This window comes from Mesorhizobium monacense, from assembly GCF_056781675.1.
In genome coordinates, this window is sequence record NZ_CM165567.1 from 4,558,002 (window position 1) to 4,671,974 (window position 113,973).

98 protein-coding genes and 3 pseudogenes (2 of these 101 running past the window's edge) are annotated in these 113,973 nt (G+C 62.9%); 45 read left to right on the plus strand and 56 right to left on the minus strand.

Features of this window, described 5'->3' with window-relative positions; translation table 11 throughout:
• The 9 genes from tdh to AC1RUK_RS22085 form a co-directional block, all read right to left on the minus strand.
• Nucleotides 1-1,029: the 5' portion of an L-threonine 3-dehydrogenase gene (gene tdh / locus AC1RUK_RS22045; protein ID WP_481838963.1), read on the minus strand. Its footprint begins 6 nt before the window's first position; the window shows 1,029 of its 1,035 coding nt (coding positions 1-1,029); its start codon is at nt 1,027-1,029; its stop codon lies beyond the left edge, outside the window.
• Nucleotides 1,029-2,216, minus strand: coding sequence for a glycine C-acetyltransferase (locus tag AC1RUK_RS22050; protein ID WP_481839430.1), 1,188 nt, complete (start codon nt 2,214-2,216; stop codon nt 1,029-1,031). The genes tdh and AC1RUK_RS22050 overlap by 1 nt, the downstream gene beginning before the upstream one ends.
• A 38-nt stretch (nt 2,217-2,254) precedes the next feature.
• The gene (locus tag AC1RUK_RS22055) at nt 2,255-3,199 is read right to left on the minus strand and encodes a homoserine kinase (protein WP_481838962.1); all 945 of its coding nucleotides are present in this window, start codon (nt 3,197-3,199) and stop codon (nt 2,255-2,257) included.
• A gap of 35 nt (nt 3,200-3,234) precedes the next feature.
• Nucleotides 3,235-4,662 carry a threonine synthase gene (gene thrC, locus AC1RUK_RS22060; RefSeq protein WP_481838961.1) on the minus strand — a complete coding sequence of 476 codons (1,428 nt, stop codon included), beginning with the start codon at nt 4,660-4,662 and terminating at the stop codon, nt 3,235-3,237.
• Nucleotides 4,663-4,740: 78 nt separating this feature from the next.
• Complete coding sequence (locus tag AC1RUK_RS22065; protein WP_481838960.1) at nt 4,741-6,051, minus strand: NAD(P)/FAD-dependent oxidoreductase; 1,311 nt, start codon at nt 6,049-6,051, stop codon at nt 4,741-4,743.
• A gap of 58 nt (nt 6,052-6,109) precedes the next feature.
• Nucleotides 6,110-6,988 (minus strand): ABC transporter permease, encoded by an 879-nt coding sequence (locus AC1RUK_RS22070; protein ID WP_481838959.1) that lies wholly within the window; start codon nt 6,986-6,988, stop codon nt 6,110-6,112.
• A gap of 35 nt (nt 6,989-7,023) precedes the next feature.
• Nucleotides 7,024-7,974 carry an ABC transporter permease gene (locus tag AC1RUK_RS22075; RefSeq protein WP_481838958.1) on the minus strand — a complete coding sequence of 317 codons (951 nt, stop codon included), beginning with the start codon at nt 7,972-7,974 and terminating at the stop codon, nt 7,024-7,026.
• Between the two features lie 69 nt (nt 7,975-8,043).
• Nucleotides 8,044-9,714: a peptide ABC transporter substrate-binding protein gene (locus AC1RUK_RS22080; RefSeq protein ID WP_481838957.1), complete on the minus strand. Its 1,671-nt coding sequence runs from the start codon at nt 9,712-9,714 to the stop codon at nt 8,044-8,046.
• A gap of 23 nt (nt 9,715-9,737) precedes the next feature.
• A complete protein-coding gene (locus tag AC1RUK_RS22085) occupies nt 9,738-11,402 on the minus strand; it encodes an ABC transporter ATP-binding protein (protein WP_481838956.1) in 1,665 nt (554 codons plus the stop codon).
• A gap of 826 nt (nt 11,403-12,228) precedes the next feature.
• Between AC1RUK_RS22085 and AC1RUK_RS22090 the strand changes: the two genes are divergently transcribed.
• Nucleotides 12,229-13,302, plus strand: a complete 1,074-nt coding sequence (locus AC1RUK_RS22090; RefSeq protein ID WP_481839429.1) for a tartrate dehydrogenase — start codon at nt 12,229-12,231, stop codon at nt 13,300-13,302.
• A gap of 10 nt (nt 13,303-13,312) precedes the next feature.
• Entirely contained in the window at nt 13,313-13,792 is a 480-nt protein-coding gene (locus AC1RUK_RS22095; RefSeq protein ID WP_481838955.1) for an Lrp/AsnC family transcriptional regulator, read from the plus strand.
• A gap of 179 nt (nt 13,793-13,971) precedes the next feature.
• Here the strand turns inward: AC1RUK_RS22095 and AC1RUK_RS22100 are convergent, their stop codons facing one another.
• Both AC1RUK_RS22100 and AC1RUK_RS22105 read right to left on the minus strand, forming a co-directional pair.
• Nucleotides 13,972-15,348: an aspartate aminotransferase family protein gene (locus AC1RUK_RS22100; RefSeq protein ID WP_481838954.1), complete on the minus strand. Its 1,377-nt coding sequence runs from the start codon at nt 15,346-15,348 to the stop codon at nt 13,972-13,974.
• A gap of 13 nt (nt 15,349-15,361) precedes the next feature.
• Nucleotides 15,362-16,207, minus strand: a complete 846-nt coding sequence (locus AC1RUK_RS22105) for a GNAT family N-acetyltransferase (RefSeq protein WP_481838953.1) — start codon at nt 16,205-16,207, stop codon at nt 15,362-15,364.
• Between the two features lie 319 nt (nt 16,208-16,526).
• Here AC1RUK_RS22105 and AC1RUK_RS22110 point away from each other — a divergent pair, with 319 nt between their 5' ends.
• Nucleotides 16,527-17,216, plus strand: a complete 690-nt coding sequence (locus AC1RUK_RS22110; protein WP_481838952.1) for a haloacid dehalogenase type II — start codon at nt 16,527-16,529, stop codon at nt 17,214-17,216.
• 160 nt (nt 17,217-17,376) lie between these two features.
• Here the strand turns inward: AC1RUK_RS22110 and AC1RUK_RS22115 are convergent, their stop codons facing one another.
• The 5 genes from AC1RUK_RS22115 to argE form a co-directional block, all read right to left on the minus strand.
• On the minus strand, nt 17,377-18,852 hold the full coding sequence (locus AC1RUK_RS22115; RefSeq protein WP_481838951.1) for an NAD-dependent succinate-semialdehyde dehydrogenase: 1,476 nt from the start codon (nt 18,850-18,852) through the stop codon (nt 17,377-17,379).
• Nucleotides 18,853-18,871: 19 nt separating this feature from the next.
• Entirely contained in the window at nt 18,872-19,915 is a 1,044-nt protein-coding gene (locus tag AC1RUK_RS22120; protein ID WP_481838950.1) for a tartrate dehydrogenase, read from the minus strand.
• A 174-nt stretch (nt 19,916-20,089) separates the two neighbouring features.
• Nucleotides 20,090-20,446, minus strand: coding sequence for a cupin domain-containing protein (locus AC1RUK_RS22125; RefSeq protein ID WP_481838949.1), 357 nt, complete (start codon nt 20,444-20,446; stop codon nt 20,090-20,092).
• Between the two features lie 14 nt (nt 20,447-20,460).
• Nucleotides 20,461-21,384: a 2-hydroxyacid dehydrogenase gene (locus AC1RUK_RS22130; RefSeq protein WP_481838948.1), complete on the minus strand. Its 924-nt coding sequence runs from the start codon at nt 21,382-21,384 to the stop codon at nt 20,461-20,463.
• A 17-nt stretch (nt 21,385-21,401) separates the two neighbouring features.
• Nucleotides 21,402-22,526: an acetylornithine deacetylase gene (gene argE, locus AC1RUK_RS22135; protein WP_481838947.1), complete on the minus strand. Its 1,125-nt coding sequence runs from the start codon at nt 22,524-22,526 to the stop codon at nt 21,402-21,404.
• Between the two features lie 243 nt (nt 22,527-22,769).
• Between argE and AC1RUK_RS22140 the strand changes: the two genes are divergently transcribed.
• Entirely contained in the window at nt 22,770-23,648 is an 879-nt protein-coding gene (locus AC1RUK_RS22140) for a GNAT family N-acetyltransferase (RefSeq protein WP_481838946.1), read from the plus strand.
• A gap of 572 nt (nt 23,649-24,220) precedes the next feature.
• Here the strand turns inward: AC1RUK_RS22140 and AC1RUK_RS22145 are convergent.
• A complete protein-coding gene (locus AC1RUK_RS22145; RefSeq protein WP_481839428.1) occupies nt 24,221-25,153 on the minus strand; it encodes a LysR family transcriptional regulator in 933 nt (310 codons plus the stop codon).
• 109 nt (nt 25,154-25,262) lie between these two features.
• Here AC1RUK_RS22145 and AC1RUK_RS22150 point away from each other — a divergent pair.
• The 4 genes and pseudogenes from AC1RUK_RS22150 to AC1RUK_RS22165 all read left to right on the plus strand — a co-directional run bounded on the left by AC1RUK_RS22150 (nt 25,263) and on the right by AC1RUK_RS22165 (nt 27,727).
• Nucleotides 25,263-25,921: pseudogene (locus AC1RUK_RS22150) on the plus strand (DsbA family protein).
• A 45-nt stretch (nt 25,922-25,966) separates the two neighbouring features.
• Nucleotides 25,967-26,863 carry an MBL fold metallo-hydrolase gene (locus AC1RUK_RS22155; protein WP_481838945.1) on the plus strand — a complete coding sequence of 299 codons (897 nt, stop codon included), beginning with the start codon at nt 25,967-25,969 and terminating at the stop codon, nt 26,861-26,863.
• A 1-nt stretch (nt 26,864) separates the two neighbouring features.
• Entirely contained in the window at nt 26,865-27,263 is a 399-nt protein-coding gene (locus AC1RUK_RS22160; RefSeq protein WP_481838944.1) for a nuclear transport factor 2 family protein, read from the plus strand.
• A gap of 92 nt (nt 27,264-27,355) precedes the next feature.
• Nucleotides 27,356-27,727 (plus strand): helix-turn-helix transcriptional regulator, encoded by a 372-nt coding sequence (locus tag AC1RUK_RS22165; protein ID WP_481838943.1) that lies wholly within the window; start codon nt 27,356-27,358, stop codon nt 27,725-27,727.
• 426 nt (nt 27,728-28,153) lie between these two features.
• Here the strand turns inward: AC1RUK_RS22165 and AC1RUK_RS22170 are convergent, their stop codons facing one another.
• The 5 genes from AC1RUK_RS22170 to AC1RUK_RS22190 all read right to left on the minus strand — a co-directional run bounded on the left by AC1RUK_RS22170 (nt 28,154) and on the right by AC1RUK_RS22190 (nt 32,866).
• On the minus strand, nt 28,154-29,074 hold the full coding sequence (locus tag AC1RUK_RS22170) for a phosphorylase family protein (protein ID WP_481838942.1): 921 nt from the start codon (nt 29,072-29,074) through the stop codon (nt 28,154-28,156).
• A gap of 14 nt (nt 29,075-29,088) precedes the next feature.
• A complete protein-coding gene (locus tag AC1RUK_RS22175; protein ID WP_481840106.1) occupies nt 29,089-29,787 on the minus strand; it encodes an ABC transporter permease in 699 nt (232 codons plus the stop codon).
• An 85-nt stretch (nt 29,788-29,872) separates the two neighbouring features.
• Complete coding sequence (locus AC1RUK_RS22180; RefSeq protein ID WP_481838940.1) at nt 29,873-30,760, minus strand: ABC transporter permease; 888 nt, start codon at nt 30,758-30,760, stop codon at nt 29,873-29,875.
• Complete coding sequence (locus AC1RUK_RS22185) at nt 30,757-31,794, minus strand: ABC transporter ATP-binding protein (RefSeq protein WP_481839427.1); 1,038 nt, start codon at nt 31,792-31,794, stop codon at nt 30,757-30,759. The genes AC1RUK_RS22180 and AC1RUK_RS22185 overlap by 4 nt, the downstream gene beginning before the upstream one ends.
• 28 nt (nt 31,795-31,822) lie before the next feature.
• Entirely contained in the window at nt 31,823-32,866 is a 1,044-nt protein-coding gene (locus AC1RUK_RS22190) for an ABC transporter substrate-binding protein (protein ID WP_481838939.1), read from the minus strand.
• Between the two features lie 202 nt (nt 32,867-33,068).
• On the opposite strand from AC1RUK_RS22190, the gene AC1RUK_RS22195 reads away from it, so the two are divergent.
• Complete coding sequence (locus AC1RUK_RS22195) at nt 33,069-34,067, plus strand: LacI family DNA-binding transcriptional regulator (protein ID WP_481838938.1); 999 nt, start codon at nt 33,069-33,071, stop codon at nt 34,065-34,067.
• Between the two features lie 562 nt (nt 34,068-34,629).
• Here AC1RUK_RS22195 and AC1RUK_RS22200 read toward each other — a convergent pair.
• From AC1RUK_RS22200 to AC1RUK_RS22215, 4 genes are all read right to left on the minus strand, one after another.
• Nucleotides 34,630-35,652: an IS110 family RNA-guided transposase gene (locus tag AC1RUK_RS22200; protein WP_481838937.1), complete on the minus strand. Its 1,023-nt coding sequence runs from the start codon at nt 35,650-35,652 to the stop codon at nt 34,630-34,632.
• A gap of 367 nt (nt 35,653-36,019) precedes the next feature.
• Nucleotides 36,020-36,835, minus strand: coding sequence for an oxidoreductase (locus tag AC1RUK_RS22205; RefSeq protein ID WP_481838936.1), 816 nt, complete (start codon nt 36,833-36,835; stop codon nt 36,020-36,022).
• Between the two features lie 70 nt (nt 36,836-36,905).
• Complete coding sequence (gene fabF / locus AC1RUK_RS22210; RefSeq protein ID WP_481840107.1) at nt 36,906-38,207, minus strand: beta-ketoacyl-ACP synthase II; 1,302 nt, start codon at nt 38,205-38,207, stop codon at nt 36,906-36,908.
• Nucleotides 38,208-38,254: 47 nt separating this feature from the next.
• On the minus strand, nt 38,255-38,833 hold the full coding sequence (locus AC1RUK_RS22215) for a TetR/AcrR family transcriptional regulator (RefSeq protein WP_481839426.1): 579 nt from the start codon (nt 38,831-38,833) through the stop codon (nt 38,255-38,257).
• An 86-nt stretch (nt 38,834-38,919) separates the two neighbouring features.
• Between AC1RUK_RS22215 and AC1RUK_RS22220 the strand changes: the two genes are divergently transcribed.
• Entirely contained in the window at nt 38,920-40,029 is a 1,110-nt protein-coding gene (locus tag AC1RUK_RS22220; protein ID WP_481836600.1) for an efflux RND transporter periplasmic adaptor subunit, read from the plus strand.
• Nucleotides 40,029-43,139, plus strand: coding sequence for an efflux RND transporter permease subunit (locus AC1RUK_RS22225; protein WP_481838934.1), 3,111 nt, complete (start codon nt 40,029-40,031; stop codon nt 43,137-43,139). Before AC1RUK_RS22220 ends, AC1RUK_RS22225 begins: the two co-directional genes overlap by 1 nt.
• Before the next feature lie 166 nt (nt 43,140-43,305).
• On the opposite strand, the gene AC1RUK_RS22230 is transcribed toward AC1RUK_RS22225, so the two are convergent.
• A complete protein-coding gene (locus AC1RUK_RS22230) occupies nt 43,306-44,145 on the minus strand; it encodes an SDR family NAD(P)-dependent oxidoreductase (RefSeq protein ID WP_481838933.1) in 840 nt (279 codons plus the stop codon).
• Nucleotides 44,146-44,246: 101 nt separating this feature from the next.
• Between AC1RUK_RS22230 and AC1RUK_RS22235 the strand changes: the two genes are divergently transcribed.
• The 7 genes from AC1RUK_RS22235 (at nt 44,247) to apnL (ending at nt 52,531) form a co-directional block, all read left to right on the plus strand.
• Nucleotides 44,247-45,074: a phosphogluconate dehydrogenase C-terminal domain-containing protein gene (locus AC1RUK_RS22235; protein WP_481838932.1), complete on the plus strand. Its 828-nt coding sequence runs from the start codon at nt 44,247-44,249 to the stop codon at nt 45,072-45,074.
• A 295-nt stretch (nt 45,075-45,369) separates the two neighbouring features.
• Nucleotides 45,370-46,314 carry a D-ribose ABC transporter substrate-binding protein gene (locus tag AC1RUK_RS22240; RefSeq protein WP_481838931.1) on the plus strand — a complete coding sequence of 315 codons (945 nt, stop codon included), beginning with the start codon at nt 45,370-45,372 and terminating at the stop codon, nt 46,312-46,314.
• Nucleotides 46,315-46,392: 78 nt separating this feature from the next.
• Nucleotides 46,393-47,052: a DUF2291 family protein gene (locus AC1RUK_RS22245; RefSeq protein ID WP_481838930.1), complete on the plus strand. Its 660-nt coding sequence runs from the start codon at nt 46,393-46,395 to the stop codon at nt 47,050-47,052.
• The gene (locus tag AC1RUK_RS22250) at nt 47,049-48,605 is read left to right on the plus strand and encodes a sugar ABC transporter ATP-binding protein (RefSeq protein WP_481838929.1); all 1,557 of its coding nucleotides are present in this window, start codon (nt 47,049-47,051) and stop codon (nt 48,603-48,605) included. Before AC1RUK_RS22245 ends, AC1RUK_RS22250 begins: the two co-directional genes overlap by 4 nt.
• The gene (locus AC1RUK_RS22255) at nt 48,598-49,662 is read left to right on the plus strand and encodes an ABC transporter permease (RefSeq protein ID WP_481838928.1); all 1,065 of its coding nucleotides are present in this window, start codon (nt 48,598-48,600) and stop codon (nt 49,660-49,662) included. The genes AC1RUK_RS22250 and AC1RUK_RS22255 overlap by 8 nt, the downstream gene beginning before the upstream one ends.
• 2 nt (nt 49,663-49,664) lie before the next feature.
• Entirely contained in the window at nt 49,665-50,699 is a 1,035-nt protein-coding gene (locus tag AC1RUK_RS22260; RefSeq protein WP_481838927.1) for a Gfo/Idh/MocA family protein, read from the plus strand.
• Nucleotides 50,696-52,531 carry a D-apionate lactonase gene (gene apnL, locus AC1RUK_RS22265; protein ID WP_481838926.1) on the plus strand — a complete coding sequence of 612 codons (1,836 nt, stop codon included), beginning with the start codon at nt 50,696-50,698 and terminating at the stop codon, nt 52,529-52,531. Before AC1RUK_RS22260 ends, apnL begins: the two co-directional genes overlap by 4 nt.
• A 10-nt stretch (nt 52,532-52,541) precedes the next feature.
• Here the strand turns inward: apnL and AC1RUK_RS22270 are convergent, their stop codons facing one another.
• The gene (locus AC1RUK_RS22270) at nt 52,542-53,255 is read right to left on the minus strand and encodes a transcriptional regulator NanR (RefSeq protein WP_481838925.1); all 714 of its coding nucleotides are present in this window, start codon (nt 53,253-53,255) and stop codon (nt 52,542-52,544) included.
• 184 nt (nt 53,256-53,439) lie between these two features.
• Here AC1RUK_RS22270 and oiaX point away from each other — a divergent pair, with 184 nt between their 5' ends.
• Together oiaX and AC1RUK_RS22280 are read left to right on the plus strand one after the other, a co-directional pair.
• On the plus strand, nt 53,440-54,690 hold the full coding sequence (oiaX, locus tag AC1RUK_RS22275) for a 3-oxo-isoapionate-4-phosphate decarboxylase OiaX (RefSeq protein ID WP_481838924.1): 1,251 nt from the start codon (nt 53,440-53,442) through the stop codon (nt 54,688-54,690).
• A 4-nt stretch (nt 54,691-54,694) separates the two neighbouring features.
• The gene (locus AC1RUK_RS22280) at nt 54,695-56,017 is read left to right on the plus strand and encodes a four-carbon acid sugar kinase family protein (RefSeq protein WP_481838923.1); all 1,323 of its coding nucleotides are present in this window, start codon (nt 54,695-54,697) and stop codon (nt 56,015-56,017) included.
• A gap of 424 nt (nt 56,018-56,441) precedes the next feature.
• Here the strand turns inward: AC1RUK_RS22280 and guaA are convergent, their stop codons facing one another.
• The 4 genes from guaA to AC1RUK_RS22300 all read right to left on the minus strand — a co-directional run bounded on the left by guaA (nt 56,442) and on the right by AC1RUK_RS22300 (nt 60,692).
• Nucleotides 56,442-58,004: a glutamine-hydrolyzing GMP synthase gene (guaA, locus tag AC1RUK_RS22285; protein ID WP_006205021.1), complete on the minus strand. Its 1,563-nt coding sequence runs from the start codon at nt 58,002-58,004 to the stop codon at nt 56,442-56,444.
• 64 nt (nt 58,005-58,068) lie between these two features.
• Nucleotides 58,069-58,719 (minus strand): 5'-methylthioadenosine/S-adenosylhomocysteine nucleosidase, encoded by a 651-nt coding sequence (locus AC1RUK_RS22290; RefSeq protein WP_481838922.1) that lies wholly within the window; start codon nt 58,717-58,719, stop codon nt 58,069-58,071.
• Between the two features lie 3 nt (nt 58,720-58,722).
• Entirely contained in the window at nt 58,723-59,181 is a 459-nt protein-coding gene (locus AC1RUK_RS22295; RefSeq protein WP_192179790.1) for a PaaI family thioesterase, read from the minus strand.
• Between the two features lie 221 nt (nt 59,182-59,402).
• Nucleotides 59,403-60,692 carry an RsmB/NOP family class I SAM-dependent RNA methyltransferase gene (locus tag AC1RUK_RS22300; protein ID WP_481838921.1) on the minus strand — a complete coding sequence of 430 codons (1,290 nt, stop codon included), beginning with the start codon at nt 60,690-60,692 and terminating at the stop codon, nt 59,403-59,405.
• Between the two features lie 347 nt (nt 60,693-61,039).
• Here AC1RUK_RS22300 and AC1RUK_RS22305 point away from each other — a divergent pair.
• Nucleotides 61,040-61,722: pseudogene (locus AC1RUK_RS22305) on the plus strand (MIP family channel protein).
• Nucleotides 61,723-61,799: 77 nt separating this feature from the next.
• Here the strand turns inward: AC1RUK_RS22305 and katG are convergent.
• On the minus strand, nt 61,800-63,989 hold the full coding sequence (katG, locus tag AC1RUK_RS22310; RefSeq protein WP_481838920.1) for a catalase/peroxidase HPI: 2,190 nt from the start codon (nt 63,987-63,989) through the stop codon (nt 61,800-61,802).
• A 129-nt stretch (nt 63,990-64,118) separates the two neighbouring features.
• Between katG and AC1RUK_RS22315 the strand changes: the two genes are divergently transcribed.
• Complete coding sequence (locus AC1RUK_RS22315; protein WP_481838919.1) at nt 64,119-65,027, plus strand: hydrogen peroxide-inducible genes activator; 909 nt, start codon at nt 64,119-64,121, stop codon at nt 65,025-65,027.
• Nucleotides 65,028-65,119: 92 nt separating this feature from the next.
• On the opposite strand, the gene AC1RUK_RS22320 is transcribed toward AC1RUK_RS22315, so the two are convergent.
• Nucleotides 65,120-65,806 carry a class I SAM-dependent methyltransferase gene (locus AC1RUK_RS22320; RefSeq protein ID WP_481838918.1) on the minus strand — a complete coding sequence of 229 codons (687 nt, stop codon included), beginning with the start codon at nt 65,804-65,806 and terminating at the stop codon, nt 65,120-65,122.
• Between the two features lie 77 nt (nt 65,807-65,883).
• The gene (locus AC1RUK_RS22325; protein ID WP_481838917.1) at nt 65,884-67,107 is read right to left on the minus strand and encodes a flavin-containing monooxygenase; all 1,224 of its coding nucleotides are present in this window, start codon (nt 67,105-67,107) and stop codon (nt 65,884-65,886) included.
• A gap of 295 nt (nt 67,108-67,402) precedes the next feature.
• On the opposite strand from AC1RUK_RS22325, the gene AC1RUK_RS22330 reads away from it, so the two are divergent.
• The 3 genes from AC1RUK_RS22330 to AC1RUK_RS22340 are packed head-to-tail and all read left to right on the plus strand — an operon-like array spanning nt 67,403 to nt 71,152.
• A complete protein-coding gene (locus tag AC1RUK_RS22330; RefSeq protein WP_481838916.1) occupies nt 67,403-68,227 on the plus strand; it encodes an N-formylglutamate amidohydrolase in 825 nt (274 codons plus the stop codon).
• A complete protein-coding gene (locus AC1RUK_RS22335; RefSeq protein WP_481838915.1) occupies nt 68,224-70,092 on the plus strand; it encodes a flavohemoglobin expression-modulating QEGLA motif protein in 1,869 nt (622 codons plus the stop codon). The genes AC1RUK_RS22330 and AC1RUK_RS22335 overlap by 4 nt, the downstream gene beginning before the upstream one ends.
• A gap of 13 nt (nt 70,093-70,105) precedes the next feature.
• Entirely contained in the window at nt 70,106-71,152 is a 1,047-nt protein-coding gene (locus AC1RUK_RS22340) for a glutathione synthetase (RefSeq protein WP_481838914.1), read from the plus strand.
• 129 nt (nt 71,153-71,281) lie between these two features.
• Here AC1RUK_RS22340 and AC1RUK_RS22345 read toward each other — a convergent pair whose 3' ends face one another.
• Together AC1RUK_RS22345 and AC1RUK_RS22350 are read right to left on the minus strand one after the other, a co-directional pair.
• Complete coding sequence (locus tag AC1RUK_RS22345) at nt 71,282-72,385, minus strand: calcium:cation antiporter (protein ID WP_481840108.1); 1,104 nt, start codon at nt 72,383-72,385, stop codon at nt 71,282-71,284.
• Between the two features lie 160 nt (nt 72,386-72,545).
• Nucleotides 72,546-72,767, minus strand: a complete 222-nt coding sequence (locus AC1RUK_RS22350; RefSeq protein WP_120016435.1) for a cysteine rich repeat-containing protein — start codon at nt 72,765-72,767, stop codon at nt 72,546-72,548.
• Between the two features lie 81 nt (nt 72,768-72,848).
• On the opposite strand from AC1RUK_RS22350, the gene AC1RUK_RS22355 reads away from it, so the two are divergent.
• Both AC1RUK_RS22355 and AC1RUK_RS22360 read left to right on the plus strand, forming a co-directional pair.
• Nucleotides 72,849-74,015, plus strand: a complete 1,167-nt coding sequence (locus tag AC1RUK_RS22355; protein WP_481838912.1) for an efflux RND transporter periplasmic adaptor subunit — start codon at nt 72,849-72,851, stop codon at nt 74,013-74,015.
• Nucleotides 74,012-77,152 (plus strand): efflux RND transporter permease subunit, encoded by a 3,141-nt coding sequence (locus tag AC1RUK_RS22360; protein WP_481838911.1) that lies wholly within the window; start codon nt 74,012-74,014, stop codon nt 77,150-77,152. The genes AC1RUK_RS22355 and AC1RUK_RS22360 overlap by 4 nt, the downstream gene beginning before the upstream one ends.
• 78 nt (nt 77,153-77,230) lie before the next feature.
• On the opposite strand, the gene AC1RUK_RS22365 is transcribed toward AC1RUK_RS22360, so the two are convergent.
• The 4 genes from AC1RUK_RS22365 to hisS all read right to left on the minus strand — a co-directional run bounded on the left by AC1RUK_RS22365 (nt 77,231) and on the right by hisS (nt 82,620).
• Nucleotides 77,231-78,997 (minus strand): AMP-binding protein, encoded by a 1,767-nt coding sequence (locus AC1RUK_RS22365; RefSeq protein WP_481838910.1) that lies wholly within the window; start codon nt 78,995-78,997, stop codon nt 77,231-77,233.
• Nucleotides 78,998-79,226: 229 nt separating this feature from the next.
• Nucleotides 79,227-79,928 (minus strand): ATP phosphoribosyltransferase, encoded by a 702-nt coding sequence (hisG, locus tag AC1RUK_RS22370; protein ID WP_481838909.1) that lies wholly within the window; start codon nt 79,926-79,928, stop codon nt 79,227-79,229.
• Nucleotides 79,925-81,046: an ATP phosphoribosyltransferase regulatory subunit gene (locus AC1RUK_RS22375; RefSeq protein ID WP_481838908.1), complete on the minus strand. Its 1,122-nt coding sequence runs from the start codon at nt 81,044-81,046 to the stop codon at nt 79,925-79,927. The genes hisG and AC1RUK_RS22375 overlap by 4 nt, the downstream gene beginning before the upstream one ends.
• Nucleotides 81,043-82,620: a histidine--tRNA ligase gene (hisS, locus tag AC1RUK_RS22380; RefSeq protein ID WP_481838907.1), complete on the minus strand. Its 1,578-nt coding sequence runs from the start codon at nt 82,618-82,620 to the stop codon at nt 81,043-81,045. The genes AC1RUK_RS22375 and hisS overlap by 4 nt, the downstream gene beginning before the upstream one ends.
• A gap of 214 nt (nt 82,621-82,834) precedes the next feature.
• Here hisS and AC1RUK_RS22385 point away from each other — a divergent pair, with 214 nt between their 5' ends.
• Nucleotides 82,835-83,089 carry a hypothetical protein gene (locus tag AC1RUK_RS22385; protein ID WP_481838906.1) on the plus strand — a complete coding sequence of 85 codons (255 nt, stop codon included), beginning with the start codon at nt 82,835-82,837 and terminating at the stop codon, nt 83,087-83,089.
• 7 nt (nt 83,090-83,096) lie between these two features.
• On the opposite strand, the gene AC1RUK_RS22390 is transcribed toward AC1RUK_RS22385, so the two are convergent.
• Nucleotides 83,097-83,735: a DNA-3-methyladenine glycosylase I gene (locus AC1RUK_RS22390; protein WP_481838905.1), complete on the minus strand. Its 639-nt coding sequence runs from the start codon at nt 83,733-83,735 to the stop codon at nt 83,097-83,099.
• 209 nt (nt 83,736-83,944) lie between these two features.
• Between AC1RUK_RS22390 and AC1RUK_RS22395 the strand changes: the two genes are divergently transcribed.
• Both AC1RUK_RS22395 and AC1RUK_RS22400 read left to right on the plus strand, forming a co-directional pair.
• Nucleotides 83,945-84,688: a L,D-transpeptidase gene (locus AC1RUK_RS22395; protein WP_481838904.1), complete on the plus strand. Its 744-nt coding sequence runs from the start codon at nt 83,945-83,947 to the stop codon at nt 84,686-84,688.
• Nucleotides 84,689-84,994: 306 nt separating this feature from the next.
• Entirely contained in the window at nt 84,995-85,915 is a 921-nt protein-coding gene (locus tag AC1RUK_RS22400; protein WP_481838903.1) for a bifunctional 5,10-methylenetetrahydrofolate dehydrogenase/5,10-methenyltetrahydrofolate cyclohydrolase, read from the plus strand.
• Between the two features lie 27 nt (nt 85,916-85,942).
• Here the strand turns inward: AC1RUK_RS22400 and glcF are convergent, their stop codons facing one another.
• The 5 genes from glcF to AC1RUK_RS22425 all read right to left on the minus strand — a co-directional run bounded on the left by glcF (nt 85,943) and on the right by AC1RUK_RS22425 (nt 92,030).
• The gene (glcF, locus tag AC1RUK_RS22405; protein ID WP_481838902.1) at nt 85,943-87,268 is read right to left on the minus strand and encodes a glycolate oxidase subunit GlcF; all 1,326 of its coding nucleotides are present in this window, start codon (nt 87,266-87,268) and stop codon (nt 85,943-85,945) included.
• A gap of 66 nt (nt 87,269-87,334) precedes the next feature.
• A complete protein-coding gene (locus AC1RUK_RS22410; RefSeq protein ID WP_436170905.1) occupies nt 87,335-87,721 on the minus strand; it encodes a DUF4870 family protein in 387 nt (128 codons plus the stop codon).
• A complete protein-coding gene (glcE, locus tag AC1RUK_RS22415) occupies nt 87,718-88,974 on the minus strand; it encodes a glycolate oxidase subunit GlcE (RefSeq protein ID WP_481838901.1) in 1,257 nt (418 codons plus the stop codon). The genes AC1RUK_RS22410 and glcE overlap by 4 nt, the downstream gene beginning before the upstream one ends.
• 76 nt (nt 88,975-89,050) lie before the next feature.
• Nucleotides 89,051-90,547, minus strand: a complete 1,497-nt coding sequence (locus AC1RUK_RS22420) for an FAD-linked oxidase C-terminal domain-containing protein (protein ID WP_481838900.1) — start codon at nt 90,545-90,547, stop codon at nt 89,051-89,053.
• Nucleotides 90,548-90,707: 160 nt separating this feature from the next.
• Nucleotides 90,708-92,030, minus strand: coding sequence for a DUF3422 family protein (locus tag AC1RUK_RS22425; protein WP_481838899.1), 1,323 nt, complete (start codon nt 92,028-92,030; stop codon nt 90,708-90,710).
• A gap of 207 nt (nt 92,031-92,237) precedes the next feature.
• Between AC1RUK_RS22425 and AC1RUK_RS22430 the strand changes: the two genes are divergently transcribed.
• The 3 genes from AC1RUK_RS22430 to AC1RUK_RS22440 all read left to right on the plus strand — a co-directional run bounded on the left by AC1RUK_RS22430 (nt 92,238) and on the right by AC1RUK_RS22440 (nt 95,023).
• Nucleotides 92,238-93,035, plus strand: a complete 798-nt coding sequence (locus AC1RUK_RS22430; protein ID WP_481838898.1) for a FadR/GntR family transcriptional regulator — start codon at nt 92,238-92,240, stop codon at nt 93,033-93,035.
• A 12-nt stretch (nt 93,036-93,047) separates the two neighbouring features.
• Nucleotides 93,048-94,184 carry an alpha-hydroxy acid oxidase gene (locus AC1RUK_RS22435; protein ID WP_481838897.1) on the plus strand — a complete coding sequence of 379 codons (1,137 nt, stop codon included), beginning with the start codon at nt 93,048-93,050 and terminating at the stop codon, nt 94,182-94,184.
• Nucleotides 94,185-94,249: 65 nt separating this feature from the next.
• Complete coding sequence (locus tag AC1RUK_RS22440) at nt 94,250-95,023, plus strand: metallophosphoesterase (RefSeq protein WP_481838896.1); 774 nt, start codon at nt 94,250-94,252, stop codon at nt 95,021-95,023.
• Here AC1RUK_RS22440 and AC1RUK_RS22445 read toward each other — a convergent pair.
• Both AC1RUK_RS22445 and AC1RUK_RS22450 read right to left on the minus strand, forming a co-directional pair.
• Nucleotides 95,020-95,151 carry a hypothetical protein gene (locus AC1RUK_RS22445; protein WP_280110155.1) on the minus strand — a complete coding sequence of 44 codons (132 nt, stop codon included), beginning with the start codon at nt 95,149-95,151 and terminating at the stop codon, nt 95,020-95,022. The two genes, AC1RUK_RS22440 and AC1RUK_RS22445, sit on opposite strands and share 4 nt — an antisense overlap.
• A 305-nt stretch (nt 95,152-95,456) precedes the next feature.
• Nucleotides 95,457-96,155, minus strand: a complete 699-nt coding sequence (locus tag AC1RUK_RS22450) for a type 1 glutamine amidotransferase (protein ID WP_481838895.1) — start codon at nt 96,153-96,155, stop codon at nt 95,457-95,459.
• Nucleotides 96,156-96,241: 86 nt separating this feature from the next.
• On the opposite strand from AC1RUK_RS22450, the gene AC1RUK_RS22455 reads away from it, so the two are divergent.
• The 5 genes from AC1RUK_RS22455 (at nt 96,242) to AC1RUK_RS22475 (ending at nt 100,528) form a co-directional block, all read left to right on the plus strand.
• The gene (locus tag AC1RUK_RS22455) at nt 96,242-96,889 is read left to right on the plus strand and encodes a hypothetical protein (protein ID WP_481838894.1); all 648 of its coding nucleotides are present in this window, start codon (nt 96,242-96,244) and stop codon (nt 96,887-96,889) included.
• 31 nt (nt 96,890-96,920) lie between these two features.
• A complete protein-coding gene (locus AC1RUK_RS22460) occupies nt 96,921-97,655 on the plus strand; it encodes a 16S rRNA (uracil(1498)-N(3))-methyltransferase (RefSeq protein WP_481838893.1) in 735 nt (244 codons plus the stop codon).
• Between the two features lie 105 nt (nt 97,656-97,760).
• Nucleotides 97,761-99,134, plus strand: a complete 1,374-nt coding sequence (locus AC1RUK_RS22465) for a glutamate--cysteine ligase (RefSeq protein WP_481838892.1) — start codon at nt 97,761-97,763, stop codon at nt 99,132-99,134.
• A 102-nt stretch (nt 99,135-99,236) separates the two neighbouring features.
• Nucleotides 99,237-100,232, plus strand: coding sequence for a DUF937 domain-containing protein (locus tag AC1RUK_RS22470; RefSeq protein ID WP_481838891.1), 996 nt, complete (start codon nt 99,237-99,239; stop codon nt 100,230-100,232).
• 17 nt (nt 100,233-100,249) lie between these two features.
• Nucleotides 100,250-100,528, plus strand: coding sequence for a hypothetical protein (locus AC1RUK_RS22475; protein ID WP_436170893.1), 279 nt, complete (start codon nt 100,250-100,252; stop codon nt 100,526-100,528).
• A 151-nt stretch (nt 100,529-100,679) separates the two neighbouring features.
• Here AC1RUK_RS22475 and AC1RUK_RS22480 read toward each other — a convergent pair whose 3' ends face one another.
• A complete protein-coding gene (locus AC1RUK_RS22480; protein ID WP_436170892.1) occupies nt 100,680-100,970 on the minus strand; it encodes a DUF1127 domain-containing protein in 291 nt (96 codons plus the stop codon).
• A 177-nt stretch (nt 100,971-101,147) separates the two neighbouring features.
• Between AC1RUK_RS22480 and AC1RUK_RS22485 the strand changes: the two genes are divergently transcribed.
• Entirely contained in the window at nt 101,148-102,104 is a 957-nt protein-coding gene (locus AC1RUK_RS22485) for a LysR substrate-binding domain-containing protein (RefSeq protein ID WP_481838890.1), read from the plus strand.
• 54 nt (nt 102,105-102,158) lie between these two features.
• Here AC1RUK_RS22485 and AC1RUK_RS22490 read toward each other — a convergent pair whose 3' ends face one another.
• The gene (locus tag AC1RUK_RS22490) at nt 102,159-104,372 is read right to left on the minus strand and encodes a bifunctional diguanylate cyclase/phosphodiesterase (protein ID WP_481838889.1); all 2,214 of its coding nucleotides are present in this window, start codon (nt 104,370-104,372) and stop codon (nt 102,159-102,161) included.
• A gap of 122 nt (nt 104,373-104,494) precedes the next feature.
• Between AC1RUK_RS22490 and xseA the strand changes: the two genes are divergently transcribed.
• Complete coding sequence (gene xseA / locus AC1RUK_RS22495; RefSeq protein ID WP_481838888.1) at nt 104,495-106,072, plus strand: exodeoxyribonuclease VII large subunit; 1,578 nt, start codon at nt 104,495-104,497, stop codon at nt 106,070-106,072.
• A gap of 8 nt (nt 106,073-106,080) precedes the next feature.
• Complete coding sequence (locus AC1RUK_RS22500) at nt 106,081-107,205, plus strand: DmpA family aminopeptidase (protein WP_481838887.1); 1,125 nt, start codon at nt 106,081-106,083, stop codon at nt 107,203-107,205.
• A gap of 47 nt (nt 107,206-107,252) precedes the next feature.
• Here AC1RUK_RS22500 and AC1RUK_RS22505 read toward each other — a convergent pair whose 3' ends face one another.
• On the minus strand, nt 107,253-107,501 hold the full coding sequence (locus AC1RUK_RS22505) for a hypothetical protein (RefSeq protein WP_481838886.1): 249 nt from the start codon (nt 107,499-107,501) through the stop codon (nt 107,253-107,255).
• 403 nt (nt 107,502-107,904) lie between these two features.
• Between AC1RUK_RS22505 and AC1RUK_RS22510 the strand changes: the two genes are divergently transcribed.
• Entirely contained in the window at nt 107,905-108,240 is a 336-nt protein-coding gene (locus AC1RUK_RS22510) for an NAD(P)-binding protein (RefSeq protein ID WP_481840109.1), read from the plus strand.
• 272 nt (nt 108,241-108,512) lie between these two features.
• Here the strand turns inward: AC1RUK_RS22510 and AC1RUK_RS22515 are convergent, their stop codons facing one another.
• Both AC1RUK_RS22515 and AC1RUK_RS22520 read right to left on the minus strand, forming a co-directional pair.
• Nucleotides 108,513-109,085 carry an NADPH-dependent FMN reductase gene (locus tag AC1RUK_RS22515; protein WP_481839425.1) on the minus strand — a complete coding sequence of 191 codons (573 nt, stop codon included), beginning with the start codon at nt 109,083-109,085 and terminating at the stop codon, nt 108,513-108,515.
• A 240-nt stretch (nt 109,086-109,325) separates the two neighbouring features.
• The gene (locus AC1RUK_RS22520) at nt 109,326-110,090 is read right to left on the minus strand and encodes an SDR family NAD(P)-dependent oxidoreductase (RefSeq protein WP_481838884.1); all 765 of its coding nucleotides are present in this window, start codon (nt 110,088-110,090) and stop codon (nt 109,326-109,328) included.
• 117 nt (nt 110,091-110,207) lie between these two features.
• Here AC1RUK_RS22520 and AC1RUK_RS22525 point away from each other — a divergent pair, with 117 nt between their 5' ends.
• On the plus strand, nt 110,208-111,194 hold the full coding sequence (locus tag AC1RUK_RS22525; RefSeq protein WP_481838883.1) for a LysR family transcriptional regulator: 987 nt from the start codon (nt 110,208-110,210) through the stop codon (nt 111,192-111,194).
• A 127-nt stretch (nt 111,195-111,321) separates the two neighbouring features.
• Here AC1RUK_RS22525 and AC1RUK_RS22530 read toward each other — a convergent pair whose 3' ends face one another.
• Nucleotides 111,322-112,458 (minus strand): patatin-like phospholipase family protein, encoded by a 1,137-nt coding sequence (locus AC1RUK_RS22530; RefSeq protein WP_481838882.1) that lies wholly within the window; start codon nt 112,456-112,458, stop codon nt 111,322-111,324.
• A gap of 184 nt (nt 112,459-112,642) precedes the next feature.
• Nucleotides 112,643-112,822, minus strand: a complete 180-nt coding sequence (locus AC1RUK_RS22535) for a hypothetical protein (RefSeq protein WP_436170882.1) — start codon at nt 112,820-112,822, stop codon at nt 112,643-112,645.
• Nucleotides 112,823-113,043: 221 nt separating this feature from the next.
• On the opposite strand from AC1RUK_RS22535, the pseudogene AC1RUK_RS22540 reads away from it, so the two are divergent.
• A pseudogene (locus AC1RUK_RS22540) lies at nt 113,044-113,151 on the plus strand (LysR family transcriptional regulator); the annotation flags it as partial.
• A gap of 156 nt (nt 113,152-113,307) precedes the next feature.
• Nucleotides 113,308-113,973, plus strand: the beginning of a protein-coding gene (locus tag AC1RUK_RS22545) for an adenylate/guanylate cyclase domain-containing protein (protein WP_481838881.1). Its footprint extends 1,074 nt past the window's final position; the window shows 666 of its 1,740 coding nt (coding positions 1-666); its start codon is at nt 113,308-113,310; the stop codon falls past the right edge of the window.

The window sequence follows — 113,973 nt, forward strand, 5'->3', positions numbered from 1 at the left end:
TTCCATCACCACCTTGCCGCAGTTTCCGCTCTTCATCGCCTCGAAGCCGTCGATATAGTCGTCGATGCCGATGCGGTGCGTGATCAGTCCGGTGACGTCGAGCGGGCCTTGCACCAGCGCGATCATCTTGTACCAGGTCTCGAACATCTCGCGGCCATAGATGCCCTTGAGATGCAGCATCTTGAAGATGACCTTGTTCCAGTCGATCTCGAAGCCGGTCGGCGCGATTCCCAAAATGGCGATCTTGCCGCCATTGTTCATTGCGTCGATCATGTCGCGGAAAGCGGGTGCGGCACCCGACATTTCGAGGCCGACGTCAAACCCCTCGGTCATGCCGAGCGCCGGCATGATATCGCACAGCTTCTCCTTTGACGCGTCGATCACATGCTGGACGCCGAGCTTTTTCGCCAGCGCCAGCCGCACCGGGTTGATGTCGGTGATGACCACTTTTCGTGCGCCGACGCACTGCGCCACCAGCGCACCCATGATGCCGATCGGCCCGGCGCCGGTGACCAGCACGTCCTCGCCGACCAGATCGAACGACAGCGCGGTGTGCACGGCATTGCCGAGCGGATCGCAGATCGCCGCCACCTCGTCGGGCACGTCATAGGGGATCGGCACGACGTTGTGTTGCGGGATGGCGACAAATTCGGCGAACGAGCCCGGGCGGTTGACGCCGACGCCCTTGGTGTTGCGGCAGAGATGCCCCCTGCCCGCCCGGCAGTTGCGGCAATGGCCGCAGACGATGTGGCCTTCGCCCGAAACACGCTGGCCGATCTTGTATTCGGTGACCGCTGCGCCGAAGTCGGCGACAGTGCCTACGAATTCGTGGCCCGTCACCATCGGCACCGGCACGGTCTTCTGCGCCCACTGATCCCAGTTGTAGATGTGCACGTCGGTGCCGCAGATCGCGGTCTTCTTGATCTTGATCAGAACGTCGTTCGGGCCGATCTCCGGCACCGGCACTTCTTCCATCCAGATGCCGGGCTCGGCGCGGGCTTTGACGAGGGCACGCATCATGTTGGACATCAGGCGACCACTCCGAGTTCGCGGCCCACCTCACCGAAGGCAGCCACTGCCCGGTCGATATCGGCGGCCGAATGGGCGGCCGACATCTGCGTCCTGATGCGGGCCTGGCCCTTGGGCACGACGGGGAAGGAAAAGCCGATCACGTATATGCCGCGCTCAAGCAGCATGTCGGCCATCTGCGAAGCCAGCGCGGCATCGCCGATCATCACCGGAATGATCGGGTGGTCACCTCCGGCCAATGTGAAGCCGAGCTTCGTCATCTTCGAGCGGAAGCGGTCGGCATTGTGGTAGAGGCCCTTGCGCAGCGCATCGCCGTTACGGACCAGCTCGAACACTTTTATCGACGCGCCGGCGATCGCCGGCATCAGCGTGTTGGAGAAGAGGTAGGGCCGCGAGCGCTGCCGCAGCCACTCAACCACCTCGCGCTTGCCTGAGGTATAGCCACCGGACGCGCCGCCCAGCGCCTTGCCCAGCGTGCCGGTGATGATGTCCACCCTGCCCTCGACCCCGCAATGCTCGGCTGAGCCGCGGCCATTCGTGCCGACGAAACCGACGGCGTGGCTGTCGTCGACCATGACCATCGCATTGTGTTTTTCCGCTAGGTCGCAGACGCCTTTTAGATTGGCGATGATGCCGTCCATCGAGAAGACACCGTCGGTGGCGATCAGCTTGAAGCGGCTGCCTTCGGCCTTCTTCAATTCCTCCTCGAGCGCCGCCATGTCGTTGTTGGCATAGCGAAAGCGTTTTGCTTTGGAGAGCCTGACGCCGTCGATGATCGAGGCGTGGTTCAGCGCGTCGGAAATGACCGCGTCCTCCTCGGAAAGCAGCGTCTCGAACAGGCCGCCATTGGCATCGAAGCAGGAACCGTAGAGGATTGTGTCCTCCATACCGAGGAAGCTCGATATCATTGCCTCGAGCTGCTTGTGTTCCTCTTGTGTGCCGCAGATGAAACGCACCGATGCCATGCCGTAGCCGTATCGGTCGAGCGCGGCCTTCGCCGCTTCGCGCAGCTCTTCGCTGTCGGCGAGGCCGAGATAGTTGTTGGCGCAGAAATTGAGCAGCTTGCGGCCGCCGACCTCGATCTCGGACGACTGGGGCGAGGTGATGACGCGCTCGCGCTTGTACAGGCCCTCCGTCTCGATCTGCGAAAGCAGCTCGCGAACGTGGTCTTTGAGAGTCGGTGCCATCGTGCTTCCGTTTCCATTGGTGATCTTCGCGGTCGTGCTCATGCGATTTCTCCACGAAGCACTCGCAAGATGCGCTCGAAGTGGCTGGGATCGTGTGCTTTGAGGAGCGCAGCTTCCCGGGGCTGGTACATATCCCAGAGACGCGATAGCCAAAAACGAAATGCTCCAGCGCGCTGCATTGCAGGAAGCAATGTGCGCTCGGCTGGAGTGAGCGCGCGAACGAACTCATAGCCGCCCAGGAATGCGGCGGCTCGGTCATCGCGTTGACCGCCGGTGCAGTCATCGACGCACCAGTCGTTGAGGCACACGGCAATGTCGAACAGAAAGACGTCGCACCCCGCGAAGTAGAAATCGAAAACGCCCGTCAGATGCTCACCGTCAAACAGGGCGTTGTCGCGAAAAAGATCAGCGTGCACCGGCCCTTTGGGAAGCTGCTCGTAGGAAGGAGACGACGCGATCTCCTTCTGGAAGGCCAGTTCGCTCGAGAGCAGCGAGCGCTGCCCATCGGAGGTGCAGCTGCTGATCATCGGCGCCACCTCGTCCCACCATTCGAGGCCTCGCGGATTGACCTGGTGTCGCGGGTAGTCGCTGGCGGCCACGTGCATGCGCGCCAGGATCTCCCCGATAGTGCGACACTGCGACACTGTCGGTGCTGTCACGCTCTCGCCAGGAAGCCTGTTGACGACCACCGCAGGCCGGCCTTTCAGCGAGTGAAGGATTTCGCCTCTGACGTTGGCAACCGGATCCGGGACCGGCAGCCCCCGCGCCGCTAGGTGCTTCATCAGGTGAAGGTAGAAGGGCAATTCCTCGAACGTGAGCCGCTCGAACAGGGTCAGCACATATTCGCCTGCCTCGGTGTTCACAAAATAGTTTGTGTTCTCGATTCCAGTCGTGATGCCGCGGACGGAACGCGGCAAGCCCAGACCCAGCACTCGAAAGAACGCTGCGACTTCGTCGACTGACAGCTCCGTATATACAGCCATGGCGAAAAACGGCCCTCGATCGCTGAAGTGGCTCTTCAACAAGCCGCACCCTGCACGAGTCCGGCGATGTAGCTCTTTACGGTCTTTGCATCGGCGGGAAGGACTTCGAACCGTTTTGGCAAGTCCTCTATGCCATCGAATCTTTGTGGTCGATCCGGCTCGCGGCCTAAAGCCTCCCTGATGGTCCCCGCAAATTTGACCGGCAGGGCCGTCTCGAGCACGACCATCGGCATCTCAGGGCCGGAGTGCATGCGCGCAACCTTCACGCCGTCTGCAGTGTGTGGATCGATCAGCGCGTTGAAGCGGTGCCACGTGTCACGGATCGTCTCCAACCGGTCGGCGTGAGTGCTCTTCCCGCTGCGGAAACCAAAACGATCCGCCGCCTGCACGAAGGCCGGATCACCGCTGAGATCGAACGATCCGCTTTCGCGCAATTGATCGTCGAACAACGATCTCGTCCAGCTGGCGTCGCGACCGAGCAAGTCGAATACGAAACGCTCGAGATTGGAGGCCTTGGAAATGTCCATGGATGGGCTCGAGGTTTCAAAAGTGCCACCGCGGCCCCGCACGCGATAAACCCCGGTGCGGAAAAACTCATCGAGCACGTCGTTCTCGTTGGTCGCAACGACCAGACGGGAAATGGGAAGCCCCATCATGCGCGCGACATGACCGGCGCAGACGTTGCCGAAATTCCCCGAAGGAACAGCAAAATCGACCTGCGCTGCGTTCCCGGCGGTGACCTGGAAGTAGGCTGAGAAGTAGTACACCACCTGAGCCACCAGTCGGGCCCAGTTAATCGAATTGACGGCGCCGATCCGATGGCGTTGCTTGAAGTCGGCATCGCCCGACACAGCTTTGACGATGTCCTGGCAATCGTCGAACACCCCTTCGATGGCGAGGTTGTGGATGTTCTCGTCCTGCAGGCTGAACATCTGGGCCTGCTGGAAGGCGCTCATGCGTCCGTGCGGCGACATCATGAAGACGCGGATGCTTTTCTTGCCGCGCATGGCATATTCCGCCGCGCTGCCGGTGTCGCCGCTGGTTGCGCCGAGTATGTTCAGCTCCTCACCCCGGCGGGCGAGTTCATATTCGAGAAGATTGCCAAGCAACTGCATGGCCATGTCCTTGAACGCCAACGTGGGGCCGTTCGACAGTTCCGCGACGTGAAGACCCGTCTCAAGCGTGCGCACCGGCGTGATCCGGTCGGTGCCGAAAACCTTGGACGTATAGGTCTTCGCGCAGATGGCGTTCAGATCGGCGGGCGGAATATCGTCGATGTAGAGCGACAGGATCTCGAAGGCGAGGTCCGGATAGGACAGGCCCCGCCACCGATCCAGCATAGCATCATCCACAAGCGGGTAGTTCTCGGGCACATAGAGCCCGCCATCCGGCGCCAGACCTTCAAGCAGGATCTCGCAGAATTTCCTGCGTTCGGGTCGGCCGCGCGTGGAGATGTAGTGCATGTGATGCTCTTCCTTGTAGCCGCGATCGTTTAAGGCGGCCGCAGCGCCACATGGTCAATGGGCCGCCAGCTTTGGCCGTCAGCGGCGGGCCTGCCACCAGGCGATCTTGTCCTGTAGGCCATAACCCTTGATGATCGCCGGCATGAACCAGGGATTGCCGCGATAGAACGGGACGGCCGCCGGCGGCCGGAAGTCGAAGGCCGAACGGGCCTTTTCGGCATGTCCCATCAGCTTGTGGGCAGCGTGCATGCCGACCCAGGGGGCCCAGACCACGCCCGAACCGCAGAAACCGGTCGCGTAGACGATGCCGTCTTTCTCGAAGATGCGGGGGATCATGTCGCGGTGCATCGCCACATTGCCGAACCAGCTGTGCGAAAGGCGAACCTTCTCCAGCTCCGGGAAAATCTCGACGAGCCCGTTGCGCAGACGGAGCGTCGGGGCTGCCGGGTCGCCTACCCGAGAGCTGTCTCGCCCGCCCAGGAGGATGCGCCTGCCGTCCGGTGAAGGGCGGTAGTAGAAGCCTAGCTGGCGGTTCTCGCCAATCGTCATCAGCTTCGGCATCAGCCGCGCCATCAGCTCGGGCGCGAGCTCCTCGGTTGCAATGATCCGGGCGCGGACCGGCACCAGGCGGCGGCGCAGGAAAGGGGTGGCACCGTCGGTGTAGCCGTCCGTGCAGACAAGGACCTCCCGCGCCTGCACCGCTCCGGCCGTTGTCATGACGCGAAACCCGGAACCATCCCGTTCGATCGACGTCACGGGCGTGTTCGAATGCACCGTCAATCCCGAGGCCAGCGCCACCCGCAGAAGCTCGGCGTGGAACTTGGCCGGGTGCAGTCCGCCGATGTCCATCCGGACCGTGCCGCCGCGATAGAAGTCAGTGCCGATGTAATTTCGCTGCTCGGCATGCGGAACGGCGTAGGATTCGATCCCCAGCCGCTTCGCCAGCGCCTCGGCGCTGCGGGCCATCGTCTCGTACTGGTTATATCCGAGGGCTCCCTTGAACGCGCCAACCAGCCGGAAGTCGCAGTCGAGCCCTTCGGTCTTGATGAAGTCGTAGAGGAATTCGCGAGCGATCTTGCCTTCGGCCTCGATGGCGATCGCCTTGTCTTCGCCAAAACGCCTGGTGATCGTGGCGTAGTCCGGGCGGATGGTTCCGCTGGTAACACCGCCATTGCGTGACGAGGCCCCTTCGCCGGGGTTCATTGCATCGAACGCCGCAACCGAACGGCCCTCACGCGCCAGCACTAGCCCGGCCGAAAGGCCGGCGTAGCCGGCGCCGACGATCGCCACGTCGAGCTTCTTGGCCAAAGGCTGCGGCGGCAGCGGCATGACGGGTGCCTCTTCCCACCAGTAGGGCGTGTTCTTGTCGGCGACTTTCGGCTCGTGCATGTGAGTCACGTCTCGCTGGGTTTTCGGGATCGGGAGTGGGCCGTGTTTGCTGACGAGATCAGACACGGTCGTCTCGCACGTCGAGCGCATCGCGCAGCCCGTCACCGATGAAGTTGAAGCTGGTCACCGCCATGGTGATGGCGATTCCGGGAATGATCGCCAGCCAGGGCGCACTATCCAGATACTGCTGGGCGCCCTCGAGCATGTTGCCCCAGCTGGGCAGCGGCGGCTGAATGCCATAACCCAGGAAACTGATATAGGCTTCGAGCAGGATCGCGCGCGCGACTGTCAACGTAGCGGCCACGATGATCGGACCCATGGCGTTGGGAAGGATCTCGCGGAACATGATATGCGTGCCGCTCAGTCCCAGCATGCGCCCGGCCAGCACGAACTCGCGCTCGCGCAATGACCGCACCTCGGCCTCGACAATTCGGGCTACCTCCATCCAGCTGGTGACTGCGACGATGACGGTGACCATGCCCGGACTCGGCTTCAGTGCCGCGGCCAGGGCCAGCAGCAGGAAGATGGAAGGGAATGACAGGAAGCCGTCGACCGTGCGCATCAGCGCTGCACCGATCCAGCCGCCGCGGTAGCCCGCGATCACGCCGACGAGAGTTCCGATCAGCGTCGACAGCAGCATGGCAAAGAAAGCCACCAGCAGTGAGGTCCTCCCCGCCATGAACAGGCGCGCCGCCACGTCCCGCCCCAGCGGGTCGGTCCCGAGATAGTGGTCGCCGGTCAGCGGCGGTGAAAAGCGGGCGCGCAAATCGATGTAGAGGGAATCATAGGGCAGGAGATGAGGACCGAAGACACACGCCAGCGTAAGAAGTGTGATCATCGCCACTCCCAGCAATGCCAGATGATGGCTCCTGAAACGGCGCACGGTGCGGCTGCGCCACCAGCGGCTTGGTTCTGCATTTGTGGCGAGAGCAGTCATGTTGGGTGCCTCCTGTTGGCCGTGAGGTTACGCGCTCAACCCAGGCGAATGCGCGGGTCGACGATCGCCACCACGATGTCTGCGATCAGGCTGCCCAGAATGACGAGGATGGCCGAGAACATCAGCAGTCCCATCACGACCGGGTAGTCGCTGTAGCCGAGGCTGTCCAGGAACAGTCGACCCATCCCCGGCCAGGTAAACACTGTCTCCGTCACCAGAGCGCCGGTCAGGATGCTGGGAAGCTGCACCCCGGCGAGAGTGATCATCGGCAAAAGCGCATTGCCGACGACGTGCCTCATTATGACTCGGCGCTCACTCAGGCCCTTGGCGCGGGCGGTCTTGACAAAGTCCTGGCCGATAGCGTCGAGCGTCGCCGTGCGCATGTAGCGGCTCCAGATCGCGACATGCACCAGCGACAGCACCACGCTTGGCAGGATCAGGTGGTGGAGATAGTTTAGAACAGAACCGTCGCCGATCGTGTACATGTTGCCTGCAGGCAGCCAGCCCAGCTTGAGCGAAAAGATGTAGATGCCGACGAGCCCGAACCAGAAGGTCGGGATTGACAGCGCGACCATGGCTCCGACCGTCGCCATGTAATCGAACATCGAATAGCGGTGCGTGGCGCCGCGGATACCGATCCAGGTGCCGATCGCGATCGCAATCGCGGTGGACGTACCCATCAGCAGCAGCGTGGCAAAGACGTGCCGGCCAATCACTGCCAGCACAGGCGCGCCGTCGCGGAAGGAGTGGCCCCAGTCGCCCTGGAGAAGCCGCCAGGCCCAGTCGAGATACTGCATCCACAGCGGCCTATTCAGCCCCAATTGCTCTTTCAGGCGATCGAGATCGTCCTGCGTCATGCCGGGATCGAGCCCGAATTGCGCCAGTGGCCCCCCCGGCAACAGGTTCAGGACGGAGAACCCGATGAGCGAGACGATCAGGAGCAGGATGAGGCTCTGTGAGAGCCGGTTGAGCAGGAAGCCGCGCATTCAACTCTCCTCTTTCAAGACAGCGCCGATGACTGGCCGCCGCCGCGAGGCGGCGGCGGCGTATGTATGTCAGCCTTTCCAATGCCATCCGGCGGCATGCCAGGATGCGACGCGGGTGTTGGAATTTGCCTCGAAACCCTCGAGCCCTTCCTTGCGGCCGAACACGTTGGTAGAGGCAAACAGAGGCAGGAACGGCAGATCCTGACGAACAATTTCCTGCACACGCAGATAGATGGCGCGGCGCTCTTCCCGATCGAAGGTGCGGGTGCCCTTCTCGAGCAGCGCATCGACCTCCGGGTTGGAGTATTGGCCTGTGTTCGAGCCCTTTCCGCCCTTCGCGACGATCGCCCTGGTGTGCAGCCGGTTGGAAACGTCGGGGTCGGCCGCGATGAGATTGGTTACGCCGGAGATGGCTGACTCGAACTGCGATTTGAGCCAGAAATCGCCCCACATGACGGCGGCCGGCAGGTTCGAGATGGTCATCTCCACCCCAATCTCGGCGAATGTCTGCTGCAGGAACTGCTGCGTCTGCTCGCGCAGGTGGTTGCCGGAGGTGGTGGAATTGGCGAACGACAGACGCACCCCGTCCTTCACCCGTATTCCATCCGCTCCGGGTACCCAGCCGGCCTCGTCGAGGATCTGGCGCGCGCGCTCGATGTTGAACTCCTGCGCCGGCAGGTTCGGATTGTAGTAGTAGGAATTCTGCGGCATGAACGTCTCGGTGGGGGTGTGGACCCCGTAATAGATTGCTTCGAGGATCGCTTTCCTATCGATTGCGGCGTAGAGCGCCTGGCGGACCGCCGGGTCCTTGAATTGCGGCTTCTCAAGATTGAGATAGATCGACTCGACCGATGACCCGCGCTCCAACATGACCGCGCGATCCGGTAGTTTTCTGGCTTCCTCATAGTGGTCGGCGGTTATGAATGCCTGGTCGACAACATCAATGTCGCCGCTCTTGAACTGGGTGTAGAGCACTGTCATGTCAGGGATGTATTTGAAGACGAGCCGCTCCAAATAGGGCCCCTCCCCTGCATAATCCGCGTTCGCGACGAGTTCGATGTGATCGCCGGCGATGCGTTGCGCCCACTTGAATGCGCCAGTGCCGACGGGCGCCTGATTGAAGGCGGCGGCGTTGGGGTCGGCCTCTTTTTCGAGGATGTGCTTGGGAACCATGAAGGTTTCGGCGAGAAACGACAGATAGGGTGCGAAAGCCTGCTCCATCCGCCAGGTGAGCTCGGTTGGCGAGACCACCTTGATATCGCGCACCAGCGAATGGCCGCTCGTGCGCCACGCGCGGAATTTCGGATTGGTGATGAGCTCAAGCGTGAACTTCACGTCCTCGGCCGTGAAGGGCTCGCCGTCGTGCCAGCGGACGTCATCACGCAGGCGAATGCGCCAAGTGAGACCGTCCTCCGAAATGCCGCCGTTCTTTTGGCTCGGCACTTCGACCACAAGATTGGGCTGAAGAACGCCCTTGGGGTCCATCCGAACGAGTGCATCAAACAACGAGAAATGCACAGCGTCGTCGACCTCGATGTGCGGCATCAACGGATTGAATACGGTGGGCTCTTGCGAGAGACCGACGACAACGCGGCCGGTTGGGCTCGCTGGGGGGGTCTGGGCGAAGGCGGGCTTGCCCAACAGATTGGGCGCGATGAGGCCTGCAGCCCCACCTATCGCCATCAGCCGCAGTGCCTGGCGTCTCGAGTAGTTGGAAGTAGTCGTTGAATTTTTGGTCATGATAGTTCCTCTCTTGTTATTCTTCATGCGTTTGCTGCAACTGGACGGGCATTGCCCGGCCGCTCGCCTGGGATTGCCGCCACGAGTTGGCGCGTGTAGGCCGCTTGCGGGTTCAGGAATATCTGCGAGGGCGGTCCGCGCTCGACGATCCGGCCCTTCTGCATCACAGCGATTTCGTCGCAGATCTGGCTGGCGACGCGCAGGTCGTGCGTGATGAAGACCATCGACACGCCGGTCTCCCGCTGGATCTGGTCCAGCAGCTGCAGGATCTGCGCCTGGATCGACACGTCGAGCGCGGAGACCGCCTCGTCAGCAATCAAAAGCTTCGGCTTGAACATCAAAGCCCGAGCGATGCCTATTCGCTGGCGTTGCCCACCCGAAAACTCGTGCGGATAGCGGCCGAAGGCGCCGGCATCGAGTCCGACATGGGCCAGGAGCGCCTTCGCCTCTTCGCGCGCTTGCGCATAGGGTGTCCCGTGCGCGACTGGGCCAACTGTCAGAATGTGGCCGACGGTCGAACGCGGGTTGAGCGAGGCGAAAGGGTCTTGGAAGATCATCTGGACCCGCGGCCGCAGCGGGCGGAACTCGGATTCGGAAAGCTTGGCGATGTCGCGGCCCTCGAACAGAATCCCTCCGCCGTCGCTGTCCAGTAGCTTGATCAAAAGCCGGCCCAGCGACGATTTGCCGGAACCGCTTTCGCCCACCACGCCTAGTGTGCGCCCGGGCGCCAGATCGAACGAGACCTCGTTGACCGCGGGCACGACGCGCTGCGAGCCGAACAGGGAACTGCCGCTGCGGTAGGTCTTCACCAGACCCTCAACCTTCAGGATCGGCTCCTTGCTGGCGGCTTCCGGACGAGGGCGATCTTCGCCGGTCAGATGCGGTACGGCCGCGATCAGGCGCCGGGTGTAAGGATGCTTGGGCGACTTCAACACCTGTTCGGCGCTGCCCTGTTCGACGATGTGACCCTTTTCCATCACCACGACGCTGTCGGCGATCTCGGCCACCACGCCGAAATCGTGGGTGATGAACATCACGCTCATGCCCTTGCGGCGCTGAATGTCGCGGATCAGCTCCAGAATCTGTGCCTGGGTGGTCACGTCGAGCGCGGTCGTCGGTTCATCCGCGATCAGAACCGTCGGCTCGAGCGCCAAGGCCATGGCGATCATGACGCGCTGCCGCTGCCCACCCGAAAGCCGGAAAGGGTACTGGTGATACATAAGTTCGGGATCGGGCAGGCCCACTTCAGTGAGCAGCTCGATGGCGCGGTTGCGGCAGGTTTTTGGCGTGCCGAAGCCATGCGCGGCCATGACCTCGTCAATCTGCGCGCCCACCGTCATCAGGGGGTTGAGCGCCGAGAGCGGGTCCTGAAAGATCATCGACACGACCCGTCCACGCAGGTTGCGCAGCTTGTCGGGCGACATGCCGATGATGTTCATCCCCTCCAGCTGGATGACACCCGAGGAGACGCGGATCACCTTTGGCAGAAGCCCCATGATCGCATTCGCCGTGACCGACTTACCCGATCCGGACTCGCCTATGATGCAGAGAATCTGGCCGCGTTTGAGATCAAAGGACATGTTCTCGACAGCATGGGTCCGTTCCATGCCTTTCGGCAAATTCACCGTGAGGTCGCGCACCGAAAGCGCCACATCGTGGGGGGCTACAGCCTGGATGCTTGCGACCATCGCGATCACCTCCCCTTTAAACCGAGCGGGCTCACCCAGGTGCCGACCGCATCATCGCTTTTTGAGCAGAAGCGCCTCACCGTAGCGTCCGTCGTCTGGTTATCTCGACGCTTCGAGCCCTGAGGCTGCGAGACACGGGTTCTGCTCATCCTGCCGGCTCCCTTGATGAAAATCCGGTCCGTGTACCGGACACTGTTCCCTTTTCTTGGAGACCCTCCGAAGGGGCAACGCCTTGCTTTCGGATTCCTCTGGAGCCTTTCTTCCATCGGGAAGATTGCTCCGTTCTTCCAGCCAGTTTGACTATTCTCTTCCGCAGAGTCGTCGGAACTTCGCCGTCGGGCGGCAGGAACTTCTGAAAAGAACGTCGCGTTCGGCATTTCACTCTGCCTCCGTTCCGGCGCACAAACCGGGATCAGGCAAACATGTCCTTCGTCCCGGTAATTCGTGCCCACGTGACAGGCCATGACGTCGAGCGGGTTGGTGTCCGTGGGGCCTAGCAACGTTGGCAGAGCCCACCGCGGATCAAGGTCGACAACTGCGCGCCGCGTACCGAAAAGCCCATGCCGTAGATCGCGCGACTGCACGAAGCGTACTCCTGCCTGCCCCGGTGAGGTGGACGACAGCGATGCTTTTCGCGCAACAATTGTCTGCCCTTGGGGGCCACTAACCGCACGATATTCCGTCCAGGTACAAACTCCGCAGCCTGCCTCTGCAGGCGGCAGGTTAAGATGCTTCAAATTGTCGGAGTCTCCGTCCATGCCCGCGCCCCTCATGCACACGAGATTGAGGCCCCGATGCAGCCACCACTGAAAACGGGAAAGTGACGATGCGCGAATATGAGATTGCCGCCATTCCTGCCGACGGGATCGGCCCAGAGGTCATTGCCGCAGGTCTCCAGGCGCTTGAGGCGCTGCAGCAGCGCTGCGGCGACTTCAAGCTGCGCGTCCAGCACTTCGACTGGGGCTCGGACTACTACAAGGTCCATGGTCGGATGATGCCCGAAGATGGCGTGGCGCAACTGAAGCGCTTCGACGCTATCTTCTTTGGCGCCGTCGGCGCTCCCGATGTGCCCGACGATATCACGCTCTGGGGCCTCCGGCTGCTGATTTGCCAAGGCTTTGATCAGTACGCGAACGTGCGGCCGACCAGGATATTGCCCGGTATTGTTTCGCCGCTGGCCGGCGTTGGCCCAAGCTTTCTGGATTGGGTGATCGTGCGGGAGAATTCCGAGGGCGAGTATTCGGGCCACGGCGGCCGAGCCCATCGAGGCCTCCCCGAGGAGGTCGGAACCGAGGTCGCGATCTTCACGCGCGTCGGCGTCACCCGCATCATGCGCTATGCATTCCGGCTGGCGCAGTCACGGCCGCGAAAGCTCCTGACAGTTGTTACGAAATCCAACGCGCAGCGTCACGGCATGGTAATGTGGGACGAAATCGCAGCCGAGGTGGCGCGGGAATTCCCGGACATCACGTGGGACAAGATGCTGGTCGATGCTATGACAGTGCGTATGACGTTGAAACCTCGGAGCCTCGATACGATCGTTGCCACCAATCTTCATGCCGACATATTGTCGGACCTTGCAGGCGCGCTCGCAGGCAGTCTCGGCGTTGCACCGACCGCCAACATTGATCCCGAGCGGCGCTATCCCTCGATGTTCGAGCCAATCCACGGCTCGGCATTCGACATTGCCGGCAAGGGTATTGCCAACCCGGTCGCCACCTTCTGGACCGCCGCCCAGATGCTCGAACATCTGGGCGAGAGCACAGCGGCCGTCCGGTTGATGAGCGCTGTGGAAATGGTGACGAGCGAAGGCGTGCTGACGCCGGACGTGGGAGGGACAGCGACCACCCAGGAGGTGACGGACGCCGTCTGCCGGACGATCCGCGGTTCAAACGTGTGACAGGTTTCCAATGAAGCTCGACAAGATCGACATCAAGATCTTATCCCAACTGCAAAAGAACGGGCGGGTCACGAATGTCGAGCTTGCCGACCTGGTCAACCTTTCACCGAGCCCTTGCCTGATGCGGGTGAAGAAGCTTCAAGCAGAAGGCTTCATCATCGGCTATTCCGCCCAGATCGATGTATCCAAGCTCGGGCAGACTCTAACGATCTTCACGGAAGTCACGCTCAAGCACCATCAACACAACGACTTCGCGAGATTTCTCACCGCGATTCAGAAAGTCGATTCTGTCATCGAATGCCATCTGGTTTCAGGCGGCTACGACTATCTTGTGAAGTTTGTCACGGCGGGTATCAGCGAGTACCAGACGATCATGGAGCGCATGATCGAACTGGATATCGGAATCGACAAATACTTCAGCTTTGTGGTTTTGAAGTCGCCCATCGTGAAGTCTCACCTGCCTCTGGACGCCATATTCAACAACGGGTGAGACGAGCGCCTTCGCCGTCCCCATTATCGTATCCCGGCAAGTGCCGCGCGATCTGCCCCGTCCTGAGACTGTCGAAGCCAGCTCGTTCCTATTCATATGCCGGAGGAGAACGTGCAAGTGGCGCCACCGCCGGAGGTCGGCCGAAGCGGCCCGCTCCATACGGGCGGCGCCCGCAATGCTTATCCCTTCATTGCCGCTCGCACATCCTTGTCTTCGAGCGTCTGGTCGAGCGCCGTGCGCGTACGTTCGATGATGCCGTCAATATCCTCATCCGTGCAGCAGAGAGGCGGCGCATAACCCAGCACACCCTGGGCGAAGGCGCGAATGATAAGGCCGTTGTTCCATGCGCGGTCGAAGATGCGGCGTCCCGCGTCGGCTTCCAGCGGCAACGGCGTCTTGCGCTCCTTGTCGGTGACGAGTTCGATAGCGGCCAGCATGCCGCGGCCGCGAACGTCGCCCACGAGCGGATGATCGGCAAGCGAGCGGAGGCCCGCCATCAGGCGTTTCCCGGCCCGCCGCCCGTTGTCGAGCAGGCCCTCCTCGTAGAGGCGCAGGCATTCGAGTGCGACCGCCGCGCTCACGGGATGCGCGGAATAAGTGTAGCCATGCCCGACCGCCGCCTTGCCCGCACTGTCTGCGATCGTGTTGTAGACATGATCGGATATGAACACGGCGCCCATCGGCACGTAGCCGGAGGTGAGCCCCTTTGCGGTGGTCATGAGATCCGGCACCACGTCTTCATCCTCGCAGGCGAAGAGCGGGCCGGTGCGGCCAAAGGCGGTGATGACCTCGTCGACAACGAACAGGATCTGGTGTTCCTTGCAGACTGCGCGCATGGCCTTCAACCAGCCCGCCGGCGGAACGAGGACGCCGCCCGATCCCTGGATCGGCTCCACATAAAAGGCGGCGACGCGATCCGCCCCCAGTTCCGAGATCTTGCCCCGCAGAGCCGCTACCGAGGCGTCGATAATCGCCTGCGGATCGGAGCCGGCAGGATTGCGATAGGCATAGTGCGACGGGATCTTGTGCTGCCAGTCGTACGGCACCCCGAAACCTGCATGGAACAGCGGAATCGCCGTCAGGCCGGATCCCGCTGTCGACGATCCATGGTAGCCATATTCGACCGAGATAAACTGGTCCTTCTGCGGCGTCCCCATGGCATGATAGTAATAGCGGATGAACCGGATTGTGCTGTCCACCGCGTCGGAGCCGCCGAGGGTGAAGTAGATATGGTTGAGGTCTCCCGGCGCCAGTTCGGCCAGCTTGGCGGCTAGACGAATGGCCGGCTCGGACCCCAGCCCGAAATAGCCCGTTGCGTAGGGAAGCTCGCGCAGTTGTTTCGTTGCAGCCTCGACGATGCTGTCCTGTCCATAGCCGGCGTTGACGCACCACAGACCCGCAAACCCGTCGAGCAAACTGTGGCCCGCGGCGTCGGTGACTATCGCGCCCTTGGCCGATTTCAGCACCCGTACGCCCATCGCTTCATGGCCGCGATAGGATGCGACCGGGTGGACCAGATGGGCGCGGTCGAGTTCGATCAGCGAATTCGCAAGCATTTCTTCCTCCAAATCAACCAAGCGCCTGACTGACGAGCGCGTACATCCGCCGGGCTACGGCTCTTTCGTTTTGTTGATCACGTGTGCCGCCGCGCCGCATTGGTATCCCACCGCCGACGTGCGTAAGCTGTTGGCTGGTGAGCCATTCAGCAAGATTTGTGGACATGTCGGTGTCGATACGGACGAACCTGCCCTGATGATGGGCGAGAAGGAAATTGATCAAGGCCTTTGCCTCAATGTCGTTTCTCGCAACTACCGGGCCGATGACCAGGCCTCGGCCAAACTGACGAATCGCCGCAAAGGCCTGAACAGCGGTTTCTTCGCGAATGACAGCGAATTTCGCGCGCTCTCGCAGAACCCGCATCAGGGCTGAGCGCTCGTGGCCATATGCCACGTGATCGAGCGCCACGAGGCATGCGTGATCGCTGCTCTCGCTCCAGAATACGTTGTCTGGTGCGTTAACATGACGTGCCTCGCCTTGATGCTGTACGATCTCGCCAGTCGTGGCAAAGCCCAGGCTTTGGTAAAGGGGGAGTCCTTCCTGGGTCGCAACGAGGTAGCAGGTGCGCGTTCCTGCCCTGGCAAGCGCCTCCTCCATCATCTTTCGGCCAAGCCCGCGGCCGCGCGTCGACGCATCGACGATGACCATGTTGATGGTGGCGGCATCGTCGCCGTAGGGCGTCATCATAATCGTCGCAACAACGCGCTCCCGATCCAGCGCGACGATCCCCTGGCTGATCGAGTGAACCAGTTCCCAGTCTTCGTGACGATGTGGCCAACCAACCTGCCGCGACAGTTCGACAGCGCCGCTCAGATGCGCCATTGTCATCTTTTCCAGCGAAATCTGCTGCGCCGTCATGGTTCATTCCGGGCCTGAATTCTCCAAGGCCCAAGGTAGGCTGCCGTGGACAGCAGTTCCTCCCGACCAGAACCTGAGCGATAAGCGTTTTGACTTTCCTTTGCCGCTGCACCGCATCTTATGCCGACGCAGGGCTGAAAGATCGCGCTCCCCCGAAACTCGAAACGAACTCAGGCGCAACTCTCTGCCAAAGCTCTCACGCAATACAAAACAATCTGCTTCAGGGCGCATCGAATGCGGCGAACAGTCTGTCCGGGTCTCTTTATGATCCTTGCTGTTAAGGCACGCAGTGTGGATAGGATTGGAAGGATCGACGCGCATGACCCAGTTCAGACCGAAATACATTACCTTCGACTGCTACGGCACTCTCACCAATTTCGACATGGCCGGTGCAGCGAGGCGCGTGTACGGCTCGCAGCTATCTCCGGCCGCGATGGCGCAGTTCATCAAGGATTTCGCGGGCTACCGCCTGGACGAGGTTCTCGGCGACTGGAAGCCGTATGTCGAGGTCGTGCATAATTCCGTCGAGCGCACCTGCAAACGCAACGACGTCGCATTCCGGCCCGAGGATGCCCAGCGCATCTATGAAGAAGTGCCGACATGGGGTCCGCACCCCGATGTCCCGGCGGGACTGGCCAAGGTCGCAAAGGAAATCCCGCTGGTTATCCTGTCGAACTCCATGAACAGCCTGATCATGTCAAACGTGGAGAAGCTCGGCGCACCCTTCCACATGGTCATCACGGCCGAGGAGACCGGCGCCTACAAGCCTTTGATGAAGGGCTTCGAATATATGTTCGACAAGCTCGGCTGCGGCCCGGAGGACATCACGCACGTGTCGTCCTCATTTCGCTACGATCTCATGACCGCCTATGATCTCGGTATCAAGAGCAAGGTCTGGGTGAACCGCAGCCACGAGCCTGCGAACCCCTTCTACGAATATACGGAGATCAAGGATATCGGCGGTCTGGCCGGCGCCGTCGGACTGGAGCCCGTTCGGGAATTCGCCTGAACGCCCGTTTGCTGGCGCCGTCGCGCCAGACTGAGGCGCTCCCAAAAACGTTAATAACCACTGGTCGCAATAGAGAAAGGGGCGGTTTTCACCGCCCTTTTCTTGTTGTTCCAACGCTTTAGCTAGGGGCTGCGAGTGCTTCAACCTGTGTGCAAGATAACTAATCAAGCCCGCCAACATGAAGCGTCTTGACCTCGAGATATTCCTCGATGCCGAGCTGCGATCCTTCCCGCCCTACTCCTGACTGCTTCACACCGCCGAAAGGCGCAACCTCGGTGGAGATCATGCCTGTGTTGAGCCCGACCATACCGAACTCCAGCGCCTCTGCAACACGCCATGACCGCTTGAGGTTGTCTGTGTAGAAGTAGGCGGCAAGGCCGAACGGCGTACCGTTCGCGACCGTGATGGCCTCTTCCTCCGTCTCGAAGCGAAAAAGCGGTGCCACCGGACCGAACGTCTCTTCCGATGCCAGCAGCATCTCGGTAGTGGCCTCTCCCAGCACGACTGGCCGTGCATATTGTCTGCCGTGGGGCACTGTCTCGCTTTGGGCGATGATCTGCGCGCCTTTCTCCTTCGCATCCGCGATGTGACGCTCGATCTTGTCGATCGCGGCCGCGTTGATCATCGGGCCGATCTCAGTGCCCTCGTCGGTCCCTGCGCCAACCTTCATCCGCGCGACGCGCTGGCTCAGCTTTTCGGCGAAAGTGTCGTAAACGCCTTCCTGCACAAGAATCCGGTTCGCGCAGACGCAGGTTTGACCGCCATTGCGGAACTTGGATACAATCACCCCTTCAACTGCGTTATCCAGATCAGCGTCGTCAAAGACGATAAAGGGCGCGTTGCCGCCAAGCTCCAGGCTCAGCCGCTTGATGCTATCGGCCGCGCCGCGCATGAGCAGCGCACCGACGCGGGTCGAGCCGGTGAACGAGATCTTGCGCACTGTTTCGTTGGCCATCAGCTCTTTGCCGATCTCCGCCGGCATGCCGGTCACGATGTTAATGACGCCCGCCGGAATACCCGCCCGCTCCGCCAGCACACAGAGCGCGAGCGCCGAAAAGGGTGTGAACTCCGACGGCTTGATCACCACCGTGCACCCGGCCGCCAGTGCGGGGGCCACCTTGCGCGTAATCATCGCGTTGGGGAAATTCCACGGCGTGATGATGGCGCAGACGCCGACCGGCTCCTTGAGAACAAGAATGCGGCGATCGGCCGTGGGCGACGGAATGGTCGAGCCACCAATCCGGCGCGCCTCTTCCGCGAACCATTTCACGAAAGAGGCGCCGTAGCGGATTTCCGCTAGAGCCTCGGAAAGCGGCTTGCCCTGTTCCAGCGTCAGCAGGAGCGCGAGATCCTGTTCGTGCTGGCGTATGAGGTCGTGCCAGCGCTCCAGCAGCCCAGCGCGCTCGGCATGGGTCTTCTTCTTCCAGCTTTTGAAGGCCGCGGCTGCGGCACCGATCGCGGCCCTGGTCTCGTCGCCGCCCATATCGGGAACAGTGCCGAGAACACTGAGGCTGGCCGGATTGGTGACATCGACGACGGACTTTGTGTCTGCTTCCCGCCAAATACCGCCGATCAAGGCCTGCTGGCGGAACAGGTCCGTATCTTTAAAAGTGCCAATCTTCGTCATCGCATTCATCGTCTTTTCCTCTGCCCATTCAGCTCAATGCCGCAAGCACGGCTCGCGTGATTGTTTCAGTGCGGTCCTTGCCTGCGACCGTGCCTATCCCCGTCGCGGTTACGGATTCGATTGCCGACATCACTTCAGCCGCGGCATGCCCCTCGCCCAGATGCTCGAGCATCATTGCACCGGACCAGATCGCGGCGATCGGATTGGCCACGCCGAGATGCGCGATATCGGGCGCCGAACCATGAACCGGCTCGAACATGGAAGGCGCGCTGCGATCGGGATTGATGTTGGCTGAGGCGGCATAGCCCAACCCACCCTGGATGGCCGCTCCGATATCCGTGAGGATGTCGCCAAAGAGGTTCGAGGCGACGATCACGTCCAGGCTTTCCGGCGCCATGACCATGCGGGCAGCCATGGCGTCGATGTGGTAGTGCGAGACCTCCACATCGCAATATTCATTTGCTACCTCGCGCGTGACCTCATCCCAGAACACCATGGAATGTTTCTGCGCATTGGATTTGGTGGCCGATGCGAGCTTCTTCCGGCGCGCCCGCGCCTGTTCGAAGCCGAAACGGAGGATCCGTTCGACCCCCACACGTGTGAAGATCGACGTCTCGATCGCGACCTCATCGGGCGTGCCTGAATGGACGCGCCCGCCGGCGCCGGAATATTCGCCTTCCGTATTCTCGCGGATGCACAGGATGTCGAAACCATCCGAACGCAGGGGTCCTTGGACGCCTGGCAAAAGCCTGTGCGGCCTAATGTTGGCATACTGCGTGAACCCTTTCCGGATCGGCAGGAGCAATCCGTGAAGCGATACTGAATCGGGCACCTCCGCGGGCCAGCCCACAGCGCCGAGATAGATCGCATTGAATTTTTGAAGTGTCTCGATGCCGTCTGGCGGCATCATTGCGCCGGTTTCCAGGTAATAGGCGCAGGACCATGGGAAGCGCGTGCCATCAAGGGCGAAACCGCCCCGTTTGGCCGCCGCCTGCATCACCTGCCATGCCGCCTCGGTCACGTCCTTGCCGATGCCGTCGCCGGGGATGAGCGCTATGTTGAAGGTCTTCATTGATGGACGTCCTCATTCGCACCGGCGTTCATCGGAACAATAGTGGACCGCGCGCGGCATTTTTCGTTGAGGATCAGCCGCCTGACGGCGTCGAATCGCGTCAGGCGGGAGTTGAAAAGTCGATTGTTCTGGAACGGCCGCGCCCTTTACTCGGCCGGATCTTGAGCCTTGAACTCAGTCATAAACGCAGACGTAGATCTTGCGCACGGTCTCGATCGTGCGCCAGACGCCGACGAAACCGGGCTTCATTACGAAGCTGTCACCGGCGCGGTAGGTCTTCGTCTCGCCCCCCTTCTCCTCGATTTCGATCACACCCGAAATGATGTGGCAGAACTCGTAGGTGGCGCCCTTGATGGAATGCGTCTCGCCGGGCGTCGCTTCCCAGACGCCGGTCAGAACCTTCTCACCTTTCGAGGCATCCTGCGCCCAGGTCTTGAAAGATGGAGCGCCGGAAATGAGCCGCTCCGGTGGCGGCAATGCCTCCTTCGGAGTGAACGCGGGATTTGTGTCGACCGTAATCAGAAGTGACATGTGAGGTTTCCTTGTTAGTAGCCGAGCGTCCGATCGACGAGGCCGATCAGAGCCTTCCCGGCACGGTGGCGCCGGATGTTGTCCACGGCGGATTGCGCCGCCGTATGCGGTTGCGTCACCGAGGCGATGTGCGGCGTTATCATCACCTTCGGATGCGACCACAGCGGATGGTCTTCCGGGAGCGGTTCAGGATCAGTGACGTCAAGCATCGCCGCAGATAGGTGACCGGTGTCGAGCGCATCAATCAGCGCGGCCTGGTCGAGTTGCGGACCCCTGCCGACATGCAGCAGCCGCGCGCCCGGGGGCAGTAAGTCGAAGAACTCCGCATCGAGCATGCCGCGCGTTTGTTCCGTCAACGGCAGCAGGCAGACGAGAATATCCGTTCGCTTCAGAAAGCCCGCAAGTCGGTCCCTTCCATGAAAACAGGCAACGCCCTCGATCCGCTTTTCGCTGCGGCTCCAGCCGGCAATCGGAAACTGGAACGGCTTCATGCGCTCGATTGCCGCCTGGGCAAGCATGCCAAGACCAAGAAAACCGATCCGGCGTTCGGCCGCCTGTTGTGCGGCAATAGGATGCCAGAGGCACTTCTTCTGCTGATCGAGATAGGCGGGCATCTCGCGGTGGAGCGCCAACACTCCGAGCGCGACGTATTCTTGCATCATGCGTATGATGCCGTCCTCGACCATGCGCACAAGCTTCACATGGCTTGGCACCACGTCCTGCTTGAACTGGTCGACGCCCGCGCCGATGGAAAACAGCACTTCCAGATTGCGGTAGCGCGAGATCTCGTCCGGCACCGTCCAGGTAATGAGATAGCGCACCTTCTCCGGCTCCATCTCGTCGCCGGAATGGAAGAATTCCAGGTCCGGGAGCTCACGCGCGAAGATCTCGCGGAAGACCGCAGCACGCGCGGCATCGGAATTGAAGAGAAACGCCATGGAAACCGCCCCATCCTTCAGGCCGCGAGGCGCGCGCCGAGCCCGTGGATCATCTTCTGGCAAGCGGCGAGTTCACCGATCTCGATGTACTCATTGGGACGATGCGCGCGGGAAATTTCGCCGGGCCCGCAAATGATCGCATCGATGCCGGCCTGCTGGTAAAGCCCTGCCTCCGTGCCGTAGCTGACTGCAGTGAGCGGCTCTTGCCCCGTCAACTCGGTCAGGATGGCTGCTAGCTCACTCCTATTCGCGGCCGCGAGGGCGGGATAGGTGCTCAACTCGTGCCAAGCTACCTCGAAGCCGCTGTCGCGCAGGGCGAAAAGCCGGGCCTTGACCGGCTCGAGCAGAGAGGATGGAGAAACGCCCGGCACCGCGCGCACCTCGATATCGGCAGTGCACCGGTCAGGGATGATGTTGACCGCCTGTCCACCGGCAATGACGCCCACCTGCAACGAAGAATATGCGGGCTCGAAATTTTGATCGAGCGGTCCGTCTGCGAGGGATTGGCCATAGGCTACGGCGTGCGTGATGACGCCGGCCATGGCGTGCACGGCATTAAGTCCGAGATCGGGGCGTGACGAATGGCCGGATCGTCCGATCACCTCGAGGCGCGCGGCGGCTTTCCCCTTGTGCGCGCGCACCGGCTGCATCCGGCTCGGCTCGCCGATAATCGCGCCAAGCGGCCTCTCGCATAAACTCGGCAACGCCGCCAAGAGATGCCGCACGCCACGGCACCCCGCCTCTTCGTCGTAGGAGAATGCGAGATGAATTGGCTGCGGCAGGTCCATCGCCGCAAGTCCTGGGAGCGCGGCCAATGCGCAGGCGAGAAAGCCCTTCATGTCGGTTGTGCCGCGGCCGTAAAGCCTGCCGCCCTCGCGGCGCAGGACGAACGGATCCGAGCTCCATTCCGCCTCGCCCGCTGGCACGACATCCATATGTCCGGAGATGATGTAGCCACGACCCTGGCGCGGGCCGATCGTGATGAAAAGGTTGGACCGATCGCCCTCGGGGCCGGTGAGAACCGTCACCTCAGCTCCCGCTGCCTGACAGTGGTCACGGATCCAATCGACGATGGTGCCGTTTGGCGTGCCCACAACAGAGGGAAATGCAATCAGGGTCGCGAGGATTTCTTCCACGTTCATTGCGGTCCGCTCTGCTTGCGCATTTTCACCGGGTGCGACCAGCCTATCTGTAGGCAGCAGTGTTCCCTGCCGAATCGCGTCGTGCTTTGGCCGAAGATTGCGAAAAAGAACCTCGAACCAGCGAAACCTGCTGGCTTTTCCCTGTAAAGCTGCGGCAAAAGAAGCCTGTCGCAAACATGGCAATCGGCGCCAGGATCAAAACCGCGTGCCTTGGGCATTCGTGGAAGGATCGGATCGATTCGAATGCAGAAATCAGTACGCCTGAAATCCTTCGAACTGGCCGCCCGGGACATCGATGATGTCGATGTTGAGCTGCTGCACGCGCTGTCGATCTCGGTTCGCTGGCCGCATCGCCCCAAGGACTGGGACGTGCTGCGTCGCGCCGGCCACGGCATCGTCGCCGTTGATGGTATCGGGCGCGTTTTCGGGAGCGCAATGTGGTTTCCCCACGGGGACGACTTCGCCACGATTGGCCTAGTGATCACGACGCCCCGCATACAGGCACAGGGAGGTGGCCGATGGCTTATGGACCAGGTCCTCGAGCAGTGCGGAGATCGCAATCTAGCCCTGAACGCAACCCATGCCGCCTATCCGCTCTATGTTTCTCTCGACTTCACGAACGAGGCGATCGTCTATATGCGCCAGGGACAGGTCTCACAAACACTCCCGCCGATACCAGATCTCGATGGTGAACTAAGTGACCTCCCTAGCGACAGGCTCGGTGACATCACCGCGCTAGACGCGCGCGCATTCGGGATAGACCGTGCAAGGCTGCTTGCTTTGCTCTCGGAGGATGCCTCAATATCCACGTTGAGCCGTGGCGGACAGATTGTTGGCTATTCCATGTGTCGCGAGTTCGGGCGCGGTCATGTGGTTGGCCCCATTGTGGCTCAGAACGACCATGACGCGGTTCATCTCACAGCAATCCATCTGAAGAAGTTGGCAGGTCGATTCACGCGCGTCGATTCGCGCGAGAGGGATGGCGTATATGCGGAGTTTCTGCAGCACAGCGGCCTCGGGATTGACGAGACCGTGACGACAATGTCCAAAGGCCGCCGCTTCCTGAACCGGGAAGACAATGGGCCGCGGGTCTACGGATTGGCCGGCCACGCCCTGAGCTGAAGCACGCTCCGCCTCAACAAGCGGTCAGAGGCGCAGATCGACCGCCGCCTATTTGTACGCTAGCGCGCGCTAGCGCCCTACACAGCGAAGAGCGGACTTTACAACGACCGTCTGAGAGTTCAGATCGAAGGATGAACGGGAACAACTGAAGCAAAATGAAACAAGATAGAGGTAACAATTGGCAGACAGCGACGGCGCCGAAAGTACGCTATTGCCGCCGCTTCCCCTCTACTCCCACTCGATTGTTCAAATAGTATATAACCCACTGTCAAATATTTTTCATCATTGCGCAAAGTCCGACACCAGAACCGTCAAAAAATTACGCTGTTGATTTTAAAGGGAAAATCGAAGCAAAAAATATTTGAGGTTTCACCAACTATCGGGAACAATCGGACGATTTTTGCACCTTTCGGCTTTCGACTAGGCGTGTCTGCCGTCTCGAAAAGTACCGTCACCGGCTGCAAATAGGGGCTTTTTTTCGTAGTAATTTCAACCCGAATTGTGGGTCTAATAGACGTCCTATCGGTGTGGACTTTATTGACCTTACGTGGGACAAAATCAGACATCTTCCCCTATCGTTCCGTATGGTCCGCAGCCTGGGAACTCCGTTCCCCACTACCCTTCTGCTGCTCGGATGCGATAAGCATTTCGACGAAAGCGGTCACCTTGCGCGGCCGGAACCGCGCCGCCGGATAGACCGTATGGATGCCTCCGGAGGGCAGCGACCATTCCTTGAGGACGCGGATCAGCCGTCCCGATGCCAGCTCGTCGGCCACCGAGAAATCCGGCAGGACCGCAAGACCGCCCCCGGCTCGAACTGCCTCGAGCACCCCTGGCGTGGTGTCGATGGCTATCCTCGCCTGCATGCGAACAGCGCGTCTCTCGAGGTCGCCACGCGAGAATTGCCACAGCAGCGGTTCGCGCAGCGCCATGTTGGCGACGAACGGCAGCTTCGCAACATCGTCTGGATCGAGGACTGCCGCGATCCGGTCCGTAAACTCGGGTGCGGCGACCAACAATTGCCGGAAGGAACCGATCCTGCGCGCTTGGAGCGTGGAATCCGTGAGCCAGCCGACGCGAACCGCCATGTCGATCTTGCCGGATGTGAGATCGATCGTGTGGTCGCTCAGCGTCTGCTCCACGCGGCAGGCGGGATAGCGCGCCGCAAACGCGGCGACGACCGGAGCGACCACCGCGGTGCCATAGTCGTTGGGCGCGGTTATCCGCAAGATCCCGGTCGGCTCGATGGCGGCCTGGGCGAGTTCGTCGAAGGCGTCCTCCGCCTCGCGCAAGATCATCACACAACGGGCGTGAAACATTAAGCCTGCCTCAGTCGGATGGACGCGTCGGGTCGTACGGACGAGAAGGCTTGCCCCGACATCCTGTTCAAGCTGTGCCACCTGATGGCTCACCACGGCCTTGGTGATGCCGAGCCGCTCCGCCGCACGGGTGAACGATCCGGTGTCAACGACCGCCGCGAAATAGGTCAATCGATTGAGGTTCATGGGTTCGATTTCGTGGCTGATTGTCAAATAATAACTAACATTCTGTCGTACTTGTTGATCTTCTACAATCAATATCTGTCTGCCATATCTGGGGCCAGAGGACCCGGATATGACCGCAACCACCCACATCACCTATCTCTTCGACCCGCTTTGCGGTTGGTGCTATGGCGCCTCCGCGGCACTCGAAAAACTTGTCGCCAGACCGGACTTCGTCATCGAACTCGCGCCGACAGGTCTTTCGCCGGCGCCGGCGCTCGGCCGATGGACGACGGGTTCGCCACCTATGCCTGGACCAATGACCAGCGCATTTCCCGCTTGAGCGGCCAGCCCTTCAGCGAAGCCTATCGGCACGACGTGCTTGGCGACCGTACGCGCCTTTTCGACTCCGGCCCGGCGACGCTGGCGCTCACTGCTGTCGCCGGCACCGCGCCGGACCGGGAGTTCGAAGCGCTGAAAGCCATTCAGCGGGCGCGCTATGTTGACGGCCGCGACATCACCGATATCGCCATCCTCTCCGATGTGCTGCGTGCGCTCGGCCTGCGGAAGGCCGCCGAACGCCTGGCAACGGCCGATGACGAGCTGATTGCCGCCTATCGCAAGCGCATCGAGGCCGCCCGCGCAGAGATGCGCCGCTTCGGCGCCGATGGCGTGCCAGCCCTGATCGAGGGCGTCGCGGAGAGCCGCCGCCTTGTGCCCGGGAATGCGCTTTACGGCAGCCATGACGTTCTGGTCGCCAGGCTGAAGGCCCTGAGCCTGGCCACCAGCTAGACAGCCCCTGAACTCGCATCCTCAACCAACACCAAGGAGACAGTCATGTTCACACGGAGAACCATCATGAAAACGACCCTCGCCGCCGGCGCCGCTGCCGTCTTTGCTCCCGCAGGGCTTGGTCATGCTGCCGCTGGACTTTCCTGGAAGCATTTTCCCGCCGGGGAAAACGGCTTCTTCCGCGCCCCCGTTCTGGTCTCCGGGGCGACTGAAGCCGTGCTGATCGACGGCGGCTTCACATTCCCCGATGGCAAGGCCCTGGCCGAGGCGATCAAGGCAACGGGCAAGAAGCTCACCACCATCTATGTCAGCCAGTCCGACCCGGACTATTACTTCAGCCTCAAGCCGATCAAGGACGCTTTCCCCGACGCGCGCGTGATCGCCGCCTCGGAGACGGTGGCCGCCATCAAGGGCAGTATCGACAAGAAGCTCGCCGTATGGGGTCCGCAGCTCAAGGAAAATGGTCCGCAGACGCTCGCCGATGTCGTCATCCCGGAGATCTTCGACGACAAGACGCTCAGCGTCGATGGCGAGACCATCGAAATCGTCAATGCCGAAGGCCTCGCCAACCGGCGCTATCTGTTCGTGCCATCGCTGAACGCAATGTTTGGCGGCGTGATGATCTTTGCGGGCGTGCATGTCTGGACCGCCGACACGCCGACCAAGGAACAGCGCGCCGCATGGATTGCCAATCTTGAAAAGATCGCGGCGCGCAAGCCGGCGATTGTGGTTGCCGGTCACATGACGCCGCAGTCCCCTACCGACCTCTCGGGCGTCGAGCACACCAAGGCCTATCTCATTGCCTTCGAGGAAGAGCTGGCCAAGGCCAAGGACGCGGCCGCGCTCAAGAGCGCCATGGAAGCCCGCTTCCCCGGCCTCGGCATGGGCGTCGCACTCGACATCGGCTCCAAGGTTGCCACCGGCGAAATGAAGTGGGGCTGAGATGGGCGCCCATCTCGATCTGATCCGCGCCACCTATGAGGGAAAGTCGGAAGACAACGGCCGCAACCTGCTGGCCGCTCTCGCCACCGATGCACGGTGGACCGAAGCCGAGGGTTTCCCATATGCCGGGACCTATATCGGCGCGGAAGCGATCATCGCCGGTGTCTTCCGGCGCCTCGCCACGGAATGGATCGGCTACCGCGCCGACGTTCACACCTATCTCGAAGACGGCGACCGTGTCGTCGCCTTCGGAGTTTACTCCGGCACCTACAAGGCGACGGGCAAGTCGATGCACGCCGCCTTTGCCCATCTCTACGAAGTGAGAGACGGAAAGATCGCGAGCATGACGCAGTATGTCGACACATTCCTGGTCCAGCAGGCGCTAACGCCGGATGCTTGACCGACATTCCACTGGCGGCGTTAGCGAACTCGGCGGCTCGAACAGGCGAATTCGAGGTTCATCAAACATCCTCCAACCACAGGAGGATAGATATGACCAAGAAGCCAAGCCGCGTACGCGTCCTGATGATGCCCTATCATGATGACGGTGACAAAGATCCAGTGGGATATTCGGGTCCCGCAACCGTCCTAACAGGCCTGCCGCGAACAATAAGGCGGCACGAGTTGCGGCTCATCGTGCCGCTCGCCGAAAGCACCATTTACGAGATGGAAAAGCGCGGCGAATTCCCTCGCCGCTTCAATCTTACGCCGCGATGCGTCGTATGGGACCTTGAAGAGGTCGAAGCATGGCTGGAGCAGCGCCGCCAGGCCTACATCGAGGGCCGCGCGAAGATCGCGCCGTGGCCGGACGTCCATCGGCGCAAGAGCCGCCCGGTTAAACGGACCGACGACAGGTCTATCTGAAACGGAGGACCATCGCGTCGGCACGGGCGCGATGGCCCACTCATCACGACGACAAGCCACCTAGCTCGAACCACCTCCGTTCCTTCAAAGCCAAGTGATCGCGCATTTCACCTGAGGGAAGGATCGAGAGGCAACCCGACGTTCCTCGATGCGTTGGGTACTAACCCTAGCAGGAGGATTCTCACGTCGCACCGATCGGAAGCTCGCAGAGTTCACGGGGGCGCTGACGAGGCATGATGTCGAACGCGGAATCGTTCGTGAGCTTACCTATGACATCAAGCCGGGAGCGCTTCTGACATAGATCAGGGAACGACTGCCATTGGGCCGAAGCGAACCGGACGCTTCGAGCATGGGACGTTCAAAATCGGGCTTACAGTTGGGCGCGAAGACCGTAGTTACGTGACCAATCCGGGCCCCCTCGCTCCTTCAGAACCGGGTAGACCGCTCTGCCGGTTGAGGCGATTTCAAGCCTTGGCAGGAGCATTGGGGACTAGCCGGAAGACGTGCCGCCGTCTCCAGCGCAACCCGCGAGGCTGTCATAGAGAGGCCTGGCAACACGTCCTCCTGCAGCAATGCCTGGCGATTGCGGTCCATATAGTCGTTGAAACCTGCCGTCACGAACGCAAGAGGCACGAAACACGCGCCAATCTCGCGCGACAAGGTAGCCTCAGGGGCGATCGAATGGTTGAGCACATCCGCTCCCATGCTTCGAAACGCCAAGGCTTCGGCTGGGGTGGTCAGTCGCGGCCCGTAACAGTGAGCAGCCACCAACTGCTGTTCGATACCATGAACGCGGCATTCGGCTGGCCAATGACGGCGGGCCGTTTCGACCAGAATCTCCGCACATCTTGGACATACGATCTGCTTGCCCGAGCAGTCGAAGCTCTGGCGGCCGGGAAGCAGTGAAAACGGGGTCTGCGTCAGTTCGATGATATCGGCGTTCACCACTAGGTCGCCAGGCTTGATCGCCTTGTTGACGGCGCCAATGGTCGAGCAGGACAAGACCTGCCTTACACCCGCGCTCATCAACACCCAGAATGCGCGGCGATGGCAGGAATGGTCGATATGGTCACGGGGATTGCCGTGCGAATACATGCACAATGCGCGCTTCGTTTTACCTTCGGCGGTAATCGACGCGTCGAATTCGAGCAGCTTCCAGTTGTCGCTGCGACCGAAAGGCGTTTCGAAGCTCATGTCGCGCAGCAAGGTGCTGATGCCATCGACTTCGACATCTTCCGGGAAGGCAAGCCCCCAGTTTGCCGACCCGGTGATGATCGCCAATCCCACCTGGGGTATGTCCGTTGGTTGATCCGTCAGATCGTCGGCAGTGTGATGATTGGCAGGCATGTTTCCGGTCTCGGTCAGGATTTTTGGCGAAGGGTCACGATCAGGACAGCGACCACGACAATGGCCGTCCACAATGTCGAGATCGCCGCTATAGTCGGATCGATCTGATCGCGCAGCGACAGGAACATGAGCTTCGGCAGAGTGCTGTTTTGGCCACTCGCGACGAAGATCGAAATGACGGACTCGTCGAGCGACGTCAGGAAGGCCATCAATGTGGCCGACAACAAGCTGATCTGAAGTTGCGGGACAATTATGCCGCCAATGGCTCTTGCCCAGTTTGCGCCGAGGCTGCGCGCCGCCTGGACCTGGTTCCAGTCAAAGCGGGCCAGAGCGGGCAACAGCACAATGCACGCGACCGGAATGGCCAGCACCACATGCCCGACCAGTACGCCGAACAGCGTTCCGACCAGACCTTGCGCCGCGAGCACGAAGAAGAGGCCGATCGCAAGCAAAATTCCCGGCACGATCGAGGGGGCGAGCAGAACGCCTTGAATGGCTGAGGCGGTCTTTCCGCCGAGCCGGTTCATCGAGATGCAGGCCAGCAGTGCCAGGGGCACCGCGACCACCGCCGTCAATGTGCCAAGGATCAGGCTTGTCCTGAGCCCGGCCATCCATGTCGCCGAACCGAAGAAATTCTCGTACCAGCGCAACGAGTATGCGCGTGGCGGAAACTCGAGAAGATCGGACGCCGAAAAGGAGAGCGGCACGACCACCAGTGTCGGCAGCATCAAGAACGCCATTGCGAGCGCGGAGAAGCCCCACAGGAGGATGCGGGCCAGCCTGTTGTCCGGATAGGCTTCAAGCATGGGCCGTACCGACTTTGCTGCGCGCCATCAATCGCCGCGCCGCCAGGAACATCACACCGATCAGCGCCATGAGAACGAGCAGCAGAATGCCCAGGACGCTCGCCGAACCCCAGTCCTGAAAGGTCGACAGCGTGCGCTCGATCCGGACGGAGAGTGGATTCACCTTCCCGCCGCCAAGCACCGCCGGCGTGATGAAAAAACCGATCGTGTAGATGAAGACGATCGTCGAACCCGAGACGATGCCGCCGGCCGAGAGGGGCAGAATGACCGTGCGGATCACTTGCCCGAGCGTGGCTCCCATGCTCGCCGAAGCGCGAACAAGATTGGCGTCGATATCGCGCATCGCGGCATAAACGGGCAACAGGAAGAGCGGCAGCATGTAGTGAACCATGCCGATCAGCGTTCCGGTAAAATTGTAGACAAGCGGCAATGGCTCCGCTGTCAGGCCCGAACCTGTCAAAGCCGCGTTGATCAGGCCTTCGCGTCGCAACAGCACGAGCCACCCATAGGTGCGCACCAGAATGGAAGTCCACAACGGCAGCATGACGAAGGCCATCAGCAAATTGGCCACCCTTGGTTTGGCGCTGGCCAGAGCGAGCGCCAAGGGGGTGCCGAGAAGGATGCAGAACGCCAGCGTCCCCAAGGACAGCTCAACGGTTGTTACGAGTGCCGACCATGTCAGTCCGCTCGAAAGCACCTTCTCGTAATTGCCGACGGTATAGTCACCACCGCTGGTCACGAAGGACTGCCGGATGATCCATAGGATGGGCAGTATCGCCGCCAGTCCAACGATGAAAAGCGCCGGAAGCGACAACGCAAGGAAGAACCGCCGCTCGCTTCGCGCATCGGCCGCGAGCGCGGGATCGGCGGTGGCGGTCACGCTATCGCTCCCGGTATCGCGTGAATTTTCGCTGCCGATGCATACACGGTCACCCGCTGACCGGCGGCAAGCTCGGCGCAGCCGCCGGCAAGCGCTGACGGAATGCAGACAAGAGCCTCCTGCCCGCCATCAAGCGCCAGCGTCAAAAGCCAGTTCTCGCCGCGAAACGCCTTGGCGCGCAGCATTCCGTCGAGCGCCACTCCGTCTCGCCCGACGAGCTTGACATCAAGGTGGAAGCTTTCCGCGCGGATCATCAGGGTCTCGCGTGACGCACCGCCGCCGTCGATTGTGCGCACCGAGCCGGGGGCCAGAATATTGGCCTCGCCCATGAACTGCGCGACGAAGCGGGTCGATGGACGATCATAAATTTGCTGCGGCGTGTCGATCTGCTGGATGCGGCCGGAATTCATTACCGCAACCCGGTCGGACATGGTCAGCGCTTCGCGCTGGTCATGTGTCACATAGATCGTGGTGATCCCCAGATCGTCGTGCAGACGCCGGATCTCGTACTGCATGGTTTCGCGCAGGTTCCTGTCGAGCGCCGACAGCGGCTCGTCCATCAACATCACGCGTGGTTCAAAGACGATGGCCCGCGCCAGCGCCACCCGCTGGCGCTGGCCGCCGGACAGTGCGGCAATGCTGCGCTCCGACAGACCCTCCAGCTTCACGCGGGCCAAGGTGTCAAGCGCCCGCTGCCGGGCCTCCGCTTTCGGCGTCTTGCGCAGCGCCAACGGATACTCGACATTCGCCAGGACGTTCATGTGGGGAAACAGGGCGTAGTTCTGGAATACGATGCCGATGTCGCGCTTGTTGGGAGCCAGGCGGGTTATGTCTCGATCACCCAGCAAGAGCTTGCCGCGATCTGGCCGGACAAAACCGGCCAGCGCCATGAGCAGCGTGGTCTTGCCCGACCCGGACGGCCCCAGAAGGGTAAGGAATTCGCCAGCCCGAACGTCGAGCGAGACATCGTCCAGCGCGACGTAGGACCCGTAGGCCTTGCGCAGGCTGTCGATGGTGATCGGAAGCGACTTCATCATGTGCTCGAAGCGATGAATTCGGGACTTAGCGGTTCATCATCTCATCGAAGGCCTTTTGCGCGGCCTCGCCGTTCTTGACCCACCAGTCCGCATTCGAAAACACCGAAGTGCCGGCATTTTCAGGTGCGGTCGCCAGGGTCTTCAGACGGTCCTTTGGGATGAGCCCCCCCTCGTAGGCGGCAGGATTAACCGGACCATAGGCGATGAAATCGGTCAGCTTCGCCACGCGCGCGGGCTGCGTCATCGCCGCGATCAGCTTCATGGCCGCTTCCTTGTTCGCCGCTCCCTTCGGCACCCCAAGGCAGTCCGTGCCGATGACGGAACCTTTGAAGGTGTAGTCAACCGCGCCGCCATCCGCTTTCACGGTCTGCGCTCGTCCGTTCCAGGTAACGACCAGATCCGCCTCGCTGTCTTTCAGCAACTGCGCGGATTGGGCTCCCGAGGTCCACCAGACCGAGACATTTGGCTTGATCGCCTCAAGCCGCTTGATGGCGCGCTCCAAGCCCTCCGGCGTGCTGAGCACGGGATAAACGTCCGCCGGCGCCACGCCATCGGAGAGCAGCGCGATTTCGATCAGATCCTGCGCATTGGCGCGCAGCGCGCGGCGGCCCGGGAACTTGGTAACGTCCCAGAACTCCGCCCAGGTCTTCGGCGGAGTCTCGCCATAGGTCTTGGTGCTCCACGACATGACGGTGCCATAGGAGTCGAACGGATAGCAGTAGTCGGACTTTGCGCCGGCCGGCACGGAGTTGGGATCGATGACCTTGTAGTCAAGCGGCTCCAGCAGCGACTGTGCGGCCGCCTGCGCGCCTTCCGGTGAGCCGAGATGGATGATGTCGGTGGTGACCGCGCCCGCGGTGACCTGCATCTTTAGGGCAGCCAGGCCGTCGCTCTGCGTCTCCTCGCGGACATCATAGCCAAGTTCCTTTGCAGCTGGGGCCCACATGGCCTCCTTTATCGCGTTGCCATAGTCGCCGCCCGCGCTGGTGATGGTGACTGTTTGGGCCCAGACGGGCAAGGCAGCCGAGACTGCGATAGCCGCCAGGGAAATGCGTAGCAACCAAGACATGTGTTCTCCTCCCAGGATTCATCAAAAAGTCGCATATGCAGGCTTTTTTTATAATCGTAACGTTACGATTACCGCGAAATGCCCTAAAGTCAAGCTGGGTTCGAATTGCGGTGAGTTCGGATTTGACCGCCGGATTGAATCCGGTAACGTTACGATGCCCAGCAAAAATTAGCCGGCGCTTTCCCAAATCAAGTCGGGCGACATGGCCAATCTAAAACAGATCGCGGCGGAACTTTCCCTTTCGGTGACCACAGTATCGCGCGCCCTGAAGGATGGCCCGGAGGTGCATCCCTCGACCGTGGCGCGCGTCAAGGAGGTGGCGAAGCGGGTCGGCTATGTACCGAACCATCACGGTCGCGCGCTGAAAACCGGACGAACCCTGACGCTGACGGCAGTGCTGCCGATGGAGACACGCGACTACCTCTCCGATCTGGCGAAGCTTCCCTTGATCGAAGGCATGACGCTGGCGGCGCGGCAAGCGGGCTATAGTCTGTCCATCCATTCCACCACACCCGACGATGATCCCGTCGAAAGTTTGCAGCGCCTGCTTCAGGCGCGCAGCGCGGACGGCCTGATCATCACACGCATGGTCTCAGGTGATCCGCGCGTCAAGCTGCTGCTGGATCAACGCGTTCCGTTCGTCGCGTTTGGAAGAACCGACCTGGATATCGCCTATCCCTACGTCGATATCGACAATGAGCAGATTGCCTACGATGCGACCCAACGGCTCATGGACAAGGGCTGTCGACGCATCGCGCTGCAACTTCTCGTGCCGAAGGATCAGGCGAGCGCCATGCGTCTTGCAGGTTATGGAAGGGCGATGGCCGAGGCCGGTATTCCGATCGACCAATCGCTGATCGGTCACGGCACGTTCACGATGGAATCGAGCGCGGCATGGTTCGATCGCTTGCTGGCGTCGTCAGATCCGCCAACGGGCTTGGCATGCGCCAACGAACTGGGCCTTCTGGGAGCGTTGCACGCCCTCGGCAGGCGGGGTCTTGAGCCGGGCCGTGACGTCCACATCGTTACACGGGACAACACGCGTCTGGCGCGCTTCCTGCCGGCGAAGATCGGCGTTCATTCCGTAGACATGGCGGACGTCGGACACAAACTTATCGAGGTCCTGGAAAGCCGGATCGCAAATCCGCTTGGGCCGGTCGCGACAGTCTTGTTCAAAGGTGATTTCGACCCTGGCGAATAGTCGGACCCGAAGAAGCCGGGCTGAGTTAGATACTCAAAAAGGGAAAAGCAGAAATCCGTATTACCGACAACTACCTCGGTTTGATCCTGGGCGAACCTGACAGTGCGGTTCCAATGATGCCGAGCCTTTTCCGTTCCGGAGATACGGAATTCAGGCGGCCACCTCGTCTTAAACCGGCTGGATCAGCGCCTTTGCGGCATCTGCTCCTGCCGCAAGGATACGATCCGACAATTCCGTTCCCTCCACGGCACGGGCCATCTGAAGTGCGCCAATTGAACGACCGAAATGGGCCGTGTATGGACGGCTCTCCGTTGGCAAGGGTTCTATTTGAGCGCTCTGCAGTTGCTGGTTGGTGCGGCCATGTATCCGACCTGTAGGTGCGGCTCTTCATATGCCGCTGGCCATAATGCCATTCGCGCGGCTCAGGTCCCGATCGAAAGCTCGCACTCGAAGGTGCACGGCCCAATTGGGTTCTCCTGATCCGGCGGTATCAACCGGCTTTGTGCATTAGCTCCTGTCCGCCCTTTCCAACCTCGTCGGCGTTCGCTCGCCTTGTCTCGTTCTATGCGATGACCGGCTCCCTGTAGCGCTCGCCGCTTGTCATCAACGCCCAGACCATCCGGGCGGTCTTGTTGGCGAGCGCTACCGCTGCAACCTTGGCCGTTCGCCGGGTCATCAGTTGCACGAGCCATGGCCGCCTAGTCCCGTTCCGCTCGGCATATCGGATGACCGCCATCGCGCCGACCACGAGCATCTGGCGCAAGTAACGATTGCCGGCTTTGGAGATGCTGCCGAGCTTCTCCTTGCCCCCGCTTGAGTTTTGCTTCGGCACGAGCCCGATCCAGGCCGAGAGGCAGCGCCCCGACTTGAAAGCGTGCGCATCGGCGACGGTCGCCACGAACGCACTCGCCAGCAACGGGCCCACGCCTGGTATCTCCATCAACCTGCGACCAAGCTCGGTCTCTCTCGCACTCGCCCGGACCCTTCGATCATTCTCGAGTATCTGCGCCTTCACGACCCTGAGCTGCGCCTCGAGCATCTGCAGGCAGAGCCGTGCGTCAGCTGGCACCCTCGGGTCGTTCTCGTCGTTGATGACGGCAAGCAGTTGCTCGATGCCGCCCCGCCCGATCGGCGCCACGATACCGAACTCCGAGAGATGCGCCCGCAACGCGTTCGATAGCTGGGTGCGCTGGCGGTTGAGCATCAACCGAACGCGGTGCAACATCATCACACTCTGCTGCTCGGGCGTCTTCACCGGCACGAAGCGCATGGTCGGCCGGGTCACAGCCTCGCAGATGGCCTCAGCATCGGCCGCATCGTTCTTCTGCCGCTTCAAGTAGGGCTTCACATACTGCGCAGGAAGCAGCCGCACATCATGGCCTCGTGCAATCAGTTCTCTAGCCCAATAGTGCGAGGAGCTGCATGCCTCGATCCCGACGAGGCATCGGGGCAGATTCTCGAAGAACCCCAGGACCCGCCCACGGGTCAGTTTCCTGCGGATGACAACCTCGCCAGCCGCATCCACGCCGTGTACTTGAAAGACCGACTTCGCGAGATCCAGACCAATCGTCGTAGCAATGCCCATGGCAGCTCTCCTCCAGCTCTAACCCCGCGACTATAGCCGCAAGGGGGTGGAGAGCCGTCCACCGCATCAGAAGCGGACTTTCCGCTTAGGGGCTTGGAATGTGAAAAGCTGACATTTAGGCGCCCCCCATGCATCGACGTGAAATGACCTCAGTCGGACCATGCCGAGCCAACTTAGATGCCGGAAAGAAGACGTCCGGGTAAACTCAGCGCGCGGAACCAACTCTTGGAAACGATGGGCCGTCCATCGTCCGCCAATATTAGGCTTCGGTCTTTCTCGCCAATGTGGCGCCGATGTTTCCGGCGCCGATGATTCCAATCTTCATCGTATGTCCTTTCGCGACTGTTAGATGTTGCTGATGCCGACGTCAGACCGGCAGCCCGAGCTGCTTTCGCAGGCTTTTGTCGAATGCGGACGCGGGTACGAAACGGCGCAGGAAACTGACCTGGCGCGCCATTTTTCCCGCCGCATAGCGCCTCTTCGGAGCGCGATCGATCGCAGCGGCCAGAACGGTCTTGGCAACCACTTCGGGCGCATCGCCCTTTTCCATCGCTTTCCGCACCGCTGCAGTCATGCCGGCGCGCGCGGAGTCATAGATATCAAGCAACTGATCGGGGGCGGCGAGATTGTCCTCGAATGACGTGCGAGTATAGGCGGGCTCCACCAACGAAACGCGAATGCCGAACGGGCGCAATTCGTGATCGAGCGATTCGGAATAACCCTCGATGGCATGTTTGGTCGACGCGTAAAGCGCGAAATAGGGAGCCGGGATGAACCCCTGTACCGAACTCAAATTGACGATTCTGCCTTTCCCTTGGCGTCGCATTGCCGGCAACACCGCGTTGGTCACGCGCAAAACGCCGAAGACGTTCACGTCGAACAGTGCCTGGGCCTGGGCGGTCGAGGACTCCTCCGCGCCGCCAAACAGACCCATGCCGGCATTGTTGACAAGCAGGTCGATGCGTCCGGCCTTGGCCAGAACGTCATCGACCATTTTCGCAACAGACGCGTCGTCGGTCACGTCGCAGGTCAGCATGGTAACGCCATCGGATTGCTTGGAGGCCGTGCGACGGCTGGTTCCGAATACGCGATAGCCCGCGCTTAGCAAGGAATCAGCCGTAGCGCGGCCGATGCCGGAGGATGCCCCTGTCACGATGGCGACGCCAGGATTGGTCTTGTTCATGGAAATCATATCTTTCTTTGTGTTGGAACGGAGTTGGAGAAGCATGAAAGGTCGGTGTGAGGGGTGCCAATCATGAGCGCCCCTGACCCTCGCGTCGGGCCGCCGGGGCGGTCCAGCGCCTGAACAAGGCGCTGGCATTCACGCCGCCAAAGCCGAAACCATTGGAGATCGCGTACTCCATCTCCATTGGCCGGGGCTCGTTTGCGACGAAGTCGATGCCGTCGGCGGCCGGATCGGGAGCGCTCAAATTGAGGTTCGGCGGGGCGACCTGATCCCTGAGCGCCAGGATCGCGAAGATGGCACCAAGCCCGCCGGCCGCACCCAGCAGGTGTCCGGTCGCCGATTTTGTTGCACTGACAGCTATCGCGTAATCGCGCCCGAATACGCTCTTGATCGCTTCGACCTCACCCAGGTCGCCGACTGGCGTGGAGGTCGCATGCGCATTGAGATGACGAACCTCGCGCGCCGAAATCCCTGCTTGCGCGATTGCGATCTCGATGGCCCGGCGCGCACCGCCGCCGTCCTCGGGACCAGAAGTGACGTGATGAGCATCCGCGGTCGTGCCGTAGCCGACGAGCTCGGCGAGCGGTTTTGCGCCGCGCGCCAGCGCGTGGCTCAACGCCTCGATGACCAGCACGCCGGCTCCTTCGCCCATGACAAAGCCGTCCCGCGACACGTCGAAGGGACGCGAGGCTTGAGCCGGTGCCCAATTGAAGCCGGTTGAAAGAGAGCGTGCGGCGGCAAACCCACCGAGGCTGACGATGTTCATGCAGGCTTCCGTGCCCCCGCACACGGCGATGTCGGCTTCGTTTGCGCGGATAAGGCGGGCTGCGTCTCCGATCGCCTGGATGCCGGCCGCGCACGCCGTCACCGGTGCGCCGAGTGGACCTTTGAAGCCATGACGGATCGAGATCTGGCCCGCTGCGAGGTTCACCAGGAAGGACGGCACCGTAAAGGGCGACAGGCGGCGGGCGCCCCGCGTGTCCACCGTGCGCACCGCCTCGGTGATGGCAGGGAACCCGCCGATGCCCGAGGCGATGATCGTGGCCGTGCGCAGGCGATCCGTCTCCAAGGCAGGCTTCCAGTTTGCCTGCGCAAGCGCCTCTTCCGCCGCCGCCAGCGCAAAGAGAATGAACCGATCTACCTTGCGCTGATCCTTCGCGGACAGGATGACATCGGGATCGAAACCAGCGTCCGGATCTTCATCCAAGGAGGGAACCACGCCGCCAATCTTCGCCGGCAAGTCCGCCACCACATCGTCCGCAAGCCTACGGATGCCCGAACGACCGGCCAGCAGGCGCGACCAGGACGCTTCAACATTGGCGGCAAGGGGCGTGACCGCTCCCATCCCTGTAACAACAATCCGTCGCATCTGTTTTCCTATCAAATTGGGTGCAGCGCCAGCACTGCGCACGCCGCTCAAGCGCCGGCTGCTTCGCGAACCTGAGCGGTCGCCGCATCCAGAAAAGCCTGCGCGAGGTCGGGGTCGTTGACGACCCGTGAGAGGAGCACCGCACCGACCATTGTCGAGAGAATGGCCATGGCCTTGCCGCCGGCCTCGTCGGCATTGGCCTCGGCAATGAAACGGCCGAGGATCTCGAGATGCTCCTTGATGCCGGCTTCGAACGACGCTTTTACGTCCGAGCCCTGTCTGGCGGCATCCGAACCAAGCGCCACGATTGGGCAACCGTCCCTCTTTTCTCCGCTATGGTCCATGCTGAGGTAGAACGCGGTCACCGCGCCGAGCGGATCCTCAGGGCTTGCCGCAGTCGCGACTGACCATCGGTGCGTGGCGCTCTCCATTGCCCGCCTGGACGCCTGCGCCGCCAGGTCGTCCTTTGACTCGAATTGCTTGTAAAAAGCGCCCTGGGTCAGCCCGGCACCCTTCATCAGATCCTTGAGGCCAATGCCGTCAAAGCCGCGCTCCCGAAAAAGCCGGCTTGCCACATTGATCACGGTTTCGCGGTTTTCCGCAGCCTGACTACGACTCACACGCATCATCAATCTCCTTTTTTAGATTGCATTCGTAATCTATAATCGATATAGAGGATGAACGCAATCTATTTTGAGATGAGGCGACCAGCATGAAAAAGAGAACCGTTATCGTATTGGGATCGACCCTGATGGCGATGTCATGTGCGGCGGCATTCGCCACGTTTGCTACTCCTGCGCAGGAAGCCCCTTTGGTGACCGACCCGAGGCAGGAAGCACCATTCGTCAGATTGGTGTCGGCAGCGCCGGTGACCGGATCAGAACGCGGCTTCACCGGCATCATCGGGGCGAGGGTGCAGAGCAATCTCGGCTTTCGGGTTCCTGGAAAGATCTTGGAACGGCTGGTGGACGTCGGTCAGGCGGTCAAAACCGGTCAGCCGCTGATGCGGATTGACGATACCGATCTGCGCCTTGCGCTTTCGGCGAAGCGCAATGCCGTTGCCGCAGCGCGGGCAACCGTCGTCCAGACGCAGCCGGATGAACGGCGATACGCCAGCTTGCTCGGCAGTGGGTGGGTTACACCCCAGCGCTACGAGCAGGCGAAGGCTGCGATGGATACAGCCCAGGCGCAACTTGCCGCCGCCGAGGCCGACGCACGGGTCGCCGAAAACGAGGCGGCCTATGCAGTCCTTTTGGCCGACGCGGATGGAACAGTGGTTGAAACGCTCGGCGAGCCGGGGCAGGTCGTCGCTGCCGGCCAGCCAATAATCCGGATCGCCAAGGCCGGCCCCCGCGAAGCGGTGGTCACGCTTCCCGAAACGATCCGGCCGGCGATCGGCTCTGCGGCCGAGGCTAGCGTGTATGGGGGCGATGAGCGTCGTTACTCAGCGCATCTGCGGCAGCTGTCGGACTCCGCCGATGCCCAGACCCGCACTTATGAGGCCCGCTATGTGCTCGACGGCGAGGCTGCTGCAGCACCGCTTGGCGCTACGGTAACCATTCGGCTTGCAAGCCAGGTGAAACAGCCGGAGGTCCAGGTGCCATTGGGAGCCGTGCTCGACGACGGCCGGAAGACCGGCGTTTGGGTGTTGGACAGCGCCACCTCGACCGTACACTTTCAGCCCGTGCAGCTTGTTCGTGTAACCAGCGAAACCGCTGTGATCTCCGGATTGAACTCCAACGTTCCCATTGTGTCGCTCGGCGCCCACCTCCTACGGGAGGGCGCTCTCGTCCGGACTGAGTCCGAAAGCGGGAGCAACTGATGAGCTTCAATCTTTCCGCGATCGCCGTTCGCGAACGCGCCGTCACCCTTTTTTTCATCCTTCTGCTGGTGGCTGCCGGTGCCTACGCCTTCCTCATGCTCGGCCGGGCGGAGGACCCGAGCTTCACCATCAAGACCCTGACTGTCACGACGGCATGGCCGGGCGCGACGGCGCGCGAGATGCAGGACCTCGTCGCCGAACCGTTGGAGAAGCGGCTTCAGGAACTGACCTGGTACGACCGGGTGGAGACGACCACACGGCCGGGTTATGCGTATATGACGGTCACGCTCAAGGACAGCACACCGTCGTCCGTCGTGCAGGAGGAGTTCTACCAGGCTCGCAAGAAGCTCGGCGATGAAGCCCGCAACCTGCCGCCCGGCGTCTTTGGCCCCTTCGTCAACGACGAATATTCGGATGTGAGCTTCGCCCTTTATGCGCTGAAGGCCAGTGGCATGCCGATGCGGGAACTGGCGAGGCAGGCGGAGGTGATCCGCCAGGACCTCCTGCACGTGCCCGGCGTCAAGAAGATCAACATCCTTGGTGAACGTCCCGAACAGATATTCGTCGAGTTTTCCTACGCCAAGCTGGCAACCCTCGGCGTGTCGGCACAGGACATCGTCGCTGCCTTGCAGCGGCAGAACACCGTCACGCCCGCGGGCTCGATCGACACAATGGGGCCGCGGCTCTTCATTCGGGTCGACGGCGCCTATAACAGCGTTCAGGCGATCGCCGACACGCCGATTGTCGCTGCGGGGCGGACGCTGAAGCTCTCCGATATTGCCGAGGTCAGCCGCGGCTATGAAGACCCTCCCACATACCTCATCCGGCGTCAGGGCGAGCCCACCATCATGCTCGCAGCGGTTATGCAGGAGGGCTGGGATGGGCGCGCGCTCGGCAAGGCACTGGAGGACAAGACTGCCGCGATCGCGCAGACACTGCCGCTTGGGATGACGTTGGACAAGGTGTCAGATCAGGCTGTCAACATCACTTCGGCGGTTGACGAATTCATGTTGAAGTTCGCGATGGCGCTCGGCGTCGTGCTGCTGATCAGCCTGCTCAGCATGGGCTGGCGCGTCGGCATCGTCGTGGCAGCTGCCGTCCCTCTGACGCTCGCCGTCGTGTTCCTCATCATGCTGGAAACCGGCCGGTTCTTCGACCGCATAACGCTCGGCGCCCTCATTCTGGCGCTTGGTCTTCTCGTGGACGACGCCATCATCGCCATCGAGGTGATGGTGGTGAAGATGGAAGAGGGCATGGACCGCATCAAGGCGGCGGCCTATGCGTGGAGCCACACCGCGGCGCCGATGCTATCCGGAACGCTGGTGACGATCGCCGGCTTCGTGCCGGTGGGTTTTGCGCGCTCGACGGCCGGCGAATACGCCGGCAACATCTTCTGGGTCGTGGGGTTCGCCCTCATCGTCTCATGGGTCGTAGCGGTGGTCTTCACGCCCTATCTCGGCGTCAAGATGCTGCCCGCGATCAAACCGGTCGAGGGCGGTCACCACGCCATTTACAACACGCCTAACTATCGACGTTTGCGGCGGCTCATCACCTTTGCCGTGCGGCATAAGTTCGTAACCTGCGGTATCGTTGGCATCGCCTTCGCGCTTTCCGTCGTCGGTATGGGGGGCATCAAACAGCAGTTCTTCCCGACATCCGACCGCCCCGAAGTGTTGGTGGAGGTTCGCCTGCCGGAAGGTGCCAGCATCGAGACAACGACCGCCGCGGTCGAGAAGCTCGAACATTGGCTGGATAGCCAGCCCGAGGCCAAGATCGTGACGAGCTATGTCGGTCAGGGTGCTCCGCGCTTCTTCTTCGCGATGGCCCCGGAACTGCCTGATCCTGCCTTCGCGAAGATCGTCGTGCTGACCCCGGACGCCGAGGCGCGTGAGGCGTTGAAGCACCGGCTCCGGGAGGCCGTGGCGCAGGGGCTTGCACCCGAGGCGTATGTCCGCGTTACACAGCTCGTGTTCGGCCCCTACACGCCGTTCCCGGTCGAGTTCCGGGTCATGGGACCTGATACCACTCAACTCTACAGCATTTCCGAAAAGGCCCTCGACATCATGCGGGGCGTCCCGGACGTGCGACAGGCCAACCGTGACTGGGGCAATCGCACGCCCGTGCTTCGCTTTGTCCCCGATCAGGATCGACTGAACCTCATCGGCCTCTCGCCGGCGGAGGTGGCCCAGCAACTGCAATTCCTCCTCACCGGCATCCCCGTTACGCAGGTCCGCGAGGACATTCGCAACGTACCCATCGTGGCGCGCAGCGCCGGCGGCGAGCGACTGGATCCGGCGCGTCTGGCGGATTTCTCGCTGATAAGCCGGGATGGCCGCTCGATTCCGCTCGACCAGATCGGGCATTCGGAAATCCGTCAGGAAGAGCCAATCCTGAAGCGCCGCGATCGCACGCCCGTTGTCACGATCCGCGCGGACATCAATGAGGCGACCCAGCCTCCGGAGGTCTCCAAGCAGATCATGAAGGCCCTTCAGCCGTTGATTGCGTCCCTTCCGGTCGGCTATCGCATCGAAATGGGCGGATCGATCGAAGAGGCTGAAAAGGCCAACACCGCGCTGGGCAAGGTCTTCCCGGCCATGATAGCCGCCATGCTGATCGTCATCATGCTGCAGGTGCGGTCCTTCTCAACGATGTTCATGGTCGTGCTGACGGCACCGCTTGGCCTTGTCGGCGTCGTGCCGATGCTGCTCACCTTCCACCAGCCCTTCGGCTTCAACGCCATTCTGGGCATGATAGGGCTGGCCGGCATCCTGATGCGCAACACGTTGATCCTGACCGAACAGATCAAGGAGAACCGTGCTGCCGGCATTGACGACTATCACGCCGTCATCGAGGCCACGGTGCAACGCACACGGCCCGTCATTTTGACCGCACTTGCCGCCGTACTGGCCTTCATCCCCCTCACGCACTCCGTCTTCTGGGGTTCAATGGCCTATACGCTGATCGGCGGCACGGCGGCTGGCACGGTGTTGATCCTGCTCTTCCTTCCCGCGCTCTACACCGCGTGGTTCCGGATCAAGCCGACCGCGGATGACATCCATGAGGTTTCGACGCAGGAATTGGAACTGCGACCAGCTATGGCTGCCGAGTAGGGCTCTGTGTTGTCGAACCTCGTTTGTCTGCATGGGGGACTGGCGGGTTCGATGCGAATGAGAGTAGTCAGTGTGGTTGACGGTAGCGGGTATTCACGTAATAGATTGATATTATTGATAAAATTGTAGCGGGAGCGCGCTACCGTCTTTCCCCATACGCATCACATCAGCGGTTCCTGCTCCGTTGTCTTGGATGAAGATTCTTTTTGATTTGCGCCCTACTATGTGGTCGCGTCGAAGGATAGCGACGCGGAAACGGCCGTTGTGCGTCAATCTGCTCGCGAATAATCTTCAGGTTCGCCTCCACAATTTCCATGGCATCGGCACCGGCCACGAAGCGTAGCGGCAGTTCACCGGAATCCGACAGGGTCACGAGGGCGGCAGCAAGCTTCGCTGGGTCGCCGCCTTGTTGGCCGTTCATGCCCTTCCACGCGGTGATCGTCTGCGCCGTGCGTTCCGCATCGTCGTTGATCGTGAGTTCCGGCCAGATCGTGGAGGCACCCTCGACCAGCAGTTCGGTCCGGAAGAAGTCCGGCTCGACTGCCATTACGCTGATGCCGTAGGGCGCCACATCGTAACGCAGCGATTCCATCCATCCCTCAAGCGCGAACTTCGATGCTGCATAGAACTCCATGTCGACGAGAGCGGCGGTGGACGTGACGGTGATCACCTGACCGCTGCGCTGCTTGCGCATGATCGGCAGGATGGCGCGCGTCACGTTCAAAGGACCGAAGAAGTTGGTCTCCATCTGTGCCCGGAACTGGGCGTCGCTGATCTCCTCAAAGTAGCCGGCATAGAAGACGCCGGCATTGTTCACGAGGACATCGATACGACCGAAGCGGTCAACGGCAGCTTGGGCGGCGGCCGCTGCTGCGTTGTGGTCGGTGATGTCGAGTGCGATCGTCAGGAGATTGTCGTGGGCGCCAATCGCCTTGAGCACTCGATCCGCATTGCGCCCCGTCGCGGCGCTTTCGCCGCGGAGCCAGGCGGCATGAATCAGCGGCATTCCACGCCGATCTAGATTGCAAAATGATGGTAGAGTGATTATACCAGTTGATAAGATGACGATCGGCGGAGCCATCGTTGGATATCAGGAGCAATGGATACATGACAACGATTGCGCTGTTCGGTGCCGGTGGGAAAATGGGTTACCGCCTGTCGACCAATTTTCGCGGATCGCCCTACACGATACGTCATGTCGAGGTCAGCGAAGCCGGCCGTGAGCGGCTGAAGACCGGACTGGGCTTCGATGCGACCAGCGCCGACGAGGCGCTCGACGGTGCCGATGTGGTGATCCTGGCCGTTCCCGACACGCATATCGGCAAGGTGGCGGCGAGCATCGAAAACAAGCTCGCGCCGGGCACGATGGTGGTGGTGCTCGACGCGGCGGCCCCGTTCGCCGGCCATCTGCCGAAGCGGCCGGATCTCACCTATTTCGTCACCCATCCCTGCCATCCGCCGATCTTCAACGACGAGACCGAGATGGCGGCCAAGAAGGACTTTTTTGGCGGCGTCAAAGCCAAGCAGCATTTCGTCAGCGCGCTGATGCAAGGGCCGGAGGAGCATTACGCCAAGGGCGAGGAGATCGCCCAGATCATCTGGGCGCCGGTGATGCGCTCGCACCGCGTCACCGTCGAACAGATGGCATTGCTCGAGCCCGGCCTGTCGGAAACGGTGTGCGCCTCGCTGCTGGTCGTCATGAAGGAAGCCCTCGACGAAGTCGTGGCGCGCGGCGTCGATAGGCAAGCGGCACTCGACTTCCTGCTCGGCCACATGAACGTGCTCGGCGCCGTCATCTTCGGCGAGACCAAGGGCGTGTTCTCGGATGCCTGCAACAAGGCCATCGAGTTCGGCAAGCCGGTGCTGATGCGCGACGACTGGAAGCGCGTCTTCGAGCCGGAAGAGATCGCCGCCAGCATCCAGCGCATTACCTAAAAGGCCGATCCGGGCGCTTTCCGGAGCGCCTCGATGCGCCAGCGCAGCGTTGGCGGCGCTCCAACTCGGTCACTCATCAGGTACATATCATCTGAATTAGTGATTGACTCATCATACCAGTTTGCATTAGCTGTTTTCGGCTTGGATCGTTCACGCTTCGCCGGGAAATCGAAGCGGGACGAGTGGAGGACGGCGGGGAACGGGAGCGACGACGCGCGGCCTGCACTGCCTGACGAATTCAATGCAGACATTGGCCTCGGTCGCCCGAGGCAGAGTTTTTCAACGGGAGGACTTCATGAAACTCAATCGCAGAATGACGCTTGCGGCTGCTTTCGCCAGCATGCTGGCGCTTGGCACGGCAATGCCTGCTTACGCGGCGGATCTCATCGCCATCATCACGCCCTCGCACGACAATCCGTTCTTCAAGGCGGAGGCCGTCGGCGCCGAAGCCAAGGCCAAGGAACTCGGCTACGAGGCGCTGGTGCTGGTCCATGACGACGACGCAAACAAGCAGTCCGAACTGATCGACACGGCGATCGGCCGCGGCGCCAAGGCGATCATCCTCGACAATGCCGGCGCCGATGCCACCGTCGCTGCCGTGCAGAAGGCCAAGGACGCTGGCATCCCCTCCTTCCTGATCGACCGCGAGATCAACGCGACCGGCGTTGCCGTGGCGCAGATCGTCTCCAATAATTACCAGGGCGCCCAACTCGGCGCGCAGGAATTTGTCAAGCTGATGGGCGAGAAGGGCAATTTCGTCGAGCTGGTCGGCAAGGAATCCGACACCAATGCCGGCATCCGCTCGAAGGGCTATCACGATGTCATCGACGACTATCCCGAACTTAAGATGGTCGCCCAGCAGTCGGCCAACTGGAGCCAGACGGAAGCCTATTCCAAGATGGAATCGATCCTACAGGCTAACCCCGACATCAAGGGCGTGATTTCCGGCAACGACACGATGGCGATGGGCGCCTATGCGGCGCTCGCCGCCGCCGGCCGCAAGGATGTCATCGTCGTCGGCTTCGACGGGTCGAACGACGTGCGCGACTCCATCACCTCCGGCGGCATCAAGGCAACGGTGCTGCAGCCCGCCTTCGCGCAGGCGCAGATGGCGGTCGTGCAGGCCGACGACTACATCAAGAACAAAAAATCTCCCGCCCAGGAAAAGCAGCTGATGGACTGCGTGCTGGTCAATGGCGACAATGCCAAGAAGCTGGAGACCTTCGCGCTCACCAACTGAGCCGGCGTGACATCAATAGCAAGGGGCGGGCTTCCGGTTCGTCCCTTGCCTAATTTACGTGGGTGCTTCCTGACCGCCATGCCGAACAAGCTGACCTGGTTGAGCCTCGCCGTGCCAATTCTAGCCGGAATGGCGGGCCTCGGGCTCACCGCCTGCAAGATCCTGCCGACGCAGTCGCCGCAAGACGGTGGCAACACGCCCGCCTTCAATCCCGACAAGATGGTCGAGGAGATCTGGGCGGTGAAGGTGATCCCTTACCTGCAGCAGAAGGGCGGAGCGTTCCCCGAAGTGCACGCTTTGGCCACTGCCGATCCCGCCGCCGCCGGCGCCAAATATGGCAACCCAAAAAAGCAGGCGAATTCGCCATGGACCTTCGCGGTGCGTGTGGAGGGCAAGATCGTCGCCGCCAACACGCAGTCGCGCGCGGCGACCATCGACGTCGATGTCGACGGCGACGGCAAGGCGGACGCGCGGGTGCAGATCGGACCGGCGGTGCGCGGCACCGCGCTGCGCGACAGCCTCGACTTCATCCAGTTCAACGACTTCACCAACCAGATCGACTTCGCCCAGTTCGGCAAGGCATTCAACAGCTATGCCGACAAGACGGTGCTGTCCAAGCTGCCACGCGAGTCTCTCGAGGGCCGCAGCACCAAGGTGCTCGGCGCCTACACGCTGGGCAGCGGCCAGGACCTGCCGCTGGTGACGCCCGCGGAGGCAGAGATCGGGCCGAAGCCATGAGCGCGGAAACCGAGCGCGACGTCATCCTTAAGCTGGAGGACGTGTCAAAAGTCTATTCGGGCACCGTCGCGGTCAAGCGCGCCAATTTCGAGGTGCGCAAGGGCGCGGTCAACGTGCTGGTTGGCGAAAACGGCGCCGGCAAGTCGACGCTGATGAAGATCATCGCCGGCGTCGAACGGCCGACGGCCGGGCGCATTTTGCTGGAAGGCGAAGAGGTCTCGTTCTCGTCATCCGCCGATGCGGTGAACCGCGGCATCGGCATGGTGTTCCAGGAGCTCAACCTGTTCGGCAATTTGAGCGTCGCCGAGAACATTTTTGCCACCCGCGAGATCACCAACCGGTTCCGCAAGATCGACCGCAAGGCGCAGGAGCACCGCGCGGCGGAATTCCTCGAACGGCTGCAGGCTGGCATCCGGCCGGACATGCTTGTCGAGGATCTGCGCATCGGCCAGCAGCAGTTGGTCGAGATCGCCAAGGCGGTCTCGCTCGACGCGCGCATCCTGATCATGGACGAGCCGACATCGGCGCTAAGCGCTGCCGAAGTCGAGATCCTGTTCAAGGTGATCGCCGACCTCAAGGCGCGCGGGGTGGCGATCGTCTACATCTCGCACCGGCTGGAGGAGCTGATCCGCATCGGCGACTACATCACCGTGCTGCGCGACGGCCGCATCACCGGCCAGGAGGAGATGAAGAACGTCGATACGCAGTGGATCGTGCGGCAGATGATCGGCTCCGACGCCAAGGATTTCGCCAAGGCCGACGGCCATCTGCCGGGCGAGGAAATATTCCGTGCCGAGGAGATCTGCCTGCCGCGCGCGACCGGTGGACTTGCCGTCGACCATGTCTCGCTGTCGCTGCGCGCCGGCGAGATCTTGGGCATTTACGGCCTGATGGGCGCCGGGCGCAGTGAACTGTTCGACTGCATCATGGGCCGCCACGCGCATTCCACCGGTTCGATCTTCATCGCCGGCAAGAAGGTGCGCGAGCGCGACACGACGCGGCGTATCCGGCGCGGCCTGGCGCTGATCCCTGAAGACCGCCAGCGTGAAGGGCTGGTGTCGATCCTTTCGGTCGCCAGCAACCTGACGCTGGCCAGCCTGTCGCGCTTCGCCCGCCTGTTCCACATCCTGGGTGCCGAGGAAAGGCAGGCGGTGACCGGCATGGTGCGCGAACTGGCGATCAAGGTCGCCGACCCGGCGCAGGAGGTCTCCTCGCTGTCGGGCGGCAACCAGCAGAAGGTGGTGATCGGCAAGGCGCTGCTCACCGGACCGAAAGTGCTCTTGATGGACGAGCCCAGCCGCGGCATCGATGTCGGCGCCAAGGCCGACGTCTTCCGCACCATGCGCAAGCTGTCGCGCGATGGGCTGGGCATCCTGTTCGCCACTTCGGACCTCGACGAGGTGATGGCGCTGTCCGACCGCATCGCGGTGATGAGCAACGGAAAACTGACCGGCATGTTCGATCGCGCCGAGGCGACGGAAGCGGCGATCGTCGCCGCGTCGGCGCTTGGCCACGGACCCGCAGGGCACAGGGAGAGCACCACCCATGACTGACATTCCGGCCAAGGCGGCTGCCCCCTCCGCGTCCAGCGGCTCCGTGCTGCTGACGCTGATGAAGCTCAGGACCTTCATCGCGCTGATTGCCGTGCTGGTGTTTTTCTCGATCGCGGCGCCGAACTTCCTGTCGGCCGCCAATCTGATCCTGATGGCCAAGCACGTGGCGCTAAACGCCTTCCTGGCCATGGGCATGACCTTCGTCATCATCACCGGCGGCATAGACCTGTCGGTCGGCTCGATCGTCGGCCTGTGCGGCATGGTAGCCGGCTATCTGGTGCTCAACGGCATCGACCTTCAGATCGGCTACACGATCTATTTCAACGTCGTCGAGATCGCGCTGATCACGCTTGCCGTCGGCATATTGATCGGCGCCGTCAACGGGCTGCTGATCACCAGGCTGAATGTCGCGCCCTTCATTGCCACGCTCGGCGTGCTCTATGTCTCGCGCGGCCTGGCGCTTTTGTCGTCGGACGGCCGCACTTTCCCCAATCTCGTCGGCAAGCCGGAACTCGGCACCACCGGCTTCGGCTATCTCGGCGCCGGCAAGCTGCTCGGCCTGCCGGTCTCGATCTGGATCCTGATCGTCGTGGCGCTGGGCGCGGCCTATCTCGCAAAATACACGCCGCTCGGCCGCCATATCTTCGCGGTCGGCGGCAATGAGCGGGCGGCGCGGATCTCCGGCGTGCGCGTCAACATGGTGAAGATGTTCGTCTACATGTTCTCCGGTTTCTGCGCGGCGATCGTCGGCCTGATCATCTCGTCCGAGCTGATGGCATCGCATCCGGCGACAGGCGAGAGCTTCGAGCTCAACGCGATCGCGGCGGCGGTACTCGGCGGCACCTCGATGTCAGGCGGACGCGGCACGATCGGCGGCACCATCGTCGGCGCCTTTGTCATCGGCATCCTGTCCGACGGGCTGGTCATGATGGGGGTCAGCTCGTTCTGGCAGATGGTGATCAAGGGTCTCGTCATCATCGTCGCCGTGGTCGTCGACCAGGCGCAGCGCCGGCTGCAAAGCCGCGTAACGCTGATGCAGATGGCGAAGGTGGGTTGAGCATGGCGGAACTGCGCGGAGCGCTGATCGGCTGCGGCTTCTTCGCCGTCAACCAGATGCATGGCTGGCGCGACATCGAAGGCGCAGCGATCGTCGCCATCTGCGACCGCGATCCGGAGCGGCTTCAGATCGTTGGCAACCAGTTCGGCATAGCGAAGCGCTACACCGACGCGGCGGAGATGTTCGCCAGCGAAAAACTCGACTTCGTCGATATCGCCACCACCGTCGGCAGCCACCGGCCGCTGGTTGAGTTGGCCTCCGCCAACCGCGTTCCGGTGATCTGCCAAAAGCCGTTTGCGCCGACGCTCGCCGATGCCAAAGCCATGGTGCAGGCGTGCACTGCGGCCGGCGTGCCGCTGATGGTGCATGAGAACTTCCGCTGGCAGTCGCCGATCCAGGCGGTGCGCGCCGTGCTCGACGGCGGCGAGATCGGCACGCCGTTCTTTGGACGGATTTCCTTCCGCTCGGCCTATGACGTGTTTTCCGGGCAGCCATATCTGGCGACCGGAAAACGCTTCATCATCGAGGATCTCGGCATCCACGTCCTCGACATCGCCCGTTTCCTCCTGGGCGACGTTTCGACGATCACCACGCGAACCGCGCGCATCAATCCGGCGATCGCAGGTGAGGATGTCGCGACCATGTTGATGGATCATAACTCCGGCGCCACTTCGGTGATCGACTGTAGCTATGCGACGAAGCTTGCCATCGAGCCGTTCCCGGAAACACTGATCGAGATCGACGGCAGCGACGGCACGATCCGGCTGGCGCAGGGTTACCAGCTGACCGTCACCGGCAGCAGTGGAAACACGGTCAGCGACGTGTCGCCGCCGTTGCTGCGCTGGGCCTCGCGGCCATGGCACAACATCCAGGAGAGCGTCGTGGCGATCCAGAAGCACTGGGTCGACTGCCTGGTGACAGGTATCGAACCCGCGACCTCCGGCGCAGACAATCTCAAGACGTTCGCACTTGTCGAGGCGGCCTATATGGGCGCTGCGAGCCGCGAACCCGTGCAGCTCGACGCCTTGCTGAAATGACCGCCGACGCCTTCCTCCTCTATGGCACGCATGCTGTCGAGGCCGAGCCGGTCAGGCTGAGTGTGGGCGCGCTCAGCGCCGACTTCGTCAACGGCAATCTGCGCACGATTCGCCATGACGGCACCGAAGTGCTGCGCGCCATCGCCTATATCGTGCGCGATCGCGACTGGGGTACTTATGAGCCCGAACTGACCGGCCTTGTCATCGACCAGCGGTCCGACGCCTTCTCCGTGAGCTATTCAGCAAGCTGCATTGGACCGGCCGGAAGCCGGCTCGACTTCCATGCCACCATCAAAGGCTCTGCCAGCGGCCATCTGACCTTCGACGTAAGCGCCCTGCCCGAAAGTGACTTCGAGACCAACCGCTGCGGCTTCTGCATCCTGCATCCGATCGCCGGCCTCGCGGGGAGCCCGGTGACGGTCGAACATACGGACGGCAGCGTGGTTGATACCAAGCTGCCATTGCTGATCGATCCCTGGCAGCCTTTCAAGGATATGCGCGGAATCACCCATCAGGTGCGGCCCGGCGTCAGCGCCGTATGTCGGATGGAAGGCGACAGTTTCGAGATGGAGGACCAGCGCAACTGGTCGGACGCGTCCTACAAGACCTATGTGCGGCCGTTGGCGCTGCCGTGGCCCTATGTGCTGCCCGCTGGCGAGCCGATGCGCCAGACGATCAGCCTGCGCATCACGGGCGAAGCCAGGGTGGCTGCCGCGACAGCGAACGCCGGACCGGTCCGCATCGAACTTGGCGAGGCCGGACCAAGGCTCCCTGATGTCGGCGTGGTCATCTATCCCGAGGATGTGGAGTCGGCGCTTGCGCAATTGCCGATGCTGTCGAAGCTCGGCCCGCAACAACTCCTCCACTACGATCCGACACGCGGCCATGGCCTGGAAGCCTTGCGTGCCCATGCTCGGCTCGCCGCCGCCTATTCGGCCCGGACAACGCTCGAATGCGTGGTCGCCTGCGTGGGGGACCTCGACGCCGAACTCTCCGGTGTCGCCGAAATGGTGCGCCGGGCAGGTTTGCGGCTCGATGCCATTGCGGTCTCGCCTTCGGTCGACCGGCAGTCAACGCCGCCGGGCAGCGCGTGGCCGCCGCCCTGCCCGCCGCTCGAAGACCTCTACGCCGCCGCGCGCCGTGCCTTCCCTGACATTTGCCTTGGCGGCGGCATGTTCAGCTATTTCACCGAGCTGAACCGCAAGCGCGTTCCCGCCGGTCTGCTCGATTTCATCACCCACTGCACCTGCCCGATCGTGCACGCCGCCGACGACCTCAGCGTCATGCAGTCGCTGCAGGCGCTGCCTTTCATCACGCAATCAGCGCGGGCGACCTTCGGAACCAAGCCATATCGGATCGGGCCGTCGACGATTGCCATGCGCCAAAACCCTTATGGCGGCGCGACCAAGGACAATTTTGACGGCCAGCGCATCGCCATGGCCAATCGCGACCCGCGCCAGGCCGGCCAATTCGCGGCGGCATGGACGATCGGTTATGCCGCGCGTGTCGCGCCGGCCGGGCTGGAGATGCTGACGCTTTCCAGTTTCACCGGGCCGTTCGGCGTGCTGGCGGCATCCGGGGAACCGGTCGCAGAAGGATCGCCGCGGCCGATCTTCCAGGCCATCGAGGGGCTTTGCGAACTGGCTGGCCTTGCACATGTTGCGGCAAGGACAAGCGATGAGACCAGGGTGCTGGCGCTGGCCGGCCGCAGCGCTTCGGGCGAGACCATAGTGTGGCTGGCCAACCTGACGAAGGAACACGTAGCTGTCGACATTTCAGCGCTTGGCGGCAGCCAGCTTGTGATGACGCCTTACGCCATCGCTCGGATCTGAAGCGGCGAAGTCACTTGTCGGTGCTCATCACGTAAAGCGCGCGCGAGCGCTCCAGATGCTTGATCATCGCCTTCTCGGCGCCGTCGGCATCCTTCTTCTCGATCCGGCCGATGATCTCCTCATGCTCGGTCAGCGTGAACTTTTCCTTGCCGGTCCAGATCAGCATCTCGGTGTGGTATTCCTTCAGCCAGCCCAGCATCGCCTCGCTGACCGCGACGTAGATCGGGTTGCCGGAAATCGCCGCGATCTGGGTGTGGAACTTCATGTCGGCGGTGATGAAGGCTTCGGAATCGCCGCGCGCGGCGCGCTGCTCGGCGACGGTTGCCTTCAGACGCTGCACGTCCTCGGCCGTGGCCTTCTCTGCGGCCTCCTTGACCATGCCGCGCTCGAAGAAGATGCGCGCGCTCTTCAGGTGCTCCAGCGTGTCTTTCGACGACGACAGGATGATCTTGGCCGCGCCGTCGACCTGCTTGATGATCGACTTGGCAGTGAGTTGCAGCACCTTGGCCCGCTCGCCATGCGAGATCGCCACCAGCCCCATATTACTCAACGCCTGCATCGCCTCGCGGATGGCAGGACGGCCGACCTCGAAGCGCTCCATCAATTCGCGCTCCGAGGGCATATCGTCGCCCGGCATCAATTCGCCGCTGGTGATCAGCCGCTTCAGCCGCAGAAAGACTTCATCGGAAAGCTTGCGCCGGACGATCGGTTCCGAACGGTTCATCGTCGCGAATCACTCCCTTGACCCGGCCCTATCTAACACCGCCGACGCAATTCCCGGAATTGCTGTCACTCGACCGAGCTGAAACGCCCAGCCGGATATTGCTTGCAATACTTATGTACTCATTATACCAGATTTCGAGCAGCGGTGAACTTTTTTCGAACGCCTCGGCCTGAGACTGCAGACCATGATAACCCTCACCTATCGCATAGAGACCTCTGGCAGCATCGAGGCGCTGGCGGCCAAAATAGCCAGCGACCAGTCGACCGGTACCTTCGTTTCGCTGCCCGGGGAGACCGAGGAGCTGAAGGCGCGGGTGGCGGCGCGTGTGCTGGCGATACGGCCCCTGCCCGATGCCGAGCGGCCATCCATTCCTGAAGCGGGCGACGGGCCGTTCAAGCGCGCCGATGTCGACATCGCCTTCCCCTTCGATGCCATCGGCACCGACCTTGCAGCGCTGATGACCATCGCCATCGGCGGCACCTATTCGATCAAAGGCCTGTCCGGCATCCGCGTCGTCGACATGAAGCTGCCGGAGCAATATCACGGCGCGCATCCCGGACCGCAGTTCGGCGTCGCCGGCAGCCGCAGGCTGACCGGGGTAACGGATCGCCCGATCGTCGGCACCATTGTTAAGCCGGCGCTGGGGCTGAGGCCGCATGAGACGGCCGCTATGGTGGGCGAGCTGATCGAGGCCGGCGTCGACTTCATCAAGGACGACGAGAAGCTGATGAACCCGGCCTATTCGCCGCTGGCCGAACGGGTGAAGGCAATCATGCCTTTGATCCTCGACCACGAGCAGAAGACCGGCAAGAAGGTGATGTATGCCTTCGGCATCTCGCATGCCGATCCGGACCAACTGATGCGCAACCATGATCTTGTGGTCGAAGCCGGCGGCAATTGCGCGGTGATCAACATCAACTCCATCGGCTTCGGCGGCATGGCTTTCTTGAGGAAGCGCTCCGGCCTGGTGCTGCATGCGCATCGCAACGGCTGGGACATCCTCACCCGCCATCCTGGGCTCGGCATGGATTTCAAGGTCTGGCAGCAGTTCTGGCGTCTGCTCGGCGTCGACCAGTTCCAGATCAACGGCATCGCCTCGAAATACTGGGAGCCTGACGAGTCCTTCATCCGCTCCTTCGAGGCGGTGACGACGCCGCTGTTTTCGCCCGACGATTGCGCCCTGCCGGTGGCGGGCTCTGGCCAGTGGGGCGGGCAGGCGCCCGAAACCTATGAGCGCACCGGCCGCACGGTCGATCTGCTCTATCTCTGCGGCGGCGGCATCGTCAGCCATCCGGACGGGCCGGGCGCCGGCGTGCGCGCCGTGCAACAGGCCTGGCAAGCGGCGGTCGACGGCATTCCGCTCGAGGATTTCGCCAAGAGCCATGCGGAGCTGGCGCGCTCGATCGAGAAATTCGGCGACGGCAAGGCGGCCTGAAGCGATGCAAAACCTGCTGCTCAGCTATTATGGCGACGACCTCACCGGCTCGACCGACGTCATGGAGGCGCTCGAGCTCGGCGGCGTGCCGACCGTGCTGTTCATGCGCCAGCCGGACGAGGCCTTGCTTGCGCAGTTCAGCCATTGCCAGGCCATCGGGCTGGCCGGTACCAGCCGAAGCGAGACGCCGCAGTGGATGGACACGCATCTCAAGAGCGCCTTCGCCTGGCTGAAGACACTCAACGCCGAGATCTGCCACTACAAAGTCTGCTCGACCTTCGATTCCAGCCCGACCATCGGCAGCATCGGCCGGGCCATCGAGATCGGCCGCTCTGTCTTCAGTCAGGACAGCGTGCCGCTGCTGGTCGGCGCGCCGCAGCTCAAGCGCTACACTGCCTTCGGGCATCTGTTCGCGGCCTATCGTGAAAAGTATTTCCGCATCGACCGCCATCCGGTGATGAGTCGCCACCCGACCACGCCGATGGATGAATCCGACCTGCTGATCCACCTGTCGCGGCAGACGGAGCTTACGTCGGGGCTGGTTGACCTCGCGACCCTGCAATCCGCGTCGCGGTCGAACTCGTTCGATCGCCTGATCGCCGACGGCACCGGCATCATGCTTGTCGATGTCGACAGCCGCGACACCCAGGCCCTTGCCGGCAAGGAGATCTGGCGCGCCCGCAAGCCGGGGGGGTATTTTGTCGTCGGCTCTTCCGGCATCGAATATGCGCTGCTTGCCGAATGGCAGGGAAATGCAAGCGCGAGTTTCCCGCCGCCGGGCGCCGCCGACCGGATCGCTGTGGTGTCGGGCAGTTGCTCGCCGACGACGGAACGGCAGATCCGCCATGCTTTGACCGACGGCTTCGACGGGATCGAGGTCGATCCTATCGAACTGGTTTCGGAACGTTCCGATCAGGCGATCGCGCGGGCGGCAGTACGCGGCCGCGCCAGTCTGCAGGCGGGGCGCAGCGTCATCCTCTACACGGCGCTCGGGCCTACGGCGGATCGCGGCGCCGAGATCGACCGGCAGGAGGGCGCGCGCCACAAGCTCGGCCGCGGCCTCGGTGCGCTGCTGCGCCAATTGACGGAGGAGCAGAGCTTGCGGCGCGTGATCATTGCCGGCGGCGACACGTCAAGCCATGCTCTGGGAGAAATGGGCGTCAACGCGCTGACTGTCAGGATGACTCTGCCCGCCTCGCCCGGTTCCCCGCTTTGCGTAGCTCATTCCAGCATCGAGGCGATCGACGGGCTAGAGGTCGCGTTGAAGGGCGGGCAGGTAGGAACCGACCGCTATTTCTCGTCCATCCGTGACGGCCTTCGCAGTTGACAGTGGCGTTAGGCTGGTAAACCGCGAAACTCGGAGAGAAACATGCACTGTCCATTAGTGCTTCAACTTGCGCCGAAGCACCAAGCGAAAACATGTATGCTCGAAAGTGGACCAGCAGAGCCCTCCCGGCCATGCCTTTTGGGGGTAAAGTTGAGCGATGACCGCTTCCGGGAAGGCTGCGCTTCGCCCGGAATGACGGACATGCGGCGCGAAGCAGACCCGCCTTTGTGCACGTCGTTCTACGCTGTAGCCCTCTCCCTTTTTGAAAGGTCTTTACTTCATTGGGGACGTGGGCGCAGATCGGACTACTTGCCAGATCGGAGATGGAGAATGCCAGTTCAGCGGAAATGCGATACGGACACGAAAACAATTTTCGACAGTGACGTCGCCACCGAAACTACGCTAACGCCGCCGTTTGTATCCCTCACTCCCACTCGATGGTGCCGGGCGGCTTCGACGTCACGTCGTAGACGACGCGGTTGATGCCGCGGACCTCGTTGATGATGCGGGTGGCGGCGGCACCCAGGAAGGCCATGTCGTAGTGGTAGAAGTCCGCCGTCATGCCGTCGACCGAGGTGACGGCGCGCAGAGCGCAGACGAACTCGTAGGTGCGGCCGTCGCCCATGACGCCGACGGTCTGCACCGGCAAGAGCACGGCGAAGGCCTGCCAGATGGCGTCGTAGAGGCCGGCCTTGCGGATCTCGTCGAGATAGATGGCGTCGGCCTCGCGCAGAATCTCCAGCTTCTCGCGGGAGATGCCGCCCGGGCAGCGGATGGCGAGACCGGGGCCGGGGAAGGGATGGCGGCCGATGAAGCTCTCGGGCAGGCCAAGCTCTTTGCCGAGCGCCCTGACCTCGTCCTTGAACAGCTCGCGCAGCGGCTCGACCAGCTGCATGTTCATGCGCTCGGGCAGGCCGCCGACATTGTGGTGCGACTTGATGGTCACCGACGGGCCGCCGGTGAAGGAGACGCTTTCGATGACGTCGGGATAGAGCGTCCCCTGGGCCAGGAAATCGGCGCCGCCGAGTTTTTGCGCCTCTTCCTCGAACACCTCGATGAACAGCCGGCCGATGGTCTTGCGCTTCTTCTCGGGGTCCGACTCGCCTTCCAGCGCCGAGATGAAACGGTCCGAAGCATCGACCAGGATCAGCGGCAGATTGTAGTGCTGGCGAAACATCGCCACCACGCCTGCGGCCTCGTCCTTGCGCATCAATCCGTGGTCGACGAGGATGCAGGTCAGCTGGTCGCCGACCGCCTCATGGATCAGCAGTGCCGCGACCGAGGAATCGACGCCACCCGACAGCGCGCAGATGACCTTGCCCTTGCCGACCTGCTTGCGGATCGTCTCGACTGCGTGCTCGCGATAGGCCCGCATCGTCCAGTCGCCTTCGATGCCGGCGATGTTGTGTACGAAATTCCGCAGCAGCTTTGCGCCGTCCGGCGTGTGCACCACTTCGGGGTGGAACATGATGCCGTACATCTTGCGTTCGACGTTGCCGAAGATGGCGAAGGGCGAGCCTTCCGACCGGCCGAACACCTCGAACCCCTTGGGCAAGGAGATGACGCGATCGCCATGGCTCATCCACACTTGGTGGCGCTGGCCGGGCGCCCACAAGCCCTCGAACAGCGGGTTGTCCTTCTCGATCTCGACATAGGCGCGGCCGAATTCGCGATGATCGGAGCTTTCGGCGACACCGCCCATCTGCACGCACAGCGTCATCTGGCCGTAGCAGATGCCCAGCACCGGCACGCCGGCGTCGAAGACGATCTGCGGCGCGCGCGGGCTGCCGATGTCGGAGGTCGAGGCCGGGCCGCCGGAGAGGATCACGGCCTTGGGATTGATGCGCTTGAACGCCGCCTCGGCCGACTGGAACGGCACGATCTCGGAAAACACGCCGGCCTCGCGGATGCGACGGGCGATGAGCTGCGTAAACTGGCTGCCGAAATCGACAATCAGGACGGTGTCGGGGTGATTGGCTGTCTTCATGGCGAGCGTTTAGAGAAAGAAATGAGTCGGCGCAATGGGTTGCGGGGCCGCACCGTCAATCCGGTCAGACGCCTTCTGAACCAAGCTGCAGCGCATCTGAGGCGATCGCCTGCTCAAGCCGCCCGACCGCCCCGGCCAGCTTCTCGTCGATGACGTGCAGATATTCTTTCCAGTCATTGACGTGCTTCAGGTCGGCGGCGCCGTCGGAAATGCCGCGCAGGCCGACCAGCGGCAGGCCGAACATCTGGCAGGCGCGCAGACAGGCGAAGGTCTCCATATCGACCATGTCGGCGGCGATGGCGTCGTAGGCGGCGCCGGAAATGACCGCGCCGCCGGTCGACAGCGTCGCCTCTCTTATGCCGGGGATCCTGAACGGCAAGGGCACGGCCACCGGCAGGTCGAGAAACGGCGTGGCGCCCTTCTCGAAGCCGAGCGGCGAGGCGTCGATGTCGCGATAGGCGACCGAAACCACCTGGTAGATTTCGGCCTGCTCGAGCGCGCGGCTGCCGGCCGAGCCGAGCGAGACGACGAGATCCGGCAGCGCCTTTTCGGCCTTCAGCCGGGCGAACTCAGCGCCCAGCCTGACACCGGCCTCGACCGGCCCGACGCCGGTCATCAGCGGCGTGAACAGCCGCCTGAGATGCGGACCGTACTCGGCCTCCACCGCCATGACGAAGAGGACGGACTTGCCGGCGATCTGAACGGCCTTGCTCATCGTTCACCCCGCGATCCCGTCACGCCCGACCACCGTCATCATGGTCCCGGTCATGGTGGCGATCAGCTTGGCCTCGCCGTCGGCGGCGAAGGCGTAGGCCTGGCCGTCGGCGACGATGATGGTGCGGCCGGGTTTGGTCACTGAGCCGCGGAACAGGAAACGTTCGCCCCTGCCCGGCGCCAACAGATTGACCTTGAACTCGATGGTCAGCACGGTGGAATTCTCCGGCATCAGCGAAAACGCCGCGTAGCCGCAGGCCGAGTCCAGCGCCGTCGAAATGACGCCGGCATGGAGAAAGCCGTGCTGCTGGGTGAGCGCTGCCGAATAGGGCATCTCGATTTCGATGATGCCAGGCGTGACCAGGGTTAGTTCGGCGCCGATGGTCGTCATTGCCTTCTGACGCGCAAAAGACGTCCTGACGCGGTCCTCATAATCCGGAGCGGGTACGATCTTTGCTGCCATTGGCCTTCGCCTTTGTTTCCAGAGCGGCGGACTTAGCCGCCACTCTGTCTTTTTGTTTGAGCATTGGGTTCTCCTAAAACCGGTTTCCACTTTTGGGTCCAATGCTCTGGGCAAAGCTTATCGCAGAGGCATGGGCGGCAGGCAATCGCTAATGCTGCACTGCAGCAATCGGCCTTCCGCTCCAATGGAGCCGAAGCCGCCCCTGTTGGCCGGCAAAACAATCAGCCGGCCCGGCGCAGCGCGCAGACATAGAACCCGTCCGTGGCACTGAGTGCCGGCGACAGCGAAATGCCGCCGGCGGCGCCGATGCGCGCGGCCGCCGCATGGCCCGGAAAATGGCCGTTCCAGAGCGCCCGGTGATCGACCGGAACGAAGCCGTCATGGCGCTCGCGGAAGGCGGCGACCTGTTCGCCATTTTCAGAGTCGAACACCGAACAGGTGATGTAGACCAGCAAGCCACCGGGTTTGACGAAGGCCTTCGCCGCGTCGAGGATCACCGACTGCTCGCCCTTGCGCTGGTCGAGCTGTCTCTGCGTCAGCCGCCATTTGGCATCGGGGCGCCGCCGCCAGGTGCCGCTGCCGGTGCAAGGCGCATCGACGAGCACGATATCCATATGGCCTGACAGCGGCGAGAGTTCCGCCGGCTTGCTGACGATCTGGATGTTGCGGTTTTCCGAGCGGCGCATGCGGTCGAAGATCGGCGCCAGCCGCGCCTTTTCGGCGTCATGGGCGAAGATCTGGCCGCGATTGCCCATCTCGGCCGACAGCGCCAGCGTCTTGCCGCCGGCGCCGGCGCAATAGTCGAGCACCTGCATTCCGGCTTTCGCACCTGCCAGTGCCGCGACGATCTGCGAGCCCTCGTCCTGGACTTCGAACCAGCCTTTCTGGAAGGCGGGTTCGGCCTGCACGTTGGGGTGCCGGCCATCGCCGTCGATCGGCGGGATGCGGATGCCCTGCGGCGCGATGCGCGCCGGTTTGGCGCCGGTGTCGGCGAGTTCGGCCAGCACCTTGCCGCGATCGGCCTGCAGCGTGTTGACCCGCAGGTCGAGCGGCGGGCGGGTGGCAAGGGCGGCCCCCTCCTCGACCCAGGCCCCGCCAAAAGCCTGTTCGAAGAGCGGCTCGCACCAGTCGGGGATATCCGCCCGCACCGCCTCCGGCGCGTCTTCGGGCCGGCGGGCGGCGAGTGCCTGCAATTCCTCGGCGTCGAGCAGCGGCGGCGCGAACTTGTCGCCGTCGAGCGCATCGTTCAGCGACTGCGCCGTCTGCCCCCATTCGAGTAGCAGCGCGCCGAAGCCGATGGCACGCGGCGTGTCCTCGCCGAGCAGCCAGCCGGCCGAGCGCCTGCGGCGCAGCGCATCATAGACGATGTTGCCGATCGCCGCGCGGTCGCCACCGCCGGCGAAGCGGTGCGACAAGCCCCAATCCTTCAGCGCATCGGCAACCGGCCGGTGGCGCCGGCCGATGTCTTCCAGCACTTCGATGGCCGCCGCCAACCTTCCGCCCAGTCGCATTCTCGTCTTCCGATGCTCAACAATTCATGTCCGGCCCTGCTCTTAGAGCCTTTCATGCCCAGATTGAAATAGTTCCGTTTGCCCGATGGCGACACGGCCCACGCCGAATGTGGCGAAGGTCCGATGGCATGCATCCTGCGAGCCGCACGTAAAAGCAGTCGTTTCCAGCGGCAACGGAACAATTGGATCAATACATCAAAGGTCTCTAATGCGCGCGACTGGCATGTACAATCATGCCGGCTGGAGCAAGCGCTCTGCTTTCCAAGTTTTCCGGTTGCGAATACTCTTGCCGCCATGATTCGCATCGCAGAAAAGGCGCAGCCGCGGATCGATACGAGGAGATGGCAATGAAGACTTATCTGGCGGAAGTTCTAGACTAGGCACGTTTCTGTTGGTGTTCATCGGCACGGCTTCTGTGGTCACGGGCGGCTTCGGCGGCGCGCTGCCGCTCGGCCAGGAAGGCATCGGTCTGGCGTTCGGCATCGGCCTCATTGCGGCGGCCTATGCGATCGGCCCGATCTCGGGCGCGCATCTCAATCCGGCGGTGACGCTCGGCGTCTTCCTCGCCGGCCGGCTACCGGCCAAGGACGTCGTCCCCTACTGGATCGCGCAGATCATCGGCGCCATCCTGGCCTCGCTGGCATTGTGGATCATCGTCTCCGGCCAGGTCGGTGGACATACCGGCGGCTTCGGCGCCAACGGCTGGGACGAGGCGAAATGGGGCATGAGCTCGGCCTTCCTGTGGGAGCTGATCGGCACTTTCACCTTCGTCACCGTGATCCTCGGCGTCACCGCGGAAAGGCACTCGACGGCGTTTGCCGGTCTGGTCATCGGCCTGACGCTGGCGGGCATCCACTTCGCCATAATCCCGGTCACCGGCACCTCGGTCAATCCGGCCCGTTCGATCGGGCCGGCGCTGTTTTCGGGCGGTGCGGCGCTCAGCCAGCTGTGGCTGTTCATCGTCGCGCCGCTGATCGGCGGCGCCATTGCCGGCGTCGTCGCCAAGGCGCGCATCTTCGAGAAAGTCTGATTTTCGAAGCCTGAATACGAAGAAGGCGCGGAGCTTGGCCCCGCGCCTTTTTTGTTGGATCTTGAAGACTACCGCGATCAGGCCAAGAGGTCGAAGCGATCGGCGTTCATCACCTTGGTCCACGCCGCCACGAAGTCTCTCGCAAACTTCGCCTTGGCGTCCGCCGTCGCATAGACTTCGGCCAGCGCGCGCAACTGCGAATGCGAGCCGAAGATGAGGTCGGCGCGGGTGCCGGTCCACTTGACTTCGCCGGTCTTGCTGTCGCGGCCCTCGAACACATCCTTGGCGTCCGACGCCGCCTTCCATTCCGTGCCCATGTCGAGCAGGTTGACGAAGAAGTCGTTGCTCAGCGTTGCCGGCTGGCTGGTGAAGACGCCGTGCTTCGACTGCCCGGCACTGGCGCCGAGAACACGCAGGCCGCCGACGAGAACCGTCATCTCAGGCGCCGTCAGCGTCAGCAACTGCGCCCGATCGACCAGCGCTTCCTCGATGGTCAGGCGCTGCCTGCCGCTGACATAGTTGCGGAAGCCGTCAACCGTCGGCTCCAGCGGCGCGAAGGAGTGGACGTCCGTCTGCTCCTGCGAAGCGTCCATGCGCCCCGGCGTGAAGGGAACCGTCACGCCGCTCCCGGCCGCCTTCTCGATGGCGGCACCGCCGCCGAGAACGATCAGGTCGGCGAGCGAGACCTTCTTGCCGCCGGTCTGCGATGCGTTGAACTCCTTCTGGATCGCTTCGAGCTTGTCCAGCACCTTGGCCAGCTCGGCCGGCTGGTTGACGGCCCAGTCCTTCTGCGGCGCCAGGCGAATGCGCGCGCCGTTGGCGCCACCGCGCTTGTCGGAGCCGCGGAAGGTCGAGGCCGAGGCCCAGGCCGTCGAGACCAGCTGCGGCACCGACAGGCCGGACGCAAGGATCTTCGCCTTCAGCGCGGCAGCGTCCTGCTCGTCGATCAGGACATGATCGACCGCCGGAATGACATCCTGCCAGGGCAGCTCGTCCTTCGGAACGAGCGGGCCGAGATAGCGCACGCGCGGACCCATATCGCGATGGGTCAGCTTGTACCAGGCGCGCGCGAACGCGTCGGCGAACTGATCCGGGTTCTCATGGAAGCGCCTCGAGATCGTCTCGTAGGACGGATCGAACCGCAGAGCGAGGTCGGTGGTCAGCATCGAGGGCGCATGACGCTTAGCCGAATTGTGCGCATCCGGCACGCTGCCGGCGCCGGCACCACCCTTCGGCGTCCACTGGTGAGCGCCGGCCGGGCTCTTGGTCAGCTCCCAGTCGAAGCCGAACAGATTGTCGAAGAAGTTGTTGCTCCATTTGGTCGGCGTCGTCGTCCAGGTGACTTCCAGGCCGCTGCCGATCGCATCGCCACCCTTGCCGGTGCCGAATGTGCTGGCCCAGCCGAGGCCCTGCAGCTCGATGTCGGCGCCTTCCGGCTCCACGCCCACCAGGCTCGCGTCGCCCGCGCCATGGGTCTTTCCGAAGGTGTGGCCGCCGGCGATCAGCGCGACGGTCTCCTCATCGTTCATGGCCATGCGGGCGAAGGTGTCGCGAATGTCGCGCGCCGCCGCCAGCGGATCCGGATTGCCGTTCGGGCCTTCCGGGTTGACGTAGATCAGGCCCATCTGGACGGCGGCGAGCGGGCTCTGCAGATCGCGGTCGCCGCTATAGCGCTCGTCGGCCAGCCACTTGCCTTCGGGACCCCAGTAGATGTCCTGCTCCGGCTCCCAGACGTCGGCGCGGCCGCCGGCGAAGCCGAACGTCTTGAAGCCCATCGATTCCAGCGCGACATTGCCGGTAAGGATCATCAGGTCGGCCCAGGAGATCTTGCGGCCGTATTTCTGCTTGATCGGCCACAGCAGGCGGCGGGCCTTGTCGAGATTGACGTTGTCCGGCCAGCTGTTCAGCGGCGCAAAGCGCTGCTGGCCGGCTCCCGCACCGCCGCGGCCGTCGCCGATACGGTAGGTGCCGGCGCTGTGCCAGGCCATGCGGATGAACAGCGGCCCGTAATGGCCGAAGTCGGCCGGCCACCATTCCTGCGAATCCGTCATCAAGGCATGCAGGTCCTTGATGACGGCGCTGAGGTCGAGACTTTTGAATTCCTCGGCATAGTCGAACGCCTCGCCCATCGGGTCGGACAGACCGGACAGCTGGTGCAACACCTGCACGTTCAGCTGGTTCGGCCACCAGTCGCGGTTGGCCCTGGCAGCGGTGGTGTGCACGACGGGGCATTTGCCCGCGCTGTTGTCATCGGTTTTCGCGTCCATCTTTACTCTCCGATTTGCTGAATCTTTTTCCGGGCGGCTTCGAGCCGCCAATCTGGAACGATTCCAGACTAGGCCGCCTTGCCGATAAAGACAAATTGCCTTTCCTATTTTTTTCGATAGGATTTTCTTATGATCGGTCTCACCGTCCGGCAGATGCAGTATTTCGAGGCGCTGGCGCAGACGCTGCATTTCGGCCGCGCCGCCAAACTCGCCGGCGTCAGTCAGCCGGCGCTGTCCGCGCAGATCGCCGAGATGGAGCAGCGGCTCAACTGCCGGCTGTTCGAGCGCGGCGGCAAGGTGGTGCGGATGACCAACGAGGCGCTGGCCCTGCAGCCCCGCATCGAGCGCATTCTTGCCGATATACGTGACGTCGAGATGACCGCCAGGCGCGGCCGTCCGGCCTTGGAGGGGCGCTTCCGGCTGGGCATCATCCCGACGGTCGCGCCCTATCTCTTGCCGCATGTGCTGCCGGAGCTGAAACGGCATTTCCCGGCCCTGCAGCTTGAACTGCGCGAAGCGGTGACAGCGTCGCTGATCGAGGACAGCGCCTCGGGCAGGCTCGACGCCTTCATCGCCGCCCTGCCGCTCGATCATCCTGGCCTGGTCAGCGAGGAACTGTTCTGCGACCGCTTTTTCCTCGCCGTGCCGTCAGGCGATCCGGCCTTCGCCTCGCCGCCTGTGCCGCCGGAGAGCCCGGCGCTGGAACGGCTGATGCTTTTGGAGGAAGGCCACTGCCTGCGCGAGCAGGCGCTCGCGGTGTGCGGCAGCGTGCGCCCGGTGGCGATGGCGAGCTACGGCGCCACCAGCCTGACGACGCTGCTGCAGATGGTGGCGCATGGCCTCGGTGTCACGCTGATCCCGGAAATGGCGACAGGGCCGGCCAGCGTCATGCGCGATCTCAAGATCGTTCCGTTCCAGGAGCCGATGCCGCAGCGCACGATCTGCCTGGCCTGGCGGCGCAACAAGGTGCGGCACGACGAATGCGTGGAACTGGCGAAGATTATTCGCGGGCTGGACGCGGCAGTGCTGGCGGCTTGAGGTGCCGCCGCATAGACCCAGATCGGCAATCGGCGCGGAAAGCGATCCTGGCGCTTTGGGTCGCTTGGGGACCTTCGGAAAGGGAATTCAAATCAGGCGCGTTCGAGAATATCCGCCTTGATGGGCTGATCGAAGACCAGTGACCCTTCGCTGGTGCGCGCTGCCGCCGCAAGCACGGCAGCTCTGATGGCAGATTTGTTTTGCTCCACGATTTCGCGTCGCGATGGATCGACAGCTACAATGCGATCCAAAAAGCGGTCGGCGGTTCGAACGACATCTCGACGAACGTAGTTCAACGTCGCCCTCCGAACGAGCACTCCAGATAGTGTGACCGTCTCGATCGCGCGTTGCGCCGCTTGCCGGACAACGGTCTCGTCTTCGACCAATCGAAGGGCGGAGAAGAAGGTGCCGGTCGCCAACGGCTCGACAATGATCACGACGCCATTTGGCCTAATGACGCGCGCTGCTTCGCGCAACGCTGCCGGCATCGCCATTTCAGGAACGTGGTGAAGCGCATTGATCATCGTGCAGAGGTCGAATGTCGCGGTGGCGAAAGGAAGAGCCTCCGCCACGCCTTCAAGGAAGCTGGCCTGCGGAACAGACGTCGTGGCAACCCGTATGGCGTCCACGCCCGGATCAATGCCGACCACCTCCGCGCCTTCGGCAGCAAGCTGCCCTGCAAAGTTGCCGGCCCCGCAACCAATGTCCAGAATTTTAAGCCCAGCGATCGATGGTCGCACCGATCTGACAACTGCCAATGGACTGTCTACAGGTTGCATTGCCCGTCCACCTTTTGCCCCTGATCGCAGCCAGTTCCCGGCGCCTCGTCTGCTTCAATATCCAACCCGAGGTCGCCTCATCTCTTTGCGAGATGGTCAACCAGACGGGCTGCCTCCTCGGCAATGCCGGGTACCGTGCCCGATTTCCGCGTTGATGCGAAATCGAGACCGGCGAAATAGATGCCGGGATCGACGCCTATGCCATCCGCGTGCAAGGGCTGACCGGTCGCATCGAGCGCGCCCGGCAACCCAACCCATCCGAAATCGCCAGTAAAGCCGGTACACCAGATTACCGAAGAGATCCCGCTTGCGGCCAGGTCGGTCGAGCGGATTGGTGGGCTCGGCAGTCGCGGCTCGATGGTTTCGGCCGGGTCGTCCTCGGCCGGGGGCGCCTGAAGGCCGGTGCGCTCGATATACTGGTCGACCAGGCGCTTGGCATCTGCAGAAATCTCGTCGGCAAAGCGAATATGGTCATCGAGCTCATCGCCAAAGATGAGGCTGCCGTTGTCCACGCCCAGAAATCGACCGAGCAGAACGACGCCCTCCGCGCTGAGCAACTGCAGGCTGATGGTGTGCGTCGCGCCGGCTAGCGGGCGTGATGGCACCTTGCCGGATGGCAGGAGCAGTTCTTGGCGCCGGGCATCGAAATGACCGATCAAGGTCAGCCAATTGAGCATGCTGCCGCCGCGATAGTGCCGCACCCAGCGGCCGTTTCGGCTGGTCGCCAGAAAGACGGAGCGCCCAGCCAGGACCAGGTCTTCGGCAATCTGGCCTCCCGATTGGCCACTGCCGACCACCAGCACCGCGCCGTCGTCAAGTGCGGCCGCACTGCGGTATGCGGAGGAATCGATCTGGCGAAGTGCCGGCGGCAGGTCGACGGACCAGGGCGGCCGCACCGGACAATTCAGATTGCCACTCGCGATCACCACGTTACGTGCCCGAACCGGGCCTTGCGGCGTCACCACCCGATAGTGCCCATCGTCTCTTGTCAGTTCCTGCACCGGAATCCCGGTTCTCACCGGCAGTCGGTGCCGCTCGACGTAGCTCTCCAGATAGGCGACGAATTCGTGGTGCGTTATGGCACCCCAAGGATCCGGCCCGCCGTAGGAATCGCCGGGCAGGATCGAGCGTATGTTCGACGAATTCAGCCGGAACGAGTCCCATCGCTGCATTCGCCAAGTCTCGCCGATGCGGCTTCGTTCAAGTACGCAATGTTCGAGCCCTTGCTGTTTCAGGAAATAGCTTACGCCGAGCCCGGCCGAGCCGGCGCCTACGACAACGGAATCAAGTATTTCCCCCACCGTGTTCCCCGACAAAGATACGCTTTCAAAAATGATCATGTGCCGGGGAGCGGACGCGAGGGCGCTCACCCTTGCAATGCGGCGAGGCATTTCGTGCCGCCAATTCGACCGCACCTAAATAAGGACAGCATACTGCAAAGCGCCCATTTCCGACAGTCCCAAGGATGGAGGCCGGCGTCTTGGATCATCTTCGGCGTTGTGTCTTCCATGTGGAAGCCCAGCTTTGCTCAAGAGCAGGCCCGCCGGGCTTTTGTGATGACCCGGAACCGTCCGCCCTCTCCACGCATTTCGATGGATGGTGAGCAAGCCTATTTTCAACAATAGTCCGGGTGGGTCACCGGCAGGCTGGACAATCAAGCTCGGTGATTCTCCCGTCATTGGCACGGCGATCCACAGCGGCTCCGACGTCGGGCGCGTTTGCCAATCGCTCATGTGTATCGCCGACCCTGATCGGCAGCGGGAGGAGGATCCCTTCACCGAGTATTTTATCGCCGATTTCCCAACCCAGATCATCGTTCATCGATCGCGCTTTCAGGTCGATCTGAACCGGGCGCGCGAGGCTGCGGTCTACCGGTCGCCGGACCTGTCCTGGGGCCTGGACGTATGGCGAGAGCCACCGGCCGAAGACATCGTAAGCGAGTCTCTCGCCTTTCACGATGCGTTCTACGGCGAGCTCAAGCGTGTGCTTGCCGAGGTCGAGAAGCGCTACGGCAGGTTCGTCCTTGTCGACGTCCACAGCTACAACCACCGGCGCGCAGGGCCGAAAGCAGTGCCTGCGTCGCAAGATGGCGCGCCTGACATCAATATCGGCACATTCTCGATGGACCGCGCGCGCTGGGCGCCGGTCGTCGACGCCTTCATGGAGGCGCTGCGCGGCCAGCGCCTCAACGGCGAGCCGATCGACGTGCGCGAGAATGTGTCTTTCCAGGGCAAGGGCGAGCAAACCCGTTTCGTCCATGCCAATTTCCCCGAGACCGGATGTGCCATCGCGGTCGAGTTCAAGAAGATCTTCATGGACGAATGGAGCGGCGAGCCCGACTGGGCGGCGATCGAACGGCTGCGCGCCATGCTGGCGTCCACGGTGCCCGTTCTCGAGGCGGCGCTGCGGGGCATGACATGAAGCCGAAGCTCGTCGAGGCTGCGTCTCCGTTGGCGGAGATCGAGGCGGACCTGGACGCGCTTTTCCGGGACGGCAAGCCGATCCGCCGCGAGTTCGGCGACGGCAACCGTTTGCATATCGATCGGCCGCTGCCGTTTCTCTGCGTCCATGTCGGATCGCAGCAGGATGCGGCGTTCCAAATTGTTTCCGCGAATGCCTCCTATCTGATCGCGGCCGACATCGGCCTCGCCGGCGAGGGCGCGCGGCTGGTGGCGCGAAAAATGCGCGATCATTGCGGCGCATTCCTCGTCATCGACATCGGCGAGTTGGCCGAAGACCGGTTCCTGACGGAGGACGTACCGTTCCTGCCACCTTTCGAGATTGCACTGTCCAGCGGCGACACCGCGGCGGAGAAAGCGGCGCTCAAGCGCTTCACCGCCGCCGCGTCCGGACGCGAAGCGAAATACCGCACGCCGCGCGTCGACGAACTCAGTCCCACGACACGCGCGGAAGCGCGGCTCTCGCATGATCTCGGCGATGTGGCGAGCCTGACGGTGCGCTTCGCGCCGATCTACAGGGTGCCGGGCAGCGAACGCGTCTATCCCGAATTGCGCGACCTTGTCGTCGCCAACATGGTGGATTCCGCGCTTCAGGCAGTCAGCGCCTTCCTGAAGGCATCAAAGCTGGAACAGCCGGCAACCCATCGTTCGCTGGGGCGGCGCGCCTACATCGACGCTGTCGTGCGCGCCGACCGGGCACTCGACAGCGTCGCGTCGACATTCGATTTCCTGCTTGCCGTCACACCGATCAACGCCGAACCGGCCTGGCTGGAATTCCAGGCAGGCGGCTTCGAGCATGTCCCCGCATTGCTCTACAGGCCGCTCGAATTCGAGGTCGCCGCCCAGAAGCGGAAGCTCTATTCGGTCTCGCTCGATCATCTGGAAGATCCGCTGCTGACCACGCTGCTCTCGCAAAAGCAGCAGGAACTCGATCTTCAGCTGTCGATGCTCGCGGCACGCGAGACGCCCCGCTTCGTCGAACTCGGACGAGCACTCTATGGCAGCGTCGAGCCGAGCCTGGCGACGCGAGCACGCGCCATTCTCGAAAAGGTGCCCCGCGCTGCGTCGGCGGCGAGGCAGAAGGGACTGGGCGCCGACGCCGTCGCCGCAGCCGCACGAGACATGATCGCCGGATACCGCGCCGCCTACTCCGATTTCGATGCTTCCGTGGAGATCCGCGGCGACCTGCCCGCCGGCCTCCTAGTCTCTCGAAACCTGCTGCTGGTTTCGCGCGATACCAACCTTCCACCGGAGCGTCTAACCGCGCTGCTCAGTCACGAGATCGGTGTCCATCTGCTGACCTATTTCAACGGCGATGCGCAGGGGCTCGCCATATTCCGCAACGGGCTCGCCGGCTATGAGGGCATGCAGGAGGGGCTGGCCGTGCTGGCGGAATATCTGGTCGGCGGCATGACCGCGGCGCGGTTGAGGCTGATCGCGGCCAGGGTAATCGCGTGTCGGGCGATGCTTGATGGTGCGACGTTCGAGGAAACCTTCCGCGTTCTCCATGAGGATTTCGGTCTCGACGACCGCAGCGCCTTCAATGTCGTTCTGCGTGTGTTTCGCGGCGGAGGCCTGGCAAAGGACGCCATCTATCTGCGCGGCGTGGTGCAGGTCCTCGATCATCTGAGGAATGGCGGCAGCCTCACGCCGTTCTGGATCGGCAAGATCTCGGCCGCGCATTTCGGCGCAATCCAGGAACTCAACGCGCGCGGCTTGCTGCGCGCGCCGCGCCTCGAACCTGCATTCCTCTCTTCCGACGCGGCGCGTCCGCGACTCAAGAAAGCGATAGCGGGGATCGATCCGATCGATATGGTTGAGACTTGAGGGAGCATCCCCGATGCGCATTGCGTTCTTCGTCAATTCGATCGAGAGCGAGACGCCAGGCTACACGACGACAACGCTGGCGCTGGCTGCAACCCAGCGCGGACATTCGGTTGTCTATGTCGAACCAGGCGACTTCATACTGCGTCCGGATGACAGCCTGGCTGTCAGCGTCGCGGTCCTGCCTGATGCTCCCTACAAGGCGCCGGACAAACTGTATGCTGCCCTGAAGGATGCCGCGAAGCAGAAGAAGACGTTCGCGATAGGCGATATCGACGTCTTGTTTCTGCGCAACGACCCGTCGCTCGACGCCACCGATCGACCATGGGCCGCCAACGCAGGCATCATGTTCGGGCGGCTCGCAGCGGAACAGGGCGTCATCGTCGTCAACGATCCGGACGGTCTGGCACAGGCACAGAGCAAGCTGTACCTGCAGACCTTTCCCGAAGCGATCAGGCCGGCGACCCTGATATCGCGCAGCATTGCCGAGATCCGCGCATTCATCGACAAACACGCGAAGGGCTGCATCGTCAAACCACTGCAAGGGTCGGGTGGCAAGAACGTCTTCCATATTGCGACGCCTACCGATTCCAACCTCAACCAGATTTTCGAGGCCGCCAGTGGTGACGGCTATCTCATCGCGCAGGTCTACATTCCGGAGGCCAAGGCTGGCGACGTGCGCCTTTTCCTGATGAACGGCCTGCCCCTGATGCGCGACGGCAGCTACGCCGCCTTTCGCCGTGTCCCGGCCAAGGGCGACGTCCGCTCCAACATCCACGCCGCCGGAACCGCCCGCAAGGTCAAGGTAACGGACACGATGTTGCGCATTGCCGAGATGGTACGCCCCAAACTGGTCGGCGACGGCATGTTTCTGGTTGGGCTCGACATCGTCGGCGACAAACTTCTCGAGATCAATGTCTTTACGCCAGGCGGGCTGGCACGGCTCGCCGACATGTACAAGGCCGACTTTGCCACACGAGTCATCGTTGCGCTGGAGGAGAAGGCGACGCTGCGCCGAGCCTATGGAAAGACCATGCCGAATTCGCGGCTGGCGACGCTTTGAGGATGCAGGCAAGTCGGAGAGCGATTTCCTAGAGCGGTTCAGCTTTTGATAGATTCGCCGACCTGCTCTAACCATTTGTTTTTACGCAATTCCGGACGGAAAACCGCTCCGCACTTTTCCTGGAATTGCTCAAGGTATAAATATCAAAAATACATAAGTAAAAAATACGACAGCATGGACCAAGCCGGTCAGGAACGTCGTTCTTTCGTTACTAAAGCTTACGCCGCATATGAAAAGCGCTAAGATCAGAAGTACTGCGTCAGCCTCCGGGAGCCCTAACGTTAACCCCCTTCCCGTCAGCAGGCTGGCGGCCGCGACCGCCGGTATTGTCAAACCAATCGTCGCGCAGGCCGAACCCATCGCAACATTCAAGCCGCGCTGCAGCTCGTTGTTGAGTGAAGCACGGATCGCCGAAATGGCCTCCGGCATCAAAACCAACCCGGCGATCATTGCCCCGACAATGCTGTCGGCCTGGGTCACCTGGTAGGCAACGAGCGCATCTTCAACACTTGCGGCGACCTGCTCGGCGAGCATGACAATTCCGATCAGCCCGATTACCAGGAGCAGAGTGCTGGCGGAGATGCTTTCGTGAGGCGAGGTTCGCATCGAAACGTCGTGCGCTTGCCCTTCGATGAAGTCGTCTCGGTGCCGGACGGTTTGCGCGAACACAAAACTTGCATAGAGCAGCACGGAAAGTACGCTCACAAAACCAAGTTGAGCTGCTGAGAATGTGCCAGGATCCGTGGTTCGCGTGTAGGTTGGCAGAATAAGCGTCATGACGGTCAGTGCGACCAGCACCGCCAGATATGCGCTGGTCCCTTGTCGAACAATCGCCTGCTTGCGATGTCGCCAGCCGCCAAGCGTGAGACACAAGCCGACAACGCCGGTAGATGTAATCATCACCGTTGAGAAGACGGACTCGCGCGCAAGCGTGGGGTTGTTCTCTCCATGCAGCATCATGGAAACGATGATCGACACTTCGATTGCCGTCACGGCAAAAGTCAGCACCAGCGTTCCGTAGGGTTCCCCCACACGATGGGCCACAGCCTCGGCGTGGTCGAGCACCACGAAAATAGTGGTGAACATGATCGCACTCGAAAGCGCTCCGACAACTATCCTGACGCTCTGCGAACCTTCGTCTGCCGATACCCCGCTGGCTCTCACTGCGACAGCCATCGCCAAGGCGGCCAAGGGCATCGCATAAGAAGTCACCGATCGCCCGAAAACACTCATTCAAGCCCCTATACGTCTGTGCGAACCTTGCGGAAAAGCCTGTGTGGAGCATCTTGGCCAATATCGTTGTGAAGCCGACATTGCCCCATCGGCCGGCGTTCCAATCCTCACAAACAACGTCACCAGCGGCTCCAGAAGATGCCGCGGGATCGCGGTGATCCTAGCCGGGCGAGTTCGCCTTGACGACTTTCTGACATGCAGGCGTCAGCTCGCTGAGATGGTCGGACAGGCATTTGACGACGCGGCCGCCGCCCGGTTCTACGCCTTTGCAGAACTTCTCGAAATCCGCCTGGCAGGCCTCACGCTCGGCTGCTGTCTGCGCCAGCGCCGTGTTGGCTGCAAGTTGAGTTGCCAAGAAAAGCACGCTGAAAGCAATCCGCATGACAAGTCCCTCCAAATTAGGTAAGTTCAACTCACTTTCATAACGATGCGATATATACTGAGAAGTTTGCAGAGGGGCAAAATGCTTTTCGTATCGCTTAGAATCGCGCCAACGGCAGGTTTGTTTGCCGTTGTTGCGCTGATGTCCGCGTGCAGTCAGGAAAACGCCTACGTACCGCCGCCTCCGCCCAAGATAGACGTGGCGCTTCCGGTCAAGCAGACCGTGACCCCCTATCTCGACGCCACCGGCAGCGCCGCGGCGGTGAACACCACGCCGCTGGTTGCTCGCGTTTCGGGTTTCATCCAGGAAATCGACTACAAGGACGGCGACGAGGTCAAGGCCGGCACGCGACTGTTCCTGATCGAACCCGATACCTACCAGCTGGCGCTCGAGCAAGCGCAGGCTGGGCAGGGTTCGGCCGATGCCGCCGCCAAGCAGTCCGGTGCCGACCTCAAGCGCCAGCAGGAGCTGCTGTCCCAGAAGTTCATTTCGCAATCGACCGCCGACCAGGCCGCCGCGGCGGCGGACGTCGACATTGCCAAGCAGAAGCAGAGCGCGGTCGACGTCAAGCAGGCTCAACTGAATCTCAGCTACACCGAGGTCAAGGCACCGTTCGCGGGCATCGTCACCTCCCGCCAAGTGTCGACGGGGCAGCTCGTCGGCGCCGGCAGCGCCACCACGCTCGCGACCATCGTTCAGTTCGCCCCCATCTACGTCAACTTCAACATTTCGGAGCAGGACGTGCTGCGCATTCGCGCCGCCATGGCAAAGCGGGGGATAACCTCCCGGGACCTCAAGAAAATACCGGTCGAGGTCGGCTTGCAGAACGAGACGGGTTATCCGCATCAGGGAACGCTGGACTACGCCGCGCCGGAGATTACCGCCGCCACCGGCACGCTGGCGGTGCGCGCCGTGCTGCCCAATGACGACCGGGCGCTGCTGCCGGGCTATTTCGTGCGCGTGCGCGTGCCGCTCGGCGAACAGCCGGACATGCTGCTCGTTCCGGACCGGGCGATCGGCAGCGACCAGAGAGGTCGCTACGTGCTCGTCGCCGGAAAGGACGACGTGGTCGAGGAGCGTCCGGTGGAGATCGGCCAGCTTGTCGGAGCGTTGCGTGTGGTCAGCAAGGGGATCGCGGCGGACGACCGTGTGCTTGTCTCCGGCCTGCTGACGGCAGTGCCTGGCCAGAAGATCGAACCGCAAGTGAAGACGCTGGAAGCGGCGGCGGCTGACGGCGCCGCGCAATGATCTCCAAATTCTTCATAGAGCGGCCGGTGCTGGCGAACGCAATCGCCATCCTCATGGTCGTCATCGGTGTCATCTCGCTCTTTGCCTTGCCGGTGGCGCAGTATCCCGACGTGGTGCCGCCCACCGTTTCGGTGACCACGCGCTATCCGGGCGCGAGCGCGCGTGCGGTGATCGACACGGTGGCGCTGCCGATCGAGCAGCAGGTCAACGGCGTCGAGGGCATGATCTACATGCAGTCGTTCGCTGCATCGGATGGCAGCTACAATTTGACCGTCACCTTCGAGATCGGCACGGATCTCGACCAGGCGCAGGTGCGCGTGCAGAACCGTGTCTCCACCGCCCTGGCATCGCTGCCGCAGGCAGTGCAGGTGCAGGGCGTCACCGTTCAGAAGAAATCGACCGCAATCCTCCAGATCGTCACGCTGACGTCGCCGGACAGGCAATATGACAGCCTCTATCTCGCCAACTACGCGACCATCCAGTTGAAGGATGAGCTCTCCCGGATACCGGGTGTCGGCAATGTGAACGTGTTCGGCGCCGGCCAGTATTCGATGCGCGTCTGGCTCGACCCGGACAAGATGCAGGCTCGCGGCCTTACCACGCAGGACGTCGTCCAGGCGCTGCAGCAGCAAAGCGAGCAGGTCACCGCGGGCCAGGTCGGCGCGCCGCCTTCGCCCGATGACCAGTCCTTCCAGTACACGATCGAAGTGTCCAGCCGCCTTGACGATCCCGGCCAATTCGGCGCCGTGATCGTCAAGACCGGCGCCGATGGCGACATGACGCGCGTGCGCGACATCGGCCGGGTCGAACTCGGCGCCCAGACCTATGGGCAGTTCTTCAATCTCGATGGCCAGCCGGCGGCCGGTCTGGCCATTTTCCTGTCACCGGGCGCCAACGCACTCGATGTGGCCGGCAAGGTCGAGGCCAGGATGAAGGAACTGTCGGGCGCGTTCCCGCAGAGCCTGGCGTACTCGATCCCCTTCGACACCACGATCTTCGTCAGCCAGGCGATCCGCGAGGTCTACAAGACGCTGATCGAAGCCGCGGTGCTCGTGCTCATTGTCATCCTGATCTTCCTGCAGGACTGGAGGGCTATGCTGGTGCCTGCAACGACCGTGCCGGTGACGATCATCGGCGCGTTCGCGGCGATGCTTGTACTCGGCTTTACCGTCAACCTGTCGACCCTGTTCGCCATCGTGCTCGCCATCGGCATCGTCGTCGACGACGCTATTGTCGTGGTCGAGGGAGCCGCGCACAATATGGAGCGCGGCATGTCGGGCCACGATGCGGCGGTCGCGGCCATGAATGCGCTGTTCGGGCCGATCATCGGCATCACGCTGGTGCTGATGGCGGTGTTCCTGCCGGCGGCGTTCCTGCCCGGCCTGACAGGGCAGATGTATGCGCAATTCGCGCTGGTGATCGCAGCAACAGCCTTGATCAGCGCCATCAACGCGGCAACGCTGAAGCCCACGCAGTGCGCGACCTGGCTGAGGATTCCGGTGCCGCTGGACCAGCGCAATGCCTTCTTTCGAGGCTTCAATGGCATCTACCAGCGCACGGAGAACGGCTATGCCCGCTTGATCGGATCTATGGTCCGTCACAGCGCCGTGATGGGCGTCATTGCGCTGCTGATCATCGGCGCGGCAGGCTACGGCATGTCGCGCGTCGCAACCGGCTTCATTCCGATCGAGGATCAGGGCTACCTGCTGGCTTCCGTTCAGCTGCCCGATGGCGCGGCGCTGGGCCGTACGCAGGAGACGCTGCAACAGGTTTCGAATATCGCCAAGACCACCCCGGGCGTCGATAAGGTGGTGACGATCGCAGGCCTGTCGGCCCTCGACAACAATTCGACGCTCGCCAACGCCGGTGTTGCCTACATCATCCTCAAGGACTGGAGTGTGCGCAGCAAAGGCGAGGATCTCGCGTCGCTCTATGCGACGCTCAACAAAAGCCTGTCGGACATGGCGGACGGACGTGTTCTGGTGCTGCCGCCGCCGCCGATCCAGGGCATCGGCAACGCTGCCGGATTCACCATGCAGATCGAGCTGCGTGACGGTAGTTTCGACCTCGCAAAGCTGCAGAACGCGGCGGACGCGCTGACCAGGACCGCCTCGACGCAGTCGGGCATCCAGCGTGCATCGGCGACGTTCCGCTCCAACGTCCCGCAATACAAGGTCGAGTTCGACCGCGAGAAGGTGCAGACCCTTGGGCTGACCACGGACCAGGTCTTCCAGACGCTCGCAGGTTATCTCGGCTCGACCTATGTCAGTCAGTTCAACAAGTTCGGGCGGGTGTTCCAGATCTATGTGCAGGGCGATTCACAGTTCCGCCTGACGCCCGAGGACATCGGCCGCCTGACTGTGCGCAACCAGAACGGCGACATGATCCCGCTCGGCACCGTGCTGACCATCACTCCAAGCGTCGGCCCCTCGCTGATCAGCCTCTACAATCTCTATCCCTCGGCATCGATCCTTGGCGTGCAGGCTCAGGGCTTCTCGTCGGGCGACGCGATCAAGCTGATGGAGGCGGCCGCGGCCGACACGTTGCCGCCCGGCACCGGCTTCGACTGGACAGCGCTCTCCTTCCAGGAAAAGCTCGTCGGCAGCCAGATCTACCTGGTGTTCGGCATGGCGCTGCTGCTGGTCTATCTGGTGCTGGCAGGCCAGTATGAGAGCTGGCTGGCGCCGATCTCGATATTGCTCGCCGCGCCGCTGTCGCTGGTCGGCCCGGTGCTGGTCCTCACCGGTCTTGGCATCGACAACAATCTCTATGTGCAGATCGGTCTGATCCTGCTGATCGCGCTGTCGGCCAAGAACGCCATCCTGATCGTCGAGGTCGCGCGTGAGTTGCGCGCCGCCGGCAGGCCGATCGTCGATGCGGCGATCGAAGCGGCGCGAGCGCGCTTCCGCCCGATCCTGATGACGTCGTTCGCCTTCATCCTCGGCGTGGCGCCGTTGGTGTTTGCGACGGGCGCCGGGGCCAGCGCACGCAAGTCGATCGGCATCACGGTGTTTTCCGGCATGATCGCCTCCACCTGCCTCGCCGTTCTCTTCGTGCCTGCCTTCTTCGTCATCCTGCAGCGAGTCGAAGAATGGCGCGCCGCGCGCAAGACGAAGCGTATCACGCTTCCCAGCTAAGGCAGCATGGTCTCGGCCCTCTCGGTGAGGGACGCACCTGCATTCAGCGCGACGGCAAATCGAAGCGTCTTCGCCTGCTCAAGCCGTCTTCTGCGTCACCAGTCCCAGTTCCTCGACCATCGCCTCGCGCATCAGGAATTTCTGCGGCTTGCCGGTCACCGTCATCGGCAATTCGGTGCGGAAGCGGATGTAGCGCGGGATCTTGTAGTGGGCGATCTGGCCGGTGCAGAAGGTCTTGATCTCCTGCTCGGTGGCGGTCTGGCCGGGCCTGAGCACGATCCAGGCGCACAGCTCCTCGCCGTATTTGTCATCGGGAATTCCGAACACCTGGACTTCCTTGACCTTGGGATGGCGATAGAGGAACTCCTCGACCTCGCGCGGATAGACGTTCTCGCCGCCGCGGATGACCATGTCCTTGACCCGGCCGACGATGTTGCAATAGCCCTCGGCATCGATGGTGGCGAGATCGCCTGTGTGCATCCAGCCATCGGCGTCGATCGCCTCGCGGGTCTTCTCCTGGTCGTCCCAATAGCCCTTCATCACCGAATAGCCTCGCGTGCAAAGCTCGCCCGGCGCCCCGACCGCGACGGTGGCGCCCTCGGCGTCGATGGCCTTGACCTCGACATGGGGATGGATACGCCCGACCGTCGAGACGCGCTTTTCCAACGGATCGTCGACGCCGCTTTGGAACGACACCGGGCTGGTCTCGGTCATGCCATAGGCGATGGTCACTTCCGACATGTGCATCAGCGACACCACCTTCTTCATCACCTCGATCGGGCATGGCGAGCCGGCCATGATGCCGGTGCGCAGGCTGGTGAGATCGAAGGAGCCAAAGTCCGGATGGTCGAGCAGGCCGACGAACATGGTCGGCACGCCGTAGAGGCCGGTGCAGCGTTCCTGCGCCACCGCCTTCAGCGTCGCGCCGGTGTCAAAACCCTCGCCCGGAAACACCATGGTCGCGCCCTTGGTGACGCAGCCTATCGTGCCCATCGACATACCGAAGCAATGATAGAGCGGCACCGGGATGCAGAGCCGGTCGTCGACGGTGAGCTTGATCGCCGCGGTGACGAAATTGCCGTTGTTGACGATGTTGTGGTGGGTCAGCGTCGCGCCCTTCGGCGCGCCTGTCGTGCCTGAGGTGAACTGGATGTTGATGGCCTCGCCTGGCTTCAGCCCCTCGGAGATGCGGTCGAGGCTGTCATGCTCATCGCGGCCCGCCATCGCCAGCACATCGCCGAAATTGTACATGCCGGGCGAGTTGTCCTCGCCCATGCGGATGACGATCTTCAGCGCCGGCAGTTTTTTCGCCTTGAGCTTGCCGGGCGCGGCCATGGCGATTTCCGGCGCCAGCGTCTCGATCATGCCGAGATAGTCGGAGGTCTTGAATCTGACGGCGGTGACCAGAGCTCGGCAAGCGACCTTGTTCAGCGCATATTCCAGCTCGGTCAGCCGATAGGCCGGGTTGATGTTGACCAGGATCAGGCCGATGCGCGCCGTGGCGAATTGCGTCACCAGCCATTCCCAGCGGTTGGGCGACCAGATGCCGACACGCTCGCCCTTTTCCAGGCCGAGCGCGAGCAGGCCGGCGGCAAGCGCATCCACAGTGTCCGACAGCTCGCTCCAGGTGAAGCGCTTGTCCTGGTCGACGAAGACCGCGGCATCGAGCGTGCCGTATTTGCTGACGGTATCGGAAAACAGCGCCGGGATCGTTTTGTTGAGCAGCGGCATGGTGCACTCGCCCGACACATGCGCTCTGCCGTCGATCGGCGCGACGAAGGTGCCGCCCTTGCCCGGGCCGCGCAGATTGGTGGCGTTGTTCAGCTCGTCGAGTTTGATCGCCATCGCCGTCTCCTCCGCAGACATACCGAACCTATCAGCCTGCCGGGGTGGTGGAAATCCCGTCGATGGTAGTGAAGCTCGATCCCTCCCCTTGAGGGGAGGTTGTCGAGCGAAGCGAGGCGGATGGGGTCGCCTCAACTGCCTCAACCTCTTATTTGGCTTTGACCAAAGATGGAGCGCATCACCGCGGACCCCACCCGTCCATCCGTCTTCGGCGGCTGTCCACCTCCCCTCAAGGGGGAGGGAGTGCGCTCATCTTCGCAGCAATATCGCGCAACATTGCTTCATCCGCCGCCGCGCGGTTCTTCCTCGACGCGACAAGGCAAGCCTGCGACCGCAAGACGACGCCGTCGGTCAGCACCTTGAGGTGGTTGGCGCGCAGCGTCGAGCCGGTGGTGGTGATGTCGACGATGACATCGGCCGAGCCCGCCGCCGGCGCGCCTTCGGTAGCGCCCAGGCTCTCGACGATGCGATAGACCTGGATGCCGTGCTTTTGCGAAAAGAATTGCTGGGTCAGCCGCCAGTATTTGGTGGCGATGCGCAGCCGCCTGCCGTGGCGCTGGCGGAAATCTGCGGCAACGTCGTCGAGATCGGCCATGGTGTCGACATCGAGCCAGATGTCGGGCACCGCCACCACGACATCGGCATTGCCGAAGCCAAGGCGGGCGACGATTTCGGCACGAGCCTCCCAGTCGGCAAGGTTCTCGCGCAAGAGATCCTCGCCGGTGATGCCCAAATCGACGGAACCCTGGCCGATCTCGCCGGCAATTTCAGAGGCCGACAGGAAGGCCACCTCGATGCTGTCCATGCCCTCGATGCGGGCGCGGTATTTGCGCTCGTCGCCGGGCAAGCTGACGGCAAGCCCGGCCTTGGCCAAGACTTCCAGCGCCTGCTCCTTGAGCCGGCCTTTCGACGGCAGTGCCAGCGTGATCATTTGGCCGTCCCCCGCAGCGCCTCGATGCGGTCGAGCCAGACGGAAAAACCGACGCCGGGGATCGGCGTCCTGGCGCCGAGCAGCGTGAGCAGGCGGTCATAGCGGCCGCCGCCGGCCAGCGGCCGTTCGCCATTTTCCACCGCGACCTCGAAGACCAGGCCGGTGTAATAGTCGAGCGGGCGGCCGAAGGCGGCGTCATAGTGAATTGTCGCGGTCGGCAGGCCATGCGCTTCGATCGCCTTGGCGCGAGCGGCGAAATTGTCCAGGGCCGCGCCCAGCGAAAGGCCGGCACCAGCCGCGAAACTCTCGAGCGCCTGAGGCGCACTGTCGAGCGGCACGTCGATCGCGAGAAATGTCTTCAGCGCCGAGAACGCCTCGTTGGAGAGCCGCACGCTGCGCAGTTCGGCCTTCTCGATCAGGCGGCGCGCGATATCGGAGGGCGAGCGCCCGGCCGACGCCGACAGGCCGGTCTCCTCCATGCCGCCGGCAATGTGCGCGGAAAGCCCGTCCAGATCGCCATCGAGGACAAGGGCAGCCACCGGGCCGGACAGCTGGCCGTTGCGTGGCGGATTGGCGAGGTCGGCCAATGCCGCTTCCAGCATCGCCGCCGAACCGAAGGCGCGGGCAAGCCGCATGCGCCAGCCACGCGGCAGGCCCAGTGCTGCCAGCACCGCCTCGAAAATGGTCTGGTCGCCGAGCGTGACGTTCAGCGTCTTGCCGGGCAGAGCCAACGACAGCAGCGCATGCGCGTCGGCCAGCGAACGGGCGTCGGCTTGCGGTGTGTCGCGGTCACCGAGATCCTCGATGCCGGCCTGGAAGAACTCGTTGCCGCCCTCGCGGCGCTGGCGAAACACCTCGCCGAGATAGGAATAGCGGCGCGGCGTGCCGGCCTGGCTGGCGATGTGGTCGAGGCAGACGGGAATGGTGAATTCCGGCCTGAGACACAGCGTCTTGCCGGTCTCGCTCTCGGTGAGAAAGATGCGGCGGCGCAGATCCTCGCCAGCCATGTCGAGGAACGGGTCGGCCGGCTGCAGCACCGCGACCTCGACCGCATGGGTATTGCGCGCGGCGAAGAGGCTGGCGATGTCGGCGGCGATGGCGGGATAGCGGGAGGTCATCGGTTGGATGGGCGCGAGGCACCACCTTTCGCACGATCGGCTGCTTGCGCCGACAGGATCTTCCGGACCTCACCGACCAGCTCCCTCTCCGCAACCGTCACCTGCGCCGGCCGCGCCGCGCGCCATTCGGCGTTGTCGGCAATCTCGGCCGACATCCTGGCGCCTTCGATCAAATCCTTGATCTGCACCTCACCCTTCGCGCGCTCGTCGCCGCCCTGGATGATGGCGACCGGGCTGCCGCGCCGGTCGGCATATTTCAGCTGCGCCTTCATGCCGGCGCCGCCGAGATACATTTCCGAGCGGATGCCGGCGGCACGCAGTTCCGAGACCATCTTCTGGTAGCGGCCGAGGCTTTCGGTGTCCCTGTCCATCACCAGCACGACGACCGGTGCGATGACATCCGACGTGTCGAGCTTGCCGAGGTTCTTCAGTGCCGTCATCAGCCTGGAGACACCGATGGAAAAGCCGGTTGCCGGCACCGGCTCGCCGCGGAAGCGCGAGACCAGCCCGTCATAACGGCCGCCGCCACCGACCGAACCGAAGCGCACGATCTGGCCGTCCTCATTGGGGATCTCTGCCAGCAGCTCGGCCTCGAAGACCGGGCCGGTGTAGTATTCGAGGCCGCGGACTACGGACATGTCCGTTTTTATTCGGTCACGACCGTAACCTGCAGCCGTCACGAGTTCATCGATTATCGCAAGTTCCTCCATGCCCTGAAGAAGCATCGGGGCAGATGTCGAAAGTTTGCTCTCTGCCAGCTGTTTCCAAATTGCCGATTCTCGCATTGTGCCGAAATGTTGCTTTTGGCGCTCGTAATCCAGCTCATTATCAACGACTGAGACAATTCCCAAGATCAGATTAGTCTGCTTGTCATCCAGCCCTGCGCCCTTGGTGAAGTCGCCGCTTTCATCCTTGCGCCCAGCGCCCAGCAACAAACGCACGCCTTCCGGCCCGAGCTTGTCCAACTTGTCGATCGCCCGCAGTACCGTCAGCCGGCGTCCGGCATTTTCGTCGCCGCCGAGGCCGATTGCCTCCAGCACGCCGTCCAGAACCTTGCGGTTGTTGACGCGGATGACGTAGTCGCCGCGCTTGATGCCGAGCGCCTCCATGACGTCGGCCATCATCATCGCCATTTCGGCATCGGCCGCGACGCCCGGCGTGCCGATCGTGTCGGCGTCGAACTGCATGAACTGGCGGAAGCGGCCGGGGCCGGGTTTTTCGTTGCGGAACACCCAGCCGGAGCGATAGCTGCGATAAGGCTTCGGCAGCTTTTCAAAATTCTCGGCGACGAAGCGTGCCGTCGGCGCGGTCAGGTCGTAGCGCAGCGACAGCCACTGGTCGTCGTCGTCCTGGAAGGAGAATACGCCTTCGTTCGGCCGGTCCTGGTCGGGCAAGAATTTGCCGAGCGCATCGGTGTATTCGATCAGCGGCTGGTCGACAGGCTCGAAACCGTAAAGCTCGTAGACCGAGCGGATCGTCGCCATCATCTTCTCGACGGCGCGGATATCGTCGGCGCTGCGGTCGGCAAAGCCGCGCGGCAGCCGCGCTTTCGTCTTTTCCGATTTGTCGGCCATGGGATGGGTACTCGGTGTTTCGTGACGCTCTGTCGATCGGTCAAAAAAACCGATTTCCGCGGCGCGCGTGTCCTAACCGATGCAGCCGGGAGCGGCAAGGGTTTGCGCTTTTGCTGAAACAAACTGCGCCAAAAGGAAACAATTCCGCCATAGGTGCGGCATCGTGCCGACACAATCAGAGCCGATAAGCACGCCGAAACAAGGGGTTCTGGCCATGACAACGGCAGGAAAGTTCGACATCGAACACAGCGGCGTCCGCGACCTGCCGGCGCGGCTGCGGCCGGCGGGCAGCAATGCATTCGTGACGGCAAGCCAGATGGCAGGTCCGTTCGAGGTCACTGCGGATGAACGCAAGGGCTCGACGGTGCGCGATGCGCTGATGACCGGCCTGCTGGTGATCTATCCGGCCTTCGCCGCACTGGCCGCGATCGTAGCCGGCCTGTTCCTGACCGGCGCCAGCGGCGTGTGACTGCTGCTCATTTCGGCCGCTTGAACTTCTTCCGCTCCGCTTCCACCTCCTTGCGGCAGACGCAGCCTTCGAGATGGTCGTTGACCAGACCCATCGCCTGCATGAAGGCGTAGACGGTGGTCGGGCCGACGAAGCTCCAGCCGCGCTTTTTTAACTCCTTTGAAATCCTGACCGAAACCGCCGTCGTCGGATTGGCGCGCAGATGGGCGAGATCGACGATTTCTGGCCGTTCGTCCGGGCCCGGCTCGAATTTCCAGAACCAGGCAGCGAGCGAGCCGAATTCGTCGGCCATTTCGCGGGCGCGCTTGGCATTGTTGATGGTCGAGACGATCTTGCCACGGTGGCGGATGATGCCTGCATTGCCGACCAGGCGCTCGACATCCTTGTCGGCGAAGGCGGCGACCTTGTCGAATTCGAAGTTGGCGAAGGCCTCGCGGAAATTCTCGCGCTTGCGCAGGATGGTCAGCCAGGACAGACCGGACTGGAAACCCTCGAGGCAGATCTTTTCGAACAGCCTGCGGTCGTCGGCCACCGGCCGGCCCCATTCATGATCATGGTAATGCAGATAGTCGGGCAGGTTGCCGTGCCAGAAGCAGCGTGAGATGCCATCGGGGCCGGCGAGCAGGCCAGTATTTTCGTTTGCCATCACAAGAAATCCATTCGTTAATGCGCCTTTGCGCTGCTTTTACCGTGGCTTTACCAGATTCCTGAACGGGCCGGTAACCACACCAAAAGGTTTACTGACAAACCCGCATTTTACGCATTCCGATTCATGTTTCGGTTGCCGCTTGGCGCCAAGGATCGCGCCACCGGGGGCACTTTCCCTCGCGTGTCAGACGATCAAGGTGCGTTCCGATGAACATCTTCTTGCGTTCCGTGCTCGGCGCCGCGGCCCTTCTTGCCGCCGGCACCACCTCCTCCTTTGCTGATGACCGCTATGCCGACCGGCCGCCGGTGATGGTGAGCCCCGACCTTTCGGCGCCCTGGGTGCTGCAGCTTGGCCGCGCCCCGGGCATCGTGCGGCAGAACCGGCAGGCCGCGCAGCAGCCGCGCATGCGCTACGCACAGCCGGCACAACCTGACCAGGTGCGGACAGCAGCCGTGCAAGCGCCGGCCAAGCGCTTGGTGAAGCGGCCGCAGATCAACCCGATCTACCTGCCGCAGGAAGTCGCCTATGACGGGCCGCAGAAGCCGGGCACGATCGTCATCGATACGACGCAGAATTTCCTCTATCTGGTCGAGAAGAACGGCAAGGCGCGGCGCTATGGCGTCGGCACCGGCAAGCCCGGCTTCGAATGGTCGGGCACGCACAAGATCACCAACAAACGCGTCTGGCCGGACTGGCGTCCGCCGGCGGTGATGATCAAGCGCGAGGCCGCCAAGGGCCGTTATCTGCCGACCTATCTCGCCGGCGGCGAAGAGAACCCGCTCGGCGCGCGCGCGCTCTATCTCGGCACGACGGAATACCGCATCCACGGCACCAACCAGCCATGGACGATCGGCGGCGCGGTGTCGTCGGGCTGCATCCGCATGCGCAATGAGGACGTCGTCGATCTCTATGAACGGGTCAATGTCGGAACGACCGTGGTGGTGATATAGTCACTGCGAATCAGCTAGTTAGGCAGCGCTGAGTAGTTTTTGGCGCGCTGTTGCCCTCAAGCCATAGCGCGCTTTTGAAGGACGTGCTTAGACTGGCAACGATTTAACGGGGGACGGGCCGTGTGGGGATACGGTCAGTCACGAAAGGGCAGCACGGGAAACCGCGCTGCCCTTTTCGTTTTGCGCAACGGGTGGGCTTCGGAAAGGCTTCGACGATAGGTCGCATGGCGGTTTTGCGTTTCGCGCTGCCCTTTGCCATGTTCTTTTGCTATGTCGGCGCCAACACTCCAGATCTGGGTTCAGTCCATGGCCTTGCCCGACGACAGCCGCTACCTCAAGGGCGGTCCGGTTGCCCAGCGCATCATCGCCGCGGTGCGCGAGGATGCGGCGATCGCGCGAGCCGAAGGTTTTCCGCCGAAGCTGGTATCGATCACCGTCGGCGACACCGCCGCGGTCGACGTCTATGTGCGCAACCAGCGCGCCAAGGCGGAACTGGCCGGCATCGGTTTCGAGGAACGGCGCTTTGCCGCCGACATCACAGCCGGCGAGCTGGAAGCGGCGATCCATGGGCTCAACGCCGATCCGCGCGTCACCGGCATCATCATTCAGCGGCCGGTGCCGGCGCATATCCCGATCAAGACGCTGCAGGCGGCTGTGCATCCGCTCAAGGATGTCGAGGGCATGCATCCGGCCTCGATCGGCAACATCGTCTACAACCAGCTCGACCTGGCGCCCTGCACGGCTGCGGCCTCGGTCGAACTGCTGAAGGAAACCGGCCTCGACCTAAAGGGACTTGAAGTGGTGATCGTCGGCCACTCCGAGATCGTCGGCAAGCCGATCGCTTTCCTGTTGATGAGCGAAGGCGCGACGGTGACGGTGTGTCATCACATGACGCGCTCGGTGGCGGCGCATGCGCGGCGCGCCGATGCGCTATTCGTCGCCGTCGGCAAGCCAAGGCTGATCAAGGCCGACATGGTCAAGCCGGGTGCCGCGGTGATCGACATCGGCATCAATTCGGAGATCGGACCCGACGGGCAAAGCCGCATCGTCGGCGACGTCGACACCGACAGCGTCAGGGACGTGGCGTCCTGGATCACGCCTGTGCCGGGCGGTGTCGGCCCGATCACGGTCGCGATCCTGCTGCGCAACACGATGGTGGCACTCAACCGCCAGCGCGCGCTGTACAACGCGACCTACGGCGTGGCGGACAAATTTGCGGCGGAATAGACCCGCATCGAGCAGCCGGGTACGCCGTCACTCGGCGGCGATCAGCCTTTCTTCGGCAACGCCTGCCGGCTTCGGTCCGCCATAGGCCCAGTCGAGCAGCTTGATCGTGTGCACCACCGGCAGCTTCGCGGCTGAAGCGATCTGGGTGATGCAGCCGATGTTGCCGGTGGCGACAATTGAAGCTCCGGTCGCCTCGATGTTCCGGACCTTGCGGTCGCGCAGCTTGGCCGAGATCTCGGATTGCAGGATGTTGTAGGTGCCGGCCGAGCCGCAGCACAGATGTCCCTCGCGTGGCTCGCGCACGACGAAGCCGGCCCTGGTCAGCAGGTCCTTCGGCTGGCGGGTGATCTTCTGGCCGTGCTGCATCGAACAGGCCGAGTGATAGGCGACGACCGTGCCGGGCTTACGCACCGGCTCGGGCAGGTCGAGAGCGGCGAGGTACTCGGTGATGTCTTTTGCCAGCGCCGAAACGCGTGCCGCCTTTTCGGCATAGGCCGGATCGAGGCGCAGCATGAAGCCGTAGTCCTTGATGGTAGTGCCGCAGCCCGACGCGGTGATGATGATGGCATCGAGCCCACCTTGGTCGACGGCGCGCGTCCAGGCATCGACGTTCTGCCTCGCCGAGGCAAGAGCCGCATGCTCGCGGCCCATGTGGTGCACCAGCGCGCCGCAACAGCCCTCGCCGTCCGGCACCACCACCTCGACGCCGAGCCGCGTCAGCAGCGAGATCGTCGTGTCGTTGATCGCGGGGGCGAGCACCGATTGCGCACAGCCGGTGAGGATGGCGACGCGACCCTTTTTCGTGCCTTGCCCGGCATGGACGCCCGGAGACGCCATCGGCGATGCCGGGGGGATCGAGGCCGGAGCAAGCTTGAGCATGGCGCCCAGCGGCCTCAGCGCCGGGATCTTTTCGAATAGGCCGACAAAGGGTTTGCCGAGCTTTGCCAGCTTCAACGCCGTGCGAAAGCGCGCGGGATAGGGCAGCACGAAAGCCAGCATGGCGCGGATCACCCGATCAAGCAGTGGGCGCCTGTAGGTCTCCTGGATATGGGCGCGGGCATGGTCGACCAGATGCATGTAGTTGACGCCGGACGGGCAGGTGGTCATGCAGGCGAGGCAGGACAGGCAGCGGTCGATATGGGTGACGATCTGCCTATCGGCCGGACGACCGTTCTCCAGCATGTCCTTGATCAGGTAGATGCGCCCGCGCGGCGAATCGAGTTCGTTGCCCAATGTCACATAGGTCGGGCAGGTGGCAGTGCAGAAGCCGCAATGCACGCATTTGCGCAGGATCTTCTCCGATTCTGCGACATGCGGATCGGCAAGCTGGGCAGCTGAGAAATTGGTCTGCACTAGAAGTCCTTACCTTCTGAGCATGATCTTTTCCGAAAACCGGTCCCCACTTTTCGGGATCATGCTCTATTGCCCAAGGAGCCAGCTTTCCGGGTTCTTGACCGGCTCGCCGCGCTGCAGCGCCTGGATGCCCAGAATGCAGCGGGCGATGAACCAGACGGCGACCGCGAACATCAGCAGGAAGCCGATCATCACGAAGATCAGCACCATCGAGACCAGCGCGTAAAGCAGGCCGATCCAGAAGGTGCGGATCAGGAATGTATAGTGGCTCTCTACGAAGCCGCCGGCCTTGCCGCGATTGATGTAGGCCAGCACGATGCCGACAAGGCCGGTGATGCCTATGACAAGGCCGGCGAGATAGAGGATGTAGATGACCAGCGCGTTGGTCGCGCCCGGCTCCAGCCAGCGGTCGGTCTGGCGCGGTGTGTTCTGGCCTGGATTGGTGTTGCTCATGGTGCGGCTCCCTCCGTTGTCGGGTTCAGAGTAGCAGAGCCTGAGCCCGGCGCCATGCGGCCGGGGTTGAGGATCGCCTTGGGGTCGAATTCGGCCTTGAGGCGCGCCGACAGGGCCGCGAGGTGCGAGGCCTGCGGCTCGAACACCGGCACGGCGGCGCGATGCGAGAGAGCGGCACGCACCAGCGTCGCGTGGCCGCCGCCATGTTTGCGGATCAGGCCCCGCAACAGGCTCGCCTCGGGATCCCCCGCCTCCATGCGCAGCCAGATCAGCCCGCCCTGCCAGTCGTAGAAGGCGCTGACGCCGGCCTGCATGCGCAGCGTCAGCACCATCTGGTGCGCCTGAGACGGCGCCATCGAGACGCGCCAGACCGATTTTTCCGTGCCGTCGGCGAAGGGCACGCAATCACGGACATCGCGCCAGATGGCTTTGGAGGACGCGCCCACGATCTCCTGCAGCGGACCGGCCTTGCCGAGCAACTGCTTCAGCGCGGCGATGCGATAAGCGACCGACGGACCAAATCCCTCGACGCGTAGCAGCGTCGCGGGATCGCTGCCGAGCGTGCTTCCGGCGACGCGCGCGGCGACGCGTTCGGGCAGATGGGCGGCACTCGACACTTCAGCGCTGGAGCCGAGCGCCAGCGCCATGGCGGCGGTGGCGGCATCGTCGAGCAGGCCACGGATGGCGAGCGTCACCTCGGTCTCGGCAGCCGGCAGCACCTTGAAGGTGACGTCGGTCAGCACGGCCAGCGTGCCCCAGCTGCCCGCCATCAGCTTGGAGAGATCGTAGCCTGTGACGTTCTTGACCACGCGGCCGCCGGACTTGAAGGCCTCGCCACGGCCGGCAACCGCGCTGATGCCGAGGATATGATCGCGCGCGGCACCAGCCTTCAGCCGGCGCGGGCCGGAAAGGTTGGCGGCGAGCGTGCCGCCTATTGTGCCCTTGCCCGGCGCGCCGCCGAGCAGCGGGCCGTAGTCCATCGGTTCGAAGGCCAGTTGCTGACCGTTTTGCGCCAGGAGTTGTTCGATCTCGGCAAGCGGCGTGCCGGCTCTGGCCGACAGCACCAGCTCGGCTGGCTCGTAGAGGGTGACGCCGGTGAGTTTCGACAGGTCGAGCGTGTGCTCGCTCTGCTGCGGACGGCCGATGCCGCGCTTGGAGCCGTGGCCGAGGATTTCCAGCGGCGCGTCTTCCGCCGCTGCCCATTGGACGGTGGAGAGGACTTCGTCTGATGTGGAGGGGGTGAAGGTGGTCATGGGCGCGACGCACCCGCGAGTGCGGAGATGCCGCGTTCCTGGAACGCCGACATGTCGACCTGAGGCGCCATCACCCTCAAAACCTCGGAATGTCCGGAAACGCCACCTGCCCGCGATGCACATGCATCCGCCCAAGTTCGGCGCAGCGGCGCAGCTGCGGGAACACCTTGCCGGGATTGAGCAGATGGTTGGGATCGAAGGCGCATTTGACGCGCATTTGCTGGTCGAGGTCGATCTGGTTGAACATTTCCGGCATCAGGTCGCGCTTTTCGACGCCGACCCCGTGCTCGCCGGTCAGCACGCCGCCGACCTGGACGCAGAGGCGCAAGATGTCGGCGCCAAAGCTTTCGGCCTTGTCGAGCTCGCCCGGCACGTTGGCGTCATAGAGGATTAGCGGGTGCAGATTGCCGTCGCCGGCATGGAAGACATTTGCGACGCCGAGACCGTATTTTTCGGAGAGCTCGCGCATGCCGGCGAGCACGCGCGGCAGTTCCTTGCGCGGAATCGTGCCGTCCATGCAGTAATAGTCGGGCGAGATGCGGCCGACCGCGGGGAATGCCGCCTTGCGCCCGGCCCAGAAACTCAGCCGCTCCTGCTCTGATTGCGAGATGCGGCAGGTGGTCGAGCCGTTCCTGTAGGCGATGGCCTCGACAAGGCCGATCAGGTGGTCGACCTCGACGCCTGGTCCGTCGAGCTCGACGATCAGCAGTGCCTCGACATCGAGGGGATAGCCGGCATGGACGAAATCTTCCGCCGCGTGGATCGCCGGGCGGTCCATCATCTCCATGCCGCCGGGGATGATGCCGGCGCCGATGATGTCGGCGACGCATTGGCCGCCCTGCTCGCTGGTCGGGAAGCCGATCAAAAGCGCCCGCGCCGTCTCCGGCTTCTTCAGGATGCGCACGGTGACCTCGGTGACGACACCGAGCAGGCCTTCGGAGCCGGTCATGACGCCGAGCAGGTCGTATCCTTCAGAGTCCAGATGCCTGCCGCCCAGCCGCATCACCTCGCCATTCATCAGCACCATCTCGATGCCCAGCACGTTGTTGGCGGTGAGGCCGTATTTCAGGCAATGCACGCCGCCGGAATTCTCCGCGACGTTGCCGCCGATCGAGCAGGCGATCTGGGAGGATGGATCGGGGGCGTAGTAAAAGCCCTCCTGCTCGACGGCGGTGGTGATGCCGAGATTGGTGACGCCCGGCTGGGCGACGACGGCGCGGTTCGGAAAATCGATCTCGAGGATGCGGTTGAAGCGGCTCATGGCCAGCAACACGGCGTCCTCGAGCGGCAGCGCGCCGCCGGAGAGCGAGGTGCCGGAGCCGCGCGGCACGACACGGATGTTGCGGTCGTTGCAATATTTCAGCACGCGCGAGACCTGCGCCACCGTCTCCGGCAGCACGACGACCAGCGGCAATTGCCTGTAGGCGGTGAGGCCGTCGCTCTCGAAGGCGCGCATGGAGTTCTCGGCGTCGACGACGCCCTCGCCCGGCACGATGATGCGCATGTCGGCGACGATCTCGTCGCGCCGGCGCATCGTGGCATCGTCTGGCTTCGGCATGGCCAGGCCGGACATCAGCAGCCTCCATCGCTTGACTGGTAAAAATCTTTTACCAGCCGGAGGCATCTGTTGCAAACCCTGCTTTGGTCGAAATCGAAAGCCGGCCGCGGAACGGCCTTCCGCAGCGGCAATCTGCCGCTGCGCGCCGATCACATCTGTAGCAAGGTCGGCCGGCCTATTCGCCCGGATGTTTCGCCGGCTCGGAGTGCATGTGCCGCACGCGGCGCACACCCCACCAGACGAGCAGCACGGCAACCGGCACCGCAGCGGCGGTGACGACTTCGGGCGCAAACACATGGCCGAAGATCGAGGCACCCTTGGCGAGATAGGAGATGAGGCCGACGACATAGTAGGAGACGGCGGCGACGGAGAGACCTTCCACCGTCTGCTGCAGGCGCAGTTGCAAGCGGGCGCGATTGTTCATCGAGGCCAGCAGGTCGCGGTTCTGCTTCTCGACCTCGACATCGACCCAGGTGCGCAGCAAAGTGGTGGCGCGGGTAAGCTTGCGCGACAGATTGGCCTGGCGCTCCTCGACCGAACGGCAGGTGCGCATGGCGGGCGCGACGCGCCGCTGCAGGAAGCCGCCCCAGGTGTCGTAGCCGGGCACGGCCTCTTCCTCCAGCGCTTCCAGCCGCTCGACGACGATGCCGTCATAGGCGCGGCTGGCGCCGAAGCGGTAGAGGCTGGAAGCGGCATCAGCCTCGAGCTCCGCGGCAAGCTCGGTCAGGTCGGCGAGCAAAGTCTGGCTGTCGCGGGTCTGGGCGACCTTCATTTCCAGCGTGGTCTGCGCCAGCCTGTCTTCGATGCGGCGGGCACGGCCCGACAGCGTCAAGGCCAACGGCAGGCCGAGCATGGCCAGCGTGCGGTAGGTCTCGATGTCGATCAGCCGCTGCGACAGCGCGCCGGTCCGCGCCGGCGTCAGGCCGCGATCGAGCACTAGGATGCGGGTCAGGCCGTCGCCGTCCTGGCGGAAGTCGGTGATGATGGCGGCGTTGCCGCGCTCGACCAGCGAATAGCACAGGCTGGTGGGGTCGAAGCTGGCGATCAGCCTCTCGCTCGCCTGCGTCCATTTGCGGATTTCGAGCCTGATGCCGGAAATGACCGTTCCCGGCGGCGAAAACCCATTGCCGAAGGGCGAATCCTCCTGCGCCCTGCCGCTTTCGGCAAGCGGCCCTTCCCACAGATAGGTCGAGAATTCCGTATGCCGCTCCCAGCGCAGCGTGCCCTTGCCCCATTTCATGGCATGGTGGCGGGCATGACGGTCAGGCGCGGCGATGCCGAGGCGCCGTGACAGTTCGGAGAGCACGGCCATGTCGACGCCGGAACCGCCCTCGGTCATGAAGGCAAGCTGCACCAGCACGCGCGGCTTCTCCATCAGCGGATGCGGGCGGGCATGGACCTCGCCGAGCGCGCCCGGCCGTCCCTCATGCGCCGGAAAGCCCATGACGCTGCCTTGGGCGCGCGGCTGGAATTCGAGATTGGACGTCTCGTCCGACACGGCTGGTCCCCCTGTTTTCGACCCTTCGTGCAATGGCGTCCTCTAGAGGCAATCGCCAGAGGACGTAAACAGCAAAGTTTAGCAACAGCCAATATGCGAACGCGACCCGGGAACTGACCAGAACGGGCGAATTGGATAAATAATTTGACCAGTTGTCGACACTGGCTCTAATCTGCGCGACACCGGCAAGATTTCCCAGGCGCCCCTTTGAGCGACATTTTCTCCAGGATCGAGCATTCGCGCACCGCCGACGAGGTGGTGCAGCAGATCGAGAGCCTGATCCTCGAAGGCGTGCTGCGCACCGGCGATCGGCTGCCCGGCGAGCGCGAGCTGGCGCGCCAGTTCGAGGTGTCGCGGCCGATCCTGCGCGATGCGCTGAAATCCCTCGAGGGACGCGGCCTGCTGACGACGCGGCCAGGCGGCGGCACCCATGTCGCCGACGTCATCGGCCAGCTGTTCACCAAGCCGGTGACCGACCTGATCTCCATGCATCGCAAGGCTGTGACCGACTATCTGGAATATCGCCGCGAGATCGAGGCGATCGCCGCCGAATACGCGGCGCGGCGCGCCACCGCCGACGACCTTGCGCTGCTCGATCGCATCATGGCGCGCATGGACGAGGCGCATCGCACCGGCGACTTCGACGACGAGGCGGAAATCGACATCGAGTTCCATCATGCGGTCTGCGAATGCGCGCACAATATGATCCTCCTGCACACGTTGCGCTCCTGCTACCGGCTTTTGTCGGAAGGCGTGTTCCAGAACCGGCTGCTGGTGTTCACCGTGCCCGGCGCGCGCGAGGCGCTGCTTGCGCAGCATCGGGCGATCTACACCGCGATCAAGGCCGGCGATCCGGCCACTGCTAGGCAAGCGGCGATGGATCACATCTCCTATGTCGAGCGGTCGATGCTCGAGGCCGAGCGCAGCGGCGACTGGCAGCGTGTGTCGCGGCTTCGGCTCAAACAGCGCTCGGAAGCCGGCGAGGGCGCCAAGACAACGACCTAGCAGGGAAAGACCATGAGCAGCATTCTCACCATCGCCGATCTCAAGGATCTCGCGCGCCGGCGCGTGCCGAAGATGTTTTTCGACTATGCCGATTCCGGCGCCTGGACCGAGAGCACCTACCGGGCCAATGAGGAGGACTTCCAGAAGATCAAGTTCCGCCAGCGCGTGCTGGTCGACATGAGCAACCGCTCGCTGGAGTCGACCATGATCGGCGAGAAGGTGGCGATGCCCGTGGCGCTGGCCCCAACCGGCCTGACCGGCATGCAGCATGCCGATGGCGAGATGCTGGCGGCGCAGGCGGCGGAGGAATTCGGCGTGCCGTTCACGCTGTCGACGATGAGCATCTGCTCGATCGAGGATGTCGCCTCGGTGACGAAGAAGCCGTTCTGGTTCCAGCTCTACGTGCTGCGCGACAAGGATTTCGTGCTCAACCTGATCGACCGGGCAAAGGCGGCGAAATGCTCGGCGCTGGTGCTGACGCTCGACCTGCAGATCCTCGGCCAGCGCCACAAGGATGTACGCAACGGGCTTTCGGCCCCGCCCAAGATGACACTGGCCAACATTGCTGACATCGCGATCCGCCCGCGCTGGTGGATGGGCATGGCCGGCACGAAGCGTCGCACCTTTCGCAACATCGTCGGCCACGCCAAGGGCGTCGGCGACGTCGCTTCGCTGGCGTCGTGGACGACGGAGCAGTTCGATCCGCAACTGTCGTGGAAGGACGTGGCCTGGATCAAGGAACGCTGGGGCGGCAAGCTGATCCTGAAGGGCATCCTCGACAAGGAGGATGCGCTGATGGCGGCCCAGACCGGCGCCGACGCCATCGTCGTTTCCAACCATGGCGGACGCCAGCTCGACGGCGCGTCGTCGTCGATCGCCGTGCTGGAGGAGATCGCCGATGCGGTCGGCGACACCATCGAAGTGCATATGGACGGCGGCATCCGCTCGGGCCAGGACGTGCTGAAGGCGCTGTGCCTCGGCGCCAAGGGCACCTATATCGGCCGCCCCTTCCTCTACGGCCTCGGCGCGATGGGCAAGGACGGGGTCACCATGGCGCTGGAAATCATCCGCAAGGAGATGGATATAACACTGGCGCTGTGCGGGAAGCGCCTGGTGACCGACATGGGTAAGGATCAGCTCCGGCGCTAGGAGCTTGTTCACCGATTGGGCCTAGCGTCTCCCGTGACGGTTCCGTCGCGGAGACGCTTAAACCATTGACCCAGCCCGGCATTCACTTTCTCGACGCGCGCGCACCGCAGGACATGCGGCTTTACGCGATCGGCGACGTGCATGGCCGGCTCGACCTGCTCAGCGCCATGCATCGCAGGATCGAAAGCGAGATCGAACATAAGCCAACCGCCGACTGGCGCGTCATCCATCTCGGCGACTATGCCGACCGTGGGCCGGACTCCAAAGGCGTCATCGATTTCCTGATCGAAGCCCGCAAACGCGACCCGCGCCACCTGATGCTGGCCGGCAATCACGACATCGGCTTCCTCAATTTTCTCGACACCCCCGATGCGGACGGGCTGTTCATGCGCTTTGGCGGCGTCCAGACGGCGCTGTCCTATGGCGTGTCGCTGGCCGCGGACGCCAGCTGGTTCGGAAAGGCGGAGACGGTGCGACGGGGACATGCGGCATTGGTCGAGGCCGTGCCGCAGGGCCATGTCGACTTCCTGCGCTCGCTGCCGTTTTCAGTGACGTTCGGCGATTTCTTCTTCTGTCACGCCGGTATCAGGCCGGGCATCCCGCTCGAGCAGCAGAGCCCGCAGGACCTGATCTGGATCCGCGAAACCTTCCACGACCATCCCGGCCTTTACGAGAAGATCGTGGTGCATGGCCACACGCCGGTGCCGGAAGCCGAAGTGATGGCCAACCGCGTCAATGTCGACACGCTCGCCTGGCATTCAGGCAAGCTCACCGCGCTCGCCATTGACGGCGCGGACAAGCGTATCCTGACGGTGACTGGCGAAGGCGAAGGATTTTAGCGGAGGGCGGCGGTGACACCGTAGCCGTCGACGGCCTGATGGTTGTTGGCAGCATCGGCCGAATAGATGCCGAGACCGCACAGCACGATGGCAGACAGCATGACAAAGGACAGAAGTGCTGCTTTCACGGACGTCATCTCTTGTTGAGCTCGCTGCATCTGTGCACGAGGCGGTTACCAATGCGTTGAAACGAAAAATTCGTCTCAAAGTTTCGACGATTTCGCGCTTCTAGGCCGATTCTGTATCGGCCATGTGTCGCGCGGGTCACACAAAAGGTTCATCGCGGTTGCACGGAAGATGCAGAGCGCGCGCCTTCTATGCTGAAGGCCGGCCACAGACCAAGGATGAAAGGAGTTTTCCCTAGATGGAACCGGCGCCGCGTGCCAAATATGTCACGCTGCGCGGTCCAACGGTCGCGGCCGGCGTTGGGCGCTCAAATGGTCGCCACCCAGGCGCGGGCAATGGCGAGGCCGGCGGCGTCGGCATCCGGTCCGTTGCGGGCAATCTCGCCGTCGAGCCGGTCGTTCCAGTCGGGATGCCGCTCGGCAATGAGCGAAGCGAAGGACGTGCTCCAGTCGCGCACCATCGGGCGATCCGCCTCGAAATGGAACTGGAAGCCATAGACGGCACGGCCGATGCGGAACGCCTGGTTTTCGGCAATGGCGCTGCCCGCCAGCCGGACGGCATTGTCCGGCAAGACGAAGGTATCGTCGTGCCATTCGAAGATCGGGAATTTTTCGGGCAGTGACGCCAGCACCGGATCCGTCTTCGCCGCCGGCGTCAGCGACACCTTGTGCCAACCGAATTCGGTGGCGCCGCCGATCTGGTTCTCGCCGCCAAAGGCACGCGCCAGCAGCTGGCTGCCGAGGCAGATGCCGAGCACCGAGCGGTCCTTGTCGGCAAAGTCGCGCGTCAGGTCGAGCAGGCCGGGGAAATACGGGCAATTCTCGTCGTCGAGCGCGTTCTGGGCGCCGCCGAGCACCACCATCGCATCGTGCCCGGCCGCATCGTCCGGCAACGGGTCGCCTTGATACGGTCGGCGCAGGTCGATATCGGCGCCCGCCTCGACAAGGGCCGCACCAATCTGGCCAAGCCCCTCATTGTCGAAATTCTGGACGACCAGGACTCGCATCGAAAACCTGCTGACATGAAAACGATGCAGCGAGCGATATCATGGCGCCAGCATTGCAGCCAAGATGCGCATTCGGGGAGAAGGCTATGCCACTGCAGAACCGGGTCGATCCGTTCGGCGCCATCCACGCTGTGCCCGAACGCGGGCTGTTCACCGGCAATCGCGGCATCATCCATGACCCCGATACGAAGTCGCTGCTCAGGAAACGCTGGGCCTTGCCGGCCTGGATCATCTGCGTGTGCCAACTCCGCAATGCGCGGCGCGAGCCGATGGGCCGCAACCGGGCGGGTGGCAAGGCAGGCTGGACCGAACTGTTCTTCCTCGACGAGGTGACGGCGCTCGCCGCCGGGCATCGGCCCTGTTTCTTTTGCCGGCGTGAGCGGGCGAGCGATTTCGTACGGCGCTTCGGCGAGGCGTTCGGCATTGACGAGCCGCGCGCGCCGATGGTCGACAGGCGCCTGCACAAGGAGCGGTTGGCCTCGGGCGGCCAGCCGCCGTCCATCGAAGCGGAAGACCTTATTGGCCTACCGGACGGGACGATGGTCGCGGATGGCGCCTCTGCCTATGCCCTGCGCGCCGGCAAGGCGCTTCGCTGGTCGTTCGCGGGCTATGGCGATTCGAAGGACTTCGACAGTATGGTCGGCCGAAAGCTTGGCCTCGTCACGCCGGCGACCACCGTTTCGGTGCTGCGGCAAGGCTATCCGCCTGTCTGGCATCCTTCCGCCGATACTTGACGGCAACCCTCGCCTCGCCCATTCCTCGGCGATGCGCGCCAATTACAAGATGCAGCGGCTGTTCGTGCCTGACGATCTCGGAGCAGAGATCGAATTCGATGCCGGCCAGCAGCAAAGCCATTATCTGATGCATGTGCTGCGGCTTGGCGAAGGCGCCGAGATCCTGCTGTTCAATGGCCGCGACGGCGAGTGGTCGGCGGCGATCGCCGCGAAGTCCAAGAAGGCGGTGCGGCTCAAGGTGCTCGCCCTGCAGCGGCCGCAGCCGCCGCTGCCCGACCTCGTCTACTGCTTCGCGCCGCTGAAGCAGGGGCGGCTCGACTATCTGGTGCAAAAGGCGGTGGAGATGGGCGCCGGCATCCTGCAGCCGGTCATTACCCAGCACACACAAGTGGCGAAACCCTCCATCGATCGGCTGCGGGCCAATGTCGTCGAGGCGGCCGAACAATGCGGCATCCTGGCGGTGCCGGAGGTGCGGGAGGCCGAGAAATTCGAACACCTGCTCAGCGGCTGGGACAAGGAACGACGGCTGATCTTCTGCGACGAGGATGCCTCGACCAACAATCCGCTGCCGTCGCTTCAGGCGGTGCGGGACAAGAAATTCGGGCTGCTGGTCGGGCCGGAAGGCGGCTTTTCCGACGACGAGCGCAAGATGCTGCGGGCGCTGCCGTTCGTCACCGCCATTCCGCTCGGGCCGCGCATCCTGCGCGCCGATACGGCGGCGGTGGCCGCCCTTGCCGTGATGCAGGCGACGATCGGCGACTGGTGATCAATTCCACTTGACCTGTGGCTCAGGATTTTTCGCTTGATCGGCTGCTGACATTTCGTCCATCTAGCGCCCGGCGGTTGTCCCCACCGCCGCGGAGGGCTTTTCATGGCGCGCGACACAACCGATTTCCGGCCGATCGAAGGCGTCGACGAACTCGTCGAGCACCTGGCCGAAGGCAACAAGCCACGCGACAAATGGCGCATCGGCACCGAGCACGAGAAATTCCCCTTCTATGTCGACGGCAACGCGCCGGTGCCCTATGGCGGCGAGCATGGCATCCGCGCCATTCTCGAAGGCATGCAGGAAAAGCTCGGCTGGGATCCGATCATCGATGATGGCCGTATCATCGGCCTGGTTGAGCCGACCGGTCAGGGCGCGATCTCGCTGGAGCCCGGCGGCCAGTTCGAACTGTCCGGCGCGCCGCTGGAGTCGATCCACCAGACCTGCCGTGAGGGCAATGCGCATCTGGCGCAGGTGCGCGAGATCGCCGAACCGATGGGTATTCGTTTCCTCGGCCTTGGCGGCAGCCCGAAATGGTCGCTGGCCGACACCCCGAAAATGCCGAAATCGCGCTACGAGATCATGACGCGCTACATGCCGAAGGTCGGCACCAAGGGTCTCGACATGATGTACCGCACCTGCACCATCCAGGTGAACCTCGACTTCGAGAGCGAGGCGGACATGCGCCGCAAGATGCAGGTCTCGCTCAAGCTGCAGCCGCTGTCGACGGCGCTGTTCGCCAACTCGCCCTTCACCGAGAGCCGGCCCAACGGATTGCAGAGTTGGCGCGGCGACATCTGGCGCGACACCGACAACCAGCGTTCGGGCCTGCTCGAATTCTGCTTCTCGCCCGATTTCGGCTTCGCCGACTATGTTGAATGGGCGCTCGACGTGCCGATGTATTTCGTCATTCGCGACGGGCACTATCACGACATGACGCACGTCACCTTCCGCCAGTTCATGGCCGGTGCCGCCCGCACGCAAGTGCCCGACGGGCTGCCGACGATGGGCGACTGGGCGAACCATCTGTCGACGCTGTTCCCCGACGTCAGGCTGAAGCGCTTCCTTGAAATGCGCGGCGCCGATGGCGGGCCGTGGCGGCGTATCTGCGCGCTGCCTGCCTTCTGGGTCGGGCTGCTCTATGACGAGGCGGCGCTCGACGCCGCCGAGGCGCTGACTTCGAGCTGGACCTACAAGGAGGTTCTGGCGATGCGCAATGCGGTGCCCGAGCACGGCATTGCCGCGCCCTTCCGCAACACGACGCTGCGCGAGATCGCCCGCGACGTGCTGGTCATTTCGCGCCTGGGGCTGAAGAACCGCGGCAAGAAGAACCGCGACGGCTATGACGAGACCTCGTTCCTCAACACGCTGGATGAAGTCGTGGCGCGCGGCACCACCAGCGCCGAGGAAATGCTTTCGGCCTACCACACGCGCTGGGGCGGGTCGATCGAGCCGGTGTTTATGGAATACGCGTACTAGCCCTGCGGGGGTTGGCCCGGCCGCCTGACAGGTAAAAGCCGCTTCAATCGGCGGTGGAAACGAACTAGGTTTCTCCCAAGAGGATTTCCGGAGGAGAGACCTATGCCTTCCTTGTTCGACATATTGGCGCAGGCCCAGAACGGCAATGGCATGCAGGCGCTTGCCCAGCAGTTCGGGCTTTCCATTCAGCAGACGCAGTCGGCGGTCGAGGCGCTGCTGCCGGCCTTTTCGCAAGGGCTGCGGCGCAACACCGCCGACCCCTATGGGCTCGGCGCCTTCATGACGGCGATGGCGAGCGGCCAGCACGCCAAATATTTCGAGGACGCAACCAGGGCCTTCTCGCCACAGGGCCTTGACGAAGGCAACGGCATTCTGGGGCATCTGTTCGGCTCCAAGGACCTGTCGCGCGCCGTGGCCAGCCAGGCGGCGCAGGCGACCGGCCTCAGCCAGCAGGTGCTGCAGCAGATGCTGCCGGCCATGGCTTCGATGATGATGGGCGGACTGTTCAAGCAGACCACCAACCAGATGCAGGCAGGCGGTTTTGGTGGCGGCGGCAATCCGCTCGGCGAGATCATCGAGCAGATGATGCGGCAGGCGGGCGGCGGCGCGCAGGCGCCGCAGCCGCAGAGCCCGATGGACAACCCGCTCGGCAAAGTGCTGCAGGACATGTTCGGCGGCGGCGCGCAACAGCCGCAAAGCCAGCCACAGCAGGCGCCCAATCCCTATGGCGACAACCCGCTCGGCAAGGTGCTGCAGGACATGTTCGGCGGCGGTGCACAACAGCCGCAGGGCCGGCAGACGCAGCCGCAGCAGACTGAGAGCCCGTATGGCGACAACCCGCTGGGCAAGATGTTCGAGGAGATGCTGCGGCAAGGCGGTGGCGGCGGTTTCGGCATGCCGGGCGGCCAGCCAGCGCCGCAGGCGCCGCAGCCGCGCCAGGCACCGCAGCCGCAGGCCAATCCGAGCGGCAGGCCGAGGAACCCGTTCGACGATCTGTTCGGCAAGATGTTCGAGACCGGCGCCCAGCAGCGCGACGACTATCAGAAGGGCATGGAATCGATCTTCGACCAGTTCAAACGCGGCATGGACCGGCGGTAGCCCGGAAGACGCGAAAAATGACCCTGGGCGAACTCGTCGTCAGTTGTGCGATGGGCGCGGCGGGACTTGGGGTTGTCTATTCTGTAGTTCGATACGATCTGGTTGATCCGCGCGACGCTCCTGGCTACCGGGACATCCGCGACGCCCTAAGGCATGGCAAGCCGCTTCCATCACAATGGAAACGCTTCGATGACAACAATCGTGTCGGCTATGCCATACTGGTTTTGAGCTTTTGGGTCTTTGGGACCTTGATCTTTGCTCACAACTGGCTCGCCCAGTTTATCGACCAGTTCTGAGCCAAAAAAGAAAAGCCCGGTCCTTGGGAGGACCGGGCAGGATGCAGGCGGGCCGGCGGGGAACCGGCAGGGAGTGGGAAGCCTGCGATAAACGTTGGTCGCGCCGAACCTCAAGAAGGTTCATGAGCATCCAAACAGCAAGCAACAGCGATCAGGCCACCTTGCGGGCGAGATCCTCGATCGTATCGATCCGGTCGCTCACGATCGAACGCAGCTTCGCGGTCGGATCGCGGCCGAACGGCAGGTCGATGGCGACGTGCAGGTCGCCGCGCGTCAGGCCGATATCGGCAAGCTCGGCGTCCGACATCTCGCCGAGGCGATAGAAGGCCCGGCGGTTTTTCCAGGCTTGGTAGGCGTTGGCGACCGCATTGATCACGCGCGTCGCAACGGCCGGACGCGTGGTGATGCGCGAGGTCTCGGTGGCGAAATCATACGTGGTCATGTCGATCTCCTTCAGATTCGAACAGACGAAGCCGGCCGATCGGCGCTGGAGCACAGCGCCGTTCCGGTCTCGATTCACATGCCTTCATGTGGACAATGCGAATTTGCCACGGCCCGATTGATTAATCCAACGAATGTTTCTAATCTTTAGCATCAACAACAATGATGGATTGACCCGATGAAAGCGCCGCTCGATCTCGATCAGTTGCAGACCTTCATCTCGATCGCCGATACCGGCAGCTTCACCCGCGCGGCGGAAGAGGTGCACCGGACACAATCGGCGGTGTCCATGCAGATGCGCCGGCTGGAGGAGCGGATCGGCAAGCCGCTGTTCGAAAAGGACGGGCGCACCAACAAGCTGACGGAGGAAGGCGACAAGCTGCTCTCCTACGCGCGACGGCTGCTCTATCTCAACCGCGAAACGCTGGCTGCCTTCGACGACCGGCGGCTGGAAGGCACCATTCGCATCGGCACGCCGGACGACTATGCCGACCGTTTCCTGCCGGAAATCATGGCGAGGTTCACGCGCTCCAACCCGCGGGTCGAATTGACCGTCATCTGCGAACCGACGCCGGGGCTGGTCGAGCATATCAAGCGCGGCAACCTCGACCTGGCACTGGTGACGCACAACGACACGCGCGGCCAGTCCGAAGTGGTGCGGCGTGAGCCGCTTTTGTGGGTCACTTCGGCCAACCACGCGACGCATGAGCAGGAAATCCTGCCGATGGCGTTCGGCCGGCCGAATTGCATCTGGCGGCGCGCCGCCGTCGATGTGCTCGACCGGCAGGCCCGCGAATACCGCATCCTGTTCACCAGCTTCTCGGCCACCGTCATCACCGCCGCAGTGCTGTCAGGCCTGGCGATTTCGGTGCTACCGGAATGCGCTCTGCGGCCAGGCATGCGCGTGCTCGGCGAAGCCGACGGCTTCGGCACCCTGCCTGACTGCCGCATCGGCATCATGCGCGGCCAGACCTCGCAGCCGGAGATCGTCGATGCGCTTGCCCGCCACATCTCGGAAAGCCTCGACAACATTTCCGTGCCGCTCGGCGAAGAGACGGGAAGCTTCGATTTCGCCGCGCTCGCCTTTGCGAAGATGAAGCGGACCAAAGCGAACCAGATCCTGCCCGGCTGGTAGAGTTCCCTGTTTCTTGCATGTCGCCCAAAATTCTGGGCTCTTGGGTGACATGCATCAGGCGCGGGCTGCGGCCGGCTCCTGATCGCCGCCGGGCGAGATCCCCGGCAGAGCCAGCAACTGGGCCGGCTCCAGCGGCGGCGAGAGTAGAAAGCCTTGCAGCTGCCGGCAGCCCATGGCGACCAGCAGTGTCTTCTGCGCCTCGGTCTCGACGCCCTCGGCGGTGACCTCGACCTCAAGCGCGATCGCGAGATCGATCAGCGCCTTGACGATCGCCGCCGAATTGCCCTCGCCGTCGAGAAGCCGCACGAAGGAGCGGTCGATCTTCAACTTGTCGATGGCATGGCGGCGCAGATAGCCGAGCGACGAATAGCCCGTGCCGAAATCGTCGAGCACGATGCCGACGCCCGACTGGCGCAAAGCGGCCAGGGCCGCCCTTGAGGTGTCGTTGTTCTCCAGCAGCACGCTTTCGGTGATCTCGAGTTGCAGGCGCTGCGGCGCCAGGCCGGTCTCGGCGAGGATCGACGCGACCTGTTCGGGAAAGCCAACGTCGCGCAATTGCAGCGGCGACACGTTGACGGCGAGCCATCGCAGTTCGGTGCGCACTGCGAAGCGACAGGCTTCGAGCAGCACCCATGCACCAAGCTGACCGATCATGCCGCGCTCTTCGGCGATGGCGATGAATTGTGCCGCCGGCAACGCGCCGTGGACCTCATGGCCCCAGCGGATCAGCGCTTCCGCGCCCAGGATGGTCTTGCCGTTGGTGGCGAAGACAGGCTGGTAGGCCAGCTTGATGCCAGTTCCGCCATTCAGCGCCTTGCTAAGCTCGCTCTCGACCTTGCGCTTGCGCAGCAGAAGGTCGTCCATGTCGCCGGCAAACACCTGATGCCTGCCGCGGCCGTTCTTCTTGGCTTCGTAGAGCGCGATGTCGGCCTTGCGCAGCAGATCGTCGGCATCGGCATCGGCGCCGGCCGAGAGCGAAATGCCAATGCTGGCGCTGACGAAGACCTGGTCGTCCGTCAGCTTGAACGGCTCCTGCAGTTTCTGCTGCAGCCGCTCGGCGATATCCTCGGCAGCTCTGATATCGCGGATGTCGATGAGGATCAGGGCGAATTCGTCACCGCCCAGCCGCGCCACGGTGTCGACTTCACGGATCGTGTGCTGAAGCCTGGCCGCGGTCTGGCGTACGAGTTCGTCGCCCGCCGGATGGCCGAGCGTATCGTTGATGTGCTTGAACCGGTCGAGATCGATATAGAGCAACGCCACCCTTCCCGTATCGTGGCCGGTCGTGAGCAGGGCCCGCCGCAGCCGGTCCTCGAACAAGGCCCGGTTGGGCAGGCCGGTAAGCGTGTCGTGGAAAGCGAGATATTGTGCCTGGTCCTGGCTGGTCTGCAGCGCCGACGAGGCGCGGCGCAGGCGGCGCAGCAGAAATGCCAGTACGCTTGCCGCGAGCAGCAACCCAACGACCAAAGCGGGAGCTGTCTTGCGCACCAGCGTCAGGCCGGGGCGCTCCTGGTCCCAGCCGATATAGCCAAGGATGACACCCCGCGAATCCATTAGCGGGATGGTTGCCGAGGCGGCCGGCTGCGAAAGCGGCAATAGATGCGCGCTGGCCAGCAGGTACTTTTCGGCAATCCTGCCGATGACCGCGTCGTTGATGAATTCCACCGACACGTGCAGATATTCGCTGCCCGGCTCCTGCGTGAGCCGGTCCGTGCTCGGCACCAGCGGCATGACGCTGAGGATGGCGGGCTTGCCCCCAAGCGACACAAGATCCTGGGCGACCATCTTGGCAGGCGCGTCGGACGTGTCATCCTTCGGCGGCTGGGCGATCATGCCGCGCAGCTTTGCGATCGTAGGCTGGATGGCGGGCTCGTCCTCGCCATAGACGGATGGGTCGAGCACCTTGCCCTCCCGCATGACATGGACCGGACGGTTGGCGGCGTCGAGTAGGTAGACGCGATCGTGGCCGTAATAGGAATACATCCAGACGCTGAGATTTTCCTCTATCCAGCTCTCGTTGCCGGCCTTGGTGTTGATCACGGAATCGTCCCAGACGGTGACGCTTTCCTGCTCGCGCACGACCGCCGCGATCTGATCCTTCAGGCCATTGGCGAAGAAGATCTTCTGCCGTTCGAGCGAGACATGATCGGCCTGGGCGGTGGCGTAGATGCCAAAGCCGACGACCATCGCCAGCGCAAAGGCGGCGAGCATCAGCACTGTCAGCGTGACCTGGTGCGTCAACGGGCTGCTGTTTGGGCGTGCGCTCATGCGTCCTTGGCCGTTTGAGTGGCCCTCACTCAAAGCAAATCAGGCTTAAGATCGCGTTATAATATTAGCGAGGATTGATCCCTCGCCTTGACGCAGGCCGATAACCGCTCCCCAATCGAGCCATGAGCGAAGCATCCGAATCACGCACCAACGCCACCGAATACACGGTGAGCGAGATTTCCGGCGCGCTGAAGCGCACGGTCGAGGACGTCTTCGGCAATGTGCGGGTGCGCGGCGAGATATCGGGCTATCGCGGACCACACTCCTCCGGCCATGCCTATTTCGCGCTGAAGGACGACCGCGCCCGGCTCGACGCGGTGGTGTGGAAAGGCACGATGAGCCGGCTGAAATTCCGTCCCGAGGAAGGGATGGAGGTGATCGCCACCGGCAAGCTCACCACCTATCCCGGCAAATCCAATTACCAGATCGTCATCGACAATCTCGAGCCCGCCGGCGCAGGCGCGCTGATGGCGCTGCTGGAGGAACGCAAACGTCGGCTGCAGGCCGAAGGCCTGTTCGATGCCGGCCGCAAACGGCGGCTGCCGTTCATGCCGCGCACCATCGGCGTCGTCACCTCGCCAACGGGATCGGTGATCCGTGACATCATCCACCGCATCAAGGACCGCTTTCCGCTGCATGTGCTGGTCTGGCCTGTCAGGGTACAGGGCGAGACAACGGGCGCGGAAGTGACCGCCGCCGTCAACGGCTTCAACGCGCTGGCGTGGGATGGCGCCATTGCGCAGCCCGACCTTCTGATCGTGGCGCGCGGCGGCGGCAGCCTCGAGGACCTCTGGGGCTTCAACGACGAGGGCCTGGCCCGCGCGGTCGCCGCCTCGCGCATTCCGGTGATTTCCGCCGTCGGCCACGAGACGGACTGGACGCTGATCGATCTCGCCGCGGATGTGCGGGCCCCGACGCCGACGGGCGCGGCCGAGATCGCCGTGCCGGTCAAGGCCGATCTCGAGGCGACGCTTGCCAGCCTCGGCGCGCGGCTCAAGGCCGCGGCCTCACGTAATTTCGAGCGCAAGCGCCAGGCGGTGCGCGCGGCGGCGCGGGCCCTGCCCTCGCCCGACCAGCTTCTGGCGCTGCCGCGCCGGCGCTTCGACGAGGCGACGAGCCGGCTCGGCCGAGCGCTTTCGGTCAGCATCGAGCGCAAGCGGGCGCGGGTTGCCGGGCAGCGGCTGACGCCGGCCACTTTGTCCCGACGCATGAACGAGGCCCGCACGCTGACCGGCCGCGACCTTGCCCGGGCGCAGGCGGCGTTCTTCGCCATTGTGCGCGAACGCAGGGCCCGCTTTCAGCGCACCTCGACCAGGCTTTCGCCGGCGCCGATTGCCAGGCGGCAGAAACTGCAGGCGGATGCGCTCGCCGGGCTGACACGACGGCAGGACCAGGCGGTTGCCAGACAGCTGGACCGCCTGCGTGGAAAATTGACGCAAGCCGATCGGCTGCTGGCGACGCTGTCGCACAAGGCCGTGCTGGCGCGCGGCTTCGCGCTGGTCAAGGATGCCGACGGCGCGGTGATCAAGCTGGCGGCGGAGGTGGCGCCGGGGGCAGCGCTCTCGCTGGAATTTGCCGACGGCAGCGCGGGTGCGATCGCGACCAGCGGCACGGCGCGGCCGAAGACGATCGACAAGCCGGCCGCCAAATCCTCCGCCACCAAACCGAAGGAACCGGGCAATCAGGGGTCGCTTTTTTAGAGGACGGCATGACCGGATTCGATCCGCATCTTCGGACGCCATCGGGCAAGCCGCGCGCCCGCGCCTTCGGCATCCCGTTCGATGGGGCGCCGGGCCGCTTCAACGCCATCACCGACGTATCAGGCGTTTCGGTTGGCTACGCAACGCTAGTCTCAGGCGACGGGCCGCTTAGAGTAGGCACGGGGCCAGTGCGCACCGGGGTGACCGCCGTCCTGCCGCGGCCGCTCGGCGAACTCGCCACACCGGTGTTCGCCGGCGTCTTCAGCCAGAACGGCAATGGCGAATTGACGGGATCGCACATCATCGAGGAAACCGGCGCCTTCAACCTGCCTGTCACCGTCACCAACACCCATTCCTGTGGCGTTTCGCGCGACAGCACGCTGCGCTGGATGCAGCGCGTGCTGCCGGCGGCACTTGACAGCGCGTGGGGCCTGCCGGTGGCGGCCGAGACCTATGACGGCTTCCTCAACGACATCAACGGCCATCATCTGAGCTTCGAACATGTCGAAGTCGCGCTCGATGCCGCTGCTGGCGGGGCGATCGAGGAAGGTAGCGTCGGCGGTGGCACCGGCATGATCTCATTCGGCTTCAAGGCCGGGTCCGGCACGGCGTCGCGTGTCGTTGCATGGCAGGACAGCCGCTACACGGTCGGCGTGTTCGTGCAGGCGAATTTCGGCAAGCGGTGCAATTTCACCCTTCGCGGCCTGCGGGCCGGCCTCGATCTCGCGGAGCCGGAGATCCGCGAAGGCACGCCGCGCACTGAGAAGGGTTCGATCATCGCCATCCTCGCCACCGACGCGCCGTTCCTGCCGCATCAGATGAAGCGGCTGGCGCGGCGGGTGCCGCTCGGCATCGCCATGACCGGCGGCTTCGGCTACCACAGCTCAGGCGACATTTTTCTCGCCTTTTCGACCGCCAATCCGGAAGCCGCGCTGGCGCCGTCAGGGCGGATGGCCAACGCCGATTTCATACCGGACGTCGATATCGACCCGTTCTTCGACGCGGTCATGCAGGGGGTGGAGGAAGCGATCCTTAATGCGCTGGTCGCCAATGAGGATATGACCGGCCGCGACGGCAATTTCGTGCCGGCGCTGCCGAAGGCCTGGCTTCAGGCCAAATTTCCAAAGGGATAGGCGCCCGCAAAGGGCTGCCTTGCCCGACCCTGCGGCCGGGCGCGTCGTCAGGGCCTGCCCGAATTCGCTTCGCGCTCTTCTGCCTCGGCCGCCTCTTCGAGACGCGACGCAATCAGTTCCTGGATGTCGCCAACCTCTTCCTGGATATCCTCCAAGGGTATGCCGGCCTCAGCAGCCTTGGCCGCACATTCCCTGGCAAGGGTCTCGGCCTGCTTGTCGATCTCCGCCGGCACGGGCTGGCAATGGACCTTCTCGCCAATCCACCCCTGCAAAAACTCGATCGCATGTTCACTCATACTGCTGCTTCCCTAGCGGCTAAGCCGGTTGGTAATCATAAACGTCCGCATCCCGCAAAGGATGCATGTTCCCATTCCAACCGAGTCGGCGCCGCCCGGCAAGCCGGTCGTGCCCAAGGTCCACAGAGGCGAAGGAAGAAGGTTCAAGGAGCACGTTCTGACTGTTGAGGATAATGGAACTGTTGCCTGGGATCGTTAGCGATCCGACGCGCTGTTTCTATTTGCTTTTCCCCGGCCTTCAAGGCCGATTTGCATCACAATAGGTGTCACAACATGTAGCACGTTTACAGCGCCTTCACGGACACAACCCAAGGTGAGCCGTCGAAGCCGCCGCTATATAGTGACATCGCCACGCAATGTCGACTCTGCTCGCTACCCTGTTCTTCCGCCGCGCTGAGGGCTGGTGCCAGTCAGCCACCTCGTCAATGCCCGTGGCTTTGTCGGGAACTCGGATCACGGTCGCGATTTACCCGATATCCACGCATCAGGGTGGTGGCGTCGTTCTATGCCGTGCGAGCGGGCTGACTTTGTCGTCATCGGCGGCGGGCCGGCAGGTGCCGCGGCAGCGCTGACGTTGCGTCGCCACGTGCCCGGACGGCGCGTGGTGCTGTTCGAGGCGGGGCGGCGCGACCGGGCAAAGCCGGGCGAGATATTGCCGGCAGTGGCGCAGGGGCTGCTGCGCCAGCTCGGGGTCTGGGCGCCGTTCGTTGCCGCGGGTTTGTTGGGCTGCCCGCCGTGAATGCCTATGCGCCACCTTCATCGTCGTCGTCACCCGTTCTCGTGGCTCCAGTCGAACTGGTAGGCTTCGCCCGGCGCGAATATCAGCGGAACATAGTCATCGGCGGCTGCGCCGCCCTACTCGAACGGCTTCAGCCTGCGGCCAAGGTCGGTGGGCCCACCAGCCGGGTGATAGGTCCCTGCCGCTTGCGGAAGGTGCGATATGCGATCCGACGTGTGCGCTGTTTGGTCGGCGCAGTGGATTCTGACATTGAGGACGGTCCTTTGCCGGTGCTAAAGTATCCCGCGCTCACTGTTTTGCATTCGCATCGTCTCCAGCGCCTGGCCCCAGGCGACGAGGTCATCGAGCATGGCGTTGACCGCCGCCGCCTGATGCGGACCGGGCTTGAACGCGGAAAAATTCTCGAAATCGGTAAAAAGAGATAGCGCGACCTGGGCCCGCACGGCGGCAACCTTGATCTCGCCCATGATCAGTCGCAGATGCTCGACGGCGCGCGTTCCACCTACGCCGCCGTAGCCGACAAACCCGGCGGCCTTGTCATTCCATTCGCGGAACAGATAATCGATCGCGTTCTTGAGCGCGCCTGATGTCGAATGGTTGTACTCGGGCGTGACAAACACGAACGCATCGAAAGTCGCGATCTTCGCGGCCCAGGCTTTGGTGTGCGGCTGTGCGTACTGACCCATCGAGGGAGGAAGCGCTTCGTCGAGAAGAGGCAGGTCGAAAGCCGCGATGTCCACGACCTCGAAAGAGGCATCGCTCCGCTCCGCAGCGATGCCGTGGACCCAGCGTGCGACAACCTCGGCCTTGCGGCCGGGACGGGTGGTTCCGATGATGATCGCCACATTCAGCAAATGTCTTCTCCTTGAAGCAAAGGCAGTTCTAAACCGAGGCCAAGATGCGCCGCTGTTCAGACAGACTGCCGGCCACCGCACGTGCGGGCGCGGTCGGCGCACACTCGGGGGTAGTTGTACCGGTCCGCCGCTAGTACGAAAATCCAAACAATATTGAAAAGTCTATTCAGAATTTTCGCCATGCCAACCTGATTGATGCCGCAACGCCTCAGGCCATGACAGTGCGTGGCTCTACCAAGCGGTCTCGCCGCCGTCGACCGGGTAGTTGGCGCCTGTGATGTAAGACGCCCGGTCAGAAGCGAGGAAGGCCGCGAGTTCCACTAGCTCCGCGGGCTGACCGAAGCGCTTGAGAAGCGTCTTTCTGGTTATCGCGTCCCGGGCCGCCTGGTTGTCGCCAAGGTCGCGGTCGGCGGCCGGGGTCAGGAACGGCCCGGGACTGATCGCCACCGCACGGATCCCATGGCGTGCGCCTTCGAGCGCTAATTGTCGCGTCATGGCGATGACGCCCGCCTTCGCTGCGACGTGCCCGACCATCAGGGGGGCCTCGTGGGCGATCATGCCTGCCGCGGACGCGACGTTTATGATGACACCGCCACCGCGCCGGACAAGGTGCGGCCATGCGAACTTCGACACGAAGAAGGGAATGTCGAGCTCGCCAGCTATGGTCGCTCGCCAGTCATCGATAGAGAAGTCGGGCATCGGACCGAAGTATTGTATGGCAGCGTTGTTGTAGACCACGTCGAGCCCGCCGTAAGCGGCCGCGGCATCCTCAACCATCTTCCGCGCCTGTTCGGGGTCGGTGAGATCGATCGGCGCGATACCGGTCATCTCACCGCCGGCGCGACGTATGAGCTGGACCGTCTCGTTGTTGGCATCAACCTTGATGTCGCACCCGACAACCTTTGCGCCTTCTCGCGCAAAGGTCTGTGACGCGACGCGGCCCAGACCTCCTCCGGTGCCGGTGATCAGCACAACCTTCTTGTCGAGTATTCCCATAGGTTCCTCCCGGTCTGAACTGTCTCAGGCGTGCAGGCCCCCCTCCGGGGAAGCTAGGACTTCTCAGAACTCGACAAAATCCGTATAAAACTGGAAGTCCTTTTCAAGGAATTCGAAATGCGGAGTCCAGCCACACCGAGCGTCGATCAGCTTCTGGTGCTGCTTACAGTGGCCGAAACGGGAAGCTTTACTGCCGCCGCCAAACGCCTGGGGCGCGCCACGTCCGCCATCAGCTACGCGATCGACACGCTGGAACAACAGCTCGGTCTTTCGCTGTTCGATCGTGGAACGACGCGCAAGCCGAAGCTCACGCAACATGGCGAAGCGATCCTGTCAGAAGCCCGGGCGGTTGCCCACAGCATCGAGACATTGCGCGCGCGAGTCCGGGGATTCCTCGATGACCTTGAACCCGAAGTGTCGCTTGTGGTCGACAGCATGCTGCCAGGCGATCGGCTGACAAGGTTGCTTGGTGAATTCAACGCCCAGTTCCCCACGGTGCCAATTAGGCTCTTGGTGCAGACCCTTAGCGGGGTCGAGCGGGCGGTCCGAAACGGTCATGCTCGAATCGGCGTGGGAAGCCAACTGCACATGGACATGACGGGATTTCGCCGCATCGACATTGAAAGCGTCCAGATCATTCCCGTGGCTTCGCCTGATCATCCTCTGGCTCAGGCGAGCAAGGCTGCTCCACGGCAGGCAAGCGATTTCGTCCAGCTTGTTCTTTCAGAGCAACCGGCGGGGGAAAGCCGGGACTTTGGCGTTGTCAGTCTCAATACCTGGCGCATCGGTGATCAAGCAGCGAGGCACAAGATTCTCCTCGCCGGACTCGGATGGGCCGGAATGCCGGAGCCGATCGTTCGCGCCGATATCGCATCCGGAAGGCTCGTGCGACTGAACCTTCCCGACTGGCGTGGTGGAGAATATACCCTGCAGGCCGTACACATGACCGATACTCCGCCGGGTCCAGCCGGACGGTGGCTGATCGAGCGATTGGTCACGCTGTCGGACGGGGGCGAGGCGCCTATCCAGGAAATTGCAAAGCCGACCAAAGCAAAGCGCGCCACCCGGACTAGGCCTGCCGAGCGCCGGCCGGGCAGCAACTGATGGCGCGCCCAATGGAGCCTGGCCGTTGTCCTGCCGGTCAACTTGATGCGGTTTCCCTACGGTCAACAGTACCGACATGAACGCCGTAGGCCCCGACACCTCCATGCGCTGACATATGCCTTCCCTGTCATAGGGCTGAAGCAGGCGCCGACGGTGGGCCTGAATGCCAGGCTCGCCCCGAAAACCCCATCTGTTGGCCAACGAGAAAGAGCTCTTCCATGTACTCGCGGTCGAACTCCGATCGAGCCGCTTTCATGAATTCTGATGGAATGGAGGTAAACAAAGTGTTCGTGTTGGTTTCGCGAGCGATGCGATCCACTTCCCGCAAGTCCGCTAAGCCCTGGTATTTTGTCAGGGTCGCGATGGATCGGATCGCAAGCGGAAAAGTAGCTTCCTCGGTAGGCTTGTAGTCGGGTGTGAACTTGCCGTTGCGGATCACATAGAGGGTTCGTTCTCTCACACCGCCAAACGCCACTCGCTCGAATCGGGAGAAAATTATCCGCGGTGGCGCGAAGAAGATTTGAGCCGTGACGCCACCATCGACATGTAGTTCGTCGTAGGTGCGTCCATGGACGTTCACGCGTATTCGCACGGGAGGGAAAGCGCCAGGGATGGCGCTCGATGCGAGCAGAACCCGAACGATGAGATCACGACGATCAGGCTGCTGCCTCGCGGCGATCGCCGAAAGATCCCAGATGACGGGGCGCTGAGCGTCAATATTGGTGGTCTGCACGATCAGACGACGCCCCTTGGAGTACTCCCGCGCGATCGCATCTACTAAATCGTCCGTCATGTATTGTTCGATCAAGCGCTTAAGTGGAGCCGTGTCATACCGGGACGATCCGAGGAAACCGAAGATCCCGCGATCGATGACAAGGTCACTGTTGCCGTACTTCGTATATACGTCCTTCAACACTCCGTCATATTGAGGCCCAAGGAAGGCGAACGGGGCGGCAAGTGCGCCTGTCGAGACGCCCGTCACCACCTCGAATTGAGGGCGCAGACCGCTCCGGGTCCATCCGGTGAGAAAGCCGGCAGCAAAGGCGCCATCGCCGCCGCCACCTGAGATGGCCAGAAAGTCGGCTTTCCTGGTGCTTGACCCCAATTCGCCGGCAAGAGCGGACTCCCTGACCTGGCCATATTGCCGGCGGATGCCCGCCTCCATCGCTGGCGTGAACTCGTCGCCCCAGAATCGGATATCGCCGTAGCCGCTGACACGGGCGGCATCAAGTTGCGTCCCCGGCACGGCCACGCGATCGTGCATTGCAAGGCACCCACTCATCATAGCCGCAAAGGTCACAAGTAGAGCCGCGCGGGTTACACGGCCACATGTCATCGCTCGAACCCCTCCAGCAAGAATTCTCCTCAGGATTGCCACCGCCTCTTGTTTCGATTGGGTTCCGCATCTCGCACAGACCGACCATACCGGTCAGGTTCAGCGTCACCGCTCAGAGATAGCTGGGATCGGCGAAGCCCTGCAGGGTTTCGAATCCAGTCTCGTCCATGTCCGTGACATTGGTTTCCTTGCCGATGGCCCGGGCTCCGATTGTCTGGTCGAACAGGCGCATGTTCCAGTAGCCTTCCTCCCTGAACCGCCCCCAGCGCCAGATGGCTAGTCTCGGACGCATCGAGTGAACCATTCAGGCAATCCATGGCAGGTGATCGATGAGCACCAGCACCGAACTTCGATTGTCAGTTCGTCCGAATTGGTTTGCGATCTTCTCTGAGACATGAGGCGTCCTAAGCTAGGACTTCTCTGAACCCGACAAAATCCGTATAAAACTGAAGGTCCTTTTCAAGGAATTCGAAATGCGAAGCCCGGCGATGGCGAGTTCGATCAGCTTCTGGTCTGCTGACAGTGGCCGAAACGGGAAGCTTTAGCGCCGCGGCCAAACGCCTGCGGCGCGCTACGCCCGCCATCAGCTACGCAATCGACACGCTGGAGGCGCAACTCCAAGCGCTAACGGCTGCTTCGCGCCAGAGGTGGACTTGAGACTCCAGCCGCACTCTGCGGATTGTTCTCGGAGCCGACTCTCTTATGAAGTCTAAGCGATAGACTATCCGGCAACGCACCCATAGGATGCAAGAGTCGCCGTCTCAAGGCATTTGCGTGATGACCCAGGATCGCGTTCCGCGCCGCCTCGTAGCAATCCTTGCTGCCGACGTATCAGGCTACAGCCGGCTCATGGAGCAGAACGAGGCTGGAACGCTTGATGTGCTGAGGGCGCAACGTCGCGACATCCTAAGCCCACTGATTGCCAGATACGGCGGTCGTCTGGTCAAGCTCATGGGCGACGGCATACTGATTGAATTCGGCAGCGCCGTTGATGCGGTGCAATGCGCAATTGAGCTTCAGCGCGAAACCGGGCTGGCAAACGACAAGATACCGCATAAATCGCGGATGGTTCTGCGCATTGGCATCAACGTTGGCGACGTGATCGTTGAAGGGGATGACCTCTACGGCGACGGCGTTAACATTGCTGCCCGGCTCGAGGCACTAGGGCAGCCCGGTGACATCTGCATCGCCGGCAATGTCTACGATCAAGTCAGGAAAAAGATTGAAGCCCGATTTGACGATCTTGGCGCAATGGCTCTCAAAAACATCTCCGAGCCGGTACAGGTTTACCGGGTCAAGGCACAGACGCAGACAGCAATATTCAGCGACGATTCGTGGAAGCTGCCGCTGCCGTCAAAGCCGTCCATCGCAGTCCTGCCATTCACAAATATGAGTGGCGAAACCGATCAGGATATGTTTGCCGACGGGCTGACCGAGGACCTC

What these genes read in the sequence shown, in the direction of transcription:
- AC1RUK_RS22245 (WP_481838930.1), top strand. Translation starts at nt 46,393, where the DNA reads ATGCCGAACAAGCTGACCTGGTTGAGCCTCGCCGTGCCAATTCTAGCC.
- AC1RUK_RS22100 (WP_481838954.1), bottom strand. Translation starts at nt 15,348, where the DNA reads ATGCTTGCGAATTCGCTGATCGAACTCGACCGCGCCCATCTGGTCCAC.
- AC1RUK_RS22395 (WP_481838904.1), top strand. Translation starts at nt 83,945, where the DNA reads ATGAACATCTTCTTGCGTTCCGTGCTCGGCGCCGCGGCCCTTCTTGCC.
- AC1RUK_RS22490 (WP_481838889.1), bottom strand. Translation starts at nt 104,372, where the DNA reads ATGAGCGCACGCCCAAACAGCAGCCCGTTGACGCACCAGGTCACGCTG.
- AC1RUK_RS22220 (WP_481836600.1), top strand. Translation starts at nt 38,920, where the DNA reads ATGAAAAAGAGAACCGTTATCGTATTGGGATCGACCCTGATGGCGATG.
- AC1RUK_RS22455 (WP_481838894.1), top strand. Translation starts at nt 96,242, where the DNA reads ATGCCACTGCAGAACCGGGTCGATCCGTTCGGCGCCATCCACGCTGTG.
- AC1RUK_RS22270 (WP_481838925.1), bottom strand. Translation starts at nt 53,255, where the DNA reads ATGAACCGTTCGGAACCGATCGTCCGGCGCAAGCTTTCCGATGAAGTC.
- AC1RUK_RS22195 (WP_481838938.1), top strand. Translation starts at nt 33,069, where the DNA reads ATGGCCAATCTAAAACAGATCGCGGCGGAACTTTCCCTTTCGGTGACC.
- katG (WP_481838920.1), bottom strand. Translation starts at nt 63,989, where the DNA reads ATGGACGCGAAAACCGATGACAACAGCGCGGGCAAATGCCCCGTCGTG.
- AC1RUK_RS22115 (WP_481838951.1), bottom strand. Translation starts at nt 18,852, where the DNA reads ATGAATGCGATGACGAAGATTGGCACTTTTAAAGATACGGACCTGTTC.
- AC1RUK_RS22400 (WP_481838903.1), top strand. Translation starts at nt 84,995, where the DNA reads ATGGCCTTGCCCGACGACAGCCGCTACCTCAAGGGCGGTCCGGTTGCC.
- AC1RUK_RS22230 (WP_481838933.1), bottom strand. Translation starts at nt 44,145, where the DNA reads ATGCCGCTGATTCATGCCGCCTGGCTCCGCGGCGAAAGCGCCGCGACG.
- xseA (WP_481838888.1), top strand. Translation starts at nt 104,495, where the DNA reads ATGAGCGAAGCATCCGAATCACGCACCAACGCCACCGAATACACGGTG.
- thrC (WP_481838961.1), bottom strand. Translation starts at nt 4,662, where the DNA reads ATGCACTACATCTCCACGCGCGGCCGACCCGAACGCAGGAAATTCTGC.
- AC1RUK_RS22460 (WP_481838893.1), top strand. Translation starts at nt 96,921, where the DNA reads ATGCGCGCCAATTACAAGATGCAGCGGCTGTTCGTGCCTGACGATCTC.
- AC1RUK_RS22375 (WP_481838908.1), bottom strand. Translation starts at nt 81,046, where the DNA reads ATGACCTCCCGCTATCCCGCCATCGCCGCCGACATCGCCAGCCTCTTC.
- AC1RUK_RS22435 (WP_481838897.1), top strand. Translation starts at nt 93,048, where the DNA reads ATGAGCAGCATTCTCACCATCGCCGATCTCAAGGATCTCGCGCGCCGG.
- AC1RUK_RS22500 (WP_481838887.1), top strand. Translation starts at nt 106,081, where the DNA reads ATGACCGGATTCGATCCGCATCTTCGGACGCCATCGGGCAAGCCGCGC.
- AC1RUK_RS22335 (WP_481838915.1), top strand. Translation starts at nt 68,224, where the DNA reads ATGAAGCCGAAGCTCGTCGAGGCTGCGTCTCCGTTGGCGGAGATCGAG.
- AC1RUK_RS22165 (WP_481838943.1), top strand. Translation starts at nt 27,356, where the DNA reads ATGACCAAGAAGCCAAGCCGCGTACGCGTCCTGATGATGCCCTATCAT.
- AC1RUK_RS22420 (WP_481838900.1), bottom strand. Translation starts at nt 90,547, where the DNA reads ATGTCCGGCCTGGCCATGCCGAAGCCAGACGATGCCACGATGCGCCGG.
- argE (WP_481838947.1), bottom strand. Translation starts at nt 22,526, where the DNA reads ATGAACGTGGAAGAAATCCTCGCGACCCTGATTGCATTTCCCTCTGTT.
- AC1RUK_RS22130 (WP_481838948.1), bottom strand. Translation starts at nt 21,384, where the DNA reads ATGGCGTTTCTCTTCAATTCCGATGCCGCGCGTGCTGCGGTCTTCCGC.
- AC1RUK_RS22255 (WP_481838928.1), top strand. Translation starts at nt 48,598, where the DNA reads ATGACTGACATTCCGGCCAAGGCGGCTGCCCCCTCCGCGTCCAGCGGC.
- AC1RUK_RS22260 (WP_481838927.1), top strand. Translation starts at nt 49,665, where the DNA reads ATGGCGGAACTGCGCGGAGCGCTGATCGGCTGCGGCTTCTTCGCCGTC.
- AC1RUK_RS22145 (WP_481839428.1), bottom strand. Translation starts at nt 25,153, where the DNA reads ATGAACCTCAATCGATTGACCTATTTCGCGGCGGTCGTTGACACCGGA.
- AC1RUK_RS22105 (WP_481838953.1), bottom strand. Translation starts at nt 16,207, where the DNA reads ATGACGGCGCAGCAGATTTCGCTGGAAAAGATGACAATGGCGCATCTG.
- AC1RUK_RS22330 (WP_481838916.1), top strand. Translation starts at nt 67,403, where the DNA reads ATGGTGAGCAAGCCTATTTTCAACAATAGTCCGGGTGGGTCACCGGCA.
- AC1RUK_RS22345 (WP_481840108.1), bottom strand. Translation starts at nt 72,385, where the DNA reads ATGAGTGTTTTCGGGCGATCGGTGACTTCTTATGCGATGCCCTTGGCC.
- AC1RUK_RS22385 (WP_481838906.1), top strand. Translation starts at nt 82,835, where the DNA reads ATGACAACGGCAGGAAAGTTCGACATCGAACACAGCGGCGTCCGCGAC.
- AC1RUK_RS22185 (WP_481839427.1), bottom strand. Translation starts at nt 31,794, where the DNA reads ATGAAGTCGCTTCCGATCACCATCGACAGCCTGCGCAAGGCCTACGGG.
- AC1RUK_RS22085 (WP_481838956.1), bottom strand. Translation starts at nt 11,402, where the DNA reads ATGGTCGCAAGCATCCAGGCTGTAGCCCCCCACGATGTGGCGCTTTCG.
- AC1RUK_RS22520 (WP_481838884.1), bottom strand. Translation starts at nt 110,090, where the DNA reads ATGGGAATACTCGACAAGAAGGTTGTGCTGATCACCGGCACCGGAGGA.
- AC1RUK_RS22530 (WP_481838882.1), bottom strand. Translation starts at nt 112,458, where the DNA reads ATGCACGATCGCGTGGCCGTGCCGGGGACGCAACTTGATGCCGCCCGT.
- AC1RUK_RS22080 (WP_481838957.1), bottom strand. Translation starts at nt 9,714, where the DNA reads ATGACCAAAAATTCAACGACTACTTCCAACTACTCGAGACGCCAGGCA.
- oiaX (WP_481838924.1), top strand. Translation starts at nt 53,440, where the DNA reads ATGATAACCCTCACCTATCGCATAGAGACCTCTGGCAGCATCGAGGCG.
- AC1RUK_RS22095 (WP_481838955.1), top strand. Translation starts at nt 13,313, where the DNA reads ATGAAGCTCGACAAGATCGACATCAAGATCTTATCCCAACTGCAAAAG.
- AC1RUK_RS22465 (WP_481838892.1), top strand. Translation starts at nt 97,761, where the DNA reads ATGGCGCGCGACACAACCGATTTCCGGCCGATCGAAGGCGTCGACGAA.
- hisG (WP_481838909.1), bottom strand. Translation starts at nt 79,928, where the DNA reads ATGATCACGCTGGCACTGCCGTCGAAAGGCCGGCTCAAGGAGCAGGCG.
- AC1RUK_RS22205 (WP_481838936.1), bottom strand. Translation starts at nt 36,835, where the DNA reads ATGAACAAGACCAATCCTGGCGTCGCCATCGTGACAGGGGCATCCTCC.
- AC1RUK_RS22090 (WP_481839429.1), top strand. Translation starts at nt 12,229, where the DNA reads ATGCGCGAATATGAGATTGCCGCCATTCCTGCCGACGGGATCGGCCCA.
- AC1RUK_RS22120 (WP_481838950.1), bottom strand. Translation starts at nt 19,915, where the DNA reads ATGAAGACCTTCAACATAGCGCTCATCCCCGGCGACGGCATCGGCAAG.
- AC1RUK_RS22340 (WP_481838914.1), top strand. Translation starts at nt 70,106, where the DNA reads ATGCGCATTGCGTTCTTCGTCAATTCGATCGAGAGCGAGACGCCAGGC.
- AC1RUK_RS22065 (WP_481838960.1), bottom strand. Translation starts at nt 6,051, where the DNA reads ATGCACGAGCCGAAAGTCGCCGACAAGAACACGCCCTACTGGTGGGAA.
- AC1RUK_RS22170 (WP_481838942.1), bottom strand. Translation starts at nt 29,074, where the DNA reads ATGCCTGCCAATCATCACACTGCCGACGATCTGACGGATCAACCAACG.
- AC1RUK_RS22110 (WP_481838952.1), top strand. Translation starts at nt 16,527, where the DNA reads ATGACCCAGTTCAGACCGAAATACATTACCTTCGACTGCTACGGCACT.
- AC1RUK_RS22355 (WP_481838912.1), top strand. Translation starts at nt 72,849, where the DNA reads ATGCTTTTCGTATCGCTTAGAATCGCGCCAACGGCAGGTTTGTTTGCC.
- AC1RUK_RS22280 (WP_481838923.1), top strand. Translation starts at nt 54,695, where the DNA reads ATGCAAAACCTGCTGCTCAGCTATTATGGCGACGACCTCACCGGCTCG.
- AC1RUK_RS22140 (WP_481838946.1), top strand. Translation starts at nt 22,770, where the DNA reads ATGCAGAAATCAGTACGCCTGAAATCCTTCGAACTGGCCGCCCGGGAC.
- AC1RUK_RS22390 (WP_481838905.1), bottom strand. Translation starts at nt 83,735, where the DNA reads ATGGCAAACGAAAATACTGGCCTGCTCGCCGGCCCCGATGGCATCTCA.
- AC1RUK_RS22505 (WP_481838886.1), bottom strand. Translation starts at nt 107,501, where the DNA reads ATGAGTGAACATGCGATCGAGTTTTTGCAGGGGTGGATTGGCGAGAAG.
- AC1RUK_RS22240 (WP_481838931.1), top strand. Translation starts at nt 45,370, where the DNA reads ATGAAACTCAATCGCAGAATGACGCTTGCGGCTGCTTTCGCCAGCATG.
- AC1RUK_RS22295 (WP_192179790.1), bottom strand. Translation starts at nt 59,181, where the DNA reads ATGGCAGCAAAGATCGTACCCGCTCCGGATTATGAGGACCGCGTCAGG.
- AC1RUK_RS22475 (WP_436170893.1), top strand. Translation starts at nt 100,250, where the DNA reads ATGACCCTGGGCGAACTCGTCGTCAGTTGTGCGATGGGCGCGGCGGGA.
- AC1RUK_RS22535 (WP_436170882.1), bottom strand. Translation starts at nt 112,822, where the DNA reads ATGCGTCCGAGACTAGCCATCTGGCGCTGGGGGCGGTTCAGGGAGGAA.
- AC1RUK_RS22050 (WP_481839430.1), bottom strand. Translation starts at nt 2,216, where the DNA reads ATGGCACCGACTCTCAAAGACCACGTTCGCGAGCTGCTTTCGCAGATC.
- AC1RUK_RS22125 (WP_481838949.1), bottom strand. Translation starts at nt 20,446, where the DNA reads ATGTCACTTCTGATTACGGTCGACACAAATCCCGCGTTCACTCCGAAG.
- AC1RUK_RS22525 (WP_481838883.1), top strand. Translation starts at nt 110,208, where the DNA reads ATGCGGAGTCCAGCCACACCGAGCGTCGATCAGCTTCTGGTGCTGCTT.
- glcE (WP_481838901.1), bottom strand. Translation starts at nt 88,974, where the DNA reads ATGACCACCTTCACCCCCTCCACATCAGACGAAGTCCTCTCCACCGTC.
- AC1RUK_RS22480 (WP_436170892.1), bottom strand. Translation starts at nt 100,970, where the DNA reads ATGACCACGTATGATTTCGCCACCGAGACCTCGCGCATCACCACGCGT.
- AC1RUK_RS22410 (WP_436170905.1), bottom strand. Translation starts at nt 87,721, where the DNA reads ATGAGCAACACCAATCCAGGCCAGAACACACCGCGCCAGACCGACCGC.
- AC1RUK_RS22225 (WP_481838934.1), top strand. Translation starts at nt 40,029, where the DNA reads ATGAGCTTCAATCTTTCCGCGATCGCCGTTCGCGAACGCGCCGTCACC.
- apnL (WP_481838926.1), top strand. Translation starts at nt 50,696, where the DNA reads ATGACCGCCGACGCCTTCCTCCTCTATGGCACGCATGCTGTCGAGGCC.
- AC1RUK_RS22215 (WP_481839426.1), bottom strand. Translation starts at nt 38,833, where the DNA reads ATGCGTGTGAGTCGTAGTCAGGCTGCGGAAAACCGCGAAACCGTGATC.
- AC1RUK_RS22485 (WP_481838890.1), top strand. Translation starts at nt 101,148, where the DNA reads ATGAAAGCGCCGCTCGATCTCGATCAGTTGCAGACCTTCATCTCGATC.
- AC1RUK_RS22250 (WP_481838929.1), top strand. Translation starts at nt 47,049, where the DNA reads ATGAGCGCGGAAACCGAGCGCGACGTCATCCTTAAGCTGGAGGACGTG.
- AC1RUK_RS22470 (WP_481838891.1), top strand. Translation starts at nt 99,237, where the DNA reads ATGCCTTCCTTGTTCGACATATTGGCGCAGGCCCAGAACGGCAATGGC.
- AC1RUK_RS22300 (WP_481838921.1), bottom strand. Translation starts at nt 60,692, where the DNA reads ATGCGACTGGGCGGAAGGTTGGCGGCGGCCATCGAAGTGCTGGAAGAC.
- hisS (WP_481838907.1), bottom strand. Translation starts at nt 82,620, where the DNA reads ATGGCCGACAAATCGGAAAAGACGAAAGCGCGGCTGCCGCGCGGCTTT.
- fabF (WP_481840107.1), bottom strand. Translation starts at nt 38,207, where the DNA reads ATGCGACGGATTGTTGTTACAGGGATGGGAGCGGTCACGCCCCTTGCC.
- AC1RUK_RS22200 (WP_481838937.1), bottom strand. Translation starts at nt 35,652, where the DNA reads ATGGGCATTGCTACGACGATTGGTCTGGATCTCGCGAAGTCGGTCTTT.
- AC1RUK_RS22160 (WP_481838944.1), top strand. Translation starts at nt 26,865, where the DNA reads ATGGGCGCCCATCTCGATCTGATCCGCGCCACCTATGAGGGAAAGTCG.
- AC1RUK_RS22360 (WP_481838911.1), top strand. Translation starts at nt 74,012, where the DNA reads ATGATCTCCAAATTCTTCATAGAGCGGCCGGTGCTGGCGAACGCAATC.
- AC1RUK_RS22055 (WP_481838962.1), bottom strand. Translation starts at nt 3,199, where the DNA reads ATGGCTGTATATACGGAGCTGTCAGTCGACGAAGTCGCAGCGTTCTTT.
- AC1RUK_RS22075 (WP_481838958.1), bottom strand. Translation starts at nt 7,974, where the DNA reads ATGCGCGGCTTCCTGCTCAACCGGCTCTCACAGAGCCTCATCCTGCTC.
- AC1RUK_RS22235 (WP_481838932.1), top strand. Translation starts at nt 44,247, where the DNA reads ATGACAACGATTGCGCTGTTCGGTGCCGGTGGGAAAATGGGTTACCGC.
- AC1RUK_RS22315 (WP_481838919.1), top strand. Translation starts at nt 64,119, where the DNA reads ATGATCGGTCTCACCGTCCGGCAGATGCAGTATTTCGAGGCGCTGGCG.
- AC1RUK_RS22450 (WP_481838895.1), bottom strand. Translation starts at nt 96,155, where the DNA reads ATGCGAGTCCTGGTCGTCCAGAATTTCGACAATGAGGGGCTTGGCCAG.
- AC1RUK_RS22290 (WP_481838922.1), bottom strand. Translation starts at nt 58,719, where the DNA reads ATGAGCAAGGCCGTTCAGATCGCCGGCAAGTCCGTCCTCTTCGTCATG.
- AC1RUK_RS22155 (WP_481838945.1), top strand. Translation starts at nt 25,967, where the DNA reads ATGTTCACACGGAGAACCATCATGAAAACGACCCTCGCCGCCGGCGCC.
- AC1RUK_RS22320 (WP_481838918.1), bottom strand. Translation starts at nt 65,806, where the DNA reads ATGCAACCTGTAGACAGTCCATTGGCAGTTGTCAGATCGGTGCGACCA.
- AC1RUK_RS22350 (WP_120016435.1), bottom strand. Translation starts at nt 72,767, where the DNA reads ATGCGGATTGCTTTCAGCGTGCTTTTCTTGGCAACTCAACTTGCAGCC.
- AC1RUK_RS22190 (WP_481838939.1), bottom strand. Translation starts at nt 32,866, where the DNA reads ATGTCTTGGTTGCTACGCATTTCCCTGGCGGCTATCGCAGTCTCGGCT.
- AC1RUK_RS22365 (WP_481838910.1), bottom strand. Translation starts at nt 78,997, where the DNA reads ATGGCGATCAAACTCGACGAGCTGAACAACGCCACCAATCTGCGCGGC.
- guaA (WP_006205021.1), bottom strand. Translation starts at nt 58,004, where the DNA reads ATGAAGACAGCCAATCACCCCGACACCGTCCTGATTGTCGATTTCGGC.
- AC1RUK_RS22070 (WP_481838959.1), bottom strand. Translation starts at nt 6,988, where the DNA reads ATGACTGCTCTCGCCACAAATGCAGAACCAAGCCGCTGGTGGCGCAGC.